Genomic DNA, 84019 nt, shown 5'->3' with positions numbered 1-84019 from the left:
TACTTGTAATATTTTCCTCGAACTTCTAGACTTAGATTTCTCAAGCCCTAACGGGCTATTTTTTTGAGCCAATTTTTTTTAAATTCCTAAGAAATAAAAAAATCATTCCAATTTTTTTGATCAGCAACTAAATACTTAATAACAACTATATGTATAAAAACTTTTCTATTGTCAAAATCATATTCTCTATGCTTTTTCATTATTTTAACAACAGGAAATAATGAGTTATATACTCTTCCATAATGAGCACATTCATTTCTTAAATGAGTTAAAGATTGTAACCATGAATTAACTAATCCTACATTTACTTTGCAAAAATTATTTTTAATAAAAGTTTTCTCACCAGGTAATAAATTTGAATATAGCTTGGACAACATACCAAATGGCATTATTTCAGTTGCAACCCAAATTGGTAATCTACCCTCATAAATTTCATTATGATGCATAATAAAAAGTTTGCTAGAATTACGCTGTTTTTCTAGTTCTAAATTTAATAAGAATTTATTATGATAATCTTCATTTATAAAATTTCTTTTATCTGTATATCCATATGCCCCATACTTCATCGCCAATGTATAAGCTATATAAGTTCTAAAAGATATTTCAACAGTACCCACAATATCCATTAGCAATAACCTTAAACTTTTATCAAACATATATATATTATAAATTTTCTTAAAGCTTGTACCCTTAGCATAGTTATCATCATCCAACTTAAAAGGCAAAAGATACGCTGTAAATCTATAATAATTTAAATTACTTAATATAAATTTAGCTCTTTCTTCATCTTCAATTATTAATCCTCTACCTTCAAGTTTCTTTATTTGTTCATCAAAACTAATAGGTCTTTTTAGTTTCGTCACTATACAACCTCCTAAATTTAGTTAAAATGAAACCCACTAAGTAATTACTTAGTGGGTAATAAATTCGTCCCACCTATTTGAGCATTATATTAAATATAAGAGGCTTGGTGAGTTCTGTACTAAAAAACGTCTCGTACATTTGAGCATATTTTTTCAAACATAGGCTTTACGAGTTCTGTTACTATTATAGTATATCAATTTTACAAATTTGTATACTTATTTTACGTTTAAATACTTTAATTATGTTAAAATATCTTTATGTATCTCTATATATTGTTTATTTTTACAAGTACACACCTACAATTTACCGTTTACATTCAATTTTATCTTTCTTTGATAACTTCCATATGTTTGTTATCATTAATTAAATCATTAGAATACTCAATTTTCCACTGTGCCCATTCTCGTATTCTTCTTAATTTATACTTTAAATAAGGTTTCATCTTTTTAGCTAGATTATCATGCTCTGCTATTTTTTCACCAACCAAAATAGCTTGCATAGAATACCTAGCTAAAATGAATTCATGAAAGACTCCATCACTTGTTTCAAACTTTTCCAAAATCCATTCAGTTAATTCAGGTAAATATGAACTATTGACCTATTTGGACTCTGGTGAATTTAAACTTTTAGCAATTGCTACTACAGCCTCCTCACCATTCTGATTAAGTCATTTTTACTTCTCCTTAAATAAAAATGCCATTTAAATTTCTATTAATTTAAAGCCATAATCCATCAACTTATTTCTGTCAGAATCGCTAAAACTAGATGGCTTAGGTATACCCAATGCCAAAAAATACTTTGCTCTAGAAAATGCAACATAGGCCATTCTATTTTTCTCTTCTATTTGATTTGTATCAAACCATTCTCTCCAGTACGATCCTGATGGCTCTTCTCTCGAAGTTAATGAAGGCCTTTTATAAGATGACATAAATAAAACTGCATCTAAGCTCATTCCCTTACATCCATGAATAGTTTCAATCTTATGATCTAGACAATTATCATTATTTGAAAATATAATTTCATTAATTTTTTTTAAAGAATTTCCACTTCTTATCTTACCTAGATTTATTTTTTTTCCATCAATTTCATTAATGTATTTCAAGTCATTTTCTAATATATTTTTCAATAAATTTTTCCACTCTTTAAAGGTCAAATCAAAATTAAATAAATCTTCATTGTTTATTAGTTCATTTCCAATATTGTATACTAAATTTTCCCATATTTTAATTTCTAATGATAATGGCATATAAAAATAATTTTTATTCTTATGCTCGTCATTATTAAAATATATTTTTTGAATCACCTTACATAGCAATATAAACCCATCTCTATAATTATTTATGTTACTATACTCCTTACACAAATAAATTGCCTTTATTAAATCCTCTAAAATATTCTCACTGCCTTGATTGTTTTTTAAACCAAGTAGCTTATTTTTTAACCTATTATTGCGAACTATTACTCTAGAGTTTTCACAATTCAACTTATTTTTTTTAATTAAATCATAAAATTTTTCTACTACTAACTTTTCTTGATTTTTCTTATATAATATTACAATTAGTTTATCTTTTATCTCAACATATTTAAATCCTTCAATTTTATCTGTTTTATTTATTATCAGATTAGATATATTTACTATTTCTTGACAACTGCGATAATTTTTATTAAGTTCTAATTCACAAAATTCTAATTCTTTAATAAATTTCTTTGTATCTTCAGGATGTATTTTACGGAATTCATATATTGATTGGTCTAAATCTCCAATAAAGTGTAACTTGCTTCCTTGTTCACTTAAACATTTTAAAATTTCAAGTTGCATATATGATAAATCCTGACATTCATCTACTAAAATAACTGGAAACCTACGAGAAAAAATTTTAGCTATATCATCCTTTTCTTTAAGTATAGAATATACAATATTTTCAACATCTTCATATGTACAATATCCGCTTTTAAAAAATTTATTTTTTGTTTTAATTAAGTCATCAATTCTCCAGCTTTGTTCACTTATTAATCCATCTAATATAGATTGTCCTTCTCTATTACGATCTCCACAATAAGCATATTTGTCTTCCTTTAAATAATAATAAAATTCATTTGCTCTCATATTTCCTAACTTGTCATATGAATATTTAGTGGAATACACTTTCAAAAATTTTGAATTACTTTTAGAATCAATTAATTTAATAGATTTGTCTCCATTTTCATCACCTTTATATTTTGTAATATATGAAGAAAATGGATTTGCTATATATCCATGTATCCAGCTTGTAAATGTGCCTAAAAAATGAGGATACCCAATATTAAAATGTAAAAACCCTTCCACTCTATTTCTTATTTCATCTTCAGCAGAATTTGTAAAAGTTAAAATAGCAATTCCTTGATTCTCTTTTTCCCATCTTTTTATCTCATAAGCACTTTTAATTCCCAGAACTTCCGTCTTTCCACTCCCTGCACATGCACTTAAAAATATATTTTTATCAATATCAGATAAAATATATTCGATTTGATTTTCATTAAGATTTTCTATACAGCTTTTCCCTCTTTCAATACACTTATCTTTAATAATACCGTCACATTTAAAAATATCTTTAGGACATCTTTTTTTACTGCATATGCCAAAGCATAATTTTTCTATAGCACTGTCGCTTATCATATACTTTGTCCCCCTATAACTCCAGTACAAAATCTATACTTTTTTTTATGTATTCAGGAACATCAAATTCTTCATTCTTTGAAATTTTATCAAAAAGTATTTGGGCAAACATTCCCTTTCCAATATCTAAGCTATCAATTTGTTTTAAAATAAATGAGGCAATATCATCTAAATTATCTACTTCCTTATCATTTTCTTGGCATTCTTCAATTTTATTTTTATAATTTTCTAAAGTCTTTTTTACTTCTCCATCTATATTTATATTATCTAAAAGAATTTCAATCATCATTTTTGAATTATATTTTGACGAAATCGCCATATCATACTCAAAAGTTTTTAAGTTTTTATATACTCTGCAGTTACTTGTCATTTTCTCAAGCTGCTCTATATAAAATAACTGTGGATTATTACCATCAATAGGATTTAGCTTTGTAGGATTTTTATCTTTATCCGGGTCATTATCTGTTATAGCAACACATCTAATTGGAATAAAATTTACTTTAATATATTCATCTTCTTCAAATTTAGGCTTCTTTTTAAATTTAGATAATCTTTCTTCATAATCTTTTTTTGTTTCCCTTACTTTTCTTTTAGGAAGAATCAATTGATATCCACGATATAGCTGCATAAAATATTGAAAAAAAACGCCATTCATATTAATAACAGATATTCCAGCTTCCTCTAAAGAATCTACTGTCTTCTCTCCATGAGATAAATTATACTGTCTTAAATAAATTTCAGCTAATTTCGGAAGCAATATGGACTCTGCCAATCCCTCAACTAAAATTACTCCTTTGGAAAATAATAATGTAGACTTTGTAACATCCATCCATCGGTCAATAAACTTTTCTGATTTTTCATCTAACCTACAGTCATAAAGAGATACTGCAGTTATTTTTTTATTTTCAATTGAATTTAAACAAATTAAATTTTTAATAGGTGTAGACGATGCAATTGTAGTAGAATGTGTTGTAATAATTATTTGTATATCATTTTTTTCAGCTTGTCCATTTAAATATTTTAATAGTTTCATCTGTAATTGTGGATGTAAATGTGCTTCTAACTCTTCAATCAACAGTATTCTAGGTGAAGTATAATTATTCTTTAAGCCTTCAAATTCAGCTAGAATTGTTGCTAAATAAATTAAATTATTATATCCTAAGCTATTCTCAGATAAATTTCTATAAACTGTTTCTTCATTTATTTGAGTCCCTGAAAAAAATACAAGCCTTAGAGATTCGACAATCCTTTCATAAGTTAAATCATTAAATTGAATTTTAGTTTTCTGTCCAAATACACTCCCCAGTGCATTCTGTAAAATTTTATTAATCATTTCATCTGCTTTTTTTATATCACCTTTACCTGATAATTTCTTATTAAAATTATTTACATCCTCCTCTATTTCCATAAGTTTACCTGTTTTTCTCTTTTCTTCTATTTCATCTTGTGATAAGTTTAGTAAAAGGCGGGCTAACCTAGAACCTCTACCTGCACGTAATTTCTTTTTAGCATCTCTAAGTGCAGGTAAATATGCACATTGTATATCATTTAGTGCTTCCCATTCAAATATGCTATTGCTCGATTCTCCACCCCATATTTTCTTTTTATAGTGATTACGATTATCCAATTTTTTTATAATACTTAAATTCAATATAGCATCGTAATTATCATCAAGCCATGTTAAATATTCAATTTTCTTTTTATCTGATAGGTCAGAAAATTTTCCTTTAATATTAATTTCTTCAGACTGAATGCTGTTATCTATTGAATAATAAAAGTCCTCTTGATTTACTCCGTTTCTAGAATAGTCATCTTCATTAAGTAACATTCTAATAGCATCAATAATAGTGCTTTTGCCACATCCATTTTCACTGACTAGAACATTAATTCCCTTATTGAATTTTATACTTATTTCTTCATCAAATAATCTATAACCTTTAATACTAATTTTAGATAAATACATTCTTATTCATCTCCATCTTTATTCTATTAAATACCATTAATTGATATTATGATATATAATTACAAGGTATTTACCTATATTTCACATAATATGGTAGTCAAATTTAAGTAAAATACATACTTTCTTATAGACTGCCTTCAACTGAAAATCTTTTGAAATAAAATTTTAAAGTTGAGGCTCCAAATTCCGTATGGTTAGCTGACATTGGCTATAGTACACTCATGCGGCTTGGCTATACCATGAAACTTCAAAAAATATATACTCAAAGAAAATAATACGATGATCAACAGCAGATAAAATGAAAATATTTCTATGCATAAATGTACTTAAAAATTCATTCTACAATAGCCCCTTATATCTTATTAAATTGAAAGAGAATCAATCCATTTTTATTATTATAATAGAATTAACTAGCAAGACAATTCTTACGTTGTTCGCTAACCTCTTTAATTGTCTTTTTAACAGAATACTCAAGAACATTATTATTATTCTTACTATCTAAAATATTTGTCATTGTAAGTGTTTTTAACAATAAAACAGAAAGTATTGTTTTCTCAAGTAATTTTCGTTCTGCATCAGTAAAATCTTCATAATTTGTCTTTATACTTACTACTTCTTCCATTGAAAATATAAATCTTTTATAAATGCTAAATAGTTTGTATAGTTCTGTATAAACCTCTTCACTTAAAGCCTTCACCTTATTAAGTAGTTTTTCTGCTTCATTCATTTTGCTTACAGCACTGTCCACTTCACAGCTAATATCATTTGCCGCATTCAAACTAGCCTTACCTTTAGAATTAACCATAATTCCTCCAACTACCAGCATTGGTGCAAATGTCAATCCACCTAAAACTGCAGTTCCTCCAGCCATACCTAATCCACCACTAGCTAATGAGCCTCCTCCAAAAGCTGCTAAAGTTGCATTAGTTGCTGCTGCTCCAGACAATGTACTTATAGCAGTTCCAGTAGAAGCCACTGTTATTGTGCTTGCCAAACCACCAGATGTAGCTATTCCAATTAACCCACCTGCACCTATTGAACCTGCACTTGTCTTTAACATATCTTGTACTGTAAATGCAACTCCTTTAATATTTTTCAGTTCATCCTTAGTAAGCTTAATTGACTCACTTGTTACATCACCTGATATTTCTGGTTTGTTTTGTATCTTTTCATATACAGCAACAAACTTATCGAACTTTTTCCAAACATCAACTTTTAATTTTCCTAATTTCTTAAGAGACCCATTAGTAGATTCTTCTATACTATCAAATTCTTGACGTTTAGAATTATATCTATAATTCGCTTCATCCTTTATTTTACTTGCATCACTTAACTTCTTAGCTCCTGAAACACTACTTGCAGCACCAACTGCTACTGATGTTGCTATTGTACCTACAGCAGCAGCTCCTGTCTCTCCTGCTGCAACTGCTGCTACTGAAGATAACCCAACTGCTTCTGCTGCTGTTCCTACTGCTGCTCCTACTGTACTAACAGTTCCAACCACTGCTGTTCCTGCTGTACCAACAGCTCCAACCACTGCTGATCCTACTGCAGTACTAGCTACTGCTGTTCCTGCTGCACCCACTGCTCCTGTAACTGCCGCTCCTGCTGCTGTAGCTGCTATTGCCGGCATAACTATAGGGGCTGCTACAACTGCACCTACTACTCCTACTGCTCCTAATAAAAACTTTCCAAAACCCATAATATCACCTTCCTAAAATTAATTTTCAATACATAGTAAAGTTTCGCCTAATGCCTGCCATTTTAATCCATCTTCAACCCAAGTTTCTATCTTTTCTACAGATGATTCTAAAAGGTTTAATTCTTTACCTAATAACCTAATTTCCTTCTTTTCCTTATCGTTATAAACTCCATCTATTGCACAAAGTTGTACTGCCTGTTGTATAAAAAACAATCCTTCTCTTTTTGTTTCAAATTTTACGTTAATCTTGTCCTCGCTTGACCAATAATTCTCAAGCAAAGAAATTGTATTCTCTTTCATTTCTAATTGAACTGCTGCTTGTGAAAAGAATATTTTTTCATCTTCACTAACACTTCCATCAATCTTAGCTAAACGAATTAATCCGCCTAAAAAGTTTAATTTTGATTCTTCTGTCTTAAGTATTTCCCTAATATTCACGTTTATCTCTCCTTTTATTTTTATATTTTTAATACAAAATTAGAATCCTTCATTTTTTTATCAAATTCATTAAAATTATGAAATTGCAATTCTACATTATGATTTTCAAGATATTTGTACATACTTGCAGTTGCTTTATCATCATTAATAAGCAGAAGCTCATTAATATTAGCTAATTTCTTAATTTCCCTCTCATAGGCTGCAAAATCAATTTTCTTTAGCTGTTCCAAGTATGTATCTAATGCAGCATTAATTTTTTCGTATTCCCTCTTAATGTCATCATAGCTTATACCATATTTAATGCTTAATTCCTTAAGTATCAATAATATCAGCCTAAACCAAGCAACCACATTTAAACGTAGAACAAATTTAAGTGCATTACCACCTGAACGAATAGCTGCATCTGCACCATCCATTAGACATAAGGCAGCATTCCCCACAAGAATCATAGCACGCAAATCTGCATGTTTACTTGTTGGAATACATTCATCCCAACTTTTTTTATGATAAAAACGTCTCTTAATAGTCCATAATAATCTAATGGATAAATCACTTACTATAATTGGAATGGCCATAGTTTCACCAAATCTAGCATCATATCCTTCTTGAAAAACCCTTGTCATCAACGTTGCAAGAGTCTGTCTATCTTTTCCTATTTGAAATTGTCCAAAATCACATAATTGAAACAATGGGAAAAATGGTATAGAAATACCACTCCCTCGACCACCATTTAAACTTCCTCTTCCACCTGAACTTCCTGCCACATCTGACATTAAATGACCAACCCAATTGGAAAATCCACAGAATATCTTTCCAACCAAGTTATTTCCATATAACTGCTGATCATTGGCATCAATACGTATAAGTTGTCCTTTATCCAAAAAACTGGCTTTTCCCTGGAACTGATCTAAAATAGAAAAAAATAAACCAATAATATCTGGCGAATGTGCTAAAGACTTTAAGTGATGATTTTTAGTTCCCATATTAAATACTCCATTTACGTCAGTCGTAGATCTATGATCGTAATTAACTTTAAAGTGTTTCTCTAAAAAACCAATTGCACTTGCTACATTACCTTCATTCTCCGGTTTAGGTTTCCAACCAACTACTTTAGCAAATCTTTTTACCACATTATCAGTTTGATCATCTGTCCATTTTCCAAGAGAACTTAATTTAGGCTCTCCTACAAAAAATATATCAATTAAGCCCGCTGAAATTCCACAAAATGCTGCAATGGCATAATCATATTTATCACATTTTCCTTCTAGCAATTCATATTTCTCTGGCATTTATAACTCCTTCATTAAGCCTTCTTTAGCTTATTTTGATATTTACTTCTAAAAATTAAATTCTGAAACTTTTATTTAACTATTCATACATCTTACTTATCTCTAAAATAGTCATTTTCATCTCCTCTCTAAATTTATCAGGACTTAAAACCTCCACAGAATCCCCTTGACTTAAAAGCCACATTTTTATACCTCTACCAAATACCTTTGCTTCTACTATGTATTTTCCATGGTTTTCTTTTCTTACTTCAGCATTAGGTAATCTATCTAAAACTGCTTCTATAGAGCTACCTGTATATCTAAACTTGACCCTTTCCAATTCTCCTGCTTGCATGAATTGAATCAGTTTTCTAAACTCTCCATCTTGAAATCTTTTGCTATAATCCACTTTATATTTTCTATCTGTAACATCTATGTCTTTAATTCTGTCCACTCTATAAATAGCAGGATACTCATAACTTTTTCCTTCAATAAATGCTATCAGATAAAAATAATATTCAGAAAATAATAGTCCTTCTGGATATACAATTCTTCTAGAAACTTCCTCTCGCAGATTTCCATCTGTACCCATCTTGTAATATTCAATATCCAGTACTTTTTTATCTTCTATTGCACTGCTTATTTGCCATAACTTGTCCAAAAGTCCTTTACCATGCTGAGGAGGAACATAATTAGCTAGTTCATTACCTATAATATATTGAATACTTTTTTTATCTTCACATACACAATTATCAAGAAGCTTGCTAATTATATTTTTCATTTCATTCTCAATAAATCCTCTACTTTCTAAGAGAACTTTAGAAATCGCTAAAATCTCCCTTTCGTTAAGATTTTTTTCATGCTTTTCTTTAAAAATATACCCTCCTTTTTCTCTATCTGCTATAATTTTCTCGCCTATGAGATCATCATTGAACTTTTCTTCCACAAAATTTTTTATATCTTTTATATATCTATAAAAAGTTCTTTCATTAATATTAAATTTATTTATTATATCACTCTTCCTAACTACTTTTCCTTCTTGCAAATCATTGTAAATATATAGTAATACATCTGATTTAAATCTTTCCATTCTAAGTATTTTACCTCTTTTAATATTTTTACTTATTTATATTATTTATACATTTGTCGTCAAATCCCTCCTTTTTATTTAATTTTTTCTTATACATTTCAAAATCAGCCTTTTTTATTAAATCACTGACAGTCATTTCACTTTTCCCTTCTTTTTTATATTCATAAAATCCATAGCTTAAACTTAAACTATACTTGTCGCTATTCTTATTAATTTCTTCTATCTTTACACAAATTCTATACCATATTTTATTAACCTCTTTCATTGTTGTTCCAGGAAATACTACTAAAAATTCATCTCCTCCCATTCTAATTACAAAGTCAGTTTTTCTAATACTTTCTTTTAGAATTTTTGATGTGTTTATTAAAAGTTTGTCACCTTCTCCATGTCCCAAAGTATCATTTATTATTTTTAATCTATCTATATCAACAAAACAAACAACAATATCTCTATCATTAATTTTTGATAAATTAAGTTCTTTATCCAGCAACTTTAAACCTGATCTCCTGTTTAGTACACCAGTCATTGCATCTGTACTTGCATAATAGTTTAATTTTTCTTTTTCTAAACATAATCTTTTTAAAATATCATCCTTATGTCTTAAAATTTTAATAAGTATTTTCTTATCCATATTTTCATAATCCACTTAATACCCCTGCCCTCAATATTTATATTTCATAAATTTTACTTTAATTATATATTGTTGTACTGACATTGACTGTCAGTATGAATACAAAAATAATAACTTTTAAAATATAAAATACTGCAAACTAAGAAACAAAAATACTCCCTTCCAAGTAAGCAAGTTTTTATTATTTCACTTGTCTACCTAGAAGGAAGCATATCACTTCATCTGTACTTGCTGAACTTAAAAAACATAAGACAAGACAATCACAAGAAAAATTAATGGCTGGTGAAGCTTATACAGATAATGACTTAATTTTTCCAAATCAAGTTGGTGAACCTTTAGATATACGAAATTTAACAAAAAGTTATGAAAGAGTACTTAAAAAAGCTAATATACCTTACAAAAATTTTCACTCCATGAGACACACTTTTGCTACAAGATTATTTGAAGAAGATGTCCCTCTTAAAACAGTTCAGGAACTTTTAGGTCATGCAGATATATCTACCACAGCGAATATTTATACACATGTAATGCCTAAGCAAAAGGTAAAAGCGGTTGATAAAATTGACTATTTATTTACTCCATAAATTTATGGAGTACTTTTTTTATTTTTATTTTTTATATAAAACATTCTGGGTTGTGTTACGGTTGTGTTATTTGGCAATAAAAAAAGCCTCACGATATCGTGAAAGCATTGATACTGGTACACCCAGTGGGGTTCGAACCCACGACCTCTGGATTCGAAGTCCATCACTCTATCCAGCTGAGCTATGGGTGCACAAACATATTTTAATATATAAAAATGGAGCGGGTGAAGGGAATCGAACCCTCATAACTAGCTTGGAAGGCTAGCACTCTACCACTGAGTTACACCCGCATATCTTATTAAATTAAATGGTCGGGGTGACAGGGATTGAACCTGCGACCTCATGGTCCCAAACCACGCGCGCTCCCATCTGCGCCACACCCCGATATAAAAAATTGTTTACAAACTTTATAGACTAAAGTTTTACTTTGGTGCGCCATCGGGGACTCGAACCCCGGGCAACCTGATTAAGAGTCAGATGCTCTACCAACTGAGCTAATGGCGCTAAAACTGGTGCGTCTTAAGGGATTTGAACCCCCGGCCCACGGCTTAGAAGGCCGTTGCTCTATCCAACTGAGCTAAAGACGCATATCTTGGAGCGGGTGAAGGGAATCGAACCCTCATAACTAGCTTGGAAGGCTAGCACTCTACCACTGAGTTACACCCGCATAAAAATGGAGCGGAAGACGAGATTCGAACTCGCGACGTTCACCTTGGCAAGGTGACGCTCTACCACTGAGCCACTCCCGCTTATACTAATCAATTATTAAAACATATAATGGTGCAGGTGAAGGGAGTCGAACCCCCACGTCGTAAAACGCTAGATCCTAAGTCTAGTGCGTCTGCCAATTCCGCCACACCTGCATATAAAACAAACATATACTATCATATATTATATATAATACAATATATTAATTAAAACAAAACCAATGGTGGCTCACCGGGGAATTGAACCCCGGACAACATGATTAAAAGTCATGTGCTCTACCAACTGAGCTAGTGAACCATATTTATTTGGCTGGGATGGCAGGATTTGAACCTACGAATGATGGAGTCAAAGTCCATTGCCTTACCACTTGGCTACATCCCAAAATATGGGGTGGACGATGGGACTTGAACCCACGACAACCAGGACCACAATCTGGCGCTCTACCAGCTGAACTACGTCCACCATATTTGGTGCGCCATCGGGGACTCGAACCCCGGACAACCTGATTAAGAGTCAGATGCTCTACCAACTGAGCTAATGGCGCAAAACTGGTGCGTCTTAAGGGATTTGAACCCCCGGCCCACGGCTTAGAAGGCCGTTGCTCTATCCAACTGAGCTAAAGACGCACATTTTTGGAGCGGGTGAAGGGAATCGAACCCTCATAACTAGCTTGGAAGGCTAGCACTCTACCACTGAGTTACACCCGCATATCTATGATTAATGGTCGGGGTGACAGGGATTGAACCTGCGACCTCATGGTCCCAAACCACGCGCGCTCCCATCTGCGCCACACCCCGAAATCAATAAATACATAACGTTGCTGATCGAAAACCCCTAAGATTTCTCTTTGAACTTTCCTTGCCCTCAACAACATTAACTATTCTACACGATATAATCATATTCGTCAATAGTTAATTTAAATTTTTTTCATTTTTTTTATTTAAATTTCCTTAATACTTGCATTTATTCTTTCATTTTCTATCTTTATCACAGCAACGCTCCTGGATCCATTCCTTGGATATGATGGACTTCCTGGATTGATAAACCATATTCCTTCATCATAGTCTATCATTGACACATGGCTATGTCCAAATAGAACTACATCAGCATTTAATTCCATGGCTCTATACTTAATCCTCAATATATCATATTTAACATCATATCTATGGCCGTGAGTTATGAAAAACCTCTTTCCTGCTATATCCTCTATTCTTTCTTCAGGTACATCCGTAGAAAAGTCACAGTTTCCCCTGACATTTATAATCCTGCCTTTATAAAATTTTTCTATGCTGCATATATCTTGTACATTGTCACCTAAATGAATAATTAAATCAGGTTTATCAAATACTTCAATAGCTTTACTAATAATGCTTGTATATCTATGTGTATCGCTTATTACTCCTATCTTCATTTTCTTACTAAGACTCCTTTTTAATGACATCAATTCTTTCCTTTAAAGCTTTAAGTGCATTAGCTCTATGACTTATTGAATTTTTCAATTCTGCTGGCATCTGGGCAAAAGTCATATTATATTCAGGTACATAAAATAAAGGATCATATCCAAAATTATTTTCTCCCAGTTCCTTATGAGCTACCACACCATTTACTTCTCCTATCACTTTTAACGGTTCGTTATTTTCCAAAATTAAAACTATCGCACATACAAACTTTGCCTTCCTATCATCTTCACTTTTTTCGCTAAGCAGCTTTAAAAGTTTCTCATTATTTTTTTTATCATTGCCATGTTCTCCACAAAATCTTGCAGAATATATTCCAGGTGCTCCATTTAGTCCTTTTACCATAATTCCAGAATCATCTGCAAGTACCATTCCACCTGTTATATCATGTATTTGTTTTGCTTTTTTATAGGCATTTTCCATAAATGTATTTCCATCTTCTACAACATCTATATTTACCCCTGCTTCTTTCATAGAAAAAATTTCTACAGGATAATCTGAAAATATCTGCTTTATCTCTCTAATTTTATTTTTATTGTTACTTGCTATTATTAACTTTTTCATCACTTTCACCTGTTCCTATCCATAAACAATCCATTTTTAAACTATCTTTTTGTGATTGTATCATATTTTTTATACCTTTTTCTGACATTGCAAGCAGTTCATTTAAATCATCTCTTGAAAATGGATACTGTTCTCCTGTACCCTGTATTTCAATAAATTTTCCCGTATCTGTCATTACAATATTCATATCAACCTGCGCCCTTGAATCTTCCACATAGCATAGATCAAGCATCTTTACTTTATTTACTATTCCAACACTAACAGCACTTACAAAATTTCTTACTGGATATATCTTAAAAGGGCTGCGCTTGTGAAGTCTATTTACAGCATCAACTAATGCTACAAAAGCTCCAGATATAGATGCAGTTCTTGTACCTCCATCTGCCTGTATTACATCACAGTCAATCCATATAGTCTTTTCTCCAAGTGCTTTTAAGTCTACAACCGACCTTAGCGCCCTCCCTATTAATCTCTGAATCTCCATATTTCTTCCATCTATTTTTCCCCTGGATATCTCCCTTACCTTTCTTGATTGAGTGGCTCTTGGCAGCATATTGTATTCACATGTGATCCATCCCTCATTTTTTCCTTTTAAAAACGGTGGAACTCTGTCCTCAACAGAAGCAGTACATATAACCTTAGTATCTCCTGTCTCTATAAGCACCGATCCTTCTGCATATTTAGTATAATGCCTTGTTATTTTTATATGTCTTCCCTGATCGTTTCTTCTGCCGTCAATTCGCATATCATACCTCCAAAATCAACAAATTATCATTTTAATTTTTCTTCCAGTACAAACAATTCATCTCTTTCAGGTGGTTCTACCTGAACTTCATATTCTTTATCTATCATAACACCAATATTTCCTGTCATTTTCCCTATAATACTGGCTTCTATTCCTTCACTTTTTAATAAATCAATTAGTTTTTCGCCTCTATTTGTAGTTATAAGCATACTTCCAGACGAAATTAACCTAAGTGGATCTATTCCATATGCATTGCATAATTTTTTTGTTATTTCCGTTATCGGCATTTTATCCTTGTATATTTTAAAACCAATTCCACTTGCTTTGGCAACTTCCCACAGTCCTCCAAGGAGACCACCTTCAGTTATATCATGCATGGAGTTTACACCAAATTTTCCACATATGATTCCTTCTTTTACTACACTTATATTTTTAATATAAGACTTTGCCTCTTCTATTTCTTCTTTAGAAAGTACATTATCAATTTTTCTTTCATAATCATTGGCTATAATACTTGTACCTTCAATACATAAATTCTTTGTAACTATTATATCATCATTTTCTTTTGCACCTGCTGTAGAAACGGCTTTTCCTTTATCCCCTTTCCCAATTACAGTACAGGATATAACCAATTTGTTTACAGCCCTGGTTACTTCTGTATGTCCTCCTAATATCTCTATATTCAGTTTTTTAGTTTCATCATCAATTTCTTTCATAATATTGTTGATATCATCTAGAGTACACTCCTCTGGAGCTAAAATAGTTACTAAAATTCCAATAGGCTCTACACCACATGAAGCTATATCATTACAATTTATATGTACGGCTAACCTTCCACCATTTTTAGATGCACCTGTTATAGGATCTGTTGAAACAACACATTCTTTTTCTCCAAAATTTATAACACTACAGTCTTCTCCTATACCATTTCTTATCCTAACATCGTCCCTTAGCACCGTTTTGTTTTTATCTATTAAATTTTTTAAGTCATCCCAATCAAGCTTTCCAACTTTCATAAAAAAATCTTCCTCTCTTTTAAATAAATAGTCACTATTTTTAATTATATTTCATATTATTTATATAAGGATTAATTTATGGTAGGTGTTATATTTTGAAATATATAGGCCCATTTTTAAAAATCAATAAAATAAAACCGGATAATATAAAATCACAATTATTTTACTTAACGAAGGAGTCATTAAAACAAATAGTTCTATATTCCAAATGTGGTATAACTGTACCGAATAAAGATATTAAGTCCAAAAATATATCTAATGTTGATATTACCACATTTAAAAATGTTTCTCCACTATTATGTCTATATAGAAAAGCAAATCCCAATTTAATAAATATGGACAATAAATTATGCTGGAATGAAGATAAGTTTAAAAAAGAAATAAATATCGATAGTAACGCTTTTATGACTCTTTCACTCTTAGAACTAAGCAGCTATTATAACAATTTCAAAGATATAGATAAGAATAAGTACAGCTTAGGGCAATTGTATAACAATATTTGTAAAAAACAGCTCGAATTTTATGCTGAATATTTTAGAAACACCCAGGGTGTATTTGTAGATAAAAAGTGTGAAGACAGTTCTTACATTAATGGCTTAAAATTTACAGATAAAAATAAGAAATTTGATTTTTCAACCCAGGCACTACTTATGTGCGCTTATTACAAATGCAGTTCTTTAGTTGAAGATAAGGACAGTGAACAATTTAAAAATTTTTCCTTTGATATATTAAATATGCTAGTTGAATTAAAAAGTGAATTATATGAACAGTCATTTTCAGAACTCACAAAGCTATGTTTTGCATTAAATATATTTCATTCATATTCAAAAGATAAAAGTTGCAAAAAACTTCTTATTGATATTTCAGAATTAATATTTGAAAATTTTTATAATGATGAATATTTATTAAATACCAACAAAAAAGACAGTGTTGAAAATGATACTATAAACTATATAAATTATATACTTATATATAAACATACAAACATAATAAAAGCTAAAGAAAACGCAGCTTTCATATACAAAAAGCTTTTAAACTTATATGATGCTGAAAAAGGAATATTTATTAAAAATACTTCTGAAAAGAATATCGAGTTTTCCTGCTTAGAAATACTATCATACTTAATTAGCTGTATAATAGATTCAAATTTAAATGAAGAAAAAAACAAAAGCAATCTGATTGCCATTGATATATTTAAAAATCAATTATTAAATTCAGGACTGATTTTAAGCTGGCCCGAAGCCCCTGCTTTAAATAATGTTGAAAGATATAAAAATTTTTCTTTAAAATCAGAGGATCTGATTGAAGAACAAAATTTTAGGATGTCATCAATTCAATCACCTGAGACCTGTGAGCTTGCTCCTGTATTTGCCAAATATGTGACCTACAGCAAAAAAAAAGAGAGCTTTAAATCACCTAAAATTTCATTTGATTCATATAAAAACATGTATATATTTTTTTTAATTTTACACATATTAAAATAAAATACAATAAATATTAACTTAGATAGAACTTATTTAGATAAATAAGCTCTATCTAACTTTACATTTCCAAGTTTATTGAAATATATACCTTTTATATAACTCTTATTACAGATTACAATATTATTGAAGTAAAGTGGAATTAAGGCATTATCTCCAAGCAGTATATTTTCTGCTTCTTTAAGTTCAGTTAATCTTTTAGCATCATCTTTTTCAAAAGTTGCTTGTAATATTTTAGCATCAAATTCGCTATTTTTATATTTCCCAAAATTCAATTTAGAAGATGATTGAAAGTTCTCAAGCAGATCCATTGGATAATAATAGCTGCCACTATAGCTTACTTTGGCTATATCATAATCTTTACCTTTTATCTCATTTTCAAAATTGTCTTTGTTGTACCCTGTACAATCTACTTTTATACCAAATGTATCTTTAATATCTTTAGCTATAGACTCACATATCTTTTTATTTTCTACAGTGTTTAAATATATGAGCTTTAATGGAACTCCATTATATTTATAATTAGCTTTATTCATGAATTCTTTTGCTTTTTCACTTTGAGGTAAAAGATTGTCGGTAGTTATGTAATTTTTATTAAATCCATTATTTTCACTATACGGTACATAGACTGAGGATGCATCAACTTTATTATTCAATATATTTTGAATTATATTCTTCTTATTGACAGAAAGAGCTATTGCCTCTCTAAAATTATTATCATCCAATATATCAGCCTTTTTTCTATTAAAAATAAGAGCTTCCCCTCCATATGATGAAACAATATGTAGATTTTCAATATTTTTCATTTCGCTTATCGGAGGATTTGTAAATACATTTAGCATATTATTCTGAAAAGCTGCAAGTGCACTTTCACCACTTTGAAATGAAGTTATAACTATTTTACTGCTTTTAACGTTATTTTTGTTCCAAAATTTATCGTTTTTCTTTAATACAATGTCTCCATCATCTGATACATTATCTATTTTAAAGCTTCCTGAATATAATATATTTTTGTAATTTTTCCTCCAATTTGATAAATTACCATCTATCTTTCTAAGAGAATAAATTGGTTCTGTCAGTACATTCAAAAAATATCCACATGAATAGTTCAATCTAATCTGCAGTGTTTTATGATCTATAGCTTTAACTGCAACATTATCAAAATTTTCGTTATTTTTTCTGTACTCTTCCGCTCCAAATATACAGTTTAACTGATTTGAATATACATTGTTCAACTTTTTGTTAAGTACATCTGAAAAAAAATCTACAAAATCCTCAGCAGTTATATCCTGACCGTTGCTCCATTTTGCATCTTTTCTTATGTTAAAAGTGTACTGAGTCTTATCATTATTAACTTCCCATTTTTCTGCAAGATCAGGTACTACATTGCCTTTTTCATCTACACTAACAAGTCCCTCAAATAAGTTGCAAAGCAAATCCTTATCACCTGTATTATATGAATCTAGCATAACTAAATCTTTAGGAATTTCAGTCATATTATAAACTACTGCATCTTCATAATTGCTGCTATTTGTTTGCTTAACTTTTTTTTCTACAGATATAGAACTTATCATTATAACAATTATAAAGGTTAAGATTGTAGTAAAAACTATATAAATAAATTTTTTCATAATCCTCTCCCTACTAAATCTTAGTTTACTTACTGTTTTAAGTATTGACATACAGGAGAAAATTAAACAAACTAACGCAAAAAAATGACAGTCACCTTAATTCTTTGTTCACAAGTTTATTTACAATTTCAGGATTTGCATTTCCTTTTGTCTCTTTCATAATCATACCTATTATAAATTTAGCGGCTTTCTTTTTACCATTTTTATAATCTTGTACGGATTTTGGATTTTTTAGTATAACCTTCTTTACAATTTCATATATTTCTCCCTCATTATTGTTCTGTGCCAGGCCTTTTTTATTTACTATATCATAGGGACTTTCTCCTGTTTCAAACATCTCTTCTATTACTTTTTTTCCTATATTATTGGATATTTTATGCGAATCTACAAGTTTTATAAGATCTGCTAATTCACTTGATGTAAATTTTAGATCTTCTATGCTGATAGATTTTTCATTCATAAACTTTGACATATCTCCCATAATCCAATTAGCAGCAGACTTAGGATTTCCACTTAATTTTGCAGCATTCTCAAAAAAATCAGCTATCTTTAAATTTGAAGTAAGAACAGCTGCATCATATTTAGAAATTTTAAATTCTTTTTCAAAACGCTCTGCCATCTCATATGGAAGCTCAGGTATAGTTTTCTTTATTCTTTTTACATCTTCATCGCTAATTTTTATAGCTACTAAATCACCATCAGGAAAATACCTATAATCATTAGCTTGCTCCTTACTCCTCATAACTGAAGTTCTACCTTTTTCATCATCCCATCTTCTTGTTTCCCGCTCTATTTTTTCTCCATTTTCTATTGCTTTAATATGTCTTTTTATTTCATATTCAAATGCTTTTTCTAGTGCTTTAAAAGAATTTATATTTTTTAATTCAGTTCTCACACCAAGTTTAATACAAGTCTTCTCTTTTACAGATATATTTCCATCACACCTCAGCGAGCCCTGTTCCATTTTACAATCTGATACACCTATAGCCTGGAGTATACTCTTAAGTTTTTGAAGATACATTGTTGCTTCTTTCGGGCTTTCTATATCCGGTTTTGAAACTATCTCAATAAGTGGAACACCTGATCTATTGTAATCAACAAGTGTACCATTTTCTGTATGAATAAGCTTAGCTGCATCTTCTTCAATATGTATTCTCTCTATCCTTATTTTTTTCTCTTTGTTATTCTCTCCTTCTATTTCAATATATCCATTTCTACAAAGTGGAAATTTATCCTGGGTTATTTGGTAGTTTTTAGGACAGTCAGGATAAAAAAAATTTTTTCTATCCATTCTACTGTTATTTGCTATACTGCAGTTAAGTGCTAAACCGGCTTTTATAGCATATTCTATTACTTTTTTATTTATCATTGGAATAGAGCCCGGCAATCCGAGACATACTGGACATACATGACTATTTGGTATTCCTCCGAATTCTGTACTGCATCCACAAAATATTTTAGTATTGGTTGAAAGTTCTACATGAACTTCTAATCCAATAGTTGATTCAAATTCCATGAAAATTCTCTCCTTTAAGTATTAAAAAATCATATGTTAGGTGTTAACTTATGCCAATTAGTGCACTGTTCAAAGCTGTATGCCAAATTAAATAACACATCTTCCCTAAAATATCCACTTATAATTTGCATACCTACTGGAAGTCCATTTGCCATTCCACATGGAACTGATATAGAAGGAACTCCTGCCATATTTGAAGGTACGATATATAAATCAGACATGTACATTGCTATAGAATCTTTTTCTCTTTCTCCTATTTTAAAAGCAGTATTTGCAGTTGCAGGGCATATTATAGCATCAAATTTTTTCATTATATCCGCATATTCTTTTTTTATAAGGTTTCTAACTTTAAGTGCCTTTTTATAATAAGTATCATATCTTTCTTTAGAGAGCACATAAGTTCCAAGCATTATTCTCTTTTTTACTTCCTCTCCAAGACCTTCACTTCTAGACTTTATATATATATCTACTGCATCCTTATAATTTTTTGACCTGTACCCATACTTTATACCATCAAATCTTGCTAAATTTGACGATGCTTCAGCACAGCCTATAACATAATAGTCAGCAAGTGCATATTTAGAAAATGGAAGAGAACAATATTCAATTTTTGCTCCATTTTCTTTAAATACTTCTATAGCTTCCATTATACATTTTAATACATTTTCATCTATTCCGTATTCAAGGTACTCTTTTGGTACACCTATTTTCTTGCCTTTTATATCTTTATTTAAACTTTTACTGTAATCCGGTACTTTTACATTTGCAGTTGTAGAATCTTTATCATCAATACCAGATATGTATTGAGTTAAAAGTGCACAATCTTCTACATCTTTTGTTATTGGTCCAACCTGATCTAACGTAGACCCAAAAGCTACAGTTCCATATCTTGATACTCTTCCATAAGTTGGTTTAATTCCAACAACTCCGCAAAATGCTGCAGGCTGCCTTATAGAACCGCCAGTATCTGTACCTAAGGATAGTGCTGCTTCTCCTGATGAAATTGCTGCTGCCGAGCCTCCAGAAGAACCACCTGGGACTCTTTCTAAATCCCATGGATTTTTTGTTGTTTTAAAGTAACTTTTTTCTGTAGAAGAACCCATAGCAAATTCATCCATATTTAATTTTCCAAGCATTATTCCATCCTCATTTTTTATTTTTTCTATAACAGTTGCATCATATGGAGATGTATATCCCTCAAGTATTTTTGAACCACATGTATTTTGCATATCAGAAACACTTATATTATCTTTAACAGATACAGGTATTCCAAATAGCCCTCCAACATCTTGACTGGAAGATGCTAGCTTAGAATCGAGCTCCTTTGCCTTTTTTATAGCTTCATCTTGTGCTATATATAGATAAGCTTCAAGTTTAGAATCGAGCTTATTTATTCTATCTAAATAAAGTCCAACTACCTCTTCTACCTTCATTTCTTTATTTAGTATCTTATCTTCTAATTCATGTGCAGTAAAACTCATTACATTGCCTCCATAAATATAATTTTTCAGCTAACTTATTTAATAATTTTAGGTACAGCTATATAACTTTTAATATGTTCAGGTGAATTCTCTATTACTTTATCTATTTCCATAGATTTTTCAATCTTATCTTCTCTAAACCTATTTTCTATATAATATGGATTTACAAGTTCATCCTCATTTTCTACATCTAGTTCATTCAATTTATCTATATATCCTAGTATTTCATTCAATTCATCAATTAATTTTATTTCTTCATCTTCTTTAAACTCAAGTCTTGAAAGATCAGCCACATATTTGAACTCTTTCCTTGTAATAAACATTTAATCCCCTTCTTTTTTCTGTATATATTATATATTTTATCTTAAAGCCATCATATATACTTGTAAATATAAAAAAATAAGACAATCAAAAAGATTGTCTCTGTAATGCTTAATAAACTCTCATATACATAAAAAACACAGTGGCACATGCTATTAACACACAAGTTATAGGATATACTATATTCTTGAAATTTTTTCTGAATATCAGCATATTTATAGACCATATGATCATAGTTACAACTATGCACAATTGAAGAGTATAATAACCATTAAAATATTTTACATATACAAATTGATATGTAGTAAGTAGTGTTAATATTAATGCAAGAGTAGTAAAAATAACACCAATCCATCCTAATAAACTTATTGTATTTTTCATTTTTATCCTCCAGCAATTCAAATGCAAAAACTAAACTATATTAGGTCAAATTATTTTTATAATAAACCTTTTTTTATAGTTTGTAAATACATATTAATTATACTTTTTTGTTAACAATTTTATACTCGAATTATATTTTCAAATTCCGATTCATCTATTATTTTTACTCCAAGTTTAACTGCTTTGTCATATTTTGAACCTGCAGATTCCCCTGCTATAACATAATCTGTCTTTTTACTTACACTTTCAGATACTTTTGCCCCAAGGCTTTCCAGTTTCTGCTTTATTGTCGTTCTAGTATAATTGGTTAAAGCTCCTGTTACTACTATAGTTTTACCATTAAATTCACTATCTTTAATTTGTTTTTCCTCAAAATATGGACTTACTCCCAATTTTAATAATTCCTCTATACTATTTATTATATTGTTCTGATCGAAAAATTCCACTATGGTGTTTGCTACTGTATCTCCTATATCCTGAATGTTTATAAGTTCATCATATTTAGCTTTTCTAAGATTATCTAAATTTTTAAATGTGTTTGCAAGATCTCCTGCAGTTTTTTTACCTACATTTGCTATACCAAGAGCATATATAAATGAAGCTAGATCACATTTTTTACTTTTCTCTATTGAATCTATAAGATTTTGAGATTTTTTTTCTCCAAATTTGTCAAGCTTCATAAGCTCTTCCTTATTTAATCTAAATAGATCCGGTATAGATTTTATATCTAGTCTTTCAAAAAGCTGAATAGCTGTCTTCTCACTAAACCCTTCTATATTCATAGCTTCCCTGCTGCCAAAATGTACAATACTCTTTACCAGCTGTGGTTTGCATGAAAGTGTATTTTCACAAAAATAGTGAACCCCATCCTGTACAAGCTCGCTTCCACAATACGGACAATATTTAGGAGGATTAATTTCAGTACCTTCATTTAAACTTTCTTCAACTACTCCCATAATCTCAGGAATAACATCATTTGATCTTCTTATAAAAACCCTGCAGCCTTTTCTAACTCCCTTTCTTTTTATATCATCCATATTATTTAATGTTGCCCTTTTAATTGTAGCTCCTGCAAGCTCTACAGGCTCAAGTATAGCTGTAGGCGTAACCCTTCCGCTGCGTCCTACATTCCATTCTATATCCAAAAGAGTAGTAGTTGCTTCCTCTGCCTCAAATTTATAGGCTATTGCCCATCTAGGAAATTTAATAGTATATCCAAGTATATTCCTGGTTTCCATATCATCAACTACAATTACAACTCCATCTATATCATACTGGAGTTCACTCCTTATACTGTCTATATAAGAAAGTTCCTCTTTAATTTCATCAAGTGTTTTACATTTTTTAATATATCCATCCTGTGGAAATCCCATTTTTTTTATGAAATTCATCATTTCAATATAACTTTTAAATGATTTTCCCTCATTATATCCTACATCATAAAAAAAAGCAGACAATTTTCTTTTGGCTGTTTCCTTTACATTGAGATTTCTTAGAGCCCCTGCAGCTCCGTTTCTTAAATTTTTGAGAGGTATTTCCGACTTTTTATTGTATTCCTCAAATGCTCTCTTGGTCATAATAGCCTCTCCATGTACTTCTATGACATTTTTATTATCTATTTTAAGTGGAATGGACATTATTGTCTTAACTTGCTCTGTAACGTCTTCTCCAATACTGCCTGTACCTCTAGTTGCAGCTTTTACAAGCATTCCATTTTCATCATAAGTACAATTTATAGTAAGTCCATCAAACTTCTTGGTCAAAATATAACTTAGCTCCGGTAGTTTATGCGTATGAGTTAAATTATATTCATTTACAATTTTCAAATTTCTCTTATGCCATTCATATATTGCATCTACACTTTGCGCTTTATCCATACTCCATAATTTGTTTTTGTGCACATATTTCTGAAACTCCGGGAGTACAGTATCCCCAACTCTTTGAGTTGGGGAATACGGAAACACCATACCTGTCTCTTTTTCCAATTTTACAAGTTCATCATATTTTTCATCATATTCTTTATCAGAAACACTTGGATTGTCCATTACATAATACTCATATGCGTATTTATTCAATGCCTTTATAATTTTGTTCATTAAATCAGCCTTGTCATTGTCCATGTTCACAATTACCACCTCATATTCATGTAAATACTTTTATTACTATACAGCTTCAAGTTGTGCAACTCCATACATAAGATTCTTTATTCCTCTCTTATCAAAAGCTATAGTAAGTTTTATGCCACTTCCATTTTTATTTACACTCACAATAGTGCCTATTCCAAATTTATTATGTTTTACTTTTATACCAGCTTTTATATTTTCCAATTTCAATTCATTTTCATTTTTACTTTCAACTTTATTAATGGTTTTATTCTGCAATCCATATGACATTTTATTATCAACCTTTGACATAAGTGAAAAAGTATTATGCAGACTTGGTTTATTTCTAAAATTTTCTCTGCCGCCATTATCATACTCCTTCAAACTGCTTGATATCTCGTCTATAAAATCAGATTGACCGTAAGACACCATTCTCCCGAATATTCTTCTTGTTTCAGCTGAGGTCATATAAAGTTTTTCTTTTGCCCTTGTTATTCCGACATAACAAAGTCTTCTTGATTCTTCCATTTCGCCAGGATTATCAAGAGACTGACTGCCAGGAAATATTCCATTTTCCATTCCCACCATAAATACTACAGGAAATTCAAGACCCTTGGCACTGTGAACTGTCATTATAACCACTGTATCGGAGTTTTCATCAAAATTATCTATATCAGACACAAGTGTTACTTTTTCCAAAAATGCCGATAAGGATCTGTCTTCAGATGAATTTTCAAATTCCACTGCAGCAGACACAAGCTCTTTCAAATTTTCTATTCTGCTTACAGAATCTGCATCTTTTGAAGTTTTAAGTTTATCCAAATATCCTGTAGATTCAAGAATCTCTTTTATCAAACTTGAAACTGAAATTTCATCTTTGCTTCTTATAAAGCTATTTATAAGGCTTACAAATTTTTTTATTGAAGTAATACTTCTTTTAGGAAGGTTTATAACTTCCTCTATGTCAAGTAATACACTATACATACATTCATTCATAGAGATAGCAAATTTTTGTATCTTGTCTACTGTAGTATTTCCAATGCTTCTTTTTGGTTCATTTATTATTCTCTTTAAGCTAACATCATCCAGAGGATTATTTATAAATTTCAAATATGACATTATATCTTTTATTTCTTTTCTGTCATAAAATTTTAACCCTCCAATTATTCTATATGGTATATTATTTTTCATAAAAGTATCTTCAAATACTCTGGACTGTGCATTAGTTCTATAAAGTATGGCAAAATCCCTGTATTTTCTATTTTCAGTTCTACAAAGCTTTTTTATCTCGTTTGATACGTACATACCCTCGTCTATATCAGAATAGGCTTTGTATAATTTTATTTTGTCGCCATCTTCATTTTCAGTTCTAAGTATTTTAGTTTTTCGTTCGGAGTTATTTTTTATAATATCATTTGCCGCTTTTAGTATATTACCCTTGGATCTGTAGTTCTGCTCAAGTTTTATAATTTTTGCAGCTGGATAATCTTTTTCAAAGTCCAGTATATTTCTTATATCTGCACCTCTCCATTCATAAATACATTGGTCATCATCACCAACTACACATATATTTTTATGCTCCTTTGCAAGGAGCCTTATTAATTCATATTGAGACTTATTTGTATCTTGATATTCGTCTACCATTATGTACTTGAATTTTCTCTGATAGAATTCAAGCACATCACTATTTTCCTTAAAAAGCTGAACCGTCTTATATATCAAATCATCGAAATCCAGCGCATTGTTATTTTTTAATTTTTTTTGATAAAGAATATAAACATCAGCAATTTTATCAAGCCTATCATTTTTATTATTTCCAACTTTATTTTTATACTTTGTAGGAGATATAAGATTGTCCTTTTGATTGCTTATTTTATTGATTATCTCTCTGTCAGATATAAATTTATCATCTATATTAAGCTCCTCCATGCACTGTTTTACAAGTACTTTTTGGTCATAGCTATCATATATCGCAAAGTTTTTATTGTAACCAAGCTTATCTATTTCTCTTCTAAGTATTCTCACACAACTGGAATGGAAAGTGGAAATCCACATATTATCTGCTTCTTTTCCTACAAGTTTTCTCACCCTGTCTTTCATCTCTCCTGCAGCTTTATTTGTAAAAGTTATAGCAAGAATTTTAGAAGGATATATACTTAAATCCTTAATCATATGGGCTATTCTATATGTAAGCACTCTTGTTTTACCAGAACCTGCTCCAGCTAATATGAGAAGTGGACCATCTATAGTAACTACCGCATTATACTGTTCTTTATTTAAAAGATTTTTTAAATCCATAAAATCCTCTCTCCCTATTTTTCTCTATTGCTTTTAATTAAAAACTTTATGTTTAATATTATATCATTTTAAACTGAATTTAATCATAAAAACACAAAAATGTGCTTTTCATTATTATAAGCACATTTAAACTAAATATAGAAAATATTATTTATTTTTCTTTTAATCTTTCTAAGACGATTTTATATCCATCACTACCATAATTCAGACATCTGTTTACCCTGCTTATTGTAGCAGTGCTTGCTCCTGTTTCACCTGCTATATCCAAATAAGTTTTTTTGTCTTTTAACATCTTTGCAACTTGAAGCCTCTGTTCCAATGCCTTTATTTCATTTATAGTGCATATATCATCAAAGAATCTATAACATTCTTCTTTTGTTTTAAGACTCAATACAGCCTCACACAGATAATCCATCTGTTTACTTTGTAATTTGGATTTATATTTTTCCATAAGCTTACCCTCTTATCTCATGAGTTTTAACTTAGATCACTTTAATTTTATCACGTATTAAAACATTAATCCATAAAAATATAATAATTTAAGTGAAGAGAATATTGCATTTAAATTATTATATTTCTATATATGAATTAAAAATTGCATATATGCAAAATTATATATTTTTTCATATTAATTTTTGAAAACAAAAACAGCCCATTGGGGCATAGGCTGTTTTTTATAAATAAAAAGGGGGCTATTTACTCTTTTTATTTAACCGTACAATATTATTATAGTAAAAGTTTATAAAAATATCAAGTCTTTTTTATAGATATATATCATGCATTTTTAATAAAAGTACGATATAAATTAATTCATTTTTAAAATATGTTTGACGCTTTTTAGTTCACTTTCTGACAATTCTCTGTAACTTCCCTCCCTTAAATTTTCGTCTAATTTAAGTGGTCCAAATTTTACTCTCTTTAAATATACTACATTCTTTCCAACTGCATTAAACATTCGCTTTACCTGATGAAATTTGCCTTCTTGTATAGTAACATTTACCATAGAACCGTCATTATCAACTTTTACAATATCCAATTTTGCAGGCATACATTTATAACCGTCGTCTAGTACTATTCCATCTTTAAAAGCTTTTATATCGGTTTCATCTACAGCTTTATCTATTTCAGCATAATAAACTTTGTCAATATGCCACTTAGGTGATATCAATCTATGATTTATTTCTCCATCATTAGTTATAAAAAGAAGTCCAACTGTATCCTTGTCAAGCCTTCCAACCGGGAAAGGTTTAAAAGCCCTGTACTCTTCATCCAATATATCTATAACAGTTTCGTCATAGTTGTCATAGGTAGCAGATACAACTCCATCGGGCTTATTCATGATAATATATATATTCTTTTTATAATCTACTGTATTATCTCCTACCTCCAACTTACTTTTATCAACATCAATTTTTATTGAACTATCACTTGCAACAACTCCATCTACTTTTACATAACCCTTTTTTACAATTTCCTTAACTTGTTTTCTAGTTCCGTAACCTAAATTTGATAAAATTTTATCTAATCTTTCCACCTCTTTATGTACCCTCCTTCAAGCTGCAATAATTGAACTTTAATAAAATAAAACAGCCGTATCAGACTGTTTTACTATTATTATAATAACCCATAACTTTTTGAACATAATCCCTTGTTTCATAAGGAAGTCTTGAAATTTCAGATGCATCATTTACGCCTCTAGATTTTAAAGTTCCATATCCAGCATTGTATGCAGCTAAAGCCAATTCTTTTGAATTTCCATACATATTCAATAAACTTCTCAAATATTCTGTACCGCCATCTACATTCTGCTCTACATTATATGGATCACTTACTCCTAATTCTGATGCTGTTCCCGGCATAAGCTGCATCAGTCCTTCTGCACCTGCTTCAGATGTGGAATTCGGATTAAAATCTGATTCCTGCTTGATAACTGCCATTATAAGATTTTTATCTACTCCATATTTCCTGGACGCTGTATCTACAGCCTGATCTATGGTCATGTTTCCACTTTTTATATCATTTTTGACTCCATTATAGACTTTATTAAGTCTCTCACCTGCTCCATATCCAAGCTTGCTCAGATCATCTTCGCCAAGTCCTAAATTTGATAAATCTATATTTCCATCTTCATCTGTCATAGCTTTAGTCAAGCTTTCCATAACAAGGCTAAATGAATCAGAATCTCCAAGTGCTGTTTTAAAAATCTGTGTCATCATCTGCATTTCCATCAATTTTTCAGCATTTTTATTTGCATCCGTTCCAGATACACTGTTTATACTCATTTTTTCACCCGCTTATAAATTATATACATCTACAATAATTAAATTATAAATTTAATTTGACTTAAAATCAATACTCTGACAACAAAACTAAACATTGATTGTAAATATATCATAGTCTTCATATGCATCTTTACTATACTGGCTCTTGCTAAGTACCATTACTTTATACTCATCATTATCGAATGGTACAAAAGTATAATTGTTCTTTTTGCTATAGCTTTGCGTTAATATCCAGTCACCTTTTTCCATAATATAAAATTCATATAATACATCTTTGCCGCCTTCGCTGCGTACATAAAATGTAACTGGCTCATTAATTATAAATTTATTTTTTTCACAAAATATTTTTGTATTAGTAACAGGAATTGCATCCCTTATTTCTATACTCATATGTTTTTTAGAATCAAATTCAAATGTACTTTTCACATTTTTTGCAAAAATATCTATACTGTACTTTCCCCTGCACTTCGGTACAAAAGAATAATTCTTTTCACTTACAAAACCTGTTTCTTCTATTTTATGTTCATTTATACTCATAATATATTTTACTACAATATTTTTAGTATCCTGAGTTATTATAGATATGGATACCTTGTCTCCTACCATATAGTATTCCCTAATAGGATACAGTATATAATCAATATTTGCAGGTATGTAATCAAAAACGTCTATATTCTTTATTGCATGACAATCATATTCCCTGCTGGAATAATAGTCCCTCACCCTCGCTTCTATTTCATAATCTCCTCTTTTTAGTGGTTTAAATTCTATCCAGTTACTTTTACTGTATTCTCTCTTTTCAACAGTTTGTCCATCTCTTTTTATCACAAAACTGTATTTTAAATTCACTCCACCTGACGCTGAAACAACTGCTCTTATATTTTCGCCTTTTAATACATTTCTATGTTTATTTAGTGTAAAATCATCTATATTAACAGGATCACTACTTTTGTCATCTATAACAAATTTCATGGAATCATAAGCTTCATATTCTCCATCATAAGATTTATCCTTTACAAATACACTTATCTTATATTCTCCCTGACATTTACTTTTCCATACATAGCTTGAAAATCTTATGTATCCAGAATCCTCACTGTATTCACCTTCAATTATGTACCTGTATAAAAGTTCATTGCCTCCTATAGCTTGAACTTTTATGACAATTTCAGTATCTGAAAGCTGAGGTGAATTTACATTTGTAGTGAAGTTTTCTATAAATATTTTTTTATACTTTTCTACATTAAAGTTTAGAATTGCCCTATCATCAAATTTGTTGTTAGAGTACATATCCTTTGCAAGACACAAAAGCCTATAATTTCCTTCTTTTTTTTCTATATAACTTACAATTCTTTTAGTAGAATAATTTTGTATTAAATTTACTTCTCCGCTTGAATTTATCTTAAAAAATTTATAGAGTATTGTCCTGTTTTCTTCATGTTCTGATAATATCTGGAACATAATTTCAGAATTACAAATAAGACTGCTATTCAAACATTTAAAATCTATTATTTGAACTTTTTTTAGAGGTTCTATAAAGAAGTTTACTTTTTTAAAATCATCAAAATCACTTTTAGAATCCGTGTTTTTGCACTCTACAAGTATTTCACCATTGTTTTCTGTCTTTACTGTATATATAAGCGTATTATCTGTAGAATAATCTTTTGCGAGCTGCCATCTATTATCAATCTTTATCCAGTATCTAAACATAACCGGAACTTTATTAGTATCTACATAAATTTTTATTTTGTCTCCAAGAACAAATTTGTTTTTATTTAAAACAATATCGTTTATTAGTTTTTCCTCTGCATCACCTATTATATAATTCGTCCTGGACACATAATCAAAACTTTTGTTTCCATTCCTTTTTTTAGCCTGAACCATAACTATATATTTTCCATCTTTTTTAGGAACCCATTCCATATTTTTGTCACATGTAAAATCTTTTAGCACACTCCATTTTCCATTACAACCCACCATATATTTATATAACAATTCCTGATCGCATTCATTTTCTATATTTATAACAATTTTGGAATCCCTTTTTTGTGGGCTATCCAAATTGCAATTTATAGCCAATTCATTCATAAATATTATCCCCCCATATTCAATTCACAGTGGACAACTGACTGTTAAATAATGTTACTTTAAATTATACTATAATTCCATATTATGTAATAGTATTTTTATAATTATTTACTAATTTAATTAAACTATTTTTCAACCTGTCGTCATCTTTTTGAGATCTTTTTTTAGGATTAAAAGTTTTTCCACCGCTGCGCCTTATTTTCTGAGACATATGCCTTTCAAAAAGAAGTCTATCTATATTTCCGTTATCATATATATATCCCTTTGGATTTACAGCATACGCTTTCTTCCCGAGTGCCATCGCAGCTACCCCATAATCCTGAGTTACCACTATGTCATTATTTTTCACTTCATTTATAAGGATTATATCTACACTTTGGAAACCACTATCCACATATTTTACAGTACTGTAATTGCTATTTAATATGTGATTAATATCACAGTACATTATAACTTCAATATTATTGTTACTTGCTACATTTTCTATTATATCTTTACCAGGGCATGCATCTGCATCAACCAATATTCTCATTTACTTATTACTTTCTCCTTTGCTTTGATTTCTCGATAAGTTCTAATTTTTCTTTGTTCTTCTTTAAAAAATTTATTTTTAATAAAACTGTAATACCTGAAAGTACTCCACCGCATAGAATAGAAATGCAAATTATTTTAAGTATTACTAAAAAACTCATACTTGAAGAATTAAAATAATTTATTATAAAAAATAATATTGAATATATTATCAATGATTTAATAAAAGTTTTTTTCATAAACTTACCCCCCCATAAACTAAAACCTTTAATATTATTATATTACATTTTTTCAGTTAATTAATCGATATAATAAAAAAATAATCTCACTCCATCATTAATGACGAAATGGGATTATTTATTTGCTACTTAAGTCTTTCTTCTAACTCAGCCTTTTTATCCTCATATCCTGGTTTTCCAAGAAGTGCAAACATATTCTTTTTATAAGCTTCAACTCCAGGTTGATTAAACGGATTTATTCCAAGTAAATATCCACTAATGGCACAAGCTCTTTCAAAGAAATAAACTGTGTATCCAAAATAGTAAGGTGTCAATTCAGGTATATCTAAAACTATAGCTGGAACATTTCCATCGCTGTGGGCTAGTACTGTCCCTCTAAGAGCCTGCTGATTTACAAAATCCATGGACTTTCCAGCTAAGAAGTTAAGGCCATCAAGATTTTCCTTATTTGCTTCTATAAATACTTCTTTTCTTGGTTTCTCTACTCTTATAAATGTTTCAAATAAAGTCCTAAGCCCCTGTTGTATATATTGTCCCATTGAATGTAGATCTGTTGAAAAATCTCCTGCTGCCGGGAATAATCCTTTATTTTCCTTTCCTTCACTTTCACCATATAACTGTTTCCACCACTCGCCGAAATAATGCAAGCATGGTTCAAAATTTGTTATCATTTCAATAGTTTTACCTTTTCTATAAAGTGCATTTCTAGCTGCTGCATATTTATAAGCATCATTTTTTTCTATATCATCACTGCTGTATGCTTCCCTTGCACCTGCTGCACCCTGCATCATTTCATCTATGTCAACTCCTGCTGCTGCTATAGGTAAAAGTCCTACCGCAGTTAAAACTGAATATCTTCCCCCTACATCATCTGGAATTACAAAAGTTTCATAGCCTTCCGCATCAGCTAAAGATTTTAAAGCTCCTTTTTTTCTGTCAGTAGTAGCATATATTCTATCTTTGGCTCCATCTTTACCATATTTCTTTTCAAGCAAATCCTTAAATATTCTAAATGCAATAGCCGGTTCTGTAGTAGTTCCCGATTTTGATATTACATTGACTGATATATCTTTTCCTTCTACTACTTCAAGCAAATCTGCCATATATGTAGAACTTATATTATTTCCCACGAAATATAAAGCAGGTGCATTTCTTTTATCTTTTGAAATACTCGTATAGAATGTATGACTAAGCATTTCAACAGCTGCTCTTGCACCTAAATAAGATCCGCCTATTCCTATAACTATAAGTGCATCGGAATTAGCTCTTATTTTTTCTGCAGCTTTTTTTATTCTTCTAAATTCTTCCTTATCATAATCAACTGGCAAGTCTACCCATCCAAGATAGTCATTTCCCTCTCCTGTTTTTTCTACAAGCATCTTATTAGCTGTAGTTACAAATGGTTGAAGATTTTTGATTTCGCTTTCCTCCAAATAAGGTTGTGTTTTGCTTAAATCCAATATTAAACTTTTTTTTGACATGCTACATACCTCCATATCTGTATAATTATTATATATAAATCAATTTTAGACTATTAATTTATATAAATCAATTATAATATAAAACTCATACTTATATCATAAAATTATTTTATTAATAATAATTTTTGTTCAATTATGAAATGACTACTATTTATACAATTCTCTGTAATAGTAGTCCCTTTACTATCTCATATATTTCATTCCAATTAAATACTCTAATTATATTCTCATTTAAAGGCATTCTATTATAATTAGTATCTATAAGCAGCACCTTAAAACCATTTTTTGATAACTGCACAGCATTTTCATATCAGTCATCTATAAATATATCCGATTCAAGTTTTTTAGCCATGTCAACTTTTTTGAAATATTTATTAGCACTACTTACCTAGAAATACGGATCCGTGATTGTTCCTTCAATATTATATTAATATATAATTATTATGTTTATATTAAAAAAAAGTAAAAATTTTTCTCTTAAAATGATATACTAAATTATATACCATAAATTTCAATACTTTTTAGTTAATTACTTATATGGAACAAAAATATCATTAAATTATATGCATAAATTTTAATATTTTTATAGCTACTTGTTGACAAATAATTTGTATGCAATTAGAATAATATTAAACGTTGTCAAATATCATTTCTAAAACTTAATACGAGGAGGTCAATGTAATGAATTTTGGTTTAACAAGAGAACAGGAATTAGTAAAGCAAATGGCATCTGAATTTGTAAAAAATGAAGTAGAGCCACTAGCAGCAGAAGTTGATGCGACAGAAAGATTTCCAATGGAAACAGTAGAAAAAATGGCTAAATATAACATGATGGGTATGCCATATCCTAAAGAATACGGTGGAGCAGGTACTGATTATTTAAGCTACATAATTGTTGTAGAAGAACTTGCTAAAGCTTGTGGTACATCATCTGTTATTTTATCAGCTCATACATCACTATGTTCATGGCCAATATTTAATTTTGGTACAGAAGATCAAAAGAAAAAATATCTTCCAGATTTATTAAGTGGAAAGAAAATAGGAGCATTTGGATTGACAGAACCAAATGCAGGAACAGATGCCGCAGGGCAACAAAGTATAGCTATAAAAGAAGGAGATCACTACGTATTAAACGGTTCCAAGATCTTCATCACAAATGGAGGAGTTGCAGATACTTTTGTAATATTTGCAATGACAGATAGAAGCAAGGGAACGAAAGGTATTTCAGCATTCATAATTGAAAAGGGAATGCCTGGATTTAAAATAGGAAAAGTAGAAGACAAGATGGGTATAAGAGGATCTTCAACAACGGAACTTATATTTGAAGATGTAAAAGTACCTGTAGAAAATTTGCTTGGAAAAGAAGGTAAAGGCTTTAAAGTAGCAATGATGACACTTGATGGTGGTAGAATAGGAATAGCAGCTCAAGCTCTAGGACTAGCAGAAGGTGCACTTGAATACGCTATAGACTACATGAAAGAAAGAAAACAATTTGGAAAACCACTTGCAGCATTTCAGGGATTACAATGGTATATAGCTGAAATGAAAGTTCAAGTAGACGCAGCTAAATATATTGTATATAAAGCAGCTTGGAAGAAACAAGAGGGACTTCCATATTCAGTAGATGCAGCAGAAGCAAAATTGATTGCAGCGGAAACCGCAATGGCTGTAACAACTAAATCATTACAGATCCTAGGAGGATATGGATTCACCAAGGATTACCCACTTGAGAGAATGATGAGAGATGCAAAGATAACTGAAATATATGAAGGAACATCAGAAGTTCAAAAGATGGTTATTGCAGGCAGTTTGTTAAAAAAATAGGGAGGTTAAACATATGAATATAGTAGTTTGCTTAAAACAAGTACCTGATACTAACGAAGTTAAGATAGATCCAAAGACTGGAACACTTATAAGAGAAGGAGTTCCATCAATAATAAATCCAGATGACAAAAATGCACTTGAAGGAGCACTTCAATTAAAAGAAAGTGAAGGAGCAAAAGTTACAGTAATCAGCATGGGACCTCCACAGGCCGACAAGGCTTTAAGAGAAGCTCTAGCAATGGGCGCAGATGAAGCAATATTAATTTCCGATAGAGCATTTGCAGGAGCAGATACACTTGCAACATCAAATGCACTTGCAGGAGCACTTAGAAAATTAGACTATGATATAGTATTTGCAGGAAGACAAGCTATAGATGGAGATACTGCACAAGTAGGTCCAGAAATAGCAGAACACCTTGGAATACCACAGGTAACATATGTAGAAGATGTAAAAGTCAGCGGAAATGAACTTACTGTAAAGAAATCACTTGAAGATGGATATGAAATAATAAATGTAAAAACTCCAGTTCTTTTAACTGCAATAAAAGAATTAAATGAGCCAAGATATATGTGCATGTCAAAGATATTTGAAGCATACAAGAAGGAAGTAAAGTTATGGACAGCAAATGACATAGATGTAGATAAATCCCTTCTTGGACTTAAAGGTTCACCAACAAAAGTTAAAAAATCATGGCCAAAAGCAGCAAAGGGCAAGGGCGAAATTGTTGATAAGCCATTTAAAGAAGCAGCAGCATATACAGTTACAAAACTAAAAGAAAAACACTTCATCTAAATTTATAGGAGGGATTTAAACATGAGTATAGCAGATTATAAAGGTGTATGGGTATTTGCTGAACAAAGAAATGGGGAACTTCAGAAAGTAGCCCTAGAGTTGGTAGGAAAAGGAAAAGAATTAGCAAATAAATTAGGCGAAGAAGTAACAGCTGTACTTCTTGGAAGCGGCGTAGAAGATATTGCAAAAGAATTGGTAACTTACGGAGCAGATAAAGTTATATATGTAGATAATCCAAACTTAAAGCATTATACAACTGATGCATATGCAAATGTAATAAATGAACTTGTTGCAAGCAAAAAGCCAGAAATACTTTTGGTCGGTGCAACATTTATAGGAAGAGATCTCGGACCTAGAGTATCTGCAAGACTTGCAACAGGACTCACCGCTGATTGTACAGGTCTTGATATAGATGAAGAAGGCAAGAACTTACTTATGACAAGACCAGCATTCGGTGGAAACTTGATGGCTACAATAGCATGTACCGATCACAGACCACAGATGTCAACAGTAAGGCCTGGAGTATTTGAAAAATTACAAAAGGATGAAAGCAGAACAGGAAAGATAGAAAAAGTAAATATTGAAGTAAAAGAAGATGACATAAGAACAAAAATACAGGACGTAGTAAAATCAGCTAAAAATATAGCTGATATAGGAGAAGCTAAAGTTCTTGTATCAGGAGGAAGAGGACTTGGCAGCCCAGAAGGATTCAATATGTTAAAAGAGCTTGCAGATTTACTTGGTGGAACAATATCTGCTTCACGTGCAGCTGTAGATAACGGCTGGATAGATAAAGCATATCAGGTAGGACAAACAGGTAAGACTGTAAGACCTAATTTATATATAGCTTGTGGAATATCAGGTGCAATACAACATTTAGCAGGAATGCAGGATAGTGATTTTATAATTGCTATAAATAAAGATGATTCAGCTGCAATAATGAAGGTAGCAGATCTTGCTATAGTTGGAGACTACACTAAGGTAATACCTGAAATGATAGCTCAAATAAAAGCTATGAATTAATTTACTTTATCAATGTATAAAAAATGTGTAAATATGAAAATTTTAAATATATTAAAAATATAACTGAAAATTTTGATTTTCAGTTATATTTTTTACTAAATTTCTGTTAAACATTTAAATCTCTTTTATTATAAAACAAGTATGTTATCACTAAAAATCCGATAATAATTACCGAAGATAATATTAAATATCCAGTCTTAAATCCACTTTCATACATTATCTCACCTGTATCAAAATATTTAAATGGTGTTAAAAATTTTAGTACTTTAAGCTTACTATTCATGTCAATAAATACAGAAATCAAATAGGCAGTTATAATAATGAGCGTTGAAAGTGAAGCTCCACGCTTATTGCTTTTGCTAACAGATGATATTACTGATCCTAATGTTAAAAATAATAATTGAAAAATAAACATACCAATCATAATCAATGCAATGTAATGGTCTATAGGTTCTCCCTTGCTATTGAATCTACTTACAGAAACTATAGAGATTATAAGAGTGACTAAATTGAAGATTATTACATTTACAAATGCTGCTAATAGCTTCATTGTAATAATTTTATTTCTTGAAATTGGTTTTGCAAGTAAGAATTCTGTAGTTTTGTCTCTCTCTTCCTTCGAAATAATATTAGCACCTATTGTTGCTGCATGTATTCCAGCCATTAGAAGTATATATACAAGCATCATACCATAATATCCACTTAATTTTGAGAGATCAAAAGAACTAACTCCAAGTAATGCTTTAAGGGATTCAGGCATTTTTGATATAAGTGCATTCATTGATTGTCCTGAGGCTGTAAATGAGCCATATTTAGCCATGCTGCTAATAATGAGTAATACTATAAAAATACACCACAATATAAGTGATTTCATATTTGCTTTCATTTCTCTAATAAACAGATTCATTACACTCTCCCCTTTCCTCTATACTGCATGAATATCTTTTTTAGAATAAATAACATAGCTCATTAAAATGAATACTATAATAAAAACTAATTCTATTAAAATGTACTTGTACTCATAGGCAGAATGTTTAATTATATATGAATAATCATAATATTTAAAAGGAGTAATATATCTAACAGCCTTATCTCCTATAATAGAACTAAACATTTCAATAAAAAAGAATCCTAAAACAGTGCCTATAGAAATAGGTAGCACAGATCTAATCCTTGGCAAAATCATAGAAATAACAATTCCTAAGCTCATAAACATAATCTGAACAAGGAATAGTGTTATAGAGAGCAATAAAAATATCTTATAGTCAAAACTTTTATTTTTCACAATTTCTGCAATAATACTTGCCCCTGCTATATATATTATGTTTGTAATTACAAGTGAAGAAATGGCAGCCAAAAGCTTTGAAGTCACTATTTCATGTCTTTTAATTGGCTTGGTTAATAAAAAGTCAGCTGTCTTTTCCCTTACTTCCTTTGATATAATTGCTGTTCCTAAATTCATAGCTTGAATACTGCCGCATAGTACTTCATACAAAAGCACAAAAGAAGAATAAAAACCTAGAAGTGATGTTACGCTATCTACCGAAAGTCCAAGTGCTTTTCTAAAAGCAGGAGGATAGACATCAAGAAGCTTTTTAAAACTTTCAGCATCTTTAGATATACTTGGAAACATTGAAAACATAAAAAGTGCTAATAAAACTAAGGAAGCAGACCATATAATAGTTGATTTTCTATAGGCTTTTAATTCATGTAAAAACATACTCATAGTCCTATTCCTCCTTTTTGTAGTAATGCATAAATATCTCTTCAAGATCAGGTTCTTCTATTAATATATTTGATATGTTTATTTTAGAGAGTTTTTTTACCATCTCATTAATATCCCCTCTAAACAAGAAACTAACATTATTTTCATTAACATTTAAACTACTAACTCCATTGATTTTAAAATAATCCTCATCAATTTTATCTTTAACTTCTATTTGAAATTTTTTATGATTTGTCTCTTTTAATGTGCTTATCTTTTCAAGCTTAACAAGTTTTCCTTCTTTTATTATTGCAACCCTGCTGCACATTTTCTGAACTTCACTTAAAATATGTGAAGAAAACAAAATTGTAACTCCCTTTTTATTTTCTTCTATTAATATTTCAAAGAACTTTTGCTGCATTAATGGGTCAAGTCCCCCTGTAGGTTCATCAAGAATTATAAGTTTAGGTTCATGAAGCAGTGCCTGAACAATTCCAACCTTTTTTCTATTTCCAAATGATAAATCATCTATTTTTTTATTTAAATCAAGATTCATATCCTCTGCTAAATCATGTATCTTTTTGCTGCAGTCCTTTTTATAAAAGCTAGCTGAATATTTTAAAAGGTCAATTACCTTCATGTTGTCGTAGTAAAAAACCTCTGAGGGCAAATAACCTATGTTCTTTTTTATTTCCTTTGCATCTTTAACACTGTCCTTTCCGAAGATACTAACGCTGCCGCTGGTTGGATATATTATAGATAACATTGTCCTTATTGCTGTGGACTTTCCTGCTCCATTTGGTCCAATAAATCCAAAAATTTCTCCCTCTTCTACATTGAAGCTAATATTTTCAATACCTCTAGCTTTTCCATAAGTTTTAGTAAGATTTTTAAACTCAACAACATTTTTCATGATTGCCCCTCCTCATTTATTGCAGCACTTATTATTTCATTTCTTTTTTTCTTTTAAATTTAATAATGTATCTTTCGGCGTTTTATCGCATTTTTAAATATTATGACTATTCAGTCATAATATATTGCTATTTATTTTAAATGCCAAGATAATATATTAATTTAAACAGAAAGTAACTAAGATATTTCTATCCTAATTACTTTTAGCTAACTGAGTTATTCTGTTATAAATCTATTTCAATACCTTGAAAACACTAATTTAACAGTAATTTACTTTTATTCCCATTCAATAGTAGAAGGTGGCTTACTTGTTATATCATAAACAATTCTGTTTACTCCATCCACTTCATTTACTATCCTCCTACTTACTTTGTCTAAAACATCATATGGTATTCTTGCCCAGTCAGATGTCATAGCATCCGAGGATATAACCGCTCTAAGGGCTACAGTATAGCAATAAGTTCTGTGATCCCCCATTACTCCTACTGATCTTATGTTAGGAAGGCATGCAAAATACTGCCATATAGTCTCATCTAATCCCGCATTTGCTATTTCTTCTCTAAATATAGCATCTGCCTCTCTTGTTATCTTAAGTTTTTCCTCTGTAACTGCTCCCAAAACTCTTATTGCAAGTCCTGGCCCAGGAAAAGGCTGTCTCCAGACTAATTTATGAGGTATTCCAAGTTCCTCGCCTACAGCTCTGACTTCATCCTTAAAAAGTTCTCTAAGTGGCTCTATAAGTTTAAAATCCATATCCTCTGGAAGTCCACCAACATTATGATGGCTCTTTATAGTTGCAGAAGTTCCAAGTCCGCTCTCAACTACATCAGGATATATAGTTCCTTGAACTAAGAAACCTATATCTCCCAATTTTTTGGCTTCTTCTTCAAACACTCTTATGAATTCTTCTCCTATAATTTTTCTCTTTTTTTCTGGATCATCTACATCAGCCAGTTTTCCCAAAAATCTATCTTTAGCATTTACTCTTATGAAGTTCATATCAAATTGTTTTTTAAATACATTTTCAACTTGATCTCCTTCATCTTTTCTAAGAAGACCATGATCTACAAATATACATGTAAGCTGCTTTCCTACAGCTTTATGTACAAGTACAGCTGCTACTGATGAATCAACTCCACCCGACATGGCACATATTACTTTCTTGTCCCCAACTTTTTCTTTTATAGCTTTAATTTTTTCTTCTGCAAAAGAGGACATAGACCAGTCTCCCTTTAATTTGCAAACATTAAATAAAAAATTTGAAAGCATCTTTTTTCCAAAAGGAGTATGCTCAACTTCAGGATGGAATTGAACTCCATAAATTTTTTTTTCATCATTTGCTACTGCTGCTACTGGACATTCTTCTGTTGTTGCTATAACTTCAAAACCTGCTGGAGCTTCTGATACTACATCTGTATGGCTCATCCAACAACTTTGATTTTCATCTATTCCATAAAATAAAATATTTTTAGAATTCAACTTTACCTTTGTTTTTCCATATTCTCTTACCTCAGCACTTACGACTTTCCCACCTAAAGCACTGCATACTAATTGATGTCCATAACATATTCCGAGTATTGGAACTCCAAGTTTAAATATATCATGATCTATTTTAGGAGAATTTTCTCCATACACACTCTTAGGGCCTCCAGTAAATATTATACAACTTGGATTTTTTTCTTTTATCTTATCTAAAGAATATGTATATGGGACTATTTCACAATATACATTATTCTCTCTAACTCTTCTTGCTATTAGCTGATTATACTGTCCACCAAAATCGACTATAATAACTAATTGTCTGCTCATAAATTTCCTCCTGACCAATTATAGAAAATCAATATACCTTAGTTCATTTTAAATAAATTATAAATAACTTTTACTGTCTAATACTATAATTTGGAGCTTCTTTTGTCATTGATATATCATGAGGATGGCTCTCTCTTAAGCCTGCTGAAGATTGAACTACAAAAGTTGCTTTTTCATAAAGATCATTTAAAGTAGGTGCTCCAAGATATCCCATACCGGAACGTATTCCTCCAATTAACTGGAATATTGTATCTGTAACGGATCCTTTAAAAGGTACTCTTCCTTCAACGCCTTCTGGAACTAATTTTTTATTTCCTTCCTGGAAATATCTGTCCTTACTTCCACATGCCATAGCTGAAAGTGATCCCATTCCTCTGTAGACTTTATAACTTCTTCCTTTATATATCTCAGTTTCACCAGGTGCTTCTTCGCATCCTGCAAACATAGATCCCATCATAGTAACTTTTGCCCCAGCAGCTAATGCTTTTACTATATCACCTGAATATTTTATTCCACCATCTGCAATAACTGGAATACCATATTTATTAGCTTCTTCCACACAATCCATAACAGCTGTAAGTTGTGGCACACCTATTCCAGCTACAACTCTAGTTGTACATATTGATCCTGGTCCTATACCAACTTTTACGGCATCAGCACCAGCTAAAATTAAATCTCTAGCGGCTGCAGCTGTTGCAATATTTCCTGCAATAACTTGTGAATCAGGAAATTTTTCTTTTATTGCTTTTACTGCATCCAATACTCCCTGGGAATGTCCGTGAGCTGTATCAACATTTAAAACATCTACTCCTGCCTCAATAAGTGCAGTTACTCTTTCCATCATATCTTTAGTAACTCCAACAGATGCACCGCATAAAAGTCTTCCTCTATCATCTTTCGCACTGTTTGGAAATTTTTTTATTTTTTCTATGTCTTTTATTGTTATAAGTCCTCTTAAATTATTATGTTCATCAACTAATGGTAATTTTTCTATTTTGTTATTTTTCAGCATTTCTTTTGCCTGTTCGATAGTTGTATCTTCAGGGGCTGTTATTAATTTTTCTCTAGTCATAACTTCAGAAATTTTCTTGTCATAATTGCTTTCAAATACTATATCTCTATTTGTTATTATTCCAACAAGTTTTTCATCTACAGTTATAGGAACACCTGATATTCTATACTTGCTCATAAGATTAAGTGCATCATTTATAGTATTTTCTGGTGAAAGATAAAATGGATTTGTTATTACTCCATTTTCCTGTCTTTTTACTCTATCAACTTCTGCAGCCTGCTCCTCTATAGTCATATTTTTATGTATTATTCCAATTCCGCCTTCTCTTGCTACAGCTATAGCCATTTTTGAATCAGTAACAGTATCCATGCCAGCACTCATAATAGGTATATTTAATTTTATTTTTTTAGTTAAATTAGTTTTTAGTGAAACTTCCCTTGGTAAAACATTTGATTTATTGGGTACTAGAAGAACATCATCAAATGTATAAGCTTGTTTTAAAATCTTTGCCAATTAAAATCACTCCTATATAATAATTTATTTTATAATTATTTTAGCCATATTAAAATGTATTTATGAAAGTTATTTGTTTAGCATGAATAAATCATGTAAATAAAAACAAAAATCCTATAAAAATCACTATAAGTGAAATTAATAGAATTATACCATAATAATTTCACTCATAGTCAGAAATTTAAGGTTTCCGGTAGATACTCTCTGCCACATTCAGGGGATATATGAGCTAAATAAATAATATTTGTTTATTTTTTATAAATTTTGATTTATTTCTATCTGCTTTATTAACTATTTACACTATTTTATTCAATTTTTCTGTTTTTGTCAATGTAAATAAATAAAAAATTAACTTCATGTCTCTTAAAAGACACAAAGTTAATTTTAATGATTGTGGAATATTAGTACATTCCACCCATACCGCCCATTCCTGGTGCGCCTGCTTCTGGAGCTGGATTTTTCTCTGGAATGTCTGCAACTGCTGCCTCTGTAGTTAAGAATGTTGATGCTACAGATGCTGCGTTTTGAAGAGCTGATCTTGTAACCTTAGTTGGGTCTACAATACCGCGTTCTATCATATCTACATATTCATTATTTAAAGCATCAAATCCAACGCCAGGTTTACTCTTCTTAACCTTTTCTATTATAACTGAGCCTTCAAGTCCAGCATTAGTTGCTATCTGTCTTATTGGTTCTTCTAGTGCTTTTCTTATTATGTCAATACCAACTTTTATATCTTGTATGTCAGAAGTTAAATCTTTGATTTTTGAAATTACATTTAAGTAAGCTGTTCCACCACCTGGAACTAATCCTTCTTCAACAGCTGCCTTTGTAGCTGCCAAAGCATCCTCTATTCTCATCTTTCTCTCTTTTAATTCAGTTTCAGTTGCTGCTCCAACTTTTACTACAGCTACTCCACCTGCAAGTTTTGCAAGTCTTTCCTGTAATTTTTCTTTGTCGAAATCTGAAGTAGTTTCATCAACTTGTTTTCTAATCTGGTTTACTCTATCAGTGATAGCTTGTTTGTCGCCTTTTCCATTTACAATTGTAGTATTTTCCTTAGAAATCTTAACACTTTCAGCTGTTCCAAGATCTTCTAAAGTAACTTCTTTTAAGTCTCTTCCTAATTCTTCTGATATTACTTTACCACCTGTAAGTATTGCTATATCCTGCAGCATTTCTTTTCTTCTATCACCAAATCCTGGAGCCTTTACTGCTACACAAGTAAATGTTCCTCTTAACTTATTAACAACTAAAGTTGCAAGAGCTTCTCCCTCTATGTCTTCAGCTACTATAAGAAGTTTCTTTCCTTGCTTTACTATCTGCTCTAATATTGGAAGTATATCCTGTATATTTGATATCTTTTTATCAGTTAATAGGATATATGCATCATCCAATACTGCTTCCATTTTATCTGAATCTGTTACCATATATGGGCTTAAATATCCTCTATCAAACTGCATACCTTCAACTACATCAAGTTCTGTGCCCATTGATTTTGATTCTTCAACAGTTATAACTCCTTCATTTCCTACTTTCTCCATAGCATCAGCTATTAGTTTACCAATTTCTTCATCAGAAGCTGATATAGCTGCAATTCTTGCTATATCTTCTTTTCCATTTACTTTTTTGGATATCTTTTTGATTTCTTCTACTGCTTTATCTACGGCTTTTTTAATCCCCTGTCTTAAAAGCATTGGGTTTGCTCCTGCAGTAACATTTTTTAATCCTTCTCTTATTATTGCCTGTGCAAGTAATGTAGCTGTAGTTGTACCGTCTCCTGCTACATCATTTGTCTTAGTTGAAACTTCCTTTACAAGTTGAGCTCCCATATTTTCATAAGGATCTTCTAATTCTATTTCCTTTGCTATTGTAACACCATCATTAGTTATAAGTGGTGAACCAAATTTTTTATCAAGTACTACATTTCTTCCCTTTGGTCCAAGTGTAACCTTAACTGTATTTGCTAACTTATTTACACCTTCCTGCATTGCTCTTCTTGCTTCTTCACCAAATAAAATGCTCTTTGCCATAAAAAACCCTCCTAACAACTTTTAGATTATATATAATCATAATTTTATTTTTCAATTACTGCTAAAATATCATCCTGTCTTAAAATAGTATATTCTACGCCATCAATTTTTACTTCGTTTCCAGCGTATTTAGAAAATAATACTCTATCTTTTACTTTGACTTCCATTTTAACTTCTTTTCCATCTACTAATCCTCCGGCTCCGACTGCAACAACTTCAGCCTCCTGTGGTTTTTCTTTAGCAGTTCCTGGCAAAACTATTCCACTTTTTGTAGTTTCTTCTGCCTCGATTTTTTTAATAACAACCCTGTCTCCAAGTGGTCTAATATTCATGAAAACCCCTCCTTAAAAATATCTTTTAATTTATTTTAAAATAATTTTTAGCAGTTATTGTTAGCACTCATTAATATTGAGTGCTAATACAATTATTATAATAATAAATACTGTTTATATTTTCAAATTCTAATTTAATACTTGAACAGTATTTATTGTTCAAATTTCCAGATACGCTCTTATTAAATAAATATCTCTCTTAATTTCTCTTGATTTCACCATTTTAGCTAAAAACAATATAATTATGCATAATTAATTGTCATTTTGAGATGATTTATGCTTTACCATTTTTAATATTATCTTTTCTCCTTTAAAAATCCCAATAAAAAATAACATGGTCACTACAATTGTTATAATTATAAGCATTATTTTATTTTCAGAATATATTTTAGCTCCAAAATAAGAAGATATAATTATGCCCGGTAATCTTCCAAGCGTGGAATAAATAATGAAATTTTTTAAACTTATATTTGATATTCCACATATGTAAGATAAAATATCTTTCGGTATTCCGGGAATTAAATATACTAAAAATACCACAAGATTCATATTCCCTAAATTCAATATTCTCTTAAAAAATTTTAATTGCCTATTTGATACCATTTTGTTCACAAGAGGTTTACCATATATCATTGATATCAAGTATGCAATTATGCTTCCTAAAACTATCCCTAAAACAGATAAGACACTTCCTAAAAATGAACCATACATATATCCTGAAGCAATTTGAACAAACTCTCCAGGTATAAAAAATGCTACTACTTGAAATATCTGCAGAACTAAAAATGCAAATATTCCGTATTTACCATAAGACATGATTAAATTTTTTAAATCCTTAGGACTTCTTAAAATATACATATATTTATGATAATACTCATAAGCAGTCACAAATAAAAATATAATTATAATACCAATTATTATATATGCTTTATATTTTTTTAACTTTTCAAATAATCTCATTTTAAATATCCCATTATTTTATTTATAACTTGAAATACTAATTAAAGTAAAATCTATTTACTATAATATCCAATTATAATTTATATATACACTGTATATTTTTAAAATAACAAAGGTAAAATACACTCAAATGCATTTTACCTTTTGAAAATAAAACAATAATTATTATCTTTCCATATTTACTTTTTCAAATTCCTTAAGTTTGTCATTTGAAAGGATAGTCTTTTTAGTTGACTGCTTACTAAATTTAATGAGTTGTGGCCTTGCCTTCATAAGAGATACCATAGTTGCCGGACCTCCTATACATCCGCCTTCACACATCATACCCTCTATGAAATTTCCAGGGGTCCTACCCACTTTAGCACTCATCATTACTTTCTTTATCTCATCTTTTCCACTTACTTTTACAGGTTTAAAATCAGCATCAATTTTCTTTTCAGAAATATAATTTTCTATAGCTGCTGCTACTCCACCACCTTGTGCAAACCCTCTTCCCAAAGCTGAAGCATCATCAACAGTTTCGTCCTCACAGTTTTCGGGATCTACAGAAAACGCGCCCATTAAAGCTGCTATTTCTTCAAATGTAAGTGCATAATCTACATCATTTTTTATAGATTCTCTATTTATTTCTACTTTTTTTGCAGTACATGGTCCAACAAATACAACTATTGCATCTTTATGCAATTCTTTTATCCACCTTGCAGTTGCAATCATAGGAGAAACAGTTCCTGACATTTTATCTACCATATCCGGGAATTTCATTTCTATATAATTCATAAATCCAGAACAGCACGAATTTGTCATAAACTTATCGCCTTTTTTCATTCTTGAAACAAATTCATTGCCTTCGTTTACAGTTACTGCATCCGCACCACATGCAGCTTCCAGCATATCTTTAAATCCCATTTTCTTAAATGCATCTTTAATCTTTCCAACACTTACCTTTGGTCCAAACTGGCCAGTTATAGATGGTGCTACTACTGCATAAATCTCTTTACCTTCAACTAATTTTCTTGTAACATCGGTTACATGGCTCAAATCAGATATGGCACCAAAAGGACACATTGACATACATGCTCCACAGCTTATACATTTTTCTTTTTCTATTTTTGCTTTTCTGTTTTCAGAATTTATTTCCAGTGCACCTGTAGGACAAGCTTTTTTACATGGTCTCATTACTTCAGCTATAGCATTATAAGGACATGATTTTTTACACATACCGCATTCCCTGCACAACTCCTGGTTTATATAAGATTTTCCATCCACCCTTGTTATTGCTTTTGCAGGACAAACTTCCATGCACTTATGTTGAATACATCCTCTACAAGCTTCTGTAACATTATATTTATCTATAGGACACTTATCACACGCAGAAGAAATTACAAATATAATATGATCTTTATCTTCAATTTCTTTTAATTCTTCAGTTATATTATTAGTAGGCACAAAACCAGCAGCTAATGTAGCTCTCTCATATACGACAGCTCTTTCCTTATAAACACAGCATCTATATTCGGCTTTATCACCTTTAATTATCTTATATGGTATTTTTTGTAATTCATTCTTTGTTAATTTATTATCTCTTGCAAGCTCTATCACATTTTTTAATATCAAATATTTTAACTTTTTTAGTGGTGTCTCGAAGGTTGCCAAAACATTCTCCCCTTTCTGTTACACGAATATAAAAATTTTAAAATATATGCAATAGCTCAAATACACATTATATCGCATTATATCTTAACAATTTTTATTATAACAGATTAGTGAATATAATGTAACAGTTTTTTAGAATAAAAGATATTTTTTTAACATATACCCCCTATAATTTTATGTTGTTTTCTCTTGCATAATAAAAAAGATATTGTTGTGCAAATCCCGAAAAATTTCCAAATTTGTTTATTCCAAACTGTCTTATCTTATTTAAAGATACATCTGGTGCCAGATAAAAATGAGTCATTGCTCTTTTTACCCAAACATCCACCGGGAAAGCTGAATATTTCTGCATAGAAAATAGCATTATACAATCTGCAACTTTTGGGCCAATTCCCATAAATTTTTGAAGCTCTTTATAACATAATTCATCTTTTTGACTTTTTATCCATTCTATATTAAATTTTTCATTATAATCTAAATTTCCAAGCTTACCAAAAGTACATATTTTTGATACAGTGTCTTTTATATATTTATTTCTAAATCCAGTACCACAATCTTTAAGTTCCTCCAAAGTAGCCTTATTCAAATCTTCGACATCCGGAAAATTATAATAAATTTTATTTTTATATTCTATTTTTTTACCATATTTAGCACTTATATTTTTTATAGCCCTTTTTATCATAGGTATTCTATTATTAGCTGATATTATAAATGATATTATAAGTTCAAAAGGATCTTGTTTTAAAAGTCTTATTCCGTACCCAAATTCTAATGATTTTTTTAAGATTGGGTCATCACTCAATATACTTTTTATTTCTCCATAGTCCCTGTAAAGGTCAAAATATTCTGCCCAAATATTTTTAAAATCTTTTTCATTTGTGTTATATATCATTACATCATTATATTTTTTTTGAACCTCAATAACTTTTCCAAACGCAACTCCTATATAATTTCCATCATCCTGTTTATCCCATCTGAAACACTGTCCGCAGTCAAATATATGTGACAATTCAAAATTTCTTACATTTTTTACTATAATACCATTTTCTATATTCTCTATATGACTAAAATCCATACTATAACCTTCTTCCTTTTCAAATATTAATTATATACCTTCAAGTAAAAACAACTATAATAGTTTAAACTATTATAGTTGTTTTTCATTCAAACATTCTATTATTTTTTTAAATATTCATCTATAGCTTTTGCAGCTTTTTTTCCAGCTTCCATGGCAAGTATTACTGTAGCTGCACCAGTTACAGCATCTCCGCCTGCATATACTCCATCCCTTGAAGTTTTACCAGTTTCATCTTCTGCAATAATACATCTTTTTTTGTTGATATCAAGACCTTTTGTTGTTGATGAAATAAGTGGATTTGGTGAAGTACCAAGTGACATTATTACAGTGTCTACATCCAGGTCAAATTCCGAACCTTTTATTTCAATAGGTCTTCTTCTGCCTGAAGCATCTGGCTCTCCAAGTTCCATTCTTATACATCTAATTCCTTTAACCCAGCCTTTTTCATTTCCTAAAACTTCTATAGGATTAGTTAATAAATTAAACTGTATTCCTTCTTCTTTAGCATGATGTACTTCTTCTGCTCTAGCTGGAAGTTCTGATTCTGATCTTCTGTATACTATATGTACTTCAGCTCCAAGTCTTAAAGCAGTTCTTGCTGCATCCATAGCAACATTTCCGCCGCCAACCACAGCAACTTTAGCTCCAACCTTTATTGGTGTATCATAATCATCTTTAAATGCTTTCATGAGGTTATTCCTAGTTAAAAATTCGTTGGCAGAAAATACTCCATTTAAATTTTCTCCAGGTATACCCATAAATCTTGGAAGACCTGCACCTGAGCCTATAAATACAGCTTTAAAGCCCTCTTCTTCAAATAAATCATCTATAGTAATTGTTCTTCCAATTATTACATCTGTTTCTATTTTTACACCTAATTTTTTCACATTGTCAACTTCATGCTGAACTACTGTATCTTTTGGAAGTCTAAACTCTGGAATTCCATAAACTAAAACTCCTCCAGCCTTATGAAGTGCTTCAAATATAGTAACATCATAGCCGAGCTTTGCCAGGTCTCCTGCACATGTAAGTCCAGAAGGTCCACTTCCTATAACAGCTACTTTTATGCCATTAGCTGGTTTTCTTTCTGAAAGATCCACATTATTTTCTCTAGACCAGTCAGCTACAAACCTTTCTAGCTTTCCTATCGAAATAGCTTCTCCTTTTATGCCTAAAACGCATTTTCCTTCACACTGACTTTCTTGTGGGCATACTCTGCCGCAAACTGCAGGAAGTGCACTTGACTGTGCTATTATTTTTGCAGCTTCGTCAAATTTTTCCTCTTTAATTTTTGAAATAAAACCAGGTATATTTATTGAAACTGGACATTTTGTAACACACATTGGTTTTTTACAATTAAGGCACCTTGAAGCTTCTTTAATAGCTTCTTCTTTAGTATATCCAAGACATACTTCATCAAAATTAGTTGCCCTAACTTTTGGATCCTGTTCTTTTATTGGTACTCTTTTCATTTTATCAGCAGCCATTATTTGTCACCTCCACAAGTACATCCTTTTCTATGGAAAGTATCTCCCTCTTCTTTTTTGAGTATCTCTCTTCCCTCTTCAGTCTTATACATTGTCTGTCTTCTCATAGACTCATCAAAATTTACCAGATGTCCATCAAATTCTGGTCCATCAACACAGGCAAATTTTACTTCTCCACCTACAGTAACCCTGCAAGCACCACACATACCAGTTCCATCTACCATTATAGGATTCAAACTTACTACAGTCTCTATCCCATATTCTTTTGTAAGCTTTGATAAAAATTTCATCATGATCATAGGACCTATGACAACTGCATGATTATATTTTTTTCCTTCTTTATCAATAAGTTCCTTAAGTTTATCTGTAACGAAACCCTTGTATCCATAACTTCCATCATCAGTAGTTATATACAGATTACCGGAAACCTTTTTTAATTCATCTTCAAAAAGCAAATAATCCTTGGATTTACATCCAACAATGACATCTGCCTTCACTCCATGAGCATTAAGCCATTTTACCTGAGGATAAACTGGAGCTGTTCCAACTCCTCCTGCTACAAATATAATATTTTTCTTTTTAAGCTCTTCTTCACTTTCCTTAGTAAGATCAGATGGCTGGCCTAAAGGTCCAACAAAATCGCTAAAATACTCGCCTACTTCAAATTCAGCCATTTCTTTTGTTGATTTTCCTAATGTCTGAAATACTATTTTCACTGTTCCCTTTTGTGCATCATAATCACAAATTGTGAGAGGTATTCTTTCTCCTTTTTCATCAATTCTAACTATGACAAACTGACCTGGAAGACAGGACTTCGCTACTCTTGGTGCCTCTATATCCATTGAAAATATATTCGGTGCAAGAGTTTTTTTGTCTACAATTTTGTACATTTCTATTCACCCCATTTATAAAACTTATACAAACTTATTACAATAAGCCTTTTTAATTATATCATAACGTACAAAGAATTGTATATAAAAAGAACCCTGGATTAATTTTTATTTAATCCAAAGTTCCTTTTATGTACATAATTCTATTTTGAATAATCGAAAATTCCTTTTTTAGTCTTTCTTCCAAGCCATCCTGCTCTTACATACTTTCTAAGAAGTGAATGAGCTCTGTATTTTGAGTCTCCTGTTTCTTTATAAAGTACATCCATGATAGCAAGACATACATCAAGTCCGATAAGATCTCCTAATGCTAGTGGTCCCATTGGGTGATTAGCACCAAGCTTCATAGCTTTATCAATATCTTCTGCTGAAGCTATATGTTCTGCATATATTCCAATAGCTTCATTTATCATTGGTATTAATATTCTATTTACAACAAATCCTGGAGCTTCAGCTACTTCTACAGGGTCTTTTCCAATTGAAGTTGCAATTTCCTTTACTGCATCAAAAGTTTCCTGAGATGTAGACATACCTCTTATTACTTCAACTAATTTCATAACAGGTGCTGGATTAAAGAAGTGCATTCCTATAACCTTGTCCTGTCTTTTTGTAGCAGATGCTATTTCAGTTATTGATAGTGAAGAAGTATTTGAAGCAAGAATTGTTTCAGGCTTGCATATTCTATCCAAGTCACTGAATATTTCTCTTTTTATCTTCATATTTTCAACTGCTGCTTCTACTACTAGATCGCAATCAGCTGCCTTTTCAAGGTCAACTGTTCCACTTATTCTAGCTAATATAGCATCAGCATCTGCCTGTGAAATCTTTCCTTTTGCTATTCTTTTTTCAAATCCTTTTTTGATGCCTGAAATTCCTCTTTCAACAAATTCATCTTTTATATCTCTTATTAATACTTCACAGCCTTTTGCTGCAAAAGCTTGAGCGATACCAGATCCCATTGTACCAGCACCAAGAACACATACTTTTTTCATACTTACTTTCCTCCTTTTTAATATCTTAATTATAAAATTAAGTTTACATATTAAAGAAACAATTAAATTATATTTATACTAAATCTAAAGCTTTGATTTAAGCTATAAATTCAGATATAATCCTTTCACAATCTCCTACGATAGCATACTTTTCAGGGAAAGGTATACCGATCATACCATCTTTTTTACAAATTCTTGCTCTCTTTTAAATGTAAAATTTCTTTACTTCATTTCTCTAAAAAATAGTTTTTTAATTTACTCTATTTATTTTTAAAAGATTTATCTCTTTTTTCAAGGAATGCAGTCATTCCTTCTTTTTGATCTTCTGTAGCAAAACATTCTCCAAATACTTCAGATTCATATGCTGCACCTGTATCTATGTCTGTCTGAACTCCTCTGTTTATAGCTTCTTTGCAAAGTTTTACAGCTATTGGTGCATTACCAGCTATTGTATTTGCCAATGCTTTAGCTTCATCCATAAGTGCTTCAGGTTCAACTACTTTATTTACAAGTCCTATTCTAAATGCTTCCTCTGCTTTTATAATTTTTGCAGTATATATAAGTTCCTTAGCCATTCCAGTACCTACTAATCTAGGAAGTCTTTGAGTTCCACCAAAGCCTGGTGTAATTCCAAGTCCTGCTTCTGGTTGTCCAAATTTAGCCTTTGATGAAGCTATTCTTATGTCACAAGCCATTGATATTTCACAGCCACCACCAAGTGCAAAACCATTTACAGCTGCAATAACAGGTTTTTCTAACTTCTCTATTTTCCTAAATACCTTGTTACCAAGTATACCAAATTTTCTTCCTCCATTAGCATTAAGGTCTCTCATCTCTGATATATCAGCACCAGCTACAAAAGCTTTTCCTGCTCCTGTAATTATTACAGCTAATATAGAATCATCCTCTGCAACTTTATCAATTACACAATCGATTTCACATAGTGTTTCTGAATTCAGTGCATTAAGTGCTTTAGGTCTATTAATTGTGATTAAAGCTAATTTTCCTTCTTTTTCAAAAATAACATTTTTAAAATCCATACTAATTTCCCCCGCAACCTTATATATTTTTTTATATTTTATTTGCTATAATATGTGATATTTTTTAACAAAGCATTGTTAATAATATCACAATTATAGTTAATAACAACCAAAGTTTCAAACTTCAATTATTATTATATACCCTAAAACCATACATTTCAATAAAAATATAAATAAATGTTTAAATTATTAGGATTTTTCAAAAATAAAATTACGTTATTACTCTGATATTTGTTATTCTATGTCATTCAACAAACAAGTAAGCGTTAATAAACTATCACTTAAATGTACATTCTCAACTTTTACATTTTCAGGAGCTACCAAATCTACAGGAGCAAAATTCCATATACCTTTCACTCCATTTTTAATCAATACATCACAAACTTTTTGTGCATTATTGTCTGGAACACATATTATCCCTATATCTATAGTATTCTCTTTTAAATAATCACTTAAATAATCTATATCTTTTATTTCTATATCCCTTATTTTAATGCCTATTAGCTTAGGATTTATATCAAATATCACCTTTAATTCAAGACCTAATTTTTCAAATCTAGTATAATTTGCTAAGGCTTGGCCTATATTACCAGCACCTATTATAGTCATTTTATAAGTTTTACTAAGTCCCAGTATATTTCTTATCTGATTGTAAAGCTCACTTACATTATAACCATATCCCTGCTGTCCAAAATCACCAAAGCAATTTAAATCCTGCCTTATCTGGGAAGCCGTAAATCCTATAGTTTCACTTAATTCCTTAGAAGATATTCTATCAACGTCATTTCTCATAAGATCACTTAAATATCTGTGATATTTTGGTAACCTCTTTATAACTGCCATTGATATATTTTTTTTCTTATCCATATTATCTGCACCTCATATTGTAATAATTTAATTCATTCATAATATTTTATATTTAAACTTTATACTTTCTAAACCATATCATTTTACTATACATTACATATTTAATAGTATTATTTATACTATCAAAATGTCAAGTCCACTACTTTATTTTATATAATTAAAGTAATTTGTATTCTTATTTTTTACATTATGTAATTATATACAATATTAATTTGAAATACCACTACAAAAAAATCAATATAAATAGTAAAATATAATGGTTAAGGATGGTGTTTTATACTATGGTAATTTTAAGTTGTAAAAATATTCATAAAAGTTATGGAATAGATACTATACTAGATAACATAACTTTTAATATAAATGAAGGGGAAAAAGTCGGTTTAATAGGTCCAAATGGTGCAGGAAAATCTACTTTATTTAAAATACTCACAGGAAAATTAGAACATGACAGCGGAGATCTTTTTATAGACAAAGTTAAAACTCTAGGATATCTAGCTCAACATTTATCCTTAAATCCTTCAAATACTATATACGAAGAAATGTTAACGGTATTTGAAAATTTAATCAAGCTCGAAAAAAAATTGTCCAAATTAGAAAATTTAATGAATGAACCCTATGATAAAAGCAGTAAAGAATACCGTAATAAAATTATAGATGATTATACTACATATTCGGAATTATATACAAATACAGGCGGATATACTTACAAAGCAGAAATAAGCAGAGTATTAAAGGGACTTGGATTTTTTGAAAATGATTTTGATAAAAAAATTGATCTCTTAAGTGGAGGTCAAAAAACAAGAATAGCACTTTGCAAACTTCTACTTACAAGACCTAATATATTGCTTTTAGATGAGCCTACAAATCATCTTGACTTAGAAGCTATAGAATGGCTTGAGGATTATCTTAAAAATTACAAAGGTACTGTAATTTTAATATCTCATGATAGATATTTTTTAGATTCTGTAACTTCAATAACAATGGAATTAATAAACGGTCACATAAATTTTTATAATGGAAATTATACAAAATTTATAGATTTGAAAGAAAAAAATTATGAATCCCAATTGAAAGCATATAATATTCAACAAGCTGAAATAAAAAGGCAGGAGGAAGTAATTGAAAGATATAAATCCTTCAATAGAGAGAAAAGCATAAAAGCTGCTGAAAGTCGTCAAAAAATGCTTGATAAAATTGAAAGAATACAATCTCCCGACAAGCCTCCTAAAATGAAAGATATGATTTTTGAAACCCAGATAAAAAGCGGCAATGATGTACTCCACATAGAAAATTTAGAAAAGAGCTTCAATGAGAAAAAACTATTTTCAAATGTTAGCTTTGATATAAAAAAAGGAGAAAAAACAGCTTTAATCGGAGAAAATGGCAGAGGAAAAACTACCCTTTTTAGAATAATAATGAGCGAAGTAAAATCAGATAATGGAATATGCTCATTAGGTAAAAATGTAGTAATAGGCTATTATGACCAGGAGCAATCAAATTTAAGTCTAAATAAAACAGTTATAGATGAAGTATGGGACGACTTTCCCAAGCTCACAACTACAGAAATACGAAATGCTCTAGCTTCATTTTTATTTACAGGAGATGATGTTTTCAAAACAATTTCATCTTTAAGCGGCGGTGAAAAATGCAGAATTAACTTATTAAAATTGATGCTTTCAAAATCAAATTTTTTACTTTTGGATGAACCTACAAATCACTTAGACATTATGTCGCGTGAAGCTCTGGAAAAGGCTCTGCTTAACTATGATGGCACTGTATTTGTAATATCTCATGATAGATATTTTTTAAATAAAGTTGTAAGTAAGATATATGAACTGAAGGAAAATGAAATCAAATTATATATTGGAAATTATAATTATTATATTGAAAAAAAGAAAAATCCTTTAAGATTTGAACAGATTAAAGAAGTTTCTGGAAAAACTAAAACTCAGATAAAAAGTGAGAGAAAAAAGAAAAAGGAGCTGGAAAAATCTAAAAAAAATGAGCAATTAAAAATGAAAAATATTGAAGAAAAAATATCAGATTTGGAAAAGGAAATTTCTGAACTTCAAAATAAACTTTGTCTTGAAGAAGTATACTCAAATCCTGAAGAAAGCGAAAAAATAAATAAACAGCTTCTTATTAATCAAGATAATTTAGAAAAACTTTATGAAGAATGGGAAAACTTTATGTAAAGTTTTCCTTCTATTTTCTATACTTGCCTATTTTTTCTTCCATGGTAATACCAGTAGGTCTGTAATCAATTTTTACCATAGATTCAACTCTCTTTGCGCCATTGTCTGTACATATTTTTTGTGCTGCAGAAACTATTTTTAAAAGTTCATCTAGTTCACCTTCCATAGTAGTTTCCATCGGTCCAACTTCATATTTAACTCTGCATGAATCTATATATTCTATAACCTTGTCTACAACTCCGTATAAATTTTTTTCTTCTACAACAGGTAGAATCTGAAGACTTACGTTTACAACTGCCATAAAATTACCTCCTAATTCATTATATTTCTAGATATTTTTTTAATTTTTTAACGTTACTTCTACTTATAGGCACTTCAGTATTATTTTTATCATTCATAACCAATTTATAAGTTCCATTGAACCACGAATAAAGTTCTTTTATATTATCCATATTTACAAGATAACTTCTATGAGTTCTAAAAAATTTTGTTTTTTCTTCTATCTGGCCTAGAGTATATCCTACTAAATAACTTTCATCTTTGGTCTTTACATAAGTTTTCTCATTCTTAATATAACAAAAATATATATCTTTAGTATTTATTAATACTATTTTACCATTCTTTTCACAAGCAATTCTTTTAACAATCTTTTCTGTATTATGAATATTATCTACTATTTGATTTAACAAATCCGGCAATTTTTCTTTTTTTTCATTTTTTTCTTTCCATTTATCAATTAATCTATTAATTGTTATGTCTATTCTATTTTCATCAAATGGTTTAAGTACATAATCCAAAGCATATAATCTAAATGCCTCAACTGCATGTTCTTCATAGGCTGTAACAAAAATAACATCAATTGAATTATCAAATTCCTTGACTTCCTTTGCAAGCTCAATCCCATTTTTCAATGGCATATTTATGTCCATAAATACAGCATCAGGCCTTTTATCTTTTATAATTTCTAGTCCAGATTTGCCATTTGTCGCTATTCCATTAACCAATATATTATCATATTTTGATATTATATATTCTAATTCCTTTGCTGCTGGAATTTCATCTTCAACTATAACACAATTTAACTTATTATCCATCTAAATTGTAATCCCCCTTTAACGGTATAATAAAACTAACATTTGTACCATTATTTAAAGATGTCTTAATATTAATTCCGCAATTTTCACCATATAACAATTTCAACCTCTCATTTACATTTCTAAGCCCTATTCCAGGCCAATTTTGAATTAAGTTATTCAGTTGAATATCATCCATGCCAACTCCATCATCTTCTATTGAAAATAATATTTTATTATTTCCATTCCCGCATAAGACTGCTTTTAAAAGAACATTGCCACCTTCTGCCTTTGGAAGTATACCATGTTTTATTGCATTTTCTATAATTGGTTGAAGCACAAATGATGGTATACTGCTGTTCATCAAATCATGAGGTATATCTATAACAAGCTTTAATCTTTCACCAAATCTGGCTTTTTCTATTGAAAGATATGATTTTACAAAATCTATTTCATCTTTCAATAAGACGAAATCCTCCTGTCTCTTTAGAGTTTGTCTAAAATAATTTGACAAATCTATAATTAATTCTCTAGCTTTCAGCGGGTTTGTCCTACAAAGAGATGCAATAGTATTTAAAGCATTAAATAAAAAATGTGGTTCTATTTGAGCTCTCAGAGCTTTAAATTTAGCTGTCAATGCTTCCTGTGCTAATTTATTTAATTTGTAAAGCTCGATCTGGTTTGATAATAGCTCACTTAATTCTTCTGCAAATTGCCTAAAATATACTGTTATATCTCTTTTTGATTTTACTCCAAGTCCAACTACTCCTTCAAAACCAGAATTACATATATTAAATGGTGAACAAATGAAAAATAATTTTTCCTTATTATCAGAAAACTCTATTGTCATATACTGTGGAGATAAATAATACTTTTTTAATTTTTCATTAAGCTTTTCTCTGTCTAAATCAATGCCATCATAAGCAAGTATTCCGTATTTATCACCAATAAACACACCTTCTATATCTGACATTTCGTATATTATATGAGATACATTTTTTGATGTCTCAAGGTTAAGTCCTTTTCTCATATAACTGATAGTCTTTTGTGCAATACTAAGTGCCTTTTGTGCCTGTATCGCCCCTATTTTATTATATTCTTCCCTTGAATTTTTTATTATATTTACAAATATTACTGTACCAAATGAATTTATCAATATCATTGGCAGTGCTATAAGCTGTACCAGTCTGTTTGCAACATCAAATGGTCTTGAAAATATAAGTATTATACTCATCTGAATTATTTCTGCAATAACTGATCCAATAAAAATATATTTTATATTAAATTCGGTATCTTTCGAATACCTTTTAACAGCAGAACCAATTAATCCTTCAATTATAGTTGATATTGCACAGGATAGCGCTGTAAATCCTCCTAAAAAATATCTATTTACACCCGAAATTATACCAACACAGATTCCAATTACTGGTCCTCCAATATAACCTGCCGTTATAGCTGCTATAGGTCTTGTATTTGCTATAGCATCATGAATTCCTATATACCCTACACTGTGTTTTATAGTATACATATCATGAGGTTGTACATTTACTCCTGTATAATTTCCGATAATTCCTAAAATGCTGAAAAATATTACAAGAAGAAACTTGTCAAAAAATTTAAGATCATCTCTAATCAGATTATTGAAAATACGGGTATGGCTATATATATATGCTGATAAAGCAATCAACGACATACTCTCCAAAAGTTGTATATAAATCATTATGATTACCCTCCCAACATATTAATTACACTTTTATTCTTTACTAATTATCATTTGTTGTCAAGACTAATGTGCAATTAAATCAGATATTGAGAACATTTTTTGAAATCGTTTGCTATTCAACTATTGATTTTTGCAATTCATACTTTATTTTCATCACTTTAACAAATTTTCCTACTAAATATAAATATAAAATAGTATTATTTATATGAAGTAAATTTTAAAATTAAAATTCACTTCACAGCTATTACTACAATTCATATTATAAAAATTTTAAGGAGGTTTTTACATGAACTCGATAGTACTTGTAATAATAGGCGCACTCGTATTAGTTTTAGGTTATAGGTTTTATGGATCTTTTATTGCAGCTAAAGTTCTTATGTTAGATGAAACACGTGAAGTTCCATCTAAGAGATTTGAAGATGGACATGACTATGTTCCAACCAACAAATGGATATTGCTCGGACACCATTTTGCTGCTATTGCCGGTGCAGGGCCACTCATAGGACCAGTTCTGGCTGCTCAATTTGGATATCTTCCAGGTACACTCTGGATTCTAATTGGAGGTGTACTTGCAGGCGGTGTTCACGACATGATAATTTTGTTTGCATCCGTTAGACAGGATGGACAATCTATTGCCGAGATTGCAAGAAAAAATCTTGGTGAAAGAATGGGTTTCATCACATCAATTTCAATTATTTTTATACTTGTTATAACTATGGCAGGTCTCGGACTACCAATTGTAAATTCACTTTATAATAGCCCATGGGGAACATTTACCGTTGGTTTTACAATTCCTGTAGCTATTTTCATAGGTTTATATCTTAAATTTTTAAGACCAGGTAAAATAGCAGAAGCTACTGTTATAGGTATGGCTCTTATTTTAGTAGGCGTTATTGTCGGACCTTCTGTACAACATTCAGCTTTAGCTCCATATCTTACTTTTAATGTAAAACAGATGTCACTTATATTGGCTGCTTATGGTTTCATTGCATCTGTTCTTCCTGTATGGCTTTTATTGCTTCCTAGAGATTACTTGAGCACATATATGAAGCTAGGTGTTATAGGACTTCTTGTAATAGGTATAATACTTGTAAGGCCTACCATTCAAATGCCAGCACTTACTCAATTTATAGGTGGTGGAGGTCCTATAGTATCAGGTAAAGTTGTTCCATTCGTATTTATTACAATAGCTTGTGGAGCTCTATCTGGTTTCCATTCATTAATAGGTTCTGGTACTACACCTAAACTTATTTCAAATGAAAGAGATATACTTCCTATAGGTTACGGTTCCATGGTTATAGAATCTTTTATAGCTTTAATGGCATTAATTGCAGCAACTTGTCTTCCAACTTCTGATTACTTTGCCATAAACTCTGCACCAGCTGCATTTGCAAAATTAGGCATGATTCCAAAAGAACTGCCTATGTTATCACAGATGGTAGGTGAACACCTTGCTGGAAGACCAGGAGGTTCCGTATCTCTTGCCGTTGGTATGTCATATGTATTCTATAAAATACCTGGTATGAAAGGATTAATGTCTTACTGGTATCATTTCTGTATAATGTTTGAAGCATTATTTATACTTACAACTATAGATTCTGGTACAAGAATAGGAAGATATTTATTCCAGGATTTATTAGGTAAAGTATATGAACCTTTCAAAAATAGAAACTCCTGGTTTAACATTATATTCTTTAGTTTTGTAATGTCATTTTGTTGGGGTTATCTATTATACACAGGTAATATATCAACCATATGGCCTCTGTTTGGTGTAGCAAACCAAAGTTTAGCTGCTATAGCCTTTGCAATAGGTACTTCAGTTCTAATAAGAATGGGCAAAAAGAAGTACATGCCAATGACCGTAATACCTATGGCATTTATAGCTGTAATGACACTTGCCGCATCAATAACAAATATATCTTCAAATTATATACCAAATCACAAGAATTTACTTGTAGTACTTTCTTTAATACTAATAGTAATACTCGTAGTTATACTTTATGAGAGTATCAAACACTGGATTAAAGACTTAAAGTCAGGAGAGTTTGATAACGTAGATCAAAATACTACAGTTTAAAAAAATAATCCACATTGAAGATAATTTTTATCCCCAATGTGGATATTTTTATATTACTATTCAAATAGATTGAAAACATTATTGAATATACTTTTATTTTCTTTTATTTTCTGTTCATTTCCAAGTACACATAAATTATTTTGTTTCATAACATCCGAAATCAATTCAGAAAATTTTTCTATATCTTTTACCTTAGTATTTAAAACTTCTTCTCTTTCCTTTTGCATGTCTTCGTAACTTATATGTCTTATATAATTGTCAAAAACTCTCTGGCCTTCTGATGAAGGAGTAAGCGGATAATCAAGATCAGATATTGTTCCTATTATATACTTGGTCATCTGTCTGTTGTCTGCCTTAAAGTTTTTAAAAAATTCTCCAGCTTTATCATATACTTCAATAGTCTTGTCAAGATTAGGATCTCTATAAGATGTAAAGAACATATTTCCATTTCTCAAAAATGCTGCAAAACTTCCATATGCACCACCCTGGACACGTACTTCATTCCACAGATAATCATAGTTTGCTATTGACTTTAATACCTGAAGGCTTCCATTATATGAATATCCAAGCTTCATAAAATTATAGGCTTTAGCTACATATTGAACTTTACCTGAAGTCATAAGTCCTTCATTTTCAGGATTAAATTTAAACTCATATACTTCATTTTCTAATTTGTCCTTATCAAGTTGGTCATAAATTATCCCAATATTATTTTTAAACTTATTATAATCTTTGTTATCACACGTAACACCTGTGATCAGATTGTTAACATTAAATATTAAAGAAGCTGTATTTTTCAAATTATTGCTTATATCTTCTTTATTATTTTCAAAATTCTTCTCAATACTGCATATAAATTTATAAAATCCAAGTCCACTTAGAAGATCATCATATTTACTTATAGATGAAAAATATGACATAGCATGGTTTGCTACAACTACATGACCCATCTGAAACATTGCCATTTCTATTCTTGATTTAGTTTCCTGTATTATTTCTTTAATTCTCTTGTATTCATCAAACTTGGTATGATTTATTACTTCACTTATAAGTCCTACCAATTTTTCAATATTACCTGTAAGCACCTTCGATCTAACTATAAATTTAGGATAAAATACATCTGTATTTTTATTTTCAGAGTAGGATTGAGGTATGAAGTTTATACCTCCTGTATAGATATTTATTTCTTTTGATAATTCTTCATAGTCATAATTCTCGGTACTTATCTTCCCAAGTACAGTTCCCAAAAGTGATATATAAGGTATATATTCCTTTTTTACAGCGCTGGAATCAAAATATAGATTTAAATAAACTATACCATTTGTAAATACAGGATGAAATAATGTCTTCACATTATCTTTTTCATTTTCTATAAGCCTCAGCTTTTTTGCATCTTTATCTATATCAGATATGGATAGAAGAGGTATTTTTTCAAGGTCTTCTTTTTTATCTTCGCTTTTCTGCCTCTCTTTTAGATGTTCTGCATCCAAAATTATCTTACTCAATTCTTCTTCTTTAAGGCTATCTTTAAACTTTTTCAAATGTTCCTTTAAAGTTTCTTCCTTTTTCTCTTCCAATCCTTTTTCAGGCTTAAGCATAATTAGAGAGCTGTGTTTATTGTTTAAAATATATTTATCTATAAGTTTTTCAAAATAGTTATCTTTAAGTGCAGTTTTTACTTTTTTCAGGTTCTCATCATATTTAAGATGAATCCATGGTCTAGCATCATACAACCAGCTATCCATAGCTTTCATCCCGTATATAAGTCCCTTTGGATACCCCTGGTAATCTGCCTCTCTAAGTTTAAATTCTTTTATATTTATGGAAGCTTCTATTAACTTCTTATCAATTCCATCATTTACAAGCTTTTTAAGTGTTTCTATGACAATATTTTTAAATTTTTCTTTTTCACTTTCATTAGAGTTTTTAACTATTATACTGAACATCGGCTGAAGCATACCTGCCTCAAATGAACCAAATACATCTTTACCTATACCTGCATCTATAAGGGCTTTTTTAAGTGGTGAGGATGGGGTTTCAAGCAGTAAATATTCAAGTACATCAAAAGCCAGGTATAACTCAGCATCAGTAGCTTTTCCTACTGCAAAATTAAGGCTTAAAAATGTCTTATCCTGCTCTTTCTCACTGCTGGATATAGGATAACTCATCTTAATTTCTTTCTGGCTTTTAAAAGGAACTGCTTCCCTAAGACTTGAATCTACAGAAATTGTATTAAATTCACTCAAATATTTTTCATCTAAAAATTTAAGTTTTTCCTCTATGTCCATGTTTCCATATAGATATATATAGCTATTGGCAGGATGATAATATTTACTGTGAAATGCCAGAAATTCATCATTTGTAAGCTGAGGTATTACATCCGGATCTCCTCCTGATTCAACTGAATACTGTGTTCCAGGATAAAGTGATTCTGAAATTTTTCTAAAAAGTATGGACTCCGGTGATGAAAATGCTCCTTTCATTTCATTATAAACAACACCCTTGTAAGTTATGTCATCATCTTTATTATCCAGTTCATAATGCCAGCCTTCCTGCATCATAATTTCTGGATACTTATATATGTTAGGATAAAATACAGCATCTAAATATACATCCATGAGATTAGTAAAATCTTTATCATTTACACTTGCTACAGGATACATAGTTTTATCAGGGAAAGTAAAAGCATTTAAAAATGTATTTAAAGACCCCTTAACAAGTTCTACAAAAGGTTCTTTTACAGGAAATTTTCTAGAACCACAAAGTACTGAATGTTCCAGTATATGCGGTATTCCTTTGCTATTTTCAGGTGGAGTTCTGAAACTTATTGCAAAAACTTTATTATTGTCATCATTTTTCAAGAAAAATAATCTAGCTCCACTTTTTTCATGTTTAAAAATCATTCCAACGGAATTCAATTCTTCTATATTTTTTTCTTCAATAAATTTAAAACCACTATAAATTTTTCCTATATCCATATAATTTTTTCCTTTCAATATATTATTTGTTTTTCAAACTACTTACATAATTTATAATATCAATTATTTACTCCTTTATACCACTAAATACTATAATCTTCATTTATTATTTTTGTCTATCTGTTTGTAAAGCTATAAATATTCTAACATAACCAAATAATTTATAATAGTAAAATATAACAATAAAAATAGGATTTAACACAGAATTAATTAATTCTGCATTAAATCCCATTTAAAATTTATCAACTACTATTTAAAGCTCATTAAAAGCTGTCCTGACTTAACCTGCTGATTTTCTTTTACAAATATCCCATCTATGATCCCATCTTCACCTGCTGTTATATTAGTTTCCATCTTCATTGCCTCTATTGCAACAAGACTTTCACCCTCTTTTACAGCATCTCCTGCATTAACCAAAATCTTGACTATAGTTCCAGGAATACTTGCACCTATTTCTTTTTCATTATCTGGATCTGCCATTGTTACTCCTTCTTCATAGGAATTGGCAGCTTCCATACTCGCTTTATCTTTTATTCTAACATCTCTTCTGTTTCCATTTACCTCAAATACAACATATCTATATCCCTCTGAATCAACTTTTCCTATTTCAAGAAGTTGAATTATAAGAGTTTTTCCTTCTGCTATATCTATTTCACAAGTTTCTCCTTCACGAAGTCCATGGAAAAATACATCGCTTCCTATACAGGTGAAATTTCCATTATCTTTTAAGTACTTCAAATAGTCCTCATATACATCAGGATAAAGTGCATAACTTAATTGTTCTTCATTTGAAAATTCTCTCTTATATTTTTTAGAAAGATATTCATTTATTTTTTCAAAATCTTCTGGTGGCAAAATTTCTCCAGGTCTTTTATCTATAGGTTTCTCACCTTTTAGAACAAGTTTTTGAAGCTTTTCAGGAAAACCTCCCATTGGCTGACCCATCATTCCTTTAAAATAAGATACTACCGAGTCAGGGAATGTCAAGTTCTTTCCTTTCTCATATATGTTGTTCTCATCCAGGTTATTTTTAATCATAAATATAGCCATATCTCCTACCATTTTAGAAGATGGAGTTACTTTGATTATATCACCCATCATGAGATTTACTCTTCTAAACATATCTTTTACATCTTCAAAACGATGACCAAGTCCAAAACTCTCTGCCTGTGGTTTCAAGTTAGAATACTGGCCTCCTGGTATTTCATACTTGTATATTTCAGCTGTACCAGTTTTAAGTCCCGATTCAAACTGACTGTAAACAGGTCTTACTGCACTCCAATAATCTGAAATCATCTGAAGACTATCTGCATCAAGTTTTGTATCTCTTTCTGTATTTTTAAGTGCTGCAACTACAGAGTTAAGCGATGGCTGACTTGTAAGTCCCGACATACTGCTAAATGCTACATCTGCAATATCTACTCCTGAGTGAGCAGCCATAAGCACAGTAGCTACACCATTCCCTGTAGTATCATGTGTATGAAGGTGTATAGGTACAGATACTTCATTTTTAAGAGCCGTTATAAGTTTAACAGCAGCATAAGGTTTTAAAAGTGCTGACATATCTTTTATTCCAATTATATGAGCCCCAGCTTTTTCTAATTCTTTTGCCAATTTAACATAATAATCAAGAGTATACTTATCTCTATTTGTATCAAGTATGTCTCCTGTATAGCACATACATGCTTCAGCTATCTTACCTTGATTTAATGTTTCATCTATGGCAACTTCCATTCCTTTTACCCAGTTTAATGAATCGAATATTCTAAATACATCTATTCCTGATTCTGCAGATTGTTTTATAAATTTTCTTATAACATTATCAGGATAATTTTTATATCCAACAGCATTTGCACCTCTTATAAGCATCTGGAAAAGTATATTTGGGACTTTAGCTCTAAGTTCCTTTAATCTTTCCCATGGAGATTCCTTCAAGAATCTATAAGATACATCAAAAGTTGCCCCTCCCCACATTTCCATGGAAAACAAATCTTTTGCTATAACAGATTCAGAACCTGCTATTTTTAGCATATCTTTTGTTCTCATTCTAGTTGCCATAAGTGATTGATGTGCATCCCTCATAGTAGTATCCGTTAAAAGCAGCTTATTTTGAGCTTTAATCCACTTTACAAGTCCTTCTGGACCCTCTTCATCTAATATCTGCTTTGTTCCCCTTAAATTTTCGACTGGCTTAATTTTAGGTACTACAGGTACATCAAAGTCTTTTTTCTGGCCATGAGTTTCATTTACAACTTTTTCTGCTATAAATTTAAGTATTCTGAGCTCTTCATCCTGTCTTGGAGATATATCAAACAATTCAGGATTATTAGCTATAAAATTAGTATCACAAAGACCTTTTTTAAAAGTATCATGATTTAGTACATTTATTAAGAAATCTATATTAGTTTTTACTCCTGTTACAAAAGTCTCTTTTACAGAACGTATGGACTTCCTAACTGCATCTTGAAAAGTTCTTGACCATGCTACTGTCTTAACAAGAAGACTATCATAATAAGGACTTATAACAGCTCCTGTAAATCCATTTCCTCCGTCCAATCTTATACCAAATCCGGAACCGGTTCTATATACATCAATTCTTCCTGTATCCGGTGCAAAATTGTTTGAAGGATCTTCTGTAGTTATTCTGCACTGAATAGCATATCCTCTTACACTTATATCATCCTGAGATTTTATTCCTATCTCTTTTGAATCAAGTTTATATCCTTCAGCTACAAGTATCTGACTTTGAACTATATCTATGCCGGTTATCATTTCAGTTACAGTATGTTCAACCTGAATTCTAGGATTCATTTCTATAAAGTAGTGATTTCCGTGCTTGTCTACCAAAAATTCCAGTGTACCTGCACTTCTATAATTCACAGATTTTGCAATTTTAAGTGCATCATTACATATATCATCTCTAATTTCTTTAGATAATGCAAAAGCCGGTGCAAATTCTATAACTTTCTGATGTCTTCTTTGTATAGAACAGTCCCTTTCATAAAGGTGGACAATATTTCCATACTTATCCCCAAGTACCTGAACTTCTATATGTTTTGGTCCTTCAATATATTTTTCAATAAACATTTCGTCTGATCCAAAGGCTTTGAGAGATTCATTTTTAGCATTCCTATATGATTCTAGAAGATCTTCCTCTTTTTGTATTATCCTCATACCTCTTCCACCGCCGCCATCAGCTGCCTTAATCATTACAGGATAGCCACAGTACCTTGCAAACTCTATTGCTTCATCTTCTGACTTTATAGGTCTCTGTATTCCAGGAATAGTCTTAACACCTGCATTACCAGATACTATTTTGGATTTTATTTTATCACCCATTTTTTCCATTATATCAGAAGTTGGACCTATAAATTCTATACCTGCATCCTCACATTTTTTAGCAAAATCAGGATTCTCAGATAAAAATCCATATCCCGGATGTATAGCATCTACTCCTTTTTTGAGTGCAAGATTTATTATCTCATCAATATTCAAGTAAGCTTCTACAGGTCCCCTATTTTTACCTATAAGGTAGGCCTCATCAGCTTTAGTCCTGAATAGTGCTCTCTTATCTTCATCAGAATAAATAGCTACCGTTCTTATACCCAATTCATGGCATGCTCTAAATATTCTTATGGCAATTTCTCCTCTATTTGCCACAAGAACTCTTTTAAATTTTTTTATCAAAGCAAATCAACCCCTTGTAAAAATTGACAATCAGTCAATATAATTCGCTGCAAATAATTTTTTTGACATATTATTATTATATATAAGTATCAAAATTATTTCAATTGCATTGTTTATTTTTTTTACTTGCATAACATAGTATATATAAATATTACTTTAATCATATATACATTAATTTATTCAACATTATAAAATTATTATTAACTTTAGATGATAATAATAAAAACAGTTTGAAATTTTATTCAGAGTTATCTTTCACCGAGTTTTAAATTTGGTACTGCATTTAAATCCATAGTAGATGTTTTTCCTTTTTTATATTCAAAATATGCAGCACTGCCTATCATGGCTGCATTATCTGTACAAAGTATAAAATCAGGGAAAAGTACTTTAACTCCAATTTTATTTCCTTCATCAATCAAAGTCTTTCTAAGGCATGTGTTTGCAGCTACTCCTCCTGCTACAGCTATTTTATCAACCTTTTTTAATTTGCATGCCTTCATGGAATTATCCACTAAAAAACTTACTACTGCCTTTTGAAAAGAAGCAGCTACATCTGCCCTGTTTATTTCTTCATGTTTCATTTCTTTTTGATTCAAATAATTAAGGACTGCTGACTTAAGCCCACTAAATGAAAAATCCAGTGATCCGCTGTCGTGAAAATTTGCCCTTGGAAATTTTATTGCATCTGGATTTCCCTCTTTTGCAATTTTATCTATTTTAGGTCCGCCAGGATATCCAAGTCCTATAGCTCTTGCTATCTTGTCATAAGCTTCACCTGCTGCGTCATCTCTAGTTGAACCAAGCACTTCAAAATCTCCATGGTCCTTCATATAAACAATATAAGTATGTCCTCCTGATACAACGAGGCATACAAATGGTGGATTTAACTTCTTGTACTGAATGAAATTGGCACTTATGTGTCCCTCTATATGGTTTACACCAATCAAAGGCTTCTTTATAGCATAAGCAAGCCCTTTAGCATATTGAAGTCCTACAAGAAGTGCGCCTACGAGGCCAGGTCCATATGTAACACCAACTGCATCTATTTCTTTTAAATCAATATTTGCCTCTTTTAATGCTTCATCCACTACAACACTTATAGCTTCTATATGTTTTCTTGATGCTATTTCAGGAACTACCCCTCCAAATTTAGTATGTATATCTATTTGTGATGATATTATATTTGAAAGTACATCTCTACCATTTACAACAATTGCAGCGGATGTTTCATCACAGCTGCTCTCAATTGCAAGTATTTTAATATCTTTATTATCCATAATTCTACCCTTCCCGTGTCAAGCCAACACTTTAAATAACGTATTTGTCTGGTATATTTTATTTTATTATTTGTTATGCTAAAATTCAACCCGATATTCAATAAACTGAAAATCCATATGTTATAATTATAATATTATTTAAAATATTAAATTTGGAGATTTTTTAAAATGAATAAATCATATGCAAAAGTTATAATTAGTGGTTCACCTATATCAAAATCTAATTTTAAGTTATTCAATGTAAAAGGGAGAGCCATACTTCCATATAATTCTGGAAAATATCACGATAGATATGCCATATATGAAGAACAGATTGCTTATGAAACAAGATGTCAGAATCCTGGAGTTCAACTTTCTGAAGCTTTGATTGCAGTGCTAAAGGTATATTATAAAAGCCAGAAGAGACACCCTGATACAAATAATATAACTAAAAGCATATTTGACGGGATTGAAAAAAGTGGACTTATAATAAATGATGCCCAGATAAGAAGAATTATAATTGAAGAATTCTATGACAAGGCCAATCCTAGGTTCGAACTTGAATTGTTCGGAGAGAGCCAATATTTTATGGATTATAAAATTAAAGAAAGAGATCAATATACATCCCCTATTCTATACTCTCCACCACCAAACAGAAAAATAAATTTAACTAAATGTAGAAACAAGCCTACTAAGAGTTCAAATTCAAGCCCTAATACTATAAAATGTGAAATTTGTGGTAAAACTATCAGTAAATCCGATTCAATCTCGGCAAACAACGGTAAACTGGTAATTTGCAAAAATTGCTTTAATAAATTATTCTAATCTTCATTGTTGAAAAATTTATCAATAATTTTTTCCGCCATTCTTTTTTCTGTATTTGCTTTTATGATGAGCATAATTACAATTACAATTAAGTTGTTTATGCCATCATCTTCATCTTTATTTTCACCATTTTCCGATTCATACTTTGATTTTAGTTTGCTATGAAAATCATTTACAAATTCATCAACTTCATTTTTTTCTATATTCAAAAAATCATTATATATATTTTCCAAATCCTTATCATGATTTTCTCCAGAATTTATAGACTTAACTATAGGTGAAAATAGCCTTTGAATATCATTTATGGATAATATCTGTTTTAAATAATAAGTCAGTATAATAAGTATCATATGTTGTTTTGAATATTTCTTCTTATTTGGCGGCATAAGTATTCCAGCTTTAGTATAATTGTTAATCATAGTTTTTGTAAGAGCATTATCGTCTTCATTTCTTTTTAAATATCCCAATTTATCTTCTACAAACGTAGTTACCTGATCCATATACAAATCGATATCCGGTATACTATAGAGTTTTAACTGTTCAAAAGATGAGAGCTCCTTAAGTATTTTTTTCAGTTCATCGTATTTCATATAATTTTACCTCCAAAACTTTAGATGTCTAGATTCTTAGCTATTTATGCTAATTATAAACAATATTGAATTACATTTCAATTAAATCAAAAATAGCTAATACACCTTAATGCACTAGCTATCTTAATTCATTAACTATTAATTCTTATGCTACTCTATCTATCTTTTTAGTAGCAATTATATCAACTCCAGTACCAAGTATATTAGGAACTACAACATCTCCAATATTAACTGGTGCTTCTATAACTACATTTTTAAGTGCCTTTACGCAATCAAATATTTTTGCCTTAGGAATATCATTCTTGGTTTTTACAGGTACTACATCTATCTCTCCATTTTTTACATATACAGAAGAAGTAACTATTCTAGTAGGATTTGTGCATTCCTTCTGTCCATATATTTCTCCACGTTTGCAAGTATTGCCTGTAACTTCTATAACCTTGTCTCCTTCTATTTTAACTAACAGCTGGCATCCCATAGGACATCCTATGCAGGTTAATTCTCTATTTTCCATGTTGCTATTCCTCCTCTACCTTTATTGTTATTGTTTTGCAATCCTTGTGTTTATCAAACAATGCTTTTGTAAGTTTGGCAGTTTCCATTTCACCTGGTGCAAGTATTCTTTTTTTAGTATGCATTTCACGAACATCATCAAAGTAAACAGATATATAACTATCCTTATAAGCCTGACCAACCCTAAATCTTACATCCAAAAATTTATCTACATTCTTTGGATTTATATATTTAGGTACAGTATATCTAACTCCATCTGTAGCTATAACTTCTATTTTTTCTCCAGTAAATCTTTTTCCATTTACAAATTCAGCAGCACTTTTACCTGCATTTATACTTTCAAGAGTTACATTATCTACAAGGTCATGTACATGAAGCACATTTCCACATGCAAATATTCCTTCTACGTCTGTTTCAAGACTTTCATCAACTATTGGTCCGCCAGTTATATTTGAAAGTTCAATATCCGCCTTTCTTGAAAGTTCATTTTCTGGAAGTAATCCAACTGATAGAAGCAATGTATCACAAGGTATATACTCCTCTGTAGATTTAATAGGTTTTCTATCCTTGCCAACTTCTGCTATAGTTACACCTTCAACTCTATTTTTTCCTTTTATATTTGTAACAGTATAGCTTAATTTCAATGGTATATTAAAATCATCAAGACATTGAACTATATTTCTTTTAAGTCCGCTTGAATATGGCATAAGTTCTACTACTGCCTTAACCTTAGCACCTTCAAGTGTCATTCTTCTTGCCATAATAAGTCCTATATCTCCAGAACCTAATATTACAACTTCTTTTCCGGGCATATATCCTTCTACATTTACAAACTTTTGAGCAGCTCCAGCCGTATATATTCCAGCACATCTGCTTCCTGGTATATTTATGGCTCCTCTTGGTCTTTCCCTGCATCCCATGCAAAGTATAATTGATTTAGCTTGTATTTCAACTATTCCGTCCTCTTCATTTACTACAGTTACAATTTTATCTTTATTTAAATCAAGTACCATTGTATTTAATTTATAAGGAATTTTCATATCAATAACTTTGTCTATAAATCTCTGAGCATATTCAGGTCCAGTTAGCTCTTCTTTAAAAGTATGAAGACCAAAACCATTGTGAATACATTGATTTAATATTCCACCTAGTTGATTTTCTCTCTCCAGTATCAATATGTCCTCTATTCCTTCTTCTCTAGCAGAAATAGCGGCTGCAAGTCCTGCTGGTCCTCCACCAATTATAACTACATCATGCTTTTCCATATTTTTAACCTCCAACCTTATAATTTATATTTAAAGAAACAAAATTTTTCTAAATTCCGGAACTAAATATATTCCTTGTTTTTGCCGACCAATATATTTGAATTTTTGCCAAACTTAGTTACATCTTCAGGAGACATTTTTAGCTCTCTTGCAAGTATTTCTACTACTCTTGGAGAACAAAAACCTGATTGACATCTTCCCATACCTGCCCTGGTTCTCTTCTTAACTCCATCCAAAGTTCTTGCTCCAAGTGTCCTTTTTATAGAGTTTACTATTTCTCCTTCTGTAACTGTCTCACATCTGCATATTATCTTACCATATCTATGGTCTTCTGCTATAAGCTTTCTTCTCTCATCATTACTCATTTCTCTAAACTTAGGTATTCCTTTTCTTATAGGATTAAATTTTTCATTTTCCTGAGGGCTGAGTTTCTGAACAACAATATTTTTAACTAATTCTCCTATAGCTGGAGCACTTGAAAGTCCTGGTGATTCAATTCCAGCTACATTTATAAAGCCTTCAGAATCTTCACTTTCTCCTATTATAAAATCTCCTAAAGTACTATGTGCTCTTAACCCTGAAAATGAAGTTATAACCTGTCTCATTGGTATTTCATTTATACTAAGCTTTGCTTTTTCTAATATAAAATCTATACCTGCACTTGTAGTTGTAACATCTTCCTTATCAGAAACATCTTCTGCATCAGGTCCTATTAAAAGATTTCCATCTACAGTTGGAGTAACAAGTACACCTTTTCCCATCTTAGTTGGAAGTTGGAATATAGTTCTTGAAACAGTATTTCCAACCGCTTTATCGAACAAGCAATATTCACCTTTCCTTGGAATTATTTCAATCTTATTTGAACTTACCATATTATTTATTTTATCTGCAAAAACACCGGCAGCATTTATAACAATTTTACTTTCAATATCGCCTTTATCAGTTTTAATTTTATAAACATCATTAACCTTTTTTATAGATAAAACCTCAGTATCAAGTTCAAACTTAACACCATTATCTGCCGCATTTTCAGCTAAAGCTATAGTCATTTCATAAGGACATACTATGCCTCCTGTAGGTGCATAAAGTGCTGCTACTACATCCTTCGATAAATTTGGTTCCATCTTTCTTACTCTATCTGCATTCAATATTTCAAGATCTGGTACACCATTTTCTTCACCTTGTTTTTTTAACTTGTCAAGATTACCAGCTTCATTTTTATCAAAACAAAGTACAAGAGAGCCTATTCTTTTGAATGGAAAATCTAGTTCTTTTGATAATTTGTCAAACATTTTGTTTCCCTTTGCGTTCAACTTTCCTTTAAGTGTATCAGGTTTTGCATCAAATCCAGCATGAACTATAGCGCTATTTGCCTTACTAGTTCCATTTGCTACATCTAAATCCTTTTCAACTACACATATATTCAATTTATATCTAGATAATTCCCTTGCAATAACACTACCTATAACTCCACTACCTATAATTGTTACATCAAACATTGAATATGCCTCCTTTTAATTTTTAAAAAAAGAGCCAATTTAAGATATGCAAATATCTTAAATTGGCTCTCATAAACTCTGCCATAATATTATCTTTTATTATGCTTTTATAATATCACATTCAAACAAAATATTCAAATATAAAAAGATAATTTTTTTATGTATATTTTTACATTTCAAGTGCCTGTCTGGCTAACTTGTCTGCCATATCATTATATTTATCTCCGCTGTGTCCTTTTACCTTTACAAAAGCAATATTTATATTTTCCTTTGCATTTTCATAAAAGTCCCTATATGCCATAGTTCCATCTTTTTTTGCTTTCCACTCACCAGTACACCATTTAGCAATTCCTTCATAGTCATGATATATGGTCAATTTGCCAATTTTATTTTCCATTGCGAACTTAATTGCTCTTTCAGCTCCTTTTATTTCACCTGCGACATTTCGCATTTCTGCCAATTTTTCATCACTAAATTTCTGAGAAAAATCGTATTTTTTATTATTCCAAAATATCACGCCACCACAAGAAAATTCACATGTAGCATTGTTGAAACTTCCATCTACATAGGCAGTTGCTTCACTTGATTCATTATTGGCATTTTGAAGTTTACATGCTGAAATAACCTGCTTTGCCAGTATAGACGTAGTAACCGAGCCAACGCCTCCTGGGACCGGAGTTATCATTGCTGCCTTTTTAACACAATCTTCAGTATCAACATCACCGCACATAGTTCCGTCATCTTCTACATTTATCCCAACATCAATTACAACAGCACCGGGTTTAACATGATTTGAATTTATCATTTTACTTTTTCCAACACATGCTATTAAAATATCAGCTTCAGAACATACCTTTTCCAACTCTTTAGTCTTCGAATGGCAAATAGTTACCGTTGCATTATTATTTAACAAAAGGAGAGAAAGGGGCTTTCCTACAACCATAGACCTTCCAACTACAGCTACTCTTTTTCCCTGCATTTCAACATTATAATATTTAAGTATTTCAATTACAGCTGCTGCAGTACATGGTGCAAAACCTGAAGCATCATTTTCAAGTAATTTAGACATATTTAATGGGTTAAAGCAATCCACATCCTTTTTTGCATCTATAACATGTTTTATAACATCTTCATGAAGCTCACCAGGAAGTGGTCTAAAAATCATTATTCCATTTGTACTCTTATCTTCATTTATTTTTTTTAATTCTTCTATAAAATTTTTTTTGCATATATCTTCCGGTAATTTTTTAACTTCTGCTTTTATGCCAATCTTGCTGCACCTTTTTAAAGCACCTCTTTCATAGGCTATATCGCTTCCATTTTCTCCAACTCTCACTATTGTAAGCTTCGGAATAATATTTTTTGATTTTAGGCTTTCCACTTCAGCTATAAGTTCCGAACTTATAGCATCTGCCACCGGTTTTCCTTTAATTATTTCACCCATTATAGTACAGTCTCCTTTTTATTTAGAAAGTTTTTCTACTACCCTTTTATAAACTTTTTCTGCAATTTCAGATCCTTTTTCAACTAAAGGCAGTACTTCACTTTTTACCATATCTGTATACTCACAATCTTTTATATATTTAATATTTATAATAATATTAAGATAGCCGCCTGCGAGTGCTGATTTCAAGCACTGAACCCCAACTCCTATATCACTTAATACAAGTTCTGAACAATTATCCACTACTGCCTCATGAAGCAAAATTGTATCATAAGCCTTTTTAACCACTTTTATAGGTACACTGCAAGCTGCTTTTAAACATTTGTCAAGTACTTCTTCTTTTTTTAGTCTTTCCTCTTCAGTATTTTTGGGCATTCCATAAGCCTTTGAAAGTGGAAGAAAATTTTCTGCATCTTCATCCACCATATTCAAAAATTCTTCCTTTAATTTCCCTGCATTATTTAATATATCAGTTAATTTTTCTGTATATTGTGCGTATTTTTTCTTACCAAGAGTCAAATTACATACCATACTTAGGAGAGCTGCTCCCATAGCTCCATCTAATGCTGCTGCTCCACCGCCGCCTGGTACAGATGCTTTAGAAGAAAGTTCTTCTATGAAATCACTGCATGGATTATCTACAATCTTCATGTTGTTCCCTCCAAACTAGATTTATATACTAAAATAACCCACTTATTACTCCGTTTTCATCTACATCTATTTTCTCCGCTGATGGAACTTTAGGAAGTCCAGGCATTTTCATTATAGAACCTGTCATAGCAACTAAGAAGCCTGCTCCTGCAGAAATAGAAATTTGTCTTACTGTAATTGTAAAATCCTCTGGTCTGCCAAGTTTTGAAGGATCATCAGTCAATGAATACTGAGTTTTTGCTATACAAACCGGAGTTTTATCAAATCCCAATTTTTCTAAATTTTTAATTTCCTTGTTTGCTTCTTTTGTAAAATTAACATCTTTAGCCCCATATATTTTTCTGGCTATAGTTTTTATTTTTTCCTTAATAGGCAGATTAACATCATATGCAAATTCAAAATTATTTTCTTCCTCATCTATAATTCTAAGAACTTCTTTTGCAAGTTCTATTCCACCTTCGCCGCCTTTTGCCCAAACCTCTGAAAGCTTAACATTTACTCCAAGTCTTGCGCATTCTTCCTCTACCAATTTAAGCTCAGCTTCTGTATCCGTAGGGAATCTATTTAATGCCACTACAGCTGGCAGCTTAAATACCTTTGTTATATTTTCTACATGTTTCAACAAGTTAGGTATTCCATTTTTAAGTGCTTCCAAATTTTCTTCTCCAAGATTAGACTTTTCTACTCCGCCATTATATTTAAGTGCCCTTATTGTAGCTACTATTACAACTGCATCTGGTCTTAAGCCTGACATTCTGCATTTAATGTCAATAAACTTTTCAGCTCCGAGGTCAGCACCAAAACCTGCCTCTGTAACTGCATAATCTCCAAAATGCTTTGCCATTTTAGTAGCCATTATGGAATTACAACCATGGGCAATATTTGCAAAAGGTCCGCCATGTATAAATGCAGGAGTTCCCTCTAAAGTCTGAACCAAATTTGGTTTTAATGCATCCTTTAAGAGTGCAGCCATAGCACCTTCTGCTTTTATGTCATGAGCAGTTACAGGATCTCCGTTTCTGTTATAACCTATAACTATCTTTGCAATTCTCTCTTTTAAATCTTTTATGTTATTTGCAAGGCAAAATATTGCCATTATTTCAGAAGCTACTGTTATATCAAATCCATCTTCCCTTGGTGTACCATTTACTTTTCCTCCCAATCCATCTACTACAAATCTCAGCTGTCTATCATTCATGTCCACACATCTTCTCCATGTAATTCTCCTTGGATCTATGTCAAGTGAATTTCCATGTTGAATGTGATTATCTATCATAGCTGCAAGTAAATTATTTGCAGCAGTTAACGCATGTATATCACCTGTGAAATGTAAATTTATATCTTCCATAGGTACAACCTGTGCATATCCACCACCTGCTGCTCCACCTTTAATACCAAATACAGGTCCCATAGATGGCTCTCTTAAAGCAACAACTGTTGATTTTCCAAGCCTTGACAGTGCATCTGCAAGACCTATTGAAGTTGTAGTTTTACCTTCTCCAGCAGGAGTTGGATTTATTGCTGTACATAATATTAATTTTCCATTTTTGCCCTTTGATTTCTTTAAAACATTGTAGTCTATTTTAGCCTTATATTTTCCGTATAATTCTACATTTTCCTCTGGGATATTCATTTTTTCCGCAATGTTTGTTATTTTTTGCATTTTACAATTTTGAGCTATTTCTATGTCTGATTTAAAAGTCATTTTATTACCTCCATATGTATAATTTATATATTTATTAAAATTTTTATACTAAATTAAATTTATATAATAGTACTTATATTATAGCAAATTTTCACCTTAACATATACAAAAATAGTCATAATGTTAAAAAACATTATGACTATTTAAATTTACAATTTTTATTATTTTTTATTCTGGAACAATTAATACCAAGGCTTTTGAATTTTTTACGACTTTAGATGTTACAGAACCGATCATCCTAATCAGGCCTTTTTTAGTTGATTTTGTCATAATTATTGCATCAAATTTATCTTTTTGTGCTTTTTTTAATATTTCATCTCCTGCATATCCAAAAGGAGAATATTTTTCAACCTCATACCCTTCAATTTCCTTTTCAGCCCTGTCCAAAATATACTTACTCTCTTTTTCAGACCTCTCTATTACACTATCCGATATAACCATATCATTTGCTATAACTATTTCAGAAACGGTCATAAGAGTTACTTTTACATTATCTTTTTCGCTGAATATTTTTTTTAAACAATCAATGGAGTGCATACTTCTATCTGTTCCATCCAAAGGTATTAAAACTTTTTTCTTTTCCATACACAACATCTTCCTTTTAAATTATTATATTTAAAATATTCCTTTAAAATTAAAATAGCTTTTTTATTCAGGAACAATCATAACTAAAATTTGTGTATTTTTTAGAACCTTATTGGTTACAGAACCAATCATTCTAGCTATGCCTTTTTTATTGGATTTTGTCATGATTATTGCATCAAATTTATCCTCTTTTGATTTTGCAAGTATTTCATCAGAGGCATATCCAAAGGCACAATACTTTTCAACTTCATATCCTTCAAGCTGTTTTTCCGCCCTTGATAAAATATTCTCTCCCTTCTCCTTTGCCCTTACTATTTCATCATTTGATATAACCATATCATTTGCTATAACTATTTCAGAAACATGCATAAGAGTTACCTGTACTTCGTCTTTTTTAAATAATTTTTTTAAACAATCAAGGGAGTGCATACTCCTATCCGTCTCATCTAAAGGTACTAATATTTTTTTCTTAGTCATACAAAACACATCCTTCTATCTTCTATTATTTTCATATCTAAAATATTCTACATAAACAATTCTATTTCCTCTATTTATACTAGAATGCTGTTATAAAACATTATGATTCCACATTATTATAGCATCTTCCTTATTATCGGCATAATAGGATTTTCTCAAGCCCTCTTCTATAAACCCATACTTTTTATATAGATTTTGTGCTATTATATTGGACTTTCTAACTTCTAAGGTCATATCTCCTACACCTTTATTTTTGCATATTTTTATAAGCCCTTCCATAATTAAATTTCCTGCACCAATACCTCTGTATTCAGGATGCACCGCTATATTTGTTATATGAGCCTCATCAATTATAATCCACATACCACCATATCCAATGACAGTATTATGTTTTATTACAGCTACATATTTTGCAAATTTATTTTTTGAAATTTCCTGAACCAGAGATTCTCTGCTCCATGGCGTGTGAAAAGACAATCTATCTATCAAAATCACATCATCAATATGTTCTGATTTTAATGGTACTATATGTACATCATCCATTTCATTGCATCTTGGCTTTCTTTTCATATTCTCTTTCTGCTTGAGATTTTCTCAGATAGAAGGGTGCAAAGGTATATAAATTATCACATTTATTATCCTGTATTAATTTAAGGCCAATTTCACCTAATGAAGAAGCCCTTACAATATTTAAATTAATCGGAGCAAAGGAAATTTTGTTAGCTGCATTCTGTAAAATATAGCCTTTAAACATGTTTACTGCATCTCCAACAAACGAAACTTGATGATTCATTTTATTTAATTTCTTTATTAAATCTTCCATAGATATTATCATATATTCACTTGTTCTCTTAAGATCAGAATTTTCGAATTTGTAAAGGGCAGTATAAACATTACCCCTCAGGGCATTCAGAATAGGACATATAATTCCTTCAGTATATGCAAGATTATACGCAAGACTATCTAAAGATGATACCGACACAAAAGGTTTTCCTGTTCCCTGACTCAAACCTTTTATAACAGCCGCACCAATTCTAAGTCCTGTAAAAGATCCAGGTCCTTTGCAAACTACAAATCCATCTAATGAATTTATATCAATATTAACATTTTTAAGAAGATTATCTATCATTGGCATTAATACTATAGAATGCTGTTTTTTATAATTAAATGTTATTTCTCCATATAATTTTTCTTCTGATAATACTGCACATGTTGCAGATTCTGTGGAAGAATCCAAACTCAATATTTTCATTTTTTATTTTAACTCCTTTATATAATCATATCTGCTTCCATGATAATTTATGCTTATTTTTCTGTGATTTGGTTTATCGTATTTATCTTTTTCTATATTTACCTCTATGTATTCCTCCGGTATTAATTCATTTATATAATTTGACCACTCTATAACGCTAACTGCATCACTAAAAATATATTCATCAAAGCCAATAGCTTCTATCTCATCAGGATCATTAACTCTATACACATCAAAATGATATAATTTAAGTCTCCCCTCATATTCATTTACTATAGAAAAAGTTGGACTTGTTATAGGATCTTTTATGTTAAGACCTTCTGCCAATCCTTTTACAAAATGAGTTTTCCCTGTTCCCAAGTCTCCATTTAAACATATTATATCACCAGCTTTTAAAATTTTTCCTAATCTTTTACCCAATGAAATAGTATCCTCTACTCTATCTACAAAAAAATCCATATTATACCTCACAAACTAAATTTCATCGAACTTATGTGATGAAATTAATGTATTTCTCAAATTAGAAAATGCTTTTTCACATACAAAACCACTGTTTACCATATCCTGTATTATGTCAAAGCTTTTTTCTCTTCCTAAACCGCTTCTATAAGGTCTATCCTCAGTTAATGCCTGATATATATCACATACTCCTAGAATTCTAGATTCTTCCGATAAATCTTTGGCTGTAAGTCCTGCCGGATACCCATGTCCATTAAGCTTTTCATGATGATTAGATGCCCATGTACTTATATCATTTATGTCTTCTATTTCATCCAATATTATCTTAGTATAGTATACATGTGATTTTATAATTTCAAATTCTTCATTATTCAAAGGACCATCTTTATCCAATATATTTAATGGTATAGCAAGCTTACCTATATCATGAAGAAGTCCGGCTATTCTCATTTTAACACATTTTTCCTCATTGAATCCTATATATTTGGAAACTTCATATGCTAAATTTGCTATACCTTTAGAATGCCTAGCTGTAAATTTACTTTTATCATCTATAATATTCGCAAATATTTCTGCTATTACCTGAAATTCATCCAAATTTAAATATATGTTCAATTCAGGCTTTATTCTATCCAAAATTACATCTGTAAAACATATATTATTAATATCAAACCAAAATATATCCTTTGACGAAATATCCAAAACTGCATTTGCAATTTTGGGTGAAAATATAATTTCAATTTGTTTCTTTACCCAATCTTGAATATATTTTCTTTGTTTAAATGTAGGCTCATCTTCTTTATATAAAATCTCTATTAAATCAGAAATTCTAATTATTTGACTTTCAAGCGGAATATTGCTGCCTTTTATTCCAATAGCACCACTGCCATTAAAATTTTCATGATGATACAACAGTATTTTTGATATTTTCTTGAATCTAGGTAATGGCTTAATTATGTTTGCTCCAATTTTACAATGTTGTTTAATAAATGTAGTTGAATGATGACTTTCCTTAAAGCAATTGGCTGCTCCTATATCATGAAGAAGTGCAGATATATATATTTCTTTTTTATTTTCTTCATTTAAATTTAAATAATTGGCAATTCTAAGGGCAATATATGCAGTTCTTTTTGAGTGGTGCATATATTTATGATTAGAATAATCAACATTAGTTATTTTTTCTATAATCATATCCTGTTTATCATTATCACTATTTCTAGAACTCATTTGAGCCAAATCAAGAGCAGTGGACATAGCCATTATTATCTTATCCATACTAATCTTCATCTTTATACCTCTCTTATATTTGCATAATTAATTTTATCACAATAAAATGGATTAAAAAACATATATTATTTGCATTGTTAAAGTACATTATGTAAAATATATTTAATATATAAAAATATTTTAGTTATCCAAACATGTGCAGAGGTGACCAATTTGAAAAAGTCCATAAGCTTAATCATGCTTATTCTCTTGATAGTTCTTACTGCTTGTAATAGTATTTCAAAAAACAAAGATCAAAAAAGCAATACACATAATGTTGCTGTTAATAACAATGTTAATTTAGATATAGTTACTACAGATAAATTACTATATACAATTGTGAAAACTATAGTTAAAGATAAACATACAATAAATTATATGTTTAAGGACAGGCAAAGCGAAATTAATTTTAAATTTACATATGATAGTTTAAATAATATTTCTAAAAAGGATTTGTTCATATATGTATGTCCTAGTTTTGAAATTTGGGTAGATGACTTCATAGATAAACTTGATAAAAGCAAAGTTGGAATAATTAATTCATCAAGGGGTGTAAAACTTTTAGCTTACAATCATCCTTTAAAGTACAAAAATATTACAGTAAATGAAAATCCTTATTATTTTATGGATATTGATAATTATAAAATAATGCTTGTAAATATAAAAAATGCAGTTGAGGACAAAGATCCTAAAAATAGATCCTTTTACGAAAAAATTTTTTCCAGTGAATTAAAAAATCTTCAAAGCTATGAGAGTAATTTAAAATCCATAGATGAGAGTTTATCAGATTATAAATTTATAATATCAAATGAAAATCTGAAATATTTCACGAATTATAGTAAACTTGAATTATTAGATATAGCTTCTTCTAATAATGTTCTCTCTTCAGATGATATAAAGAAAGAAATAGATCAAAATAATTCAAATAATAAAATAGTATTTTTATATACTGATGATTCAGAGTTAAATGTAAACTCTGAAATATTAAAAACTTATGGAATTAAACCAGTTAAGCTTCAAATGTTTAATGGCAATTATAGTTATGAAAATACAATTAAACAAAATATAAAAAGTTTAAATAGCATAATTTCCAAATAATTTATTTAGTATTTTAGATTTCGAAACTAATACTTGACGTAAAATAATATTTATGATATTATAATTTTTGTTACTTGCCGAAGTGGTGAAATTGGCAGACGCAACGGACTCAAAATCCGTCGCTGGTAACAGCGTGCGGGTTCAAGTCCCGCCTTCGGCACCAGATATATCAACTGTTAAGAGCACTCTGGAACTTGTTTCCAGAGTGCTCTTTTTAGGTATTTGCTAACATTTTGCTAACATACGAATTAAACTTTTTTAATACTTTATACTCTGCTGCTTTATAGTATTCAAAATAGTAGCAGCCTTCATATTGATGTACCCAACCCACGACCTCTGGATTCATTGAAATTCGTTTTACCATTTTTTACATCATCTTATAATCATTTATATATCTACACTTAAGTTATTGCTTGTCCATCTTATTTCCTCATGATATTATACTTTTTTCTTTAGGTTGTGTTACGGTTGTGTTACAGAGTAAAAATAACAACACTATTTTTGATAAAAAACATTGGAGTCTTTTAACGTTAATCATATAGTTAAATTCAATAAAATGACCTTTCCCCAATAAAATAGACATCTTAAACTCGTAATATCTCTTTATTTCGTAGATTATCATAATCTTTTAATTTTTATGCTGCTTTTGATTTTTTATTTGAATTGTTATAATATTTTTCAGGCGTTACATAACCATTAGAAGCATGTATTCTTTGCCTATTATAAAATATCTCAACATATTCAAATACAGCAGCACGAGCTTCTTCACGTGTTTTAAAGTGATTTCCATAAAGCCATTCACATTTCATTTTACCCCAGAATGATTCCATAGGAGCATTATCCCAGCAGTTACCTTTACGAGACATGCATATAAATCCATACTTATTTATTAAATTTTGGTAATCATTTGAGCAATATTGTGACCCTCTGTCCGAATGTAGAATAACACCAGTTGGTCTT

General features: G+C 30.6%; 71 protein-coding genes, 16 tRNA genes, 1 pseudogene and 1 riboswitch. Of the genes and pseudogenes, 10 read left to right on the top strand and 78 right to left on the bottom strand.

Annotation, left to right across the window (positions count from 1 at the left end):
* Nucleotides 1-86: 86 nt before the first annotated feature.
* The 9 genes from J2Z42_RS09375 to J2Z42_RS09335 all read right to left on the bottom strand — a co-directional run bounded on the left by J2Z42_RS09375 (nt 87) and on the right by J2Z42_RS09335 (nt 10627).
* On the bottom strand, nt 87-863 hold the full coding sequence (locus tag J2Z42_RS09375; protein WP_209702375.1) for an Abi family protein: 777 nt from the start codon (nt 861-863) through the stop codon (nt 87-89).
* Nucleotides 864-1186: 323 nt separating this feature from the next.
* A complete protein-coding gene (locus J2Z42_RS09370; RefSeq protein ID WP_209702374.1) occupies nt 1187-1363 on the bottom strand; it encodes a hypothetical protein in 177 nt (58 codons plus the stop codon).
* Nucleotides 1364-1564: 201 nt separating this feature from the next.
* On the bottom strand, nt 1565-3520 hold the full coding sequence (locus J2Z42_RS09365; protein WP_209702373.1) for an ATP-dependent helicase: 1956 nt from the start codon (nt 3518-3520) through the stop codon (nt 1565-1567).
* A 13-nt stretch (nt 3521-3533) separates the two neighbouring features.
* Nucleotides 3534-5483, bottom strand: a complete 1950-nt coding sequence (locus tag J2Z42_RS09360; RefSeq protein ID WP_209702372.1) for an ATP-dependent nuclease — start codon at nt 5481-5483, stop codon at nt 3534-3536.
* A 406-nt stretch (nt 5484-5889) separates the two neighbouring features.
* The gene (locus tag J2Z42_RS09355) at nt 5890-7185 is read right to left on the bottom strand and encodes a hypothetical protein (RefSeq protein WP_209702371.1); all 1296 of its coding nucleotides are present in this window, start codon (nt 7183-7185) and stop codon (nt 5890-5892) included.
* A gap of 18 nt (nt 7186-7203) precedes the next feature.
* The gene (locus J2Z42_RS09350; RefSeq protein ID WP_209702370.1) at nt 7204-7623 is read right to left on the bottom strand and encodes a tellurite resistance TerB family protein; all 420 of its coding nucleotides are present in this window, start codon (nt 7621-7623) and stop codon (nt 7204-7206) included.
* Between the two features lie 20 nt (nt 7624-7643).
* Nucleotides 7644-8912 carry a hypothetical protein gene (locus J2Z42_RS09345; RefSeq protein ID WP_209702369.1) on the bottom strand — a complete coding sequence of 423 codons (1269 nt, stop codon included), beginning with the start codon at nt 8910-8912 and terminating at the stop codon, nt 7644-7646.
* A gap of 79 nt (nt 8913-8991) precedes the next feature.
* Nucleotides 8992-9981, bottom strand: a complete 990-nt coding sequence (locus J2Z42_RS09340) for a helix-turn-helix transcriptional regulator (protein ID WP_209702368.1) — start codon at nt 9979-9981, stop codon at nt 8992-8994.
* A 28-nt stretch (nt 9982-10009) separates the two neighbouring features.
* On the bottom strand, nt 10010-10627 hold the full coding sequence (locus J2Z42_RS09335; protein ID WP_209702367.1) for a GGDEF domain-containing protein: 618 nt from the start codon (nt 10625-10627) through the stop codon (nt 10010-10012).
* 260 nt (nt 10628-10887) lie between these two features.
* Between J2Z42_RS09335 and J2Z42_RS09330 the strand changes: the two genes are divergently transcribed.
* Complete coding sequence (locus tag J2Z42_RS09330; RefSeq protein WP_209702366.1) at nt 10888-11196, top strand: tyrosine-type recombinase/integrase; 309 nt, start codon at nt 10888-10890, stop codon at nt 11194-11196.
* A gap of 114 nt (nt 11197-11310) precedes the next feature.
* Here J2Z42_RS09330 and J2Z42_RS09325 read toward each other — a convergent pair.
* The 19 genes from J2Z42_RS09325 to J2Z42_RS09235 form a co-directional block, all read right to left on the bottom strand.
* Nucleotides 11311-11387 (bottom strand) — tRNA-Arg (locus tag J2Z42_RS09325).
* 25 nt (nt 11388-11412) lie between these two features.
* A tRNA-Gly gene (locus tag J2Z42_RS09320) sits at nt 11413-11486 on the bottom strand.
* 18 nt (nt 11487-11504) lie between these two features.
* Nucleotides 11505-11580 (bottom strand) — tRNA-Pro (locus tag J2Z42_RS09315).
* Between the two features lie 44 nt (nt 11581-11624).
* A tRNA-Lys gene (locus tag J2Z42_RS09310) sits at nt 11625-11700 on the bottom strand.
* A 6-nt stretch (nt 11701-11706) separates the two neighbouring features.
* Nucleotides 11707-11783, bottom strand: a tRNA-Arg gene (locus J2Z42_RS09305).
* A gap of 6 nt (nt 11784-11789) precedes the next feature.
* Nucleotides 11790-11863 (bottom strand) — tRNA-Gly (locus tag J2Z42_RS09300).
* Nucleotides 11864-11870: 7 nt separating this feature from the next.
* A tRNA-Gly gene (locus J2Z42_RS09295) sits at nt 11871-11945 on the bottom strand.
* A gap of 29 nt (nt 11946-11974) precedes the next feature.
* A tRNA-Leu gene (locus tag J2Z42_RS09290) sits at nt 11975-12059 on the bottom strand.
* Between the two features lie 66 nt (nt 12060-12125).
* A tRNA-Lys gene (locus tag J2Z42_RS09285) sits at nt 12126-12201 on the bottom strand.
* Between the two features lie 9 nt (nt 12202-12210).
* Nucleotides 12211-12285, bottom strand: a tRNA-Gln gene (locus tag J2Z42_RS09280).
* 5 nt (nt 12286-12290) lie between these two features.
* Nucleotides 12291-12366 (bottom strand) — tRNA-His (locus J2Z42_RS09275).
* Nucleotides 12367-12372: 6 nt separating this feature from the next.
* Nucleotides 12373-12448: transfer RNA gene (locus tag J2Z42_RS09270), tRNA-Lys, on the bottom strand.
* A gap of 5 nt (nt 12449-12453) precedes the next feature.
* Nucleotides 12454-12530, bottom strand: a tRNA-Arg gene (locus tag J2Z42_RS09265).
* Between the two features lie 7 nt (nt 12531-12537).
* Nucleotides 12538-12611: transfer RNA gene (locus tag J2Z42_RS09260), tRNA-Gly, on the bottom strand.
* A gap of 14 nt (nt 12612-12625) precedes the next feature.
* A tRNA-Pro gene (locus J2Z42_RS09255) sits at nt 12626-12701 on the bottom strand.
* A gap of 143 nt (nt 12702-12844) precedes the next feature.
* Nucleotides 12845-13315 carry a metallophosphoesterase gene (locus J2Z42_RS09250; RefSeq protein ID WP_209702365.1) on the bottom strand — a complete coding sequence of 157 codons (471 nt, stop codon included), beginning with the start codon at nt 13313-13315 and terminating at the stop codon, nt 12845-12847.
* Between the two features lie 7 nt (nt 13316-13322).
* Nucleotides 13323-13925, bottom strand: coding sequence for an XTP/dITP diphosphatase (locus J2Z42_RS09245; protein WP_209702364.1), 603 nt, complete (start codon nt 13923-13925; stop codon nt 13323-13325).
* Nucleotides 13900-14670, bottom strand: coding sequence for a ribonuclease PH (rph, locus tag J2Z42_RS09240; RefSeq protein WP_209702363.1), 771 nt, complete (start codon nt 14668-14670; stop codon nt 13900-13902). Before rph ends, J2Z42_RS09245 begins: the two co-directional genes overlap by 26 nt.
* Before the next feature lie 26 nt (nt 14671-14696).
* Nucleotides 14697-15686 (bottom strand): AIR synthase family protein, encoded by a 990-nt coding sequence (locus tag J2Z42_RS09235; protein ID WP_209702362.1) that lies wholly within the window; start codon nt 15684-15686, stop codon nt 14697-14699.
* A 95-nt stretch (nt 15687-15781) separates the two neighbouring features.
* On the opposite strand from J2Z42_RS09235, the gene J2Z42_RS09230 reads away from it, so the two are divergent.
* The gene (locus J2Z42_RS09230) at nt 15782-17170 is read left to right on the top strand and encodes a hypothetical protein (protein ID WP_209702361.1); all 1389 of its coding nucleotides are present in this window, start codon (nt 15782-15784) and stop codon (nt 17168-17170) included.
* Between the two features lie 29 nt (nt 17171-17199).
* Here the strand turns inward: J2Z42_RS09230 and J2Z42_RS09225 are convergent, their stop codons facing one another.
* The 15 genes and pseudogenes from J2Z42_RS09225 to J2Z42_RS14495 all read right to left on the bottom strand — a co-directional run.
* Nucleotides 17200-18798, bottom strand: a complete 1599-nt coding sequence (locus tag J2Z42_RS09225) for a peptide ABC transporter substrate-binding protein (protein ID WP_209702360.1) — start codon at nt 18796-18798, stop codon at nt 17200-17202.
* Between the two features lie 91 nt (nt 18799-18889).
* Nucleotides 18890-20314, bottom strand: a complete 1425-nt coding sequence (gatB, locus tag J2Z42_RS09220; protein WP_209702359.1) for an Asp-tRNA(Asn)/Glu-tRNA(Gln) amidotransferase subunit GatB — start codon at nt 20312-20314, stop codon at nt 18890-18892.
* A gap of 29 nt (nt 20315-20343) precedes the next feature.
* Nucleotides 20344-21795 carry an Asp-tRNA(Asn)/Glu-tRNA(Gln) amidotransferase subunit GatA gene (gene gatA, locus J2Z42_RS09215; protein WP_209702358.1) on the bottom strand — a complete coding sequence of 484 codons (1452 nt, stop codon included), beginning with the start codon at nt 21793-21795 and terminating at the stop codon, nt 20344-20346.
* A gap of 35 nt (nt 21796-21830) precedes the next feature.
* Nucleotides 21831-22118, bottom strand: a complete 288-nt coding sequence (gene gatC, locus J2Z42_RS09210; RefSeq protein WP_209702357.1) for an Asp-tRNA(Asn)/Glu-tRNA(Gln) amidotransferase subunit GatC — start codon at nt 22116-22118, stop codon at nt 21831-21833.
* Between the two features lie 109 nt (nt 22119-22227).
* The gene (locus J2Z42_RS09205) at nt 22228-22497 is read right to left on the bottom strand and encodes a hypothetical protein (RefSeq protein ID WP_209702356.1); all 270 of its coding nucleotides are present in this window, start codon (nt 22495-22497) and stop codon (nt 22228-22230) included.
* A 119-nt stretch (nt 22498-22616) separates the two neighbouring features.
* Entirely contained in the window at nt 22617-24617 is a 2001-nt protein-coding gene (gene ligA, locus J2Z42_RS09200; protein ID WP_209702355.1) for an NAD-dependent DNA ligase LigA, read from the bottom strand.
* Nucleotides 24618-24659: 42 nt separating this feature from the next.
* A complete protein-coding gene (pcrA, locus tag J2Z42_RS09195) occupies nt 24660-26897 on the bottom strand; it encodes a DNA helicase PcrA (RefSeq protein ID WP_209702354.1) in 2238 nt (745 codons plus the stop codon).
* Nucleotides 26898-27048: 151 nt separating this feature from the next.
* Entirely contained in the window at nt 27049-27348 is a 300-nt protein-coding gene (locus J2Z42_RS09190) for a YerC/YecD family TrpR-related protein (RefSeq protein ID WP_209702353.1), read from the bottom strand.
* Nucleotides 27349-27702: 354 nt separating this feature from the next.
* Nucleotides 27703-28431: a pseudouridine synthase gene (locus J2Z42_RS09185; RefSeq protein WP_209702352.1), complete on the bottom strand. Its 729-nt coding sequence runs from the start codon at nt 28429-28431 to the stop codon at nt 27703-27705.
* A gap of 61 nt (nt 28432-28492) precedes the next feature.
* A complete protein-coding gene (locus J2Z42_RS09180) occupies nt 28493-29179 on the bottom strand; it encodes a lytic transglycosylase domain-containing protein (protein WP_209702351.1) in 687 nt (228 codons plus the stop codon).
* A gap of 87 nt (nt 29180-29266) precedes the next feature.
* Nucleotides 29267-31267 carry a triple tyrosine motif-containing protein gene (locus J2Z42_RS09175; protein ID WP_209702350.1) on the bottom strand — a complete coding sequence of 667 codons (2001 nt, stop codon included), beginning with the start codon at nt 31265-31267 and terminating at the stop codon, nt 29267-29269.
* Between the two features lie 82 nt (nt 31268-31349).
* Entirely contained in the window at nt 31350-31799 is a 450-nt protein-coding gene (locus tag J2Z42_RS09170) for a YaiI/YqxD family protein (protein WP_209702349.1), read from the bottom strand.
* Between the two features lie 7 nt (nt 31800-31806).
* Nucleotides 31807-32037, bottom strand: a complete 231-nt coding sequence (locus tag J2Z42_RS09165) for a hypothetical protein (protein ID WP_209702348.1) — start codon at nt 32035-32037, stop codon at nt 31807-31809.
* A gap of 125 nt (nt 32038-32162) precedes the next feature.
* Entirely contained in the window at nt 32163-33518 is a 1356-nt protein-coding gene (locus J2Z42_RS09160; protein ID WP_209702347.1) for a glucose-6-phosphate isomerase, read from the bottom strand.
* Nucleotides 33519-33669: 151 nt separating this feature from the next.
* Nucleotides 33670-33879: pseudogene (locus J2Z42_RS14495) on the bottom strand (hypothetical protein); the annotation flags it as partial.
* A gap of 320 nt (nt 33880-34199) precedes the next feature.
* On the opposite strand from J2Z42_RS14495, the gene J2Z42_RS09155 reads away from it, so the two are divergent.
* From J2Z42_RS09155 to J2Z42_RS09145, 3 genes are read left to right on the top strand one after another with little or no spacing between them, the layout of a single operon-like run.
* Complete coding sequence (locus J2Z42_RS09155; protein ID WP_209702346.1) at nt 34200-35342, top strand: acyl-CoA dehydrogenase; 1143 nt, start codon at nt 34200-34202, stop codon at nt 35340-35342.
* 13 nt (nt 35343-35355) lie between these two features.
* Nucleotides 35356-36135: an electron transfer flavoprotein subunit beta/FixA family protein gene (locus J2Z42_RS09150; RefSeq protein WP_209702345.1), complete on the top strand. Its 780-nt coding sequence runs from the start codon at nt 35356-35358 to the stop codon at nt 36133-36135.
* Nucleotides 36136-36156: 21 nt separating this feature from the next.
* A complete protein-coding gene (locus J2Z42_RS09145) occupies nt 36157-37158 on the top strand; it encodes an electron transfer flavoprotein subunit alpha/FixB family protein (RefSeq protein WP_209702344.1) in 1002 nt (333 codons plus the stop codon).
* A gap of 106 nt (nt 37159-37264) precedes the next feature.
* Here J2Z42_RS09145 and J2Z42_RS09140 read toward each other — a convergent pair whose 3' ends face one another.
* The 15 genes from J2Z42_RS09140 to J2Z42_RS09070 form a co-directional block, all read right to left on the bottom strand.
* Nucleotides 37265-38065, bottom strand: coding sequence for an ABC transporter permease subunit (locus tag J2Z42_RS09140; RefSeq protein ID WP_209702343.1), 801 nt, complete (start codon nt 38063-38065; stop codon nt 37265-37267).
* An 18-nt stretch (nt 38066-38083) separates the two neighbouring features.
* Nucleotides 38084-38884 carry an ABC transporter permease subunit gene (locus J2Z42_RS09135; RefSeq protein ID WP_209702342.1) on the bottom strand — a complete coding sequence of 267 codons (801 nt, stop codon included), beginning with the start codon at nt 38882-38884 and terminating at the stop codon, nt 38084-38086.
* 4 nt (nt 38885-38888) lie between these two features.
* Nucleotides 38889-39776, bottom strand: coding sequence for an ABC transporter ATP-binding protein (locus tag J2Z42_RS09130; protein WP_209702341.1), 888 nt, complete (start codon nt 39774-39776; stop codon nt 38889-38891).
* A gap of 275 nt (nt 39777-40051) precedes the next feature.
* Nucleotides 40052-41584 carry a glutamine-hydrolyzing GMP synthase gene (gene guaA, locus J2Z42_RS09125; RefSeq protein ID WP_209702340.1) on the bottom strand — a complete coding sequence of 511 codons (1533 nt, stop codon included), beginning with the start codon at nt 41582-41584 and terminating at the stop codon, nt 40052-40054.
* 70 nt (nt 41585-41654) lie between these two features.
* Nucleotides 41655-43109 carry an IMP dehydrogenase gene (gene guaB, locus J2Z42_RS09120; protein WP_209702339.1) on the bottom strand — a complete coding sequence of 485 codons (1455 nt, stop codon included), beginning with the start codon at nt 43107-43109 and terminating at the stop codon, nt 41655-41657.
* Between the two features lie 150 nt (nt 43110-43259).
* Nucleotides 43260-43357: riboswitch (purine riboswitch) on the bottom strand.
* A gap of 153 nt (nt 43358-43510) precedes the next feature.
* A complete protein-coding gene (groL, locus tag J2Z42_RS09115) occupies nt 43511-45142 on the bottom strand; it encodes a chaperonin GroEL (protein WP_209702338.1) in 1632 nt (543 codons plus the stop codon).
* Nucleotides 45143-45186: 44 nt separating this feature from the next.
* Complete coding sequence (gene groES, locus J2Z42_RS09110; protein ID WP_209702337.1) at nt 45187-45474, bottom strand: co-chaperone GroES; 288 nt, start codon at nt 45472-45474, stop codon at nt 45187-45189.
* Between the two features lie 252 nt (nt 45475-45726).
* Nucleotides 45727-46434 (bottom strand): TVP38/TMEM64 family protein, encoded by a 708-nt coding sequence (locus tag J2Z42_RS09105; RefSeq protein WP_209702336.1) that lies wholly within the window; start codon nt 46432-46434, stop codon nt 45727-45729.
* 165 nt (nt 46435-46599) lie between these two features.
* Nucleotides 46600-48087, bottom strand: a complete 1488-nt coding sequence (locus J2Z42_RS09100; RefSeq protein ID WP_209702335.1) for a 4Fe-4S dicluster domain-containing protein — start codon at nt 48085-48087, stop codon at nt 46600-46602.
* Nucleotides 48088-48253: 166 nt separating this feature from the next.
* Complete coding sequence (locus J2Z42_RS09095) at nt 48254-49162, bottom strand: DNA-3-methyladenine glycosylase family protein (RefSeq protein ID WP_209702334.1); 909 nt, start codon at nt 49160-49162, stop codon at nt 48254-48256.
* A 101-nt stretch (nt 49163-49263) separates the two neighbouring features.
* Entirely contained in the window at nt 49264-50652 is a 1389-nt protein-coding gene (gene gltA / locus J2Z42_RS09090; RefSeq protein ID WP_209702333.1) for an NADPH-dependent glutamate synthase, read from the bottom strand.
* Nucleotides 50652-51542 carry a sulfide/dihydroorotate dehydrogenase-like FAD/NAD-binding protein gene (locus J2Z42_RS09085; RefSeq protein WP_209702332.1) on the bottom strand — a complete coding sequence of 297 codons (891 nt, stop codon included), beginning with the start codon at nt 51540-51542 and terminating at the stop codon, nt 50652-50654. The genes gltA and J2Z42_RS09085 overlap by 1 nt, the downstream gene beginning before the upstream one ends.
* 143 nt (nt 51543-51685) lie before the next feature.
* Nucleotides 51686-52534 carry a 3-hydroxybutyryl-CoA dehydrogenase gene (locus J2Z42_RS09080; RefSeq protein WP_209702331.1) on the bottom strand — a complete coding sequence of 283 codons (849 nt, stop codon included), beginning with the start codon at nt 52532-52534 and terminating at the stop codon, nt 51686-51688.
* Nucleotides 52535-52794: 260 nt separating this feature from the next.
* Complete coding sequence (locus J2Z42_RS09075; RefSeq protein ID WP_209702330.1) at nt 52795-53574, bottom strand: short-chain-enoyl-CoA hydratase; 780 nt, start codon at nt 53572-53574, stop codon at nt 52795-52797.
* Between the two features lie 234 nt (nt 53575-53808).
* The gene (locus J2Z42_RS09070) at nt 53809-54441 is read right to left on the bottom strand and encodes a redox-sensing transcriptional repressor Rex (protein ID WP_209702329.1); all 633 of its coding nucleotides are present in this window, start codon (nt 54439-54441) and stop codon (nt 53809-53811) included.
* A gap of 281 nt (nt 54442-54722) precedes the next feature.
* Between J2Z42_RS09070 and J2Z42_RS09065 the strand changes: the two genes are divergently transcribed.
* Nucleotides 54723-56636 (top strand): ABC-F family ATP-binding cassette domain-containing protein, encoded by a 1914-nt coding sequence (locus tag J2Z42_RS09065; protein WP_209702328.1) that lies wholly within the window; start codon nt 54723-54725, stop codon nt 56634-56636.
* Nucleotides 56637-56646: 10 nt separating this feature from the next.
* On the opposite strand, the gene J2Z42_RS09060 is transcribed toward J2Z42_RS09065, so the two are convergent.
* From J2Z42_RS09060 to J2Z42_RS09050, 3 genes are read right to left on the bottom strand one after another with little or no spacing between them, the layout of a single operon-like run.
* Nucleotides 56647-56937 carry a thiamine-binding protein gene (locus J2Z42_RS09060; RefSeq protein WP_209702327.1) on the bottom strand — a complete coding sequence of 97 codons (291 nt, stop codon included), beginning with the start codon at nt 56935-56937 and terminating at the stop codon, nt 56647-56649.
* Nucleotides 56938-56956: 19 nt separating this feature from the next.
* On the bottom strand, nt 56957-57730 hold the full coding sequence (locus J2Z42_RS09055; protein WP_209702326.1) for a LytR/AlgR family response regulator transcription factor: 774 nt from the start codon (nt 57728-57730) through the stop codon (nt 56957-56959).
* On the bottom strand, nt 57723-59429 hold the full coding sequence (locus J2Z42_RS09050; RefSeq protein WP_209702325.1) for a LytS/YhcK type 5TM receptor domain-containing protein: 1707 nt from the start codon (nt 59427-59429) through the stop codon (nt 57723-57725). Before J2Z42_RS09050 ends, J2Z42_RS09055 begins: the two co-directional genes overlap by 8 nt.
* Nucleotides 59430-59718: 289 nt before the next feature.
* Between J2Z42_RS09050 and J2Z42_RS09045 the strand changes: the two genes are divergently transcribed.
* A complete protein-coding gene (locus J2Z42_RS09045; RefSeq protein WP_209702324.1) occupies nt 59719-61509 on the top strand; it encodes a carbon starvation CstA family protein in 1791 nt (596 codons plus the stop codon).
* A gap of 56 nt (nt 61510-61565) precedes the next feature.
* On the opposite strand, the gene J2Z42_RS09040 is transcribed toward J2Z42_RS09045, so the two are convergent.
* From J2Z42_RS09040 to tsaD, 3 genes are all read right to left on the bottom strand, one after another.
* Entirely contained in the window at nt 61566-64487 is a 2922-nt protein-coding gene (locus J2Z42_RS09040; RefSeq protein ID WP_209702323.1) for an insulinase family protein, read from the bottom strand.
* Between the two features lie 249 nt (nt 64488-64736).
* Entirely contained in the window at nt 64737-68174 is a 3438-nt protein-coding gene (locus J2Z42_RS09035) for a pyruvate carboxylase (RefSeq protein ID WP_209702322.1), read from the bottom strand.
* 248 nt (nt 68175-68422) lie between these two features.
* Nucleotides 68423-69451 carry a tRNA (adenosine(37)-N6)-threonylcarbamoyltransferase complex transferase subunit TsaD gene (tsaD, locus tag J2Z42_RS09030; RefSeq protein ID WP_209702321.1) on the bottom strand — a complete coding sequence of 343 codons (1029 nt, stop codon included), beginning with the start codon at nt 69449-69451 and terminating at the stop codon, nt 68423-68425.
* A gap of 168 nt (nt 69452-69619) precedes the next feature.
* On the opposite strand from tsaD, the gene J2Z42_RS09025 reads away from it, so the two are divergent.
* Nucleotides 69620-70255, top strand: coding sequence for a RusA family crossover junction endodeoxyribonuclease (locus J2Z42_RS09025; protein WP_209702320.1), 636 nt, complete (start codon nt 69620-69622; stop codon nt 70253-70255).
* Here J2Z42_RS09025 and J2Z42_RS09020 read toward each other — a convergent pair.
* From J2Z42_RS09020 to J2Z42_RS08960, 13 genes are all read right to left on the bottom strand, one after another.
* Nucleotides 70252-70845, bottom strand: a complete 594-nt coding sequence (locus J2Z42_RS09020; protein ID WP_209702319.1) for a DUF1836 domain-containing protein — start codon at nt 70843-70845, stop codon at nt 70252-70254. The two genes, J2Z42_RS09025 and J2Z42_RS09020, sit on opposite strands and share 4 nt — an antisense overlap.
* Before the next feature lie 145 nt (nt 70846-70990).
* Nucleotides 70991-71359, bottom strand: coding sequence for a DUF1667 domain-containing protein (locus J2Z42_RS09015; protein WP_209702318.1), 369 nt, complete (start codon nt 71357-71359; stop codon nt 70991-70993).
* 4 nt (nt 71360-71363) lie between these two features.
* Nucleotides 71364-72623 carry an NAD(P)/FAD-dependent oxidoreductase gene (locus J2Z42_RS09010; protein WP_209702317.1) on the bottom strand — a complete coding sequence of 420 codons (1260 nt, stop codon included), beginning with the start codon at nt 72621-72623 and terminating at the stop codon, nt 71364-71366.
* Nucleotides 72624-72685: 62 nt separating this feature from the next.
* Nucleotides 72686-74122 (bottom strand): NAD(P)/FAD-dependent oxidoreductase, encoded by a 1437-nt coding sequence (locus tag J2Z42_RS09005; protein WP_209702316.1) that lies wholly within the window; start codon nt 74120-74122, stop codon nt 72686-72688.
* 169 nt (nt 74123-74291) lie between these two features.
* Entirely contained in the window at nt 74292-75566 is a 1275-nt protein-coding gene (locus J2Z42_RS09000) for a tetrahydrofolate dehydrogenase/cyclohydrolase catalytic domain-containing protein (RefSeq protein ID WP_209702315.1), read from the bottom strand.
* A gap of 18 nt (nt 75567-75584) precedes the next feature.
* Complete coding sequence (locus J2Z42_RS08995; RefSeq protein WP_209702314.1) at nt 75585-76217, bottom strand: cyclodeaminase/cyclohydrolase family protein; 633 nt, start codon at nt 76215-76217, stop codon at nt 75585-75587.
* A 28-nt stretch (nt 76218-76245) separates the two neighbouring features.
* Nucleotides 76246-77922 carry a formate--tetrahydrofolate ligase gene (locus J2Z42_RS08990; RefSeq protein WP_209702313.1) on the bottom strand — a complete coding sequence of 559 codons (1677 nt, stop codon included), beginning with the start codon at nt 77920-77922 and terminating at the stop codon, nt 76246-76248.
* A gap of 168 nt (nt 77923-78090) precedes the next feature.
* Nucleotides 78091-78507, bottom strand: a complete 417-nt coding sequence (locus J2Z42_RS08985) for a universal stress protein (protein ID WP_209702312.1) — start codon at nt 78505-78507, stop codon at nt 78091-78093.
* A 63-nt stretch (nt 78508-78570) separates the two neighbouring features.
* Entirely contained in the window at nt 78571-78984 is a 414-nt protein-coding gene (locus tag J2Z42_RS08980; protein ID WP_209702311.1) for a universal stress protein, read from the bottom strand.
* A gap of 90 nt (nt 78985-79074) precedes the next feature.
* Nucleotides 79075-79527, bottom strand: a complete 453-nt coding sequence (rimI, locus tag J2Z42_RS08975; protein ID WP_209702376.1) for a ribosomal protein S18-alanine N-acetyltransferase — start codon at nt 79525-79527, stop codon at nt 79075-79077.
* Between the two features lies 1 nt (nt 79528).
* Nucleotides 79529-80236: a tRNA (adenosine(37)-N6)-threonylcarbamoyltransferase complex dimerization subunit type 1 TsaB gene (tsaB, locus tag J2Z42_RS08970; protein WP_209702310.1), complete on the bottom strand. Its 708-nt coding sequence runs from the start codon at nt 80234-80236 to the stop codon at nt 79529-79531.
* 3 nt (nt 80237-80239) lie between these two features.
* Entirely contained in the window at nt 80240-80695 is a 456-nt protein-coding gene (gene tsaE / locus J2Z42_RS08965; protein ID WP_209702309.1) for a tRNA (adenosine(37)-N6)-threonylcarbamoyltransferase complex ATPase subunit type 1 TsaE, read from the bottom strand.
* 15 nt (nt 80696-80710) lie between these two features.
* Complete coding sequence (locus J2Z42_RS08960; RefSeq protein WP_209702308.1) at nt 80711-81982, bottom strand: HD-GYP domain-containing protein; 1272 nt, start codon at nt 81980-81982, stop codon at nt 80711-80713.
* 144 nt (nt 81983-82126) lie between these two features.
* Between J2Z42_RS08960 and J2Z42_RS08955 the strand changes: the two genes are divergently transcribed.
* Nucleotides 82127-83059, top strand: a complete 933-nt coding sequence (locus J2Z42_RS08955; protein WP_439897324.1) for a metal ABC transporter substrate-binding protein — start codon at nt 82127-82129, stop codon at nt 83057-83059.
* A gap of 76 nt (nt 83060-83135) precedes the next feature.
* Nucleotides 83136-83222 (top strand) — tRNA-Leu (locus tag J2Z42_RS08950).
* 472 nt (nt 83223-83694) lie between these two features.
* Here J2Z42_RS08950 and J2Z42_RS08945 read toward each other — a convergent pair.
* A partial coding sequence (locus J2Z42_RS08945) for an IS3 family transposase (protein ID WP_209702306.1) occupies nt 83695-84019 on the bottom strand: 325 nt, incomplete at its 5' end.

The organism is Clostridium algifaecis, from assembly GCF_017874415.1.
In the GTDB taxonomy this organism is placed as follows: Bacteria; Bacillota; Clostridia; order Clostridiales; family Clostridiaceae; genus Clostridium_B; species Clostridium_B algifaecis.
Note: the sequence above shows the minus strand (reverse complement) of the source record. Positions and strands in the feature narration are given on the sequence as shown.

Bases quoted from the DNA above. Each gene is read 5' to 3' on its own strand.
- J2Z42_RS09355 (WP_209702371.1), bottom strand. From the start codon at position 7,185: ATGGGTTTTGGAAAGTTTTTATTAGGAGCAGTAGGAGTAGTAGGTGCA.
- J2Z42_RS09245 (WP_209702364.1), bottom strand. From the start codon at position 13,925: ATGAAAAAGTTAATAATAGCAAGTAACAATAAAAATAAAATTAGAGAG.
- ligA (WP_209702355.1), bottom strand. From the start codon at position 24,617: ATGGACAATGACAAGGCTGATTTAATGAACAAAATTATAAAGGCATTG.
- J2Z42_RS09365 (WP_209702373.1), bottom strand. From the start codon at position 3,520: ATGATAAGCGACAGTGCTATAGAAAAATTATGCTTTGGCATATGCAGT.
- J2Z42_RS09150 (WP_209702345.1), top strand. From the start codon at position 35,356: ATGAATATAGTAGTTTGCTTAAAACAAGTACCTGATACTAACGAAGTT.
- J2Z42_RS09345 (WP_209702369.1), bottom strand. From the start codon at position 8,912: ATGCCAGAGAAATATGAATTGCTAGAAGGAAAATGTGATAAATATGAT.
- J2Z42_RS09360 (WP_209702372.1), bottom strand. From the start codon at position 5,483: ATGTATTTATCTAAAATTAGTATTAAAGGTTATAGATTATTTGATGAA.
- J2Z42_RS09330 (WP_209702366.1), top strand. From the start codon at position 10,888: ATGGCTGGTGAAGCTTATACAGATAATGACTTAATTTTTCCAAATCAA.
- J2Z42_RS08995 (WP_209702314.1), bottom strand. From the start codon at position 76,217: ATGAAGATTGTAGATAATCCATGCAGTGATTTCATAGAAGAACTTTCT.
- J2Z42_RS09020 (WP_209702319.1), bottom strand. From the start codon at position 70,845: ATGAAATACGATGAACTGAAAAAAATACTTAAGGAGCTCTCATCTTTT.
- J2Z42_RS09050 (WP_209702325.1), bottom strand. From the start codon at position 59,429: ATGATTTATATACAACTTTTGGAGAGTATGTCGTTGATTGCTTTATCA.
- J2Z42_RS09065 (WP_209702328.1), top strand. From the start codon at position 54,723: ATGGTAATTTTAAGTTGTAAAAATATTCATAAAAGTTATGGAATAGAT.
- J2Z42_RS09160 (WP_209702347.1), bottom strand. From the start codon at position 33,518: ATGTCAAAAAAAAGTTTAATATTGGATTTAAGCAAAACACAACCTTAT.
- J2Z42_RS09190 (WP_209702353.1), bottom strand. From the start codon at position 27,348: ATGGAAAAATATAAATCCAAATTACAAAGTAAACAGATGGATTATCTG.
- rph (WP_209702363.1), bottom strand. From the start codon at position 14,670: ATGCGAATTGACGGCAGAAGAAACGATCAGGGAAGACATATAAAAATA.
- gatC (WP_209702357.1), bottom strand. From the start codon at position 22,118: ATGTTTATTACAAGGAAAGAGTTCAAATATGTGGCTGATCTTTCAAGA.
- J2Z42_RS09045 (WP_209702324.1), top strand. From the start codon at position 59,719: ATGAACTCGATAGTACTTGTAATAATAGGCGCACTCGTATTAGTTTTA.
- J2Z42_RS08985 (WP_209702312.1), bottom strand. From the start codon at position 78,507: ATGGAAAAGAAAAAAGTTTTAATACCTTTGGATGGAACAGATAGAAGT.
- gltA (WP_209702333.1), bottom strand. From the start codon at position 50,652: ATGGCTGCTGATAAAATGAAAAGAGTACCAATAAAAGAACAGGATCCA.
- J2Z42_RS09145 (WP_209702344.1), top strand. From the start codon at position 36,157: ATGAGTATAGCAGATTATAAAGGTGTATGGGTATTTGCTGAACAAAGA.
- J2Z42_RS09180 (WP_209702351.1), bottom strand. From the start codon at position 29,179: ATGAGTATAAACAGTGTATCTGGAACGGATGCAAATAAAAATGCTGAA.
- J2Z42_RS09135 (WP_209702342.1), bottom strand. From the start codon at position 38,884: ATGAGTATGTTTTTACATGAATTAAAAGCCTATAGAAAATCAACTATT.
- J2Z42_RS09080 (WP_209702331.1), bottom strand. From the start codon at position 52,534: ATGAAAAAAGTATGTGTTCTTGGTGCTGGTACAATGGGATCTGGTATC.
- J2Z42_RS09095 (WP_209702334.1), bottom strand. From the start codon at position 49,162: ATGGATTTTAGTCATATAGAGAATATAGAAAATGGTATTATAGTAAAA.
- J2Z42_RS09370 (WP_209702374.1), bottom strand. From the start codon at position 1,363: ATGCAAGCTATTTTGGTTGGTGAAAAAATAGCAGAGCATGATAATCTA.
- J2Z42_RS09205 (WP_209702356.1), bottom strand. From the start codon at position 22,497: ATGAAAAATACAATAAGTTTATTAGGATGGATTGGTGTTATTTTTACT.
- gatB (WP_209702359.1), bottom strand. From the start codon at position 20,314: ATGGAATTTGAATCAACTATTGGATTAGAAGTTCATGTAGAACTTTCA.
- gatA (WP_209702358.1), bottom strand. From the start codon at position 21,795: ATGAGTTTTACTGCACATGAATTAGAAGATAAGATACTAAATAAAGAA.
- pcrA (WP_209702354.1), bottom strand. From the start codon at position 26,897: ATGGATTTAAAAAATCTTTTAAATAAAGAACAGTATAATGCGGTAGTT.
- tsaB (WP_209702310.1), bottom strand. From the start codon at position 80,236: ATGAAAATATTGAGTTTGGATTCTTCCACAGAATCTGCAACATGTGCA.
- J2Z42_RS09055 (WP_209702326.1), bottom strand. From the start codon at position 57,730: ATGGATAATAAGTTAAATTGTGTTATAGTTGAAGATGAAATTCCAGCA.
- J2Z42_RS09000 (WP_209702315.1), bottom strand. From the start codon at position 75,566: ATGGGTGAAATAATTAAAGGAAAACCGGTGGCAGATGCTATAAGTTCG.
- J2Z42_RS08990 (WP_209702313.1), bottom strand. From the start codon at position 77,922: ATGACTTTTAAATCAGACATAGAAATAGCTCAAAATTGTAAAATGCAA.
- J2Z42_RS09085 (WP_209702332.1), bottom strand. From the start codon at position 51,542: ATGTACAAAATTGTAGACAAAAAAACTCTTGCACCGAATATATTTTCA.
- J2Z42_RS09070 (WP_209702329.1), bottom strand. From the start codon at position 54,441: ATGGATAAGAAAAAAAATATATCAATGGCAGTTATAAAGAGGTTACCA.
- tsaE (WP_209702309.1), bottom strand. From the start codon at position 80,695: ATGGATTTTTTTGTAGATAGAGTAGAGGATACTATTTCATTGGGTAAA.
- guaA (WP_209702340.1), bottom strand. From the start codon at position 41,584: ATGAGCAGACAATTAGTTATTATAGTCGATTTTGGTGGACAGTATAAT.
- J2Z42_RS09075 (WP_209702330.1), bottom strand. From the start codon at position 53,574: ATGGATTTTAAAAATGTTATTTTTGAAAAAGAAGGAAAATTAGCTTTA.
- J2Z42_RS09060 (WP_209702327.1), bottom strand. From the start codon at position 56,937: ATGGCAGTTGTAAACGTAAGTCTTCAGATTCTACCTGTTGTAGAAGAA.
- J2Z42_RS09250 (WP_209702365.1), bottom strand. From the start codon at position 13,315: ATGAAGATAGGAGTAATAAGCGATACACATAGATATACAAGCATTATT.
- tsaD (WP_209702321.1), bottom strand. From the start codon at position 69,451: ATGGATAATAAAGATATTAAAATACTTGCAATTGAGAGCAGCTGTGAT.
- J2Z42_RS09175 (WP_209702350.1), bottom strand. From the start codon at position 31,267: ATGAATGAATTGGCTATAAATTGCAATTTGGATAGCCCACAAAAAAGG.
- J2Z42_RS09005 (WP_209702316.1), bottom strand. From the start codon at position 74,122: ATGTTTGATGTAACAATTATAGGTAGTGGAGTTATAGGTAGTGTTATT.
- groL (WP_209702338.1), bottom strand. From the start codon at position 45,142: ATGGCAAAGAGCATTTTATTTGGTGAAGAAGCAAGAAGAGCAATGCAG.
- J2Z42_RS09025 (WP_209702320.1), top strand. From the start codon at position 69,620: ATGAATAAATCATATGCAAAAGTTATAATTAGTGGTTCACCTATATCA.
- J2Z42_RS09170 (WP_209702349.1), bottom strand. From the start codon at position 31,799: ATGAGAATATTGGTTGATGCAGATGCATGCCCTGGTAAAGATATAATA.
- J2Z42_RS09165 (WP_209702348.1), bottom strand. From the start codon at position 32,037: ATGAAAAAAACTTTTATTAAATCATTGATAATATATTCAATATTATTT.
- J2Z42_RS09340 (WP_209702368.1), bottom strand. From the start codon at position 9,981: ATGGAAAGATTTAAATCAGATGTATTACTATATATTTACAATGATTTG.
- J2Z42_RS08960 (WP_209702308.1), bottom strand. From the start codon at position 81,982: ATGAAGATTAGTATGGATAAGATAATAATGGCTATGTCCACTGCTCTT.
- J2Z42_RS09140 (WP_209702343.1), bottom strand. From the start codon at position 38,065: ATGAATCTGTTTATTAGAGAAATGAAAGCAAATATGAAATCACTTATA.
- J2Z42_RS09155 (WP_209702346.1), top strand. From the start codon at position 34,200: ATGAATTTTGGTTTAACAAGAGAACAGGAATTAGTAAAGCAAATGGCA.
- J2Z42_RS09010 (WP_209702317.1), bottom strand. From the start codon at position 72,623: ATGGAAAAGCATGATGTAGTTATAATTGGTGGAGGACCAGCAGGACTT.
- rimI (WP_209702376.1), bottom strand. From the start codon at position 79,527: ATGGATGATGTACATATAGTACCATTAAAATCAGAACATATTGATGAT.
- J2Z42_RS09105 (WP_209702336.1), bottom strand. From the start codon at position 46,434: ATGAGATTATTTGAAAAGTTAAAAAAATATAAAGCATATATAATAATT.
- J2Z42_RS09040 (WP_209702323.1), bottom strand. From the start codon at position 64,487: ATGGATATAGGAAAAATTTATAGTGGTTTTAAATTTATTGAAGAAAAA.
- groES (WP_209702337.1), bottom strand. From the start codon at position 45,474: ATGAATATTAGACCACTTGGAGACAGGGTTGTTATTAAAAAAATCGAG.
- J2Z42_RS09015 (WP_209702318.1), bottom strand. From the start codon at position 71,359: ATGGAAAATAGAGAATTAACCTGCATAGGATGTCCTATGGGATGCCAG.
- J2Z42_RS09235 (WP_209702362.1), bottom strand. From the start codon at position 15,686: ATGAAAGTTGGAAAGCTTGATTGGGATGACTTAAAAAATTTAATAGAT.
- J2Z42_RS08980 (WP_209702311.1), bottom strand. From the start codon at position 78,984: ATGACTAAGAAAAAAATATTAGTACCTTTAGATGAGACGGATAGGAGT.
- J2Z42_RS09225 (WP_209702360.1), bottom strand. From the start codon at position 18,798: ATGAAAAAATTTATTTATATAGTTTTTACTACAATCTTAACCTTTATA.
- J2Z42_RS09130 (WP_209702341.1), bottom strand. From the start codon at position 39,776: ATGAAAAATGTTGTTGAGTTTAAAAATCTTACTAAAACTTATGGAAAA.